Annotated in this window: 100 protein-coding genes and 4 pseudogenes (2 of these 104 only partly in view); 57 read left to right on the top strand and 47 right to left on the bottom strand. The window is 59.7% G+C overall.

Annotated features, from left to right (window positions below):
• Positions 1–431, bottom strand: the 5' portion of a protein-coding gene (gene gltA, locus ACF0H7_RS18855) for a citrate synthase (protein ID WP_397448410.1). Its footprint begins 859 nt before the window's first position; 431 of the gene's 1,290 nt are visible here — the first part of the coding sequence; the start codon lies at positions 429–431; its stop codon lies beyond the left edge, outside the window.
• 363 nt (positions 432–794) lie between these two features.
• Between gltA and sdhC the strand changes: the two genes are divergently transcribed.
• The 11 genes from sdhC (at position 795) to ACF0H7_RS18800 (ending at position 14,560) form a co-directional block, all read left to right on the top strand.
• Positions 795–1,169 carry a succinate dehydrogenase, cytochrome b556 subunit gene (gene sdhC / locus ACF0H7_RS18850; protein ID WP_397448409.1) on the top strand — a complete coding sequence of 125 codons (375 nt, stop codon included), beginning with the start codon at positions 795–797 and terminating at the stop codon, positions 1,167–1,169.
• Complete coding sequence (gene sdhD, locus ACF0H7_RS18845; protein WP_397448408.1) at positions 1,163–1,531, top strand: succinate dehydrogenase, hydrophobic membrane anchor protein; 369 nt, start codon at positions 1,163–1,165, stop codon at positions 1,529–1,531. Before sdhC ends, sdhD begins: the two co-directional genes overlap by 7 nt.
• A 3-nt stretch (positions 1,532–1,534) precedes the next feature.
• The gene (gene sdhA, locus ACF0H7_RS18840) at positions 1,535–3,307 is read left to right on the top strand and encodes a succinate dehydrogenase flavoprotein subunit (protein WP_397448407.1); all 1,773 of its coding nucleotides are present in this window, start codon (positions 1,535–1,537) and stop codon (positions 3,305–3,307) included.
• An 11-nt stretch (positions 3,308–3,318) separates the two neighbouring features.
• A complete protein-coding gene (locus tag ACF0H7_RS18835; protein WP_397448406.1) occupies positions 3,319–4,023 on the top strand; it encodes a succinate dehydrogenase iron-sulfur subunit in 705 nt (234 codons plus the stop codon).
• A 260-nt stretch (positions 4,024–4,283) separates the two neighbouring features.
• A complete protein-coding gene (locus tag ACF0H7_RS18830; RefSeq protein ID WP_397448405.1) occupies positions 4,284–7,115 on the top strand; it encodes a 2-oxoglutarate dehydrogenase E1 component in 2,832 nt (943 codons plus the stop codon).
• 42 nt (positions 7,116–7,157) lie between these two features.
• Positions 7,158–8,366 carry a 2-oxoglutarate dehydrogenase complex dihydrolipoyllysine-residue succinyltransferase gene (gene odhB, locus ACF0H7_RS18825; protein ID WP_397448404.1) on the top strand — a complete coding sequence of 403 codons (1,209 nt, stop codon included), beginning with the start codon at positions 7,158–7,160 and terminating at the stop codon, positions 8,364–8,366.
• A gap of 170 nt (positions 8,367–8,536) precedes the next feature.
• On the top strand, positions 8,537–9,973 hold the full coding sequence (gene lpdA / locus ACF0H7_RS18820; RefSeq protein WP_397448403.1) for a dihydrolipoyl dehydrogenase: 1,437 nt from the start codon (positions 8,537–8,539) through the stop codon (positions 9,971–9,973).
• A gap of 221 nt (positions 9,974–10,194) precedes the next feature.
• A complete protein-coding gene (gene sucC, locus ACF0H7_RS18815) occupies positions 10,195–11,361 on the top strand; it encodes an ADP-forming succinate--CoA ligase subunit beta (protein WP_397448402.1) in 1,167 nt (388 codons plus the stop codon).
• Positions 11,361–12,242, top strand: a complete 882-nt coding sequence (sucD, locus tag ACF0H7_RS18810) for a succinate--CoA ligase subunit alpha (RefSeq protein ID WP_397448401.1) — start codon at positions 11,361–11,363, stop codon at positions 12,240–12,242. Before sucC ends, sucD begins: the two co-directional genes overlap by 1 nt.
• A gap of 458 nt (positions 12,243–12,700) precedes the next feature.
• Positions 12,701–14,014, top strand: a complete 1,314-nt coding sequence (gene brnQ / locus ACF0H7_RS18805) for a branched-chain amino acid transport system II carrier protein (protein WP_397448400.1) — start codon at positions 12,701–12,703, stop codon at positions 14,012–14,014.
• Between the two features lie 150 nt (positions 14,015–14,164).
• Positions 14,165–14,560 carry an MAPEG family protein gene (locus ACF0H7_RS18800; RefSeq protein WP_397448399.1) on the top strand — a complete coding sequence of 132 codons (396 nt, stop codon included), beginning with the start codon at positions 14,165–14,167 and terminating at the stop codon, positions 14,558–14,560.
• 91 nt (positions 14,561–14,651) lie between these two features.
• On the opposite strand, the gene ACF0H7_RS18795 is transcribed toward ACF0H7_RS18800, so the two are convergent.
• A complete protein-coding gene (locus ACF0H7_RS18795) occupies positions 14,652–14,909 on the bottom strand; it encodes a hypothetical protein (protein WP_397448398.1) in 258 nt (85 codons plus the stop codon).
• Positions 14,910–15,067: 158 nt separating this feature from the next.
• Here ACF0H7_RS18795 and ACF0H7_RS18790 point away from each other — a divergent pair, with 158 nt between their 5' ends.
• From ACF0H7_RS18790 to ACF0H7_RS18775, 4 genes are all read left to right on the top strand, one after another.
• Positions 15,068–15,544: a PaaI family thioesterase gene (locus ACF0H7_RS18790; RefSeq protein ID WP_397448397.1), complete on the top strand. Its 477-nt coding sequence runs from the start codon at positions 15,068–15,070 to the stop codon at positions 15,542–15,544.
• Complete coding sequence (locus tag ACF0H7_RS18785; protein WP_397448396.1) at positions 15,541–15,984, top strand: PaaI family thioesterase; 444 nt, start codon at positions 15,541–15,543, stop codon at positions 15,982–15,984. Before ACF0H7_RS18790 ends, ACF0H7_RS18785 begins: the two co-directional genes overlap by 4 nt.
• Before the next feature lie 103 nt (positions 15,985–16,087).
• Positions 16,088–17,992, top strand: coding sequence for a molecular chaperone HtpG (htpG, locus tag ACF0H7_RS18780; protein ID WP_397448395.1), 1,905 nt, complete (start codon positions 16,088–16,090; stop codon positions 17,990–17,992).
• 74 nt (positions 17,993–18,066) lie between these two features.
• Positions 18,067–18,795, top strand: coding sequence for a dienelactone hydrolase family protein (locus tag ACF0H7_RS18775; protein WP_397448394.1), 729 nt, complete (start codon positions 18,067–18,069; stop codon positions 18,793–18,795).
• Positions 18,796–18,884: 89 nt separating this feature from the next.
• On the opposite strand, the gene ACF0H7_RS18770 is transcribed toward ACF0H7_RS18775, so the two are convergent.
• The 5 genes from ACF0H7_RS18770 to ACF0H7_RS18750 form a co-directional block, all read right to left on the bottom strand.
• On the bottom strand, positions 18,885–19,739 hold the full coding sequence (locus ACF0H7_RS18770) for a pirin family protein (RefSeq protein ID WP_397448393.1): 855 nt from the start codon (positions 19,737–19,739) through the stop codon (positions 18,885–18,887).
• A gap of 63 nt (positions 19,740–19,802) precedes the next feature.
• Entirely contained in the window at positions 19,803–20,222 is a 420-nt protein-coding gene (locus ACF0H7_RS18765; protein ID WP_397448392.1) for an OsmC family protein, read from the bottom strand.
• A 103-nt stretch (positions 20,223–20,325) separates the two neighbouring features.
• Positions 20,326–21,546, bottom strand: a complete 1,221-nt coding sequence (gene fabB / locus ACF0H7_RS18760) for a beta-ketoacyl-ACP synthase I (protein ID WP_397448391.1) — start codon at positions 21,544–21,546, stop codon at positions 20,326–20,328.
• 10 nt (positions 21,547–21,556) lie between these two features.
• A complete protein-coding gene (gene fabA / locus ACF0H7_RS18755; RefSeq protein ID WP_397448390.1) occupies positions 21,557–22,072 on the bottom strand; it encodes a 3-hydroxyacyl-[acyl-carrier-protein] dehydratase FabA in 516 nt (171 codons plus the stop codon).
• A gap of 217 nt (positions 22,073–22,289) precedes the next feature.
• Entirely contained in the window at positions 22,290–24,221 is a 1,932-nt protein-coding gene (locus tag ACF0H7_RS18750; protein WP_397453945.1) for a response regulator, read from the bottom strand.
• Between the two features lie 289 nt (positions 24,222–24,510).
• On the opposite strand from ACF0H7_RS18750, the gene ACF0H7_RS18745 reads away from it, so the two are divergent.
• From ACF0H7_RS18745 to ACF0H7_RS18705, 9 genes are all read left to right on the top strand, one after another.
• Positions 24,511–25,533 carry an NAD(P)H-dependent glycerol-3-phosphate dehydrogenase gene (locus tag ACF0H7_RS18745; RefSeq protein ID WP_397448389.1) on the top strand — a complete coding sequence of 341 codons (1,023 nt, stop codon included), beginning with the start codon at positions 24,511–24,513 and terminating at the stop codon, positions 25,531–25,533.
• A gap of 40 nt (positions 25,534–25,573) precedes the next feature.
• A complete protein-coding gene (locus ACF0H7_RS18740) occupies positions 25,574–25,918 on the top strand; it encodes a DUF4389 domain-containing protein (RefSeq protein WP_397448388.1) in 345 nt (114 codons plus the stop codon).
• On the top strand, positions 25,915–26,370 hold the full coding sequence (gene sixA, locus ACF0H7_RS18735) for a phosphohistidine phosphatase SixA (RefSeq protein ID WP_397448387.1): 456 nt from the start codon (positions 25,915–25,917) through the stop codon (positions 26,368–26,370). The genes ACF0H7_RS18740 and sixA overlap by 4 nt, the downstream gene beginning before the upstream one ends.
• Positions 26,371–26,597: 227 nt before the next feature.
• A complete protein-coding gene (locus ACF0H7_RS18730) occupies positions 26,598–28,265 on the top strand; it encodes an AMP-binding protein (RefSeq protein WP_397448386.1) in 1,668 nt (555 codons plus the stop codon).
• Positions 28,266–28,292: 27 nt separating this feature from the next.
• Positions 28,293–28,736 carry a hotdog fold thioesterase gene (locus ACF0H7_RS18725; protein WP_397448385.1) on the top strand — a complete coding sequence of 148 codons (444 nt, stop codon included), beginning with the start codon at positions 28,293–28,295 and terminating at the stop codon, positions 28,734–28,736.
• A gap of 139 nt (positions 28,737–28,875) precedes the next feature.
• Positions 28,876–29,643, top strand: coding sequence for an SDR family NAD(P)-dependent oxidoreductase (locus tag ACF0H7_RS18720; protein WP_397453944.1), 768 nt, complete (start codon positions 28,876–28,878; stop codon positions 29,641–29,643).
• A gap of 14 nt (positions 29,644–29,657) precedes the next feature.
• Positions 29,658–30,848: an acetyl-CoA C-acyltransferase gene (locus ACF0H7_RS18715; RefSeq protein ID WP_397448384.1), complete on the top strand. Its 1,191-nt coding sequence runs from the start codon at positions 29,658–29,660 to the stop codon at positions 30,846–30,848.
• 33 nt (positions 30,849–30,881) lie between these two features.
• On the top strand, positions 30,882–32,009 hold the full coding sequence (locus ACF0H7_RS18710) for an acyl-CoA dehydrogenase (RefSeq protein WP_397448383.1): 1,128 nt from the start codon (positions 30,882–30,884) through the stop codon (positions 32,007–32,009).
• Between the two features lie 92 nt (positions 32,010–32,101).
• Positions 32,102–32,875 carry an enoyl-CoA hydratase gene (locus ACF0H7_RS18705; RefSeq protein WP_397448382.1) on the top strand — a complete coding sequence of 258 codons (774 nt, stop codon included), beginning with the start codon at positions 32,102–32,104 and terminating at the stop codon, positions 32,873–32,875.
• Here the strand turns inward: ACF0H7_RS18705 and ACF0H7_RS18700 are convergent.
• On the bottom strand, positions 32,862–34,553 hold the full coding sequence (locus ACF0H7_RS18700; protein WP_397448381.1) for a type VI secretion system Vgr family protein: 1,692 nt from the start codon (positions 34,551–34,553) through the stop codon (positions 32,862–32,864). The two genes, ACF0H7_RS18705 and ACF0H7_RS18700, sit on opposite strands and share 14 nt — an antisense overlap.
• A gap of 298 nt (positions 34,554–34,851) precedes the next feature.
• On the opposite strand from ACF0H7_RS18700, the gene ACF0H7_RS18695 reads away from it, so the two are divergent.
• Positions 34,852–35,556 (top strand): YebC/PmpR family DNA-binding transcriptional regulator, encoded by a 705-nt coding sequence (locus ACF0H7_RS18695; protein WP_397448380.1) that lies wholly within the window; start codon positions 34,852–34,854, stop codon positions 35,554–35,556.
• A 28-nt stretch (positions 35,557–35,584) separates the two neighbouring features.
• On the opposite strand, the gene ACF0H7_RS18690 is transcribed toward ACF0H7_RS18695, so the two are convergent.
• Positions 35,585–36,892, bottom strand: a complete 1,308-nt coding sequence (locus tag ACF0H7_RS18690; RefSeq protein WP_397448379.1) for a leucine-rich repeat-containing protein kinase family protein — start codon at positions 36,890–36,892, stop codon at positions 35,585–35,587.
• A gap of 2 nt (positions 36,893–36,894) precedes the next feature.
• Positions 36,895–37,449, bottom strand: coding sequence for a TetR/AcrR family transcriptional regulator (locus ACF0H7_RS18685; protein ID WP_397448378.1), 555 nt, complete (start codon positions 37,447–37,449; stop codon positions 36,895–36,897).
• A gap of 105 nt (positions 37,450–37,554) precedes the next feature.
• On the opposite strand from ACF0H7_RS18685, the gene ACF0H7_RS18680 reads away from it, so the two are divergent.
• Positions 37,555–38,772, top strand: a complete 1,218-nt coding sequence (locus ACF0H7_RS18680) for an MFS transporter (protein ID WP_397448377.1) — start codon at positions 37,555–37,557, stop codon at positions 38,770–38,772.
• A 104-nt stretch (positions 38,773–38,876) separates the two neighbouring features.
• Entirely contained in the window at positions 38,877–40,769 is a 1,893-nt protein-coding gene (locus ACF0H7_RS18675) for a propionyl-CoA synthetase (protein WP_397448376.1), read from the top strand.
• A 91-nt stretch (positions 40,770–40,860) separates the two neighbouring features.
• Here the strand turns inward: ACF0H7_RS18675 and ACF0H7_RS18670 are convergent, their stop codons facing one another.
• Positions 40,861–41,619 carry an anti-sigma factor family protein gene (locus ACF0H7_RS18670; protein ID WP_397448375.1) on the bottom strand — a complete coding sequence of 253 codons (759 nt, stop codon included), beginning with the start codon at positions 41,617–41,619 and terminating at the stop codon, positions 40,861–40,863.
• Positions 41,616–42,131, bottom strand: coding sequence for an RNA polymerase sigma factor (locus ACF0H7_RS18665; protein WP_397448374.1), 516 nt, complete (start codon positions 42,129–42,131; stop codon positions 41,616–41,618). Before ACF0H7_RS18665 ends, ACF0H7_RS18670 begins: the two co-directional genes overlap by 4 nt.
• 179 nt (positions 42,132–42,310) lie before the next feature.
• On the opposite strand from ACF0H7_RS18665, the gene ACF0H7_RS18660 reads away from it, so the two are divergent.
• Together ACF0H7_RS18660 and ACF0H7_RS18655 are read left to right on the top strand one after the other, a co-directional pair.
• Positions 42,311–43,402 (top strand): catalase family peroxidase, encoded by a 1,092-nt coding sequence (locus tag ACF0H7_RS18660; protein ID WP_397448373.1) that lies wholly within the window; start codon positions 42,311–42,313, stop codon positions 43,400–43,402.
• Positions 43,399–43,938 (top strand): cytochrome b, encoded by a 540-nt coding sequence (locus ACF0H7_RS18655; RefSeq protein WP_397448372.1) that lies wholly within the window; start codon positions 43,399–43,401, stop codon positions 43,936–43,938. The genes ACF0H7_RS18660 and ACF0H7_RS18655 overlap by 4 nt, the downstream gene beginning before the upstream one ends.
• A gap of 115 nt (positions 43,939–44,053) precedes the next feature.
• Here the strand turns inward: ACF0H7_RS18655 and ACF0H7_RS18650 are convergent, their stop codons facing one another.
• The 5 genes from ACF0H7_RS18650 to ACF0H7_RS18630 form a co-directional block, all read right to left on the bottom strand.
• Positions 44,054–45,199 (bottom strand): M14-type cytosolic carboxypeptidase, encoded by a 1,146-nt coding sequence (locus tag ACF0H7_RS18650; protein ID WP_397448371.1) that lies wholly within the window; start codon positions 45,197–45,199, stop codon positions 44,054–44,056.
• A gap of 350 nt (positions 45,200–45,549) precedes the next feature.
• Positions 45,550–47,508 (bottom strand): acetyl/propionyl/methylcrotonyl-CoA carboxylase subunit alpha, encoded by a 1,959-nt coding sequence (locus ACF0H7_RS18645; RefSeq protein WP_397448370.1) that lies wholly within the window; start codon positions 47,506–47,508, stop codon positions 45,550–45,552.
• The gene (locus tag ACF0H7_RS18640; protein ID WP_397448369.1) at positions 47,505–48,326 is read right to left on the bottom strand and encodes a gamma-carboxygeranoyl-CoA hydratase; all 822 of its coding nucleotides are present in this window, start codon (positions 48,324–48,326) and stop codon (positions 47,505–47,507) included. The genes ACF0H7_RS18645 and ACF0H7_RS18640 overlap by 4 nt, the downstream gene beginning before the upstream one ends.
• Positions 48,327–48,350: 24 nt before the next feature.
• On the bottom strand, positions 48,351–49,958 hold the full coding sequence (locus ACF0H7_RS18635; RefSeq protein ID WP_397448368.1) for a carboxyl transferase domain-containing protein: 1,608 nt from the start codon (positions 49,956–49,958) through the stop codon (positions 48,351–48,353).
• Positions 49,959–49,984: 26 nt separating this feature from the next.
• Positions 49,985–51,148: an isovaleryl-CoA dehydrogenase gene (locus ACF0H7_RS18630; protein WP_397448367.1), complete on the bottom strand. Its 1,164-nt coding sequence runs from the start codon at positions 51,146–51,148 to the stop codon at positions 49,985–49,987.
• A 218-nt stretch (positions 51,149–51,366) separates the two neighbouring features.
• Here ACF0H7_RS18630 and ACF0H7_RS18625 point away from each other — a divergent pair, with 218 nt between their 5' ends.
• Entirely contained in the window at positions 51,367–53,547 is a 2,181-nt protein-coding gene (locus ACF0H7_RS18625) for an ornithine decarboxylase (protein WP_397448366.1), read from the top strand.
• A gap of 132 nt (positions 53,548–53,679) precedes the next feature.
• On the opposite strand, the gene ACF0H7_RS18620 is transcribed toward ACF0H7_RS18625, so the two are convergent.
• A complete protein-coding gene (locus ACF0H7_RS18620) occupies positions 53,680–54,576 on the bottom strand; it encodes an HD-GYP domain-containing protein (RefSeq protein WP_397448365.1) in 897 nt (298 codons plus the stop codon).
• Positions 54,577–54,777: 201 nt separating this feature from the next.
• Between ACF0H7_RS18620 and ACF0H7_RS18615 the strand changes: the two are divergent.
• From ACF0H7_RS18615 to ACF0H7_RS18600, 4 genes and pseudogenes are all read left to right on the top strand, one after another.
• Positions 54,778–55,905, top strand: a pseudogene (locus ACF0H7_RS18615) (methyl-accepting chemotaxis protein); the annotation flags it as partial.
• Positions 55,879–56,760, top strand: coding sequence for a methyl-accepting chemotaxis protein (locus ACF0H7_RS18610; protein WP_397453943.1), 882 nt, complete (start codon positions 55,879–55,881; stop codon positions 56,758–56,760). The pseudogene ACF0H7_RS18615 and the gene ACF0H7_RS18610, both read left to right, overlap by 27 nt.
• Positions 56,761–56,860: 100 nt before the next feature.
• On the top strand, positions 56,861–57,496 hold the full coding sequence (locus ACF0H7_RS18605; RefSeq protein WP_397448364.1) for a class I SAM-dependent methyltransferase: 636 nt from the start codon (positions 56,861–56,863) through the stop codon (positions 57,494–57,496).
• Between the two features lie 49 nt (positions 57,497–57,545).
• Complete coding sequence (locus ACF0H7_RS18600; RefSeq protein WP_397448363.1) at positions 57,546–57,971, top strand: 3-isopropylmalate dehydratase; 426 nt, start codon at positions 57,546–57,548, stop codon at positions 57,969–57,971.
• A gap of 130 nt (positions 57,972–58,101) precedes the next feature.
• Here ACF0H7_RS18600 and ACF0H7_RS18595 read toward each other — a convergent pair whose 3' ends face one another.
• From ACF0H7_RS18595 to ACF0H7_RS18580, 4 genes and pseudogenes are all read right to left on the bottom strand, one after another.
• The gene (locus ACF0H7_RS18595; RefSeq protein ID WP_397448362.1) at positions 58,102–58,764 is read right to left on the bottom strand and encodes a carbonic anhydrase; all 663 of its coding nucleotides are present in this window, start codon (positions 58,762–58,764) and stop codon (positions 58,102–58,104) included.
• Between the two features lie 178 nt (positions 58,765–58,942).
• A complete protein-coding gene (locus ACF0H7_RS18590) occupies positions 58,943–59,392 on the bottom strand; it encodes a GNAT family N-acetyltransferase (RefSeq protein WP_397448361.1) in 450 nt (149 codons plus the stop codon).
• Positions 59,389–60,283: pseudogene (locus ACF0H7_RS18585) on the bottom strand (aspartyl/asparaginyl beta-hydroxylase domain-containing protein). The gene ACF0H7_RS18590 and the pseudogene ACF0H7_RS18585 overlap by 4 nt, the downstream one beginning before the upstream one ends.
• Positions 60,284–60,590: 307 nt before the next feature.
• A pseudogene (locus tag ACF0H7_RS18580) lies at positions 60,591–60,851 on the bottom strand (LysR family transcriptional regulator); the annotation flags it as partial.
• 149 nt (positions 60,852–61,000) lie between these two features.
• Between ACF0H7_RS18580 and ACF0H7_RS18575 the strand changes: the two are divergent.
• Together ACF0H7_RS18575 and ACF0H7_RS18570 are read left to right on the top strand one after the other, a co-directional pair.
• Positions 61,001–61,924 (top strand): LysR family transcriptional regulator, encoded by a 924-nt coding sequence (locus ACF0H7_RS18575; protein ID WP_397448360.1) that lies wholly within the window; start codon positions 61,001–61,003, stop codon positions 61,922–61,924.
• A gap of 197 nt (positions 61,925–62,121) precedes the next feature.
• Positions 62,122–62,250: a hypothetical protein gene (locus tag ACF0H7_RS18570; RefSeq protein WP_397448359.1), complete on the top strand. Its 129-nt coding sequence runs from the start codon at positions 62,122–62,124 to the stop codon at positions 62,248–62,250.
• A gap of 62 nt (positions 62,251–62,312) precedes the next feature.
• Here ACF0H7_RS18570 and ACF0H7_RS18565 read toward each other — a convergent pair whose 3' ends face one another.
• The 4 genes from ACF0H7_RS18565 to ACF0H7_RS18550 form a co-directional block, all read right to left on the bottom strand.
• Positions 62,313–62,513 carry a hypothetical protein gene (locus ACF0H7_RS18565; RefSeq protein WP_397448358.1) on the bottom strand — a complete coding sequence of 67 codons (201 nt, stop codon included), beginning with the start codon at positions 62,511–62,513 and terminating at the stop codon, positions 62,313–62,315.
• A gap of 161 nt (positions 62,514–62,674) precedes the next feature.
• Complete coding sequence (locus tag ACF0H7_RS18560) at positions 62,675–63,811, bottom strand: FAD-dependent oxidoreductase (protein ID WP_397448357.1); 1,137 nt, start codon at positions 63,809–63,811, stop codon at positions 62,675–62,677.
• Positions 63,812–63,860: 49 nt separating this feature from the next.
• Positions 63,861–64,319 (bottom strand): metallophosphoesterase family protein, encoded by a 459-nt coding sequence (locus ACF0H7_RS18555; protein WP_397448356.1) that lies wholly within the window; start codon positions 64,317–64,319, stop codon positions 63,861–63,863.
• 98 nt (positions 64,320–64,417) lie between these two features.
• Positions 64,418–65,296: a DMT family transporter gene (locus ACF0H7_RS18550; protein WP_397448355.1), complete on the bottom strand. Its 879-nt coding sequence runs from the start codon at positions 65,294–65,296 to the stop codon at positions 64,418–64,420.
• A 102-nt stretch (positions 65,297–65,398) separates the two neighbouring features.
• On the opposite strand from ACF0H7_RS18550, the gene ACF0H7_RS18545 reads away from it, so the two are divergent.
• Complete coding sequence (locus ACF0H7_RS18545) at positions 65,399–65,995, top strand: TetR/AcrR family transcriptional regulator (RefSeq protein ID WP_397448354.1); 597 nt, start codon at positions 65,399–65,401, stop codon at positions 65,993–65,995.
• Positions 65,996–66,265: 270 nt separating this feature from the next.
• Here ACF0H7_RS18545 and ACF0H7_RS18540 read toward each other — a convergent pair whose 3' ends face one another.
• Entirely contained in the window at positions 66,266–67,162 is an 897-nt protein-coding gene (locus ACF0H7_RS18540; RefSeq protein WP_397448353.1) for a LysR family transcriptional regulator, read from the bottom strand.
• A gap of 161 nt (positions 67,163–67,323) precedes the next feature.
• Between ACF0H7_RS18540 and ACF0H7_RS18535 the strand changes: the two genes are divergently transcribed.
• On the top strand, positions 67,324–67,752 hold the full coding sequence (locus tag ACF0H7_RS18535) for a cupin domain-containing protein (protein WP_397448352.1): 429 nt from the start codon (positions 67,324–67,326) through the stop codon (positions 67,750–67,752).
• Positions 67,753–67,758: 6 nt separating this feature from the next.
• Positions 67,759–67,956 (top strand): annotated as a pseudogene (locus tag ACF0H7_RS18530) (carboxymuconolactone decarboxylase family protein); the annotation flags it as partial.
• A gap of 229 nt (positions 67,957–68,185) precedes the next feature.
• On the opposite strand, the gene ACF0H7_RS18525 reads toward ACF0H7_RS18530, so the two are convergent.
• From ACF0H7_RS18525 to ACF0H7_RS18515, 3 genes are all read right to left on the bottom strand, one after another.
• Positions 68,186–68,602 (bottom strand): glycine zipper domain-containing protein, encoded by a 417-nt coding sequence (locus ACF0H7_RS18525; protein WP_397448351.1) that lies wholly within the window; start codon positions 68,600–68,602, stop codon positions 68,186–68,188.
• Between the two features lie 198 nt (positions 68,603–68,800).
• Positions 68,801–70,195, bottom strand: coding sequence for a YfcC family protein (locus ACF0H7_RS18520; RefSeq protein WP_397448350.1), 1,395 nt, complete (start codon positions 70,193–70,195; stop codon positions 68,801–68,803).
• A 35-nt stretch (positions 70,196–70,230) separates the two neighbouring features.
• A complete protein-coding gene (locus tag ACF0H7_RS18515) occupies positions 70,231–71,355 on the bottom strand; it encodes a M20 family metallopeptidase (RefSeq protein WP_397448349.1) in 1,125 nt (374 codons plus the stop codon).
• A 124-nt stretch (positions 71,356–71,479) separates the two neighbouring features.
• Here ACF0H7_RS18515 and ACF0H7_RS18510 point away from each other — a divergent pair, with 124 nt between their 5' ends.
• Positions 71,480–72,379 (top strand): LysR family transcriptional regulator, encoded by a 900-nt coding sequence (locus ACF0H7_RS18510; RefSeq protein ID WP_397453941.1) that lies wholly within the window; start codon positions 71,480–71,482, stop codon positions 72,377–72,379.
• A gap of 73 nt (positions 72,380–72,452) precedes the next feature.
• Complete coding sequence (locus ACF0H7_RS18505; RefSeq protein WP_397448348.1) at positions 72,453–72,785, top strand: hypothetical protein; 333 nt, start codon at positions 72,453–72,455, stop codon at positions 72,783–72,785.
• A gap of 79 nt (positions 72,786–72,864) precedes the next feature.
• Here the strand turns inward: ACF0H7_RS18505 and ACF0H7_RS18500 are convergent, their stop codons facing one another.
• Entirely contained in the window at positions 72,865–73,470 is a 606-nt protein-coding gene (locus ACF0H7_RS18500; protein WP_397448347.1) for a TetR/AcrR family transcriptional regulator, read from the bottom strand.
• 130 nt (positions 73,471–73,600) lie between these two features.
• Between ACF0H7_RS18500 and ACF0H7_RS18495 the strand changes: the two genes are divergently transcribed.
• The 3 genes from ACF0H7_RS18495 (at position 73,601) to ACF0H7_RS18485 (ending at position 76,301) form a co-directional block, all read left to right on the top strand.
• The gene (locus ACF0H7_RS18495) at positions 73,601–74,524 is read left to right on the top strand and encodes an NAD-dependent epimerase/dehydratase family protein (protein ID WP_397448346.1); all 924 of its coding nucleotides are present in this window, start codon (positions 73,601–73,603) and stop codon (positions 74,522–74,524) included.
• 2 nt (positions 74,525–74,526) lie between these two features.
• On the top strand, positions 74,527–74,889 hold the full coding sequence (locus tag ACF0H7_RS18490; RefSeq protein WP_397448345.1) for a DoxX family protein: 363 nt from the start codon (positions 74,527–74,529) through the stop codon (positions 74,887–74,889).
• Between the two features lie 353 nt (positions 74,890–75,242).
• Positions 75,243–76,301 carry a 3-keto-5-aminohexanoate cleavage protein gene (locus ACF0H7_RS18485; protein ID WP_397448344.1) on the top strand — a complete coding sequence of 353 codons (1,059 nt, stop codon included), beginning with the start codon at positions 75,243–75,245 and terminating at the stop codon, positions 76,299–76,301.
• A gap of 266 nt (positions 76,302–76,567) precedes the next feature.
• Here the strand turns inward: ACF0H7_RS18485 and ACF0H7_RS18480 are convergent, their stop codons facing one another.
• The 10 genes from ACF0H7_RS18480 to ACF0H7_RS18435 all read right to left on the bottom strand — a co-directional run bounded on the left by ACF0H7_RS18480 (position 76,568) and on the right by ACF0H7_RS18435 (position 88,977).
• Complete coding sequence (locus tag ACF0H7_RS18480) at positions 76,568–77,974, bottom strand: lipid II flippase MurJ (protein ID WP_397448343.1); 1,407 nt, start codon at positions 77,972–77,974, stop codon at positions 76,568–76,570.
• Entirely contained in the window at positions 77,974–78,798 is an 825-nt protein-coding gene (locus ACF0H7_RS18475) for an acyltransferase (protein ID WP_397448342.1), read from the bottom strand. Before ACF0H7_RS18475 ends, ACF0H7_RS18480 begins: the two co-directional genes overlap by 1 nt.
• Positions 78,795–80,192: an O-antigen ligase family protein gene (locus ACF0H7_RS18470; protein WP_397448341.1), complete on the bottom strand. Its 1,398-nt coding sequence runs from the start codon at positions 80,190–80,192 to the stop codon at positions 78,795–78,797. Before ACF0H7_RS18470 ends, ACF0H7_RS18475 begins: the two co-directional genes overlap by 4 nt.
• Positions 80,192–81,295, bottom strand: coding sequence for a glycosyltransferase family 4 protein (locus ACF0H7_RS18465; RefSeq protein ID WP_397448340.1), 1,104 nt, complete (start codon positions 81,293–81,295; stop codon positions 80,192–80,194). The genes ACF0H7_RS18470 and ACF0H7_RS18465 overlap by 1 nt, the downstream gene beginning before the upstream one ends.
• A 25-nt stretch (positions 81,296–81,320) precedes the next feature.
• On the bottom strand, positions 81,321–82,673 hold the full coding sequence (locus ACF0H7_RS18460; protein ID WP_397448339.1) for a beta-xylosidase: 1,353 nt from the start codon (positions 82,671–82,673) through the stop codon (positions 81,321–81,323).
• Positions 82,670–83,851 carry a glycosyltransferase gene (locus ACF0H7_RS18455; protein ID WP_397448338.1) on the bottom strand — a complete coding sequence of 394 codons (1,182 nt, stop codon included), beginning with the start codon at positions 83,849–83,851 and terminating at the stop codon, positions 82,670–82,672. The genes ACF0H7_RS18460 and ACF0H7_RS18455 overlap by 4 nt, the downstream gene beginning before the upstream one ends.
• Positions 83,851–85,842 carry an exopolysaccharide transport family protein gene (locus tag ACF0H7_RS18450; RefSeq protein WP_397448337.1) on the bottom strand — a complete coding sequence of 664 codons (1,992 nt, stop codon included), beginning with the start codon at positions 85,840–85,842 and terminating at the stop codon, positions 83,851–83,853. The genes ACF0H7_RS18455 and ACF0H7_RS18450 overlap by 1 nt, the downstream gene beginning before the upstream one ends.
• 14 nt (positions 85,843–85,856) lie before the next feature.
• Positions 85,857–86,621 carry a polysaccharide biosynthesis/export family protein gene (locus ACF0H7_RS18445; RefSeq protein ID WP_397448336.1) on the bottom strand — a complete coding sequence of 255 codons (765 nt, stop codon included), beginning with the start codon at positions 86,619–86,621 and terminating at the stop codon, positions 85,857–85,859.
• Positions 86,622–87,246: 625 nt separating this feature from the next.
• Positions 87,247–88,074, bottom strand: coding sequence for a formate dehydrogenase accessory sulfurtransferase FdhD (gene fdhD, locus ACF0H7_RS18440; RefSeq protein ID WP_397448335.1), 828 nt, complete (start codon positions 88,072–88,074; stop codon positions 87,247–87,249).
• 18 nt (positions 88,075–88,092) lie between these two features.
• Positions 88,093–88,977, bottom strand: coding sequence for a LysR family transcriptional regulator (locus tag ACF0H7_RS18435; RefSeq protein ID WP_397448334.1), 885 nt, complete (start codon positions 88,975–88,977; stop codon positions 88,093–88,095).
• Between the two features lie 343 nt (positions 88,978–89,320).
• Here ACF0H7_RS18435 and moaB point away from each other — a divergent pair, with 343 nt between their 5' ends.
• From moaB to ACF0H7_RS18410, 5 genes are all read left to right on the top strand, one after another.
• A complete protein-coding gene (gene moaB / locus ACF0H7_RS18430) occupies positions 89,321–89,860 on the top strand; it encodes a molybdenum cofactor biosynthesis protein B (RefSeq protein ID WP_397448333.1) in 540 nt (179 codons plus the stop codon).
• Positions 89,861–90,317: 457 nt separating this feature from the next.
• The gene (locus tag ACF0H7_RS18425; RefSeq protein WP_397448332.1) at positions 90,318–92,642 is read left to right on the top strand and encodes an FdhF/YdeP family oxidoreductase; all 2,325 of its coding nucleotides are present in this window, start codon (positions 90,318–90,320) and stop codon (positions 92,640–92,642) included.
• A gap of 123 nt (positions 92,643–92,765) precedes the next feature.
• Positions 92,766–94,196, top strand: a complete 1,431-nt coding sequence (locus ACF0H7_RS18420) for a cytochrome ubiquinol oxidase subunit I (protein WP_397448331.1) — start codon at positions 92,766–92,768, stop codon at positions 94,194–94,196.
• 3 nt (positions 94,197–94,199) lie between these two features.
• Complete coding sequence (cydB, locus tag ACF0H7_RS18415) at positions 94,200–95,216, top strand: cytochrome d ubiquinol oxidase subunit II (RefSeq protein WP_397448330.1); 1,017 nt, start codon at positions 94,200–94,202, stop codon at positions 95,214–95,216.
• Positions 95,203–95,343 (top strand): DUF2474 domain-containing protein, encoded by a 141-nt coding sequence (locus ACF0H7_RS18410; RefSeq protein ID WP_397448329.1) that lies wholly within the window; start codon positions 95,203–95,205, stop codon positions 95,341–95,343. The genes cydB and ACF0H7_RS18410 overlap by 14 nt, the downstream gene beginning before the upstream one ends.
• Positions 95,344–95,938: 595 nt before the next feature.
• On the opposite strand, the gene ACF0H7_RS18405 is transcribed toward ACF0H7_RS18410, so the two are convergent.
• From ACF0H7_RS18405 to ACF0H7_RS18395, 3 genes are all read right to left on the bottom strand, one after another.
• Complete coding sequence (locus ACF0H7_RS18405; RefSeq protein WP_397448328.1) at positions 95,939–96,838, bottom strand: hydroxymethylglutaryl-CoA lyase; 900 nt, start codon at positions 96,836–96,838, stop codon at positions 95,939–95,941.
• Positions 96,839–96,864: 26 nt separating this feature from the next.
• Positions 96,865–97,266, bottom strand: a complete 402-nt coding sequence (locus ACF0H7_RS18400) for a MerR family DNA-binding transcriptional regulator (protein WP_397448327.1) — start codon at positions 97,264–97,266, stop codon at positions 96,865–96,867.
• Positions 97,267–97,472: 206 nt separating this feature from the next.
• Positions 97,473–98,420, bottom strand: coding sequence for a LysR family transcriptional regulator (locus ACF0H7_RS18395; RefSeq protein ID WP_397448326.1), 948 nt, complete (start codon positions 98,418–98,420; stop codon positions 97,473–97,475).
• Between the two features lie 160 nt (positions 98,421–98,580).
• Here ACF0H7_RS18395 and ACF0H7_RS18390 point away from each other — a divergent pair, with 160 nt between their 5' ends.
• Positions 98,581–99,813, top strand: coding sequence for an acyl-CoA dehydrogenase (locus tag ACF0H7_RS18390; protein WP_397448325.1), 1,233 nt, complete (start codon positions 98,581–98,583; stop codon positions 99,811–99,813).
• Positions 99,814–99,963: 150 nt separating this feature from the next.
• On the opposite strand, the gene ACF0H7_RS18385 is transcribed toward ACF0H7_RS18390, so the two are convergent.
• Positions 99,964–101,301, bottom strand: a complete 1,338-nt coding sequence (locus tag ACF0H7_RS18385) for a substrate-binding domain-containing protein (protein WP_397448324.1) — start codon at positions 101,299–101,301, stop codon at positions 99,964–99,966.
• Between the two features lie 175 nt (positions 101,302–101,476).
• On the bottom strand, positions 101,477–102,289 hold the full coding sequence (xthA, locus tag ACF0H7_RS18380) for an exodeoxyribonuclease III (RefSeq protein WP_397448323.1): 813 nt from the start codon (positions 102,287–102,289) through the stop codon (positions 101,477–101,479).
• A 200-nt stretch (positions 102,290–102,489) separates the two neighbouring features.
• Between xthA and ACF0H7_RS18375 the strand changes: the two genes are divergently transcribed.
• From ACF0H7_RS18375 to ACF0H7_RS18365, 3 genes are all read left to right on the top strand, one after another.
• Positions 102,490–103,140 carry a GNAT family N-acetyltransferase gene (locus ACF0H7_RS18375; RefSeq protein WP_397448322.1) on the top strand — a complete coding sequence of 217 codons (651 nt, stop codon included), beginning with the start codon at positions 102,490–102,492 and terminating at the stop codon, positions 103,138–103,140.
• Between the two features lie 67 nt (positions 103,141–103,207).
• A complete protein-coding gene (locus tag ACF0H7_RS18370; protein WP_397448321.1) occupies positions 103,208–104,953 on the top strand; it encodes an autotransporter assembly complex family protein in 1,746 nt (581 codons plus the stop codon).
• Positions 104,950–108,648, top strand: a complete 3,699-nt coding sequence (locus tag ACF0H7_RS18365) for a translocation/assembly module TamB domain-containing protein (protein WP_397448320.1) — start codon at positions 104,950–104,952, stop codon at positions 108,646–108,648. Before ACF0H7_RS18370 ends, ACF0H7_RS18365 begins: the two co-directional genes overlap by 4 nt.
• Before the next feature lie 186 nt (positions 108,649–108,834).
• Here ACF0H7_RS18365 and ACF0H7_RS18360 read toward each other — a convergent pair whose 3' ends face one another.
• The gene (locus ACF0H7_RS18360) at positions 108,835–109,836 is read right to left on the bottom strand and encodes an aldo/keto reductase (protein WP_397448319.1); all 1,002 of its coding nucleotides are present in this window, start codon (positions 109,834–109,836) and stop codon (positions 108,835–108,837) included.
• A 133-nt stretch (positions 109,837–109,969) separates the two neighbouring features.
• On the opposite strand from ACF0H7_RS18360, the gene ACF0H7_RS18355 reads away from it, so the two are divergent.
• The 4 genes from ACF0H7_RS18355 to ACF0H7_RS18340 form a co-directional block, all read left to right on the top strand.
• Positions 109,970–110,893, top strand: a complete 924-nt coding sequence (locus ACF0H7_RS18355) for a LysR family transcriptional regulator (protein ID WP_397448318.1) — start codon at positions 109,970–109,972, stop codon at positions 110,891–110,893.
• A gap of 64 nt (positions 110,894–110,957) precedes the next feature.
• Entirely contained in the window at positions 110,958–111,458 is a 501-nt protein-coding gene (gene tpx, locus ACF0H7_RS18350; RefSeq protein ID WP_397448317.1) for a thiol peroxidase, read from the top strand.
• 161 nt (positions 111,459–111,619) lie between these two features.
• Positions 111,620–112,963, top strand: a complete 1,344-nt coding sequence (locus tag ACF0H7_RS18345) for an MdtA/MuxA family multidrug efflux RND transporter periplasmic adaptor subunit (RefSeq protein ID WP_397448316.1) — start codon at positions 111,620–111,622, stop codon at positions 112,961–112,963.
• Positions 112,960–115,343, top strand: the 5' portion of a protein-coding gene (locus ACF0H7_RS18340) for an MdtB/MuxB family multidrug efflux RND transporter permease subunit (RefSeq protein WP_397448315.1). Its footprint extends 721 nt past the window's final position; only the first 2,384 of its 3,105 coding nucleotides appear in the window; its start codon is at positions 112,960–112,962; its stop codon lies off the right edge, out of view. Before ACF0H7_RS18345 ends, ACF0H7_RS18340 begins: the two co-directional genes overlap by 4 nt.

The following is a 115,343-nucleotide window of genomic DNA, read 5'->3' as shown; positions in this document are numbered from 1 at the left end:
GCCGACAGGGCGCCAACCACGCCGCACATGACGGCCATCGGGTGAGCGTCGCGACGGAAGCCGTTGAAGAAGGTCTTCAACTGCTCGTGAACCATGGTGTGATTTTTCACGATGGCCACGAATTGCGCCTTTTGCTCGATGGTCGGCAGTTCGCCGTTGAGCAGCAGGTAGCAGGTTTCCAGGTAGTCCGATTGCTCGGCCAGTTGTTCGATCGGGTAGCCGCGGTGCAGCAGGATCCCGTTATCACCGTCGATGTAGGTGATCTTCGACTCGCAAGAGGCGGTCGACATGAAACCAGGGTCAAATGTGAAGCGGCCGGTGGCGGTGAGACCGCGGACGTCGATTACATCGGGACCAACGGTGCCGGTCAGAATGGGCAGCTCGACGGGGGCTGCGCCCTCGATGATCAACTGCGCTTTTTTGTCAGCCATGTGGCCTCCTATTTATGCTTCAAATCATCAGACAGACCCCCCACGCAGGGCCCGCACCACTATAGTGAGATATATTCTAAAGTCAATTTGCGTAAAGTCATGTGACAGAAGGCTTTTGGCGAAGGTTTTCATAGAATATCTCTGCCGTTTACGCCTTTTATTTCATAGACGCAATTGCCTATTAGGGTGAGGTCTGTGCGTTGTCATTAGTGACCTAACTGTCTATACTCTGCGTCCGACCGCCGGGGGCTTTTGGCCTTGTTTTCATGGGGTCGTCACTCCCTGGGTGGTGGGTACCTGACCAGTGCACTTCCCAACAACTTTGCCCTGATTGTTAGGGGCTCTTCAGTGTGAAAAAAAGCCGTGAATAGCCAACGACCTGTAAACCTCGACCTAAGGACCATCAAACTCCCAGTCACTGCTTACACGTCCATTCTTCACCGTGCCTCCGGAATCATTCTCTTTGTCGGCATTGCCATCATGCTTTACGCATTGGGCAAATCGCTGGGCTCCGAGGAAGGTTTCGGCGAAGTGAAGGCGTGTATGACCAGTGCACTAGCCAAGCTAGTGATCTGGGGCCTCCTGTCCGCCTTGCTGTATCACTTGGTGGCCGGTGTGCGCCACTTGATCATGGACATGGGCATCGGCGAGTCGCTTGAAGGCGGCAAACTGGGCTCGAAAATCGTCATCGCCGTTTCTGTGGTGTTGATCGTTCTGGCAGGAGTATGGATATGGTAACCAACGTCACTAACCTCTCGCGTTCGGGTCTCTATGACTGGATGGCGCAACGCGTATCTGCGGTCGTGCTCGCGGCTTATTTCATATTCCTGATCGGATACCTCCTTGTGAACCCGGGCATGGGTTATGCCCAATGGCACCAGCTGTTCACAAATAACGGGATGCGCATCTTCACGCTGCTGGCCCTCGTCGCACTGAGCGCTCACGCCTGGGTCGGCATGTGGACCATCGCGACTGACTACCTGACGACAATGGCGTTGGGCAAGTCCGCGACAGCAATTCGCTTCCTTTTCCAGGCTGTATGCGGCATCGCCATGTTCGCTTACTTCGTCTGGGGTGTGCAGATTCTTTGGGGTATCTGATTCATGGCTAACATTAATACGCTTTCTTTCGACGCCATCATCATTGGTGGCGGCGGTGCCGGCATGCGCGCGGCATTGCAGCTGGCACAAGGTGGTCACAAGACCGCTGTAGTCACCAAGGTTTTCCCGACGCGTTCCCACACCGTTTCGGCCCAGGGTGGTATCACCTGCGCGATCGCTTCTGCGGATCCGAACGATGACTGGCGCTGGCACATGTACGATACCGTCAAGGGTTCCGACTACATCGGTGACCAGGACGCTATCGAATACATGTGTTCCGTAGGCCCGGAAGCGGTGTTCGAACTCGAGCACATGGGTCTGCCGTTCTCCCGTACCGAACAGGGTCGTATTTATCAGCGTCCATTCGGCGGTCAGTCGAAAGACTTCGGTAAAGGCGGCCAGGCTGCCCGTACCTGCGCTGCTGCCGACCGTACCGGTCACGCACTGCTGCACACCCTTTATCAGGCCAACCTGAAAGCCGGTACCGTATTCCTCAACGAATACTACGGTGTGGACCTGGTGAAGAACCAGGATGGCGCCTTTGTCGGCATCATCGCTATCTGCATCGAAACCGGTGAAACCTCGTACATCCGCGCTAACGCGACTGTACTGGCAACCGGCGGTGCTGGCCGTATCTACTCGTCTACCACCAACGCCCTGATCAACACCGGTGACGGTATCGGCATGGCGCTGCGTGCCGGCGTGCCGGTCCAGGACATCGAGATGTGGCAGTTCCACCCGACCGGTATCGCCGGCGCAGGTGTACTGGTGACTGAAGGCTGCCGTGGTGAAGGCGGTTACCTGATCAACAAGCACGGCGAGCGTTTCATGGAGCGTTATGCTCCGAACGCCAAAGACCTGGCTGGCCGTGACGTGGTAGCACGTTCCATGGTTAAAGAGATCATCGCCGGTAACGGCTGTGGTCCAGATGGCGATCACGTAATGCTGAAGCTCGATCACCTGGGCGAAGAAGTGCTGCACAGCCGTCTGCCAGGGATCATGGAACTGTCCAAGACCTTCGCACACGTTGACCCTGCAGTCGCTCCGATCCCGGTTGTTCCGACTTGCCACTATATGATGGGCGGCGTTGCCACCAACATTCATGGCCAGGCGATCACCCAGGACGCCAACGGCGTTGACCAGATCATTCCAGGTCTGTTCGCGGTAGGCGAAGTGGCGTGCGTATCGGTTCACGGTGCCAACCGTCTGGGCGGCAACTCGTTGCTCGACCTGGTGGTGTTCGGTCGTGCGGCCGGTATCCACCTGGAGCAAAGCCTGCGTGAAGGCGTTGACTACCGTCGCGCTACCGAATCCGACGTCGATTTCGCCCTTGAGCGTGTGGCTGGCCTCAACGCCCGCACCACCGGTGAAGATGTCGCTTCGCTGCGTAAAGAACTGCAAAGCTGCATGCAGAACTACTTCGGTGTATTCCGTACTGGCGAATACATGCAGAAGGGTATTGTTCAGCTGGCCGGTCTGCGTGACCGCATCGCCAACGTCAAAATCAACGATAAGAGCCAGGCGTTCAACACCGCTCGTATCGAAGCGCTGGAATTGCAAAACCTGCTGGAAGTTGCCGAAGCAACGGCAATCGCCGCAGAACATCGTACAGAGTCCCGCGGCGCTCACGCCCGTGAAGACTTTGAAGATCGCGACGACGTGAACTGGTTGTGCCACACCCTGTACTTCCCGGGTGACAAACGCGTGACCAAGCGTGCCGTGAACTTCTCGCCGAAAACTGTCCCGACTTTTGAGCCTAAGATCCGGACTTATTAAGGGTGACCGATATGTTGCAAGTCAGTGTTTATCGCTACAACCCTGATCAGGACGCCGCGCCGTTCATGCAGGAATTCCAGGTCAATACCGACGGTAAAGACCTGATGGTGCTGGATGTGCTGGCCCTGATCAAAGAGCAGGACGAAGGTTTCTCCTATCGTCGCTCGTGCCGTGAAGGCGTTTGCGGTTCAGATGGCATGAACATCAACGGTAAAAACGGCCTGGCGTGCATCACGCCGCTGTCGGCGGTGGTCAAGAAAAACAAGCTGGTGGTTCGCCCACTGCCTGGTTTGCCGGTTATCCGTGACCTGGTCGTCGATATGGGCATCTTCTATAAGCAGTACGAGAAGGTGAAGCCGTACCTGATGAACGACACCCCGGCGCCTGCGATCGAGCGTCTGCAGTCGCCTGAAGAACGTGAAAAGCTGGACGGTCTGTACGAGTGCATCCTGTGCGCTTGCTGCTCGACTTCCTGCCCGTCGTTCTGGTGGAACCCTGACAAGTTCCTGGGCCCGGCTGCACTGCTGCAAGCCTATCGTTTCCTGGCTGACAGCCGTGACAACCACACTCAGCAACGCCTGGCTTCGCTGGATGACCCGTTCAGCGTATTCCGCTGCCGCGGGATCATGAATTGCGTGAGCGTATGTCCGAAGGGCCTCAACCCTACCAAGGCTATCGGTCACGTTCGCAACATGCTGCTGCAAAGCGGTGTTTGATTTGTAACGCTGTACCGTTATTGCTTTACCTGTAGTAGCTGCGGCGCAGGCTTCAACCGGCGCCGTAGTTTTAACCTGAGCAGTAGCTCACGAAGCTGCGGCTCTTATTTTGAAGAAATGAGACCAGCAGGGGCATCCGGGCTGGTACCCGGACTATCAGCGTTGATCGTGGTGGCTTGACTTAGTCGCTGTACATGGACTTTTTCAGGCGTGCCGTAGTGTCTTCGCCGGTGGTGTCCCCTTACCGAGGGTGACCAAGCATGCAAGAAAGCGTGATGCAGCGCATGTGGAACAGTGCCCACCTTTCCGGTGGTAACGCTGCCTATGTGGAAGAGCTCTACGAGCTTTACCTGCACGACCCTAACGCTGTGCCAGAAGAGTGGCGCACCTACTTTCAGAAGTTGCCCGCTGACGGCAGCTCTGCCACCGATGTTTCGCACTCGACAATCCGCGATCATTTCGTCTTGCTGGCTAAAAACCAGCGCCGCGCACAACCGGTTTCTGCCGGCAGCGTGAGCAGCGAGCACGAGAAGAAGCAGGTTGAAGTACTGCGGATGATCCAGGCCTACCGTATGCGCGGCCATCAGGCAGCCCAGCTCGATCCGCTGGGACTGTGGCAGCGATCTTCGCCAGCCGACCTGTCGATCAATCATTACGGTCTGACCAACGCTGATCTTGATACAACGTTCCGCGCCGGTGACTTATACATCGGCAAAGAAGAAGCGAGCCTACGCGAAATCGTCGAAGCGTTGCAGCAGACATATTGCCGCACCATCGGCGCCGAGTTCACTCACATCGTGGACTCCGAGCAGCGTAACTGGTTCATGCAGCGCCTCGAAAGCGTGCGTGGGCGTCCGGCGTTCTCCGCTGACATCCAGAGCCACCTGCTCGAGCGTGTGACCGCGGGCGAAGGCCTGGAAAAGTACCTGGGCACCAAATACCCGGGCACCAAGCGTTTCGGTCTGGAAGGCGGCGAAAGCCTGATTCCGATGCTGGACGAACTGATCCAGCGCTCCGGCTCCTACGGCACCAAAGAAGTCGTGATCGGCATGGCCCACCGTGGCCGTCTGAACGTCCTGATCAACACCTTCGGTAAAAGCCCGCGCGACTTGTTCGACGAGTTCGAAGGCAAGAAGAAGGTCGAACTGGGTTCCGGCGACGTCAAATATCACCAGGGCTTCTCGTCCAACGTAATGACCTCTGGCGGTGAAGTTCACTTGGCCATGGCTTTCAACCCGTCCCACCTGGAGATCGTTGGTCCGGTAGTGGAAGGGTCGGTGCGTGCGCGTCAGGATCGTCGTAACGATCCGACCGGTGAGAAGGTTCTGCCGATTTCCATCCACGGTGACGCTGCAATCGCAGGTCAGGGCGTGGTCATGGAAACCTTCCAGATGTCGCAGACTCGCGGCTTCAAGACGGGCGGCACGGTCCACATCGTCATCAACAACCAGGTTGGTTTCACCATCAGCAACGCGGCAGACGCGCGCTCCACCGAGTACGCGACCGACGTGGCCAAGATGATTCAGGCGCCGATTCTCCATGTGAATGGTGATGACCCTGAAGCCGTGGTGTTCGTGACTCAGCTGGCAATCGATTACCGCATGCAGTTCAAGCGTGACGTGGTCATCGACATGTTCTGCTACCGTCGTCGCGGTCACAACGAAGCGGACGAACCAAGCGGCACCCAGCCGTTGATGTACCAGCAGATCGCCAAGCAGCGCACCACGCGTGAACTGTACGCTGATAGCCTGATCAAGGCCGGCGTGCTTGATGATGCCAGCGTTCAGGCAAAAATCGATGACTATCGCGATGCGCTGGACAACGGTCTGCACGTGGTAAAAAGCCTGGTCAAAGAGCCGAACAAAGAGTTGTTCGTCGACTGGCGTCCGTACCTGGGCCACGCCTGGACTGCGCGTCACGACACAAGTTTCGACCTGAAGACCCTGCAGGAACTGTCGTCCAAACTGATGGAGCTGCCAGAAGGCTTCGTGGTTCAGCGTCAGGTGCAGAAGATCTACGAAGACCGTCAGAAAATGCAAGTCGGCGGCCTGCCGATCAACTGGGGTTACGCCGAAACCATGGCGTACGCGACCCTGGCGTTCGAAGGTCACCCGATCCGCATGACCGGTCAGGACATTGGTCGTGGCACGTTCTCACACCGTCACGCGGTGCTGCACAACCAGAAAGACGCCACTAGCTACATTCCGCTGCAGAATCTGTACAAAGGTCAGCCGCGTTTTGACCTGTACGACTCGTTCCTGTCGGAAGAAGCGGTACTGGCGTTCGAATACGGTTACTCGACCACCGAGCCTAACGCTCTGGTTCTCTGGGAAGCTCAGTTCGGCGACTTCGCCAACGGTGCCCAGGTGGTTATCGACCAGTTCATCACCAGTGGCGAGCACAAGTGGGGCCGTCTGTGCGGTCTGACCATGTTGCTGCCACACGGTTATGAAGGTCAGGGTCCGGAGCACTCGTCTGCACGTCTTGAGCGTTACCTGCAACTGTGCGCCGAGCACAATATTCAGGTGTGCTTGCCGACTACGCCGGCTCAGATCTACCACCTGCTGCGTCGTCAGGTCATCCGTCCGCTGCGCAAGCCGCTGATCGTGTTGACTCCGAAGTCGCTGCTGCGTCACAAGCTGGCGGTTTCAACGCTGGAAGATTTGGCTGACGGTTCGTTCCAGACCGCTATCCCGGAAATCGACGCACTGGATCCGTCCAAGGTCGAGCGCCTGGTGCTGTGCAGCGGCAAGGTCTACTACGACCTGCTGGAAAAACGTCGTGCCGAAGGTCGTGAAGACATCGCCATCGTGCGTATCGAGCAACTGTATCCGTTCCCGGAAGACGACCTGGTCGAAATCCTGGCGCCGTACACGAACCTCAAGCACGCCGTCTGGTGTCAGGAAGAGCCAATGAACCAGGGCGCCTGGTACTGCAGCCAGCATCACATGCGTCGCATCATCGCCGGCCACAACAAGGCATTGGTCCTTGAATACGCTGGTCGTGACGCATCCGCAGCCCCGGCTTGCGGATACGCTTCGATGCACGCTGAGCAGCAGGAAAAACTGCTGCAAGATGCCTTTACTGTTTAACGCCTTCGCGCATCAGAATCCGAATTTAAGGAACCATAGATAATGGCTATCGAAATCAAGGCCCCAACTTTTCCGGAATCGGTTGCCGACGGCACCGTTGCCACCTGGCACAAAAAGCCGGGCGAAGCTGTCAAGCGTGACGACCTGATCGTCGACATCGAAACCGACAAGGTTGTACTTGAAGTTCTGGCTACTGCTGATGGCGTGCTGGGCGCTATCGTCAAGAACGAAGGCGACACCGTTCTGTCCGACGAACTGCTGGGCACCATCGAAGAAGGTGGCGCTGCTGCCGCTGCTCCGGCCGCTGCTGCTTCGGCGCCTGCCGCTGCCGCCGCGCCGGTTGCTGCTGACGAAGACGCCATCGCTGCTCCGGCCGCTCGCAAGCTGGCTGAAGAAAACGGCATCAACCTGGCCAACGTGAAAGGCACCGGCAAAGACGGTCGCATCACCAAGGAAGACCTGGTTGCAGCCATCGAAGCGAAGAAATCCGCTCCTGTCGCTGCGCCTAAGGCTGCTGCCGCTGCTGCTCCGGTAGTCGCTGCTGGCGACCGCGTTGAAAAACGCGTTCCGATGACCCGTGTACGTGCCACCGTGGCCAAGCGCCTGGTTGAAGCTCAGTCGAACATGGCGATGCTGACCACGTTCAACGAAGTCGACATGACCGAAGTCATGGCCCTGCGTTCGAAGTACAAGGACCTGTTCGAGAAGTCGCACAACGGCGTACGCCTGGGCTTCATGTCGTTCTTCGTGAAAGCAGCTACCGAAGCGCTGAAACGCTTCCCGGCTGTCAACGCGTCGATCGATGGTGCTGACATCGTTTACCACGGCTATGCCGACGTCGGTGTTGCTGTTTCCAGCGACCGTGGTCTGGTTGTGCCGGTTCTGCGTAACGCGGAATTGATGAGCCTGGCTGAAATCGAAGGCGGTATTGCTGCCTACGGCAAGAAAGCCCGTGACGGCAAACTGTCCATCGACGAAATGACCGGTGGCACGTTCACCATCACCAACGGTGGTACATTCGGTTCGATGATGTCGACCCCGATCGTCAACCCGCCACAAGCGGCGATCCTGGGCATGCACAACATCCTTCAGCGCCCGATGGCTATCAACGGTCAGGTTGTCATTCGTCCGATGATGTACCTGGCGCTGTCCTACGATCACCGTTTGATCGACGGTAAAGAAGCAGTGACCTTCCTGGTGACCATCAAGAACCTGCTGGAAGACCCGGCTCGTCTGTTGCTGGATATCTAATAAGCAGCGGCAAGCATCAAGCGTCAAGCTGCGAGTTAAAGCAGCTTGGCGCTCCGCTTGCGGCGTGTTCATGGCATCAATGAATCAGTTGCGAGCCATATCTGCCAGTCAACGCAGATCAGCTTGCGGCTTATAGCTTGAAGCTTGCAGCTAAAGAGGAACTCTTTTCTATGTCCCAAAAATTCGACGTGGTAGTGATTGGCGCGGGCCCTGGCGGTTACGTAGCTGCGATCAAGGCTGCACAACTGGGTCTTACGACTGCTTGCATCGAGAAGTACCAGGACAAGGAGGGCAAACTGGCCCTCGGCGGTACTTGCCTGAACGTAGGCTGCATTCCATCCAAGGCGCTGCTGGACAGCTCCTGGAAGTTCCATGAAGCCCAGGACGGCTTCAAGATCCATGGTATCAACCACGCTGGCGTGACCATGGACGTGCCTGCGATGGTCGCGCGCAAGTCGACCATCGTTAAAGGCCTGACTGGCGGTGTTGCCAGCCTGTTCAAAGCCAACGGCGTTACGTCTATTGAAGGCCACGGCAAGCTGCTGGCCGGCAAGAAAGTCGAAGTGACCAAGCCTGATGGTTCGAAAGAAATCATCGAAGCCGAGCACGTGATCCTGGCACCAGGCTCGCGTCCGATCGACATTCCACCGGCTCCGGTTGATCAGAACGTGATCGTCGATTCGACGGGCGCTCTGGAATTCCAATCCGTACCAAAACGTCTGGGCGTGATCGGCGCTGGCGTGATTGGTCTGGAACTGGGTTCTGTCTGGTCGCGTCTGGGTGCTCAAGTGACCGTTCTGGAAGCGCTCGACACCTTCCTGATGGCTGCTGACGCCGCTGTTTCCAAAGAAGCACTGAAAACCCTGACCAAGCAAGGTCTGGACATCAAGCTGGGCGCTCGCGTAACCGGTTCCAAAGTCAACGGCGAAGAAGTGGTCGTGACTTACACCGACGCCAACGGCGAACAGACCATTACTTTCGACAAGCTGATCGTAGCCGTTGGTCGCCGTCCCGTGACCACCGACCTGCTGGCTGCCGATTGCGGCGTGGTCCTCGACGAGCGCGGTTTCGTGCACGTTGACGATCATTGCGCCACCGCCGTACCGGGCGTTTACGCCATCGGTGACGTGGTTCGCGGCATGATGCTGGCGCACAAGGCGTCGGAAGAGGGCATCATGGTTGTCGAACGCATCAAGGGTCACAAGACTCAGATGAATTACGATCTGGTCCCATCGGTTATTTACACTCACCCGGAAATCGCGTGGGTCGGTAAAACCGAGCAAACCTTGAAGGCTGAAGGCGTTGAGGTTAATGTCGGCACCTTCCCGTTCGCCGCTTCTGGCCGTGCCATGGCAGCGAACGACACCGGCGGTTTCGTCAAGGTCATCGCAGATGCCAAGACCGACCGCGTTCTGGGTGTGCACGTGATTGGTCCGGGCGCTGCCGAGCTGGTACAGCAAGGCGCGATCGGTATGGAATTCGGCACCAGCGCTGAAGATATCGGGATGATGGTTTTCTCTCACCCGACGCTGTCCGAAGCCCTGCACGAAGCAGCTCTGGCAGTGAATGGCCATGCCATCCACATCCAGAACAAGAAAAAACGCTGAGACAACAAGAAACCACGGTAGGCAAACCGTCGTGAGCCTTGCCTGCAAGGCTCACCGCGGAATGTAATCCGGACTCGCCCTTGCGGGCGCCTTGAGGAACGTACAGAGCCTTGGTGTTCGGCACGTTCCTGAGGTCACCCGAAAGTAGCAGTCACAGGTGGTGCGGCACCCCCCCAGGTGCAGCACCGAATGCGCAGTACCTAACGAAGACGGTAATAAGCATGAATCTTCACGAGTATCAGGGTAAGCAGCTGTTCGCTGAATACGGCCTGCCAGTATCCAAAGGCTACGCAGTAGACACCCCGGAAGCTGCAGCAGAAGCTTGCGAAAAAATTGGCGGCACCGAGTGGGTCGTCAAAGCCCAGGTTCACGCTGGTGGTCGCGGTAAAGCGGGCGGCGTCAAGCTGGTTCGCAGCAAAGAAGACGCCGCTGCGTTCGCTCAACAGTGGTTGGGCAAGCGTCTGGTCACTTACCAGACTGATGCCAATGGTCAGCCAGTTACCAAGATTCTGGTTGAATCGTGCACTGACATCGCTAAAGAGCTGTATCTCGGCGCTGTAGTAGATCGTGCGAGCCGTCGTATCGTGTTCATGGCTTCCACCGAAGGTGGCGTGGACATCGAGAAAATCGCTCACGACACTCCTGAGAAGATTCTCAAAGCCACTATCGATCCACTGGTTGGCGCTCAGCCATTCCAGGGTCGTGACCTGGCATTCCAACTGGGTCTGGAAGGCAAGCAAGTTACTCAGTTTGCCAAGATCTTCGTTGGCCTGGCTAACCTGTTCAAGGACCACGACCTGGCCCTGCTGGAAGTCAACCCGCTGGTGATCAAGGCTGACGGCGATCTGCATTGCCTCGATGCCAAGATCAACATCGACGCCAACGCCATGTACCGTCAGCCTAAGCTGAAGACTTTCCACGATCCGTCGCAAGACGATCCGCGCGAAGCGCACGCTGCCAAGTTCGAACTGAACTACGTGGCGCTGGAAGGCAACATCGGTTGCATGGTCAACGGTGCTGGCCTGGCCATGGGTACCATGGACATCGTCAACCTGCATGGCGGCAAGCCAGCCAACTTCCTCGACGTGGGCGGCGGTGCTACCAAAGAACGCGTTACCGAAGCATTCAAAATCATCCTGTCCGACACTAACGTCGCTGCAGTATTGGTTAACATCTTCGGCGGCATCGTTCGTTGCGACATGATTGCCGAAGGCATCATCGGCGCAGTGAAAGAAGTTGGCGTGAAGATCCCGGTTGTTGTTCGCCTTGAAGGCAACAACGCTGAGCTGGGCGCTAAAGTACTGGCAGAAAGCGGTTTGAACATCATCGCTGCTACCAGCCTGACCGACGCTGCTCAACAAGTCGTTAAAGCTGCGGAGGGCAAATAATGAGCGTCCTGATCAATAAAGACACCAAAGTTATCTGCCAGGGCTTCACCGGCTCCCAGGGTACTTTCCACTCCGAACAAGCCATTGCCTACGGCACCAAAATGGTTGGCGGCGTGACCCCAGGCAAAGGCGGCACTGTCCACCTGGGCCTGCCAGTGTTCAACACTGTTCGCGAAGCAGTAGAAACCACTGGCGCTACCGCCAGCGTGATCTACGTTCCTGCTCCGTTCTGCAAGGACTCCATCCTTGAAGCAGCGTTCAGCGGTATCAAACTGATCGTCTGCATCACCGAAGGTATTCCTACCCTCGACATGCTGGATGCCAAGGTCAAGTGCGACGAGCTGGGTGTAATCCTGATCGGCCCTAACTGCCCAGGCGTTATCACCCCAGGCGAGTCGAAGATCGGCATCATGCCTGGTCACATTCACTTGCCAGGTAAAGTCGGTATCGTGTCGCGTTCCGGCACCCTGACTTACGAAGCTGTGAAGCAGACCACTGACGCTGGTTTCGGCCAGTCGACTTGCGTCGGCATCGGCGGTGACCCGATCCCAGGTTCGAGCTTCATCGACATCCTGAAATTGTTCCAGGAAGACCCGAAGACTGAAGCGATCGTGATGATCGGTGAAATCGGCGGTTCGGCTGAAGAAGAAGCGGCTGCCTACATCAAGGCACACGTGACCAAGCCGGTTGTTTCCTACATCGCTGGTGTGACTGCCCCTGCTGGCAAGCGCATGGGCCATGCTGGCGCAATCATCTCTGGCGGCAAAGGCACTGCAGACGAGAAATTCGCTGCGCTGCAAGACGCAGGCGTTAAAACCGTGCGTTCGCTGGCAGACATCGGCAAGGCTTTGGCTGAGCTGACCGGTTGGGCTGTTAAGTAAGCTTCTGCTTAACTGACATCGCGATCTGCAAAGGCCACCTTCGGGTGGCCTTTGTGCTTTCTGGGGCTTGTGTTTTCTGATGTTTGAGCGCGGCGATCCGACAAGCCTGCCTCACACAGTGCATCTGCGGCACGTACAAATCTCCTACAGGAGATGTTTTTCGACCATGTCCCGGTAGGCTAAACGCAAGTCCCCTGCAGTCACCGGATAGACCTTTTCCGGCCAGCTAACCTCCATCGTGTCCTGATTGCGACACCCTCTGTCGCTCATGAGACGCTATCGCCCTATAACAGTGCGGAGCCACCCGAAAATTCGTTAGGATGCTCGCCATTTTGTGCCCATGACTCCCACAAGGAGCCATCGTGCACTGCGGGCCGGTCTTACAAGGAGCGGCAGCATTTCCCCAATTCCACGGGAGATCCTCTCCAATTCCGCTTTAGCAGTGTGGTAATTCCGTAATGAAAGTGTTGAAAGGCCAGGACATTCTGGCACTGGGTTTCATGACATTCGCCCTGTTCGTCGGGGCCGGCAACATCATCTTCCCGCCTATCGTCGGCCTGCAAGCCGGCCCCCACGTCTGGATGGCAGCCCTCGGCTTCCTGGTGACCGCCGTCGGCCTGCCAGTGGTCACGGTCATCGCCCTGGCCAAGGTCGGTGGCGCGATGGACGCCCTGAGCAGCCCCATCGGCAAGGTAGCAGGTGGCATCCTCGCGGCGGTCTGCTACCTCGCGGTCGGGCCGCTGTTTGCGACGCCACGCACCGCCACAGTGTCCTTCGAAGTGGGTTTGGCGCCATTGACCGGCGATGGGCCTTTGGCGTTGTTCCTCTACAGCCTGGTGTACTTTCTGGTGGTGTTCTGGGTATCGCTGTACCCCGGTCGCCTGCTCGACACCGTCGGCCGTTTCCTTGCGCCGTTGAAGATTATTGCCCTCGCGGTATTGGGCATCGCTGCGTTCACCTTGCCAGCCGGGGACATCGGCGTGGCCGAGCCGGCTTACGTCGCCGCGCCTTTCTCCCAAGGGTTCATCAATGGCTACTTGACCATGGATACCCTGGGCGCGCTGGTGTTCGGCATTGTCATCGTCAACGCCATTCGTTCACGCGGTGTCCAGTCGCCACAGCTGATCACCCGCTACGCGATCATCGCGGGGCTGATTGCCGGCCTCGGTCTGGCGCTGGTTTACATCAGCCTGTTCCGCCTCGGCGCCGGAAGCCATGCGGTGGCAGCGGGAGCGACTAACGGGGCGATGGTGCTGCACGCTTACGTTCAGCACACCTTCGGTTCGCTGGGCAGCGGCTTCCTGGCAGTGCTGATCTCGTTGGCCTGTCTGGTAACGGCGGTGGGCCTGACCTGCGCCTGTGCCGAGTATTTCAGTCGCGTCGTGCCGCTGTCGTACAAAACCCTGGTGATTCTGCTGGCGGCGTTTTCGCTGCTGGTGTCGAACCTGGGGCTGACCAAGCTGATTCAGTTCTCGATCCCGGTGCTGACCGCCATTTACCCGCCGTGCATCGCTCTGGTGGCCCTGAGCTTCTGCAAGGACTTCTGGCATTCGCAAGGGCGCATCGTGGCGCCGGTGATGCTGGTGTCGCTGCTGTTCGGCATGGTCGACGCCTTGAAGGGCGCAGGTTTCGCCGAATGGTTGCCCGCACAGCTATCGCACCTGCCGTTGAGCGATCAAGGTCTCGCCTGGCTGGTGCCGTCGCTGATGACCCTGGTGGCAGCGGTGGTCTTCGACCGCTTGTTGGGCAAGCGCAGCGAAGCGCTGGCCTGATTCATTACGCTTGGGCAATACACAAAAACCCTGCCTTTCACGAGGCGGGGTTTTTATCGCCTGCGTTATTTCATTTCATCATCCGGCGGGTAATGATCTATACCCAATCAAGGTACCCAGCAGGGTGTCGATCAAGGAAAAAGGCGCTTTATGAGTATTCCCTTCTGGTGTTTGTTTATCAGCGCGGTATTGATTTATGTTGCCCGCGTTCCGGTGGGCAAGGCGATGAAAGAGCAGGGCGGTTACAACAACCATTTGCCCCGCGCGCAACAAGCGCAGTTGACCGGGTATGGCGCTCGCGCGATAGCGGCGCATCAGAACAGTTTCGAGGCTTTTGTATTGTTTGCGGCAGGGGTATTTGTTGCGCACACCACTCAGACCCAAGGCTTTTTGATTGATGGTATTGCGATTCTGTTTGTGATAGCGCGGTTGATCTATCTCGCCGCTTACTTGGGCGATGTTCCGCAGGTGCGCAGCCTGGCCTGGTTTGTCGGCTTGGTCTGTTCATTGGTGCTGATGCTCAGCCCATTATTGCGCGGGATTTAACGAGGGGGCTGGAACAGGCGAAGTCGCATAAGTTCCTGCAACTAATAAAGCCCGCACGGTGGCGGGCTTTATCTGTGGAAAGCGCGGAGGCTTACTTGGTGGTCGTAGGCGCCGGCGCCTGCGAGTTTTCTTCTTTGGCGCGCTGTTGAGCGGCTTCCGCGTTTTTCTGGGCGGCTTCCTGACTCTCTTTGGCGGCGTCGTTGACTTTATCCTGGGCTTTGCTCATGGAGTCCTGGGAAGCCTGAGCGGCTTTGTCCGCTTGTTTCTGGGTATTCTCGCTGGACTTGTCGCAGGCAGCCAGACCCAGAGTGGCAGAGAGCATCAAGGCAAAAGCTAAAGATTTACGCATGGGTGTTTCTCCTAATTAAAACTATCTACTGGCCTTTCGAGCGTCGCCGGACAAATTAAGTTCAACCTTTCTCGCAGATAGTTAAAGGTTGCTGTTTCAGTGGCTTTACGCCGGGGTTATGCTGGCGGCCATCAAGAATAAGAACAGGGCGATGGGCCATGAGCGATAACTCCATCTTGCAGCGCGCAGAGCGCTTTATTTCGGCGATCAAACACTGTCAGGTGTTGGGGATGCGCATACATCATGCCGACGCTAAAGGTATGACGCTGGTCTTGCCTTATAGCGAACAGATCGTTGGCAATCCTGAAACCGGGGTCATTCATGGTGGTGCATTGACGTCGCTGATGGACAGTACCTGCGGGATTTCCACCCTTTGTGTATTGCCAGAGTTCGAAGTGTGCCCGACCCTCGACCTGCGCATTGATTACATGCGCCCGGCCACGCCGTTCAGGGAAGTCTATGGTTTCGCCGAGTGCTATCGAGTGACCCCCGACATCATTTTCACCCGCGGCTACGCCTACCAGGATGACCCGCAGCAACCCATTGCCCATGTGGTGGGCACCTTCATGCGCCTGGGCAAAGGCATCAAAGGCAGCCAGGGTTTCGCCGGCTCGATCAAAGGCGCTTCGGCATGAGCCTTGATTTCAAGGCGCAGGTGCGCCAGGCCCGGCAGCAAGGCGACTACCAGGCACTGTTCGAACTGATTCCCTATGCCCGGCTGATCGGCATCCAATGCACCCTGACTGACGGTGAGTGGTTGTTCTGTCTGCCCGCCAACCCGGATAACATCGGCAATCCGCTGTTGCCGGCGCTGCACGGCGGGGTGATCGCCGGCTTCATGGAGCTGGCGGCAGCCATGCACCTGTTGATTGCCACTGATTCGGGGACGGTGCCGAAGATCATCGATTTCTCTCTGGATTACCTGCGTGCCGGTCTGTTTCGTGACACCTATGCCCAGTGTCAGGTCTGGCGTCAGGGCCGACGGGTGGCGAATGTCGCGGTGACGGCCTGGCAGAGCAGCCCCGACGAGCCGATTGCCACGGCGCGGGCGCATTTCAAAATCGAAGAATCGTAGATCGCCTTTCTCAAGCCCTTGAAATCCCTGACCCAGCCCCCATTTTGATGACAACCCGCCGCTAAGCATGCGGCTTGTACCATCTGATTGGAGTTTGATGACAATGAGTGTGGAAACTCAAAAGGAAACCCTGGGCTTCCAGACCGAGGTGAAGCAACTGCTGCACCTCATGATCCATTCGCTGTATTCCAACAAGGAAATCTTCCTTCGCGAATTGATCTCTAACGCCTCTGACGCCGTTGATAAACTGCGCTTCGAAGCCTTGTCCAAGCCGGAGCTGCTGGAAGGCGGCGCCGAGTTGAAAATCCGTGTGAGCTTCGACAAGGACGCGAAAACCGTCACCCTCGAAGACAACGGCATCGGCATGAGCCGTGAAGACGCCATCACCCACTTGGGCACCATCGCCAAGTCGGGCACTGCGGACTTCATGAAGCACCTGTCCGGCGATCAGAAAAAAGATTCGCACCTCATCGGTCAATTCGGTGTGGGCTTCTACTCGGCGTTCATCGTCGCCGACAAAGTCGACGTGTTCAGCCGTCGCGCTGGCGTGGCAGTGGGCGAGGGCGTGCACTGGTCTTCCAAAGGCGAAGGCGACTTTGAAATCGCCACCGTCGAAAAAGCCGATCGCGGCACTCGCATCGTGCTGCACCTGAAAGCCGATGAAAGCGAATTTGCCGACGGCTACCGTCTGCGCAATATCGTCAAGAAGTACTCTGACCACATCGCTTTGCCGATCGAGCTGCCGAAAGAACAGGCCGCTGCCGAAGGTGAAGCCGCGCCTGAGCTGGAATGGGAAACCGTCAACCGCGCCAGCGCGCTGTGGACCCGTCCTCGCACCGAGGTGAAGGACGAGGAATACCAGGAGTTCTACAAGCACATCGCCCACGACTTCGAGAACCCGCTGAGCTGGAGCCATAACAAGGTCGAAGGCAAGCTGGAATACAACTCGCTGTTGTATGTGCCGGCCCGTGCGCCGTTCGACCTGTACCAGCGCGAAGCGCCACGCGGCCTGAAGCTGTACGTGCAGCGTGTGTTCGTCATGGACCAGGCCGAGTCGTTCCTGCCGCTGTACCTGCGTTTCATCAAGGGCGTGGTCGATTCCAACGACCTGTCGCTGAACGTTTCCCGTGAAATCCTGCAGAAAGACCCGATCATCGATTCGATGAAATCGGCGCTGACCAAGCGCGTGCTGGACATGCTGGAAAAACTGGCGAAGAACGAGCCTGAGCAATACAAGGGCTTCTGGAAAAACTTCGGTCAGGTCATGAAAGAAGGCCCGGCAGAAGATTTCGCCAACAAGGAAAAAATCGCTGGCCTGCTGCGTTTCGCATCGACCCACGAAGACGGCGGCGAACAGGTTGTAGCCCTGAGCGAGTACCTGGCTCGTGCCAAGGAAGGTCAGGACAAGATCTACTACCTGACTGGCGAAACTTACGCTCAAGTGAAAAACAGCCCGCACCTGGAAGTCTTCCGCAAGAAAGGCATCGAAGTGCTGCTGCTGACCGATCGTATCGACGAGTGGCTGATGAGCTACCTCAGCGATTTCGAAGGCAAGGGTTTTGTCGATGTGGCCCGTGGTGACCTGGATCTGGGCAAACTTGATTCCGAAGAGGACAAGAAGGCTCAGGAAGAAGTCGCCAAGGACAAAGAAGGTCTGATCGAGCGCCTGAAAGTGGCACTGGGCGAAGCCGTCAGCGAAGTGCGGGTTTCCCACCGTCTGACTGATTCCCCAGCGATTCTGGCCATCGGCGAGCAAGACCTCGGTCTGCAAATGCGCCAGATCCTCGAGGCCAGCGGTCAGAAGGTTCCGGACTCCAAGCCGATCTTTGAATTCAACCCGGCCCACCCGCTGATCGCCAAGCTGGATGCCGAGCAGAGCGAAGAGCGCTTCGGCGACCTGTCGCACATCCTGTTCGACCAGGCGGCACTGGCAGCGGGCGACAGCCTCAAAGATCCGGCGGCGTATGTTCGCCGTCTGAACAAGCTATTGGTAGAGTTGTCGGTTTAATGCTTGGGTAACACCAAAACCCGCTTCGGCGGGTTTTGTTATTTCTGTGACATTTCTTTGATCAGGAGTCAGCAATGAGCAACGTTACTGTGCGTTCTGTGGTGTATCAGATTGACGGCCAGCCGTATGAAAGCCGCCTGGTATTTGATTCCAGCGACACCTCGTCGCGTCCAGGGCTGCTGATGGCACCGAACTGGATGGGCATCAGCGCTGGCGCGGAAAAAATCGCCCAAGCCGTGGCGGAGCAGGGCTACGTGGTGTTGGTGGCCGACCTCTATGGTCAGAACACGCGCCCGTCGAATAACGACGAAGCGGGCGCGGCGATGACACCGTTGAAAAATGATCGCGTGTTGTTGACCAAGCGCATGCAGAGTGCACTGGACCAACTATTGGCACAGAAAGATGCGCCAGTGGCGGCCGATAAAGTGGCAACCTTTGGCTTCTGCTTCGGTGGTTGCTGCTCGCTGGAACTGGCCCGTACCGGCGCCAACCTGAAGGCCGCCGTGTCCTTCCACGGCACGCTGGACACCGCCAACCCGGCGGGCGCGAAGAACATCAAAGGCAAGGTTCTGGTGCTGCACGGCGCTTCCGACCCACTGGTGCCAAAAGAGTCATTGCCAGCGTTCGAAGACGAAATGAATGCAGCCGGCGTGGACTGGCAGTTGCTGAGCTACGGCGGGGCATTCCACTCGTTCACCGACCCGCACGCCAATGTTCCGGGCATGATGATGTACAACGCCAAAGTCGCCAAACGCGCGTTCACGTCGATGCATAATCTGCTGGATGAAGTGTTCAAAGGCTAATGGCCTCATCGCGGGCTAGTCCGCTCCTACAGTGCGCGTCGACGTAGGAGCGGGCTTGCCCGCGATGGCAATATCTCAGACACCACCCATCACCTCGGTAACTCAATCCTCTCGACTTCCCCCGGCACCGTTGGCCAATCCCCGGCCGCCCAGCGTGCGCGGGCCTGATCGATCAGCGCCGGATCACTGGCAACGAAGTTCCAGTTCATCCGCCGTGGCCCATCCAGCGCCGCGCCGCCGAATATCACCGCATGACATTCGCTTTCCGCACTTAGCGTCACCTCGACTCCGGGTTCCAGCACCATCAGGCTGCGTGGCTCCACCGGCTCGTCATCCAGCAGCGCCTCACCCGACAGTACATACAGCGCCCGTTCCTGGTATTCGGTGGGAATCAACAGCGTGGTCGCCGTCTGCAGGTTCACTTCGGCATACAGCGTCGGCGACAGCACCGGCACCGGCGAGGTCAGGCAAAAGCCACTGCCGGCGATCATGCGAATGCGGATGCCGAGGTTGTCGCTGACCGGCAGCGTCTCGGCCGGGTGATGGCTGTAATGCCCCGGGCCTTGTTCGTGTTCCTTGGGTGAGGCGAGCCAGACTTGCAAGCCATGCATGCGCGAGCCGCTGGCCCGCAGATCCTCAGGCGTGCGCTCGATGTGCGCCACGGCGCTGCCGGCGGTCATCCAGCTGACTTCACCGGGGCGCACGCGCTGATCGCTGCCCAGGCTGTCCTTGTGGATCAGTTGTCCTTCGAACAGGTAAGTGAGGGTCGACAGACCGATATGCGGATGCTGGCGTATGTTCATGCCGTTGCCCGCCGCGTAGTCGGTTTCCAGCATATGGTCGAAAAACACGAAAGGACCAACGCTGCGGCATTTGGCCGAAGGCAGCGGACGCAGAATCGGTTGTCCTTCGACATCTTCGGCGCGGGGCTTGATGATGATCATGAGCGGTCTCGTGCAAGGCTGGACGGGTCGATGCACAGCATAACCCGGCACTATGGGGGACGGTTACTGGCTGGCTTCAGCGTCGGCGAGGTGCGTGGCGATGGTCACTTCGGTACTGGTCATCAGCTTGTGCACCGGGCAGCGATCGGCGATGCGGTGCAGCAGGGTGCGTTGTTCGTCGCTCAACGGGCCTTTGAGGGTAAGGGTTACGTTCAGGCCGTATTTGCCGGCGCGCTCCTGGCTGCCGTCGCGCTCGATGGCGACCGTGATGCCGGTCAGCGGGATCTCATGTTGGCGAGCGTAGAGGGTAACGGTCAGTGCCTTGCAGGCGCCCAGCGCACTGTCGAAATAATCGTGTGGGTCAGGCGCGGACCCTTCGCCGCCAAGTTTTACCGGCAGGTCCGTGAACAGCGAATGCTTGCCGTCGATTTCTATCGTGTGGCGAAAAGGGCTGTTGGGCAAAGTGTTGACGGTTACGCTCATGGAAAACCTCGTGGGTTATTGAGAGAGGGGCTTGGGTCCTTCATTTGAAAAGTGCCAGGCAAAAAAAACGGCACCCGAAGGTGCCGTTCTGGTGCAGGGCGTATTACTTGCCCTGCCAGCGTTTCAGGACCAGGGTGGCGTTAGTGCCACCGAAGCCGAAGCTGTTGCTCATCACGGTGTTGATAGTGGCGTTTTCGCGAGTCTTGGTCAGGATTGGCAGATCGGCCACTTCCGGGTCCAGCTCGTCGATGTTGGCCGAACCGGCCATGAAATTGCCTTCCATCATCAGCATGCAGTAGATCGCTTCGTGAACGCCGGCGGCGCCCAGGGAGTGACCCGACAGGCTCTTGGTGGAGCTGATGGCCGGAGCCTTGTCGCCGAACACGGCGCGCACACCCTTCATTTCCGCGACGTCGCCGACCGGGGTCGAGGTGCCGTGGGTGTTCAGGTAGTCGATCGGTGCGTCGACGGTGGCCATGGCCATTTCCATGCAGCGGATAGCGCCTTCGCCGCTTGGAGCGACCATGTCGTAGCCGTCGGAAGTGGCGCCGTAGCCCACCAGTTCTGCGTAGATCTTGGCGCCGCGAGCCAGCGCGTGCTCCAGCTCTTCAACCACCACCATGCCGCCACCGCCGGCGATGACGAAACCGTCACGCTTGGCATCGTAGGCACGGGAGGCCTTTTCAGGGGTTTCGTTGTACTGGGTAGACAATGCACCCATGGCGTCGAACAGGAACGACTGGCTCCAATGTTCTTCTTCACCGCCGCCAGCGAACACGATGTCCTGCTTGCCCATCTGGATCTGTTCCATGGCGGTACCGATGCAGTGAGCACTGGTGGCGCAGGCAGACGCGATGGAGTAGTTCAGGCCTTTGATCTTGAACGGCGTGGCCAGGCAGGCGGAAACGGTGCTGCTCATGGTCCGCGTGACGCGGTATGGGCCGACGCGCTTGACGCCTTTTTCGCGCAGGATGTCCAGCGCTTCCATCTGGTTCAGGGTCGACGCGCCGCCGCTGCCAGCCACCAGGCCAGTGCGCGGGTTGGACACTTGTTCTTCGGTCAGGCCGGAGTCAGTGATGGCGTCCTTCATGGCCAGGTAGGCGTAAGCCGCTGCGTGGCCGACGAAGCGATAGATCTTGCGATCGATCAGTTCTTCGAGATTGAGGTCGATAGAGCCGGAAACCTGGCTGCGCAGACCCATTTCGGCATATTCCGGATTGAAACGGATGCCAGGGCGGCTTGCACGCAAGTTGGCGGAAACGGTGTCTTTGTCATTGCCCAAGCAGGAAACAATGCCCAGACCAGTGATAACGACGCGGCGCATGCGAATACCCTTAGAAATTTTCAGTGGAAGTGAACAGGCCGACCCGAAGGCCTTCGGCGCTGTAGATTTCGCGGCCATCAACGCTCACGGTGCCGTCGGCGATTGCCAGGACCAGTTTGCCTTTCATGGTGCGTTTGATATGGATGTTGTAGGTGATCTTCTTGGCGGTCGGCAGCACCTGACCGTAGAACTTCACCTCGCCCGAACCCAGGGCGCGGCCACGGCCAGGGTTACCCTGCCAGCCGAGGTAGAAGCCCACCAGTTGCCACATGGCGTCGAGGCCCAGGCAGCCTGGCATCACCGGGTCACCTTCGAAGTGACAGGCGAAAAACCACAGGTCGGGATTGATATCCAGCTCGGCGACCAATTCACCTTTGCCGTACTTGCCGCCTTCGGCGCTGATCAGGGTGATGCGATCCACCATCAGCATGTTCGGGGCGGGCAGTTGTGCGTTACCTGGGCCGAACAGCTCGCCACGACTGCAGCGCAGCAGGTCTTCCCGGGTATAGGCGTTTTGTTGGGTCATGCGAGCTCCTCAATAATCTTGTGCGGCAGGTGGGGCGTCACGTGCCCCATAACCAGTCCTGGCCGACTGACGTGCCAGGTGAATGCTGTCAGCCTACTCATAGACTATTGCGTTGTAGTGAAAGTCACAGCACAAGACAAATGAAAGCACACTTGTGCACTGAAATCATTATTCATCGACTTTGAATCGTCAATCGGGCACCCAAGACTGCCGCAATTTAGCATTTATCGCCAGTCACAGGTGCCTGAAAGGGCAGCCAGTGCTGAAGAACGCGCTGTAAATCGGCGTGTTTGAAAGGTTTCGCCAGATAATCGTTCATCCCGGCCTGAAGGCACGCTTCGCGGTCGCCCTGCAGCGCATTGGCGGTCAAGGCGATGATCGGTACCTCGGCGCGTCCCGGTAATTGCCGAATTTGCCGGGTGGCCTCGTAGCCATCGATCACTGGCAGGCGGCAGTCCATGAGAATCGCGGCGAACTCTTCGGCCTGGGTCGCGCTCACCGCCTGAGCGCCATCGCCGACCACATTGACCTGGAAACCGAGGCTGCGCAGCATGGCTTCGATCACTGTCTGGTTCACCGGGTTGTCTTCTACCAATAGCACCTGGCGATGCGTGCCGTCGTGGAGGCGGACCGGCGTCGCGGCTGTCTTTTCCGGGTGTTTTTGCCGACGCAGGTTGAGCGGAATCTCAAGGGTGAACACCGAACCGATGCCTTCGTGACTCCTGGCCCTCAAGGTACCGCCCATGCGTTCGGCCAGCGTCCGGGCAATGGGCAGCCCCAGGCCGGTGCCACCGTAGCGGCGGGAGATCGAGCTGTCGGCCTGCTGGAAGGCGTTGAACATCAGTTCCAGGCGCTCGGCGGAGATGCCGATGCCGCTGTCTCGCACCGCGCAGGTGAACCAGATCAGCTCATGCTCCATCGGTTGCCAGGACGATTCCACCTGCACGTTGCCCAGCTCGGTGAACTTCAAGGCATTGCCGATCAGGTTGACCAGAATCTGCCGAATCCGCGTCGGATCGCCTTCCACCTCCAGCAGATCGAGCCCCGGCGGCGCCTTGACTTCCAGGCTCAGGCCGCGTTGCCGGGCGCTGTGGTGGAAGGCCTGGGCCGAGGTTGCGATCAGATCGGCCAGATTGAACGGAATACGCTCCAGTTCGAGGGCATCGCGCTCGATGCGCGAGAAGTCGAGGATGTCGTTGATCACCCGCAGCAGGTGTTCGGTGGATTCGGTGGCCAGCGCCGAGTACTCAGCCTGCTCCTCGGTCATCCGCGTGGTTTCCATCAGTTGCAGCATCCCCAGCACGCCATTCATCGGGGTGCGCAGCTCGTGGCTCATCATGGCCAGGAAGTCCGACTTGGCGCTGTTGGCGCGTTCGGCCTCTTCGCGAGTCTGGATCAACTGATCGATGGTCTGCTGTTGCGCGCGGCTGGCCTGTTCGAGACCGAAAGCGAGGCTGTTGATGTGACGCGCCAGATCGCCCAGCTCACCCTCGTCGGCCACCGGCAGCGGTGTGCTGTAGTCACCTTGCTGGATGGCCTTGACCGCTTCCACCATGTCACTGATCGGCTGCGACAGGCTCAACGCCAGGCGTCGTGCCAGCAGGTAAGTGAACAGCAGCGCAAACAACGCCAGGATCGCTGCCTTGAGCAGGATTTCCTGCTGGCGCTCACTGAAGCCGTCGTTGGACATGCCGACGATCACGCGGCCCAGGTATTCAGGGTTTTGCGCAGTGGCCGCCAAGGTTGCATCCTGCAGGCGGTCGGGGTCGGATTTGAAGCGTTGCAGGCGAATCACCGCCTGATAGACCTCGACCTGTGTCGGCCGTGCCTCGCTGTCATGGGTTTGTTCAACGTGCACCAACACCTTGTTGGCGTTGTCCTGGACTTCGAGAAAGTGCACGTGGGGCGTGGCCAGCGTTGCCCGCATCAAACTTTCGAGCACTTCATGGTTGCCCACGATGACCCCGTATTCCGAGGCCGGGGCCAATTGGTTGGCAATCAGCTGGCCGGTATGGTTCATCTCCTGGCGCAAATCCTGAATGCGTACGAAGGTGAAGAAGCTGATCAGCAGCAACGTCAGCAACAAGGCCGGACCCAGGCTGATGATTTGTGTGCGGGTATTGATACCCCAGCAGCGCCGAGGCTTGATCAAGACCGCTTCTCCAGCGCGGGGAAGCCGGGCACGGTCTGGCACCGCAGGCAAAACCTGAGGCCTGGAGGGAAGACGAGGGTGGTGGGGACACAATGCACAGCGTGGCCTTGATCAAAAGTGTCAGCAACGCATGTTAGCCGACGCCGCTGTAATGTCCATGAGTCAAACAAGGAGTTAGCCAGCTTTAAGGATTGAGCGCAATTGCCCTGCGTCAAGACTGGTCGCGACAGCGCGGCTCCGTATAATGCCGCCATCGCCAGAGAGATGGCACTTGCATGGATTGGATATGACTCAACAGCGACCTATCGCGGTTCTTGGAGGCGGCAGCTTCGGTACTGCAGTGGCGAACCTGCTGGCAGAGAACGGTTACCCGGTCAGGCAATGGATGCGCGATCCGGCTCAGGCCGAGGCGATCCGGGTCAATCGGGAGAACCCGCGTTATCTCAAAGGCATCAAGGTTCACCCGACCGTGGAGCCCTTGACCGACCTGCTGATCACGCTGACCGACAGCGATTTGATCTTTGTGGCGCTACCGTCCAGTGCCTTGCGCGCGGTGCTCGCCGAGCATGCCGGGCGCTTGACTGGCAAGATGCTGGTGAGCCTGACCAAGGGCATCGAGGCCCACACCTTCAAATTGATGAGCGAAATCCTCGAAGATATTGCACCGGATGCGCGCATCGGTGTGTTGTCCGGCCCCAACCTGGCCCGTGAAATCGCCGAGCACGCGCTGACCGCGACGGTGGTGGCGAGTGAAGATGAAGAACTCTGTCAACGGGTGCAGGAAGTGCTGCATGGCCGCACCTTCCGCGTGTACGCCAGTGCCGACCGTTATGGCGTCGAGCTGGGCGGAGCCTTGAAAAATGTGTATGCGATTATTGCTGGCATGGCGGTGGCGATGGGCATGGGTGAAAACACCAAGAGCATGCTGATCACCCGGGCACTGGCGGAAATGACCCGCTTTGCCGTCAGCCAGGGCGCCAACCCGATGACCTTTCTTGGTTTGGCCGGGGTCGGCGACTTGATCGTGACTTGCTCCTCGCCGAAAAGCCGCAACTACCAGGTCGGTTTTGCCCTCGGTCAGGGCTTGAGCCTCGATGATGCCGTGACCCGCCTCGGTGAAGTCGCCGAAGGGGTGAACACTCTCAAGGTCCTGAAGGTCAAAGCCGATGAACTGCAGGTCTACATGCCACTGGTCGCAGGCTTGCATGCGATTCTTTTCGAAGGACGTACGCTCAATCAAGTGATCGAGCTGTTGATGCGTGCCGAGCCGAAAACCGACGTTGATTTCATTTCCACCAGCGGTTTCTGATTGCCCTATTTCTATTTAAAAAGCAGAGCAGGTGAACGCCTTGAACGAATCAAAACTCAAGCAGAATGAATCGATCCTGCTGCGCATTTTATGGATGTTTGTCTTCGTCGTGATCTGGCAACTGGCGGAAATGGTCCTCGGTTGCGTGGTGTTGGTGCAGGTGGTCTATCGGCTGTTTTACGGCGCGCCGAGTGGCAGCCTGATGAATTTTGGCGACAGCGTCAGCCAATACCTGGCGCAAATTGGTCGTTTCGGTACCTTCCACAGTGATCAGAAGCCCTGGCCATTCGCCGATTGGCCGACACCTCGTGCGCCTGAAGGTGAAGCGCCTCATAGCGTCGCGCCGGCGCCGCACCCGGTGCGCGACGAGGAGCCGAAGCTATGAAACTCTGGGTCTTGCGCCACGGCGAGGCGCAGCCTCAGTCGCGCAGCGACGCCGAGCGGGAACTGACGGCCCATGGCCGCGAGGAAGTGCTGAAGAGCGCTGCGCAGTTATTGGGCAAGCCGTTGAAGCGGATCATCGCCAGCCCTTATGTGCGAGCGCAACAGACTGCGGAACTGGTGCATCAGGTGCTGGGCTTCAGCGAACCGGTATTGACCGTGCCCTGGCTAACCCCCGACAACGACCCGCGCAAAGTGCTGAGCGAGTTGGATAGTTACTCCACTGACGATGTGTTGTTGGTCAGTCATCAACCGTTGGTGGGCAGTCTGGTCGGGGTGTTGGTGCATGGGCACTACCATTTGCCGCAGCCGATGAGCACGGCGAGTCTGGTTGAGCTGGAAGGGGATTTTCCGTTGGCGGGGTTGATGGAATTGCGTGGTGTTTGGCACGTTTAACTCTGAATCTGATCTCAGGCAGCACACCTAACCCTGTAGGAGCTGCCACAGGCTGTGCGATAAGGCCGGTACGGCCTTCGCGGCGTAGATTGATCGTAGCCTGCGGCAGCGCCTACAGAGGATGTGTGCCTGGCACGGATCTTCTGACATCCACTGAATAAATTTTCGCCCCAAGCAAGTGCTCGGTCGACTACGCTTGCCCCACATAAAATCAAGGAGCGAGTTGCATGTCAGGCGCCATTCGTTTGCCCCTCCAGGTCTTCTATGAACGAGAAGCCCGCCACCCCGACAAGCGCTACATGGTCCAGCCTCTGACCGGCGGGCAGGTTCAGGAACTGAGCTGGGCCGACGTCGGCGAGCAGGCGAGGCGTGCCGCGCATTGGTTGCGTCAGCAGGAATTGCCTCAGGGCAGCCCCATCGCGATCATCTCGAAAAACTGCGCGCACTGGATCATTGCCGACCTGGCAATCTGGATGGCCGGGCATGTCTCGGTGCCGCTTTACCCCAACCTGACCGCCGAATCCGTCGCTCAGGTGCTGGAGCATTCCGAATCGGTGCTGGCCTTTATCGGCAAGCTCGACGACTGGCCCTCCATGGCCCAGGGCGTCAAACCCGATTTGCCCACCATCGCCTTGCCTATCTGCCCGACGGCTGAATTCGATTTCCAGTGGTCCGACCTGCAAGCCTGCTCGCCGATCCAGGACAGCCCGAGCCCGGCGCCGGAACGACTGGCGACGATCATCTACACCTCCGGAACCACCGGCATGCCCAAAGGCGTGATGCACAGCTTCGCCGGCCTGGCGTTCGCCGCGACCCATGGCACCCGCCTGTTTGGTCTTGGCGAGCAGGACCGCCTGCTGTCGTACCTGCCGCTGTGTCACGTGGCCGAGCGCATGTTTGTCGAGATGAACTCGCTGTATACCGGGCAAACCATATTCTTCGCCGAAAGCCTGGACACCTTCCTCCACGACCTCAAGCGTGCCCGGCCGACCGCGCTGTTTGGCGTGCCACGGATCTGGACCAAGTTCCAAATGGGCGTCTACAGCCAGATGTCGGCCTCACGCCTGGACTTTCTGCTGGGCCTGCCGATCATCGGTAAGCTCGTCGGGCGCAAGGTGCGTGCCGGGCTGGGCCTGGATGCAGTGCGTGTGGCGTTGTCCGGCGCGGCGCCAGTGCCTGAAACGCTGCTCAATTGGTATCGTCGCCTGGGGCTCGATGTGCTGGAGGTCTACGGCATGACCGAAAGCTGCGGCTACTCGCACATCAGTCTGCCGGGTAAGCAGAAGCTTGGCTGGATCGGCCAACCCTGCCCTGAGGTCGAAGTGCGGATCGACGTTAGCGGCGAGGTCCAGGTGCGCAGTGGCGCAACCATGCTCGGTTATTTCAAGGAACCGGGAAAAACCGCTGAAACCATTACCGAAGACGGTTTTTTACGCACCGGCGACAAAGGCGAGCAGGACGCCGAGGGCTACCTGCGCCTGACCGGTCGCCTGAAAGAAATCTTCAAGACCAGCAAAGGCAAATACGTCGCCCCAGCGCCCATCGAAAACCGCCTGGCGGTACACTCGCAGATCGAGCAAGTCTGCGTGGTGGGCGATGGCCTGAATGCGCCGCTGGGCTTGTGTGTGTTGTCGGCCAGCGGCCTGCACGATGCGTCAGGCACGGCGCGCCCGAGCCTGCACAAAAGCCTGGAAGCGCTGTTGGAGGAGGTCAACGCCGCCCTCGACAAACATGAGCGCTTGCGTCGACTGATCGTGGTGAAAGATAGTTGGGCGGTTGAAAATGGTTTTCTGACACCGACCCTGAAGATCAAGCGGGCGGTGATCGAGACCACCTACGGCGCGCGTTTCGAGCACTGGAGCAACCAGCCGGACGCCGTGCTCTGGCAGGAATAACTATTCATTTTTTTGCAAGGACTTCACATGAGTGTGTGGCTGAGAATCCCTGACATCGAACACCTGAACGCGGCACAGAAAAACACCATCGGCGAACTACTCGACATCCGCTTCGAAGCCATCGATGACGATTCGCTGACCGCCAGCATGGTGGTTGATGCGCGCACCCACCAGCCCTACGGCCTGCTGCATGGCGGGGCGTCGGTGGTGCTGGCGGAAACCGTGGGTTCGACCGCCAGCTACCTGTGCATCGACGCCAGCAAATTTTACTGCGTCGGCCTGGAAGTCAACGCCAACCACCTGCGCGGTTTGCGCAGCGGCCGCGTGACAGCGGTGGCGCGGCCAGTGCACCTCGGGCGTACCACCCACGTCTGGGACATCCGCCTGAGTGGCGAGGACGGCAAGCCGAGCTGTATTTCTCGCCTGACCATGGCCATTGTGCCGTTGGGTGAGAACCCACCTTCGCCTTAATCCTGCTGAACATGGGGCGTGCCTGACGCGTCCCATTGGCCAAACCAGTCATCCAGATTGATAGCTTTGACCATTGCCCGCATCGGCCTGCAGGACGACTATTTCCGTTATTCGAAAAACAATAGCGGAAGGCATGGTTATGCAGATCGAAGGCAAGGTTTTTCTGGTCAGCGGCGGGGCGTCGGGCCTCGGTGCGGCCACCGCGCAGATGCTGGTGGCCGCGGGCGCCAAGGTGATGCTGGTCGACATCAATGCCGAAGCGCTGGCGGCTCAGGTCGAACGGCTGGGCAGCCAGGCCCGCAGCGCGGTGGCCGATGTAACTCAAGAAGCCGCAGCGCAAGCGGCAGTCAATGCGGCGGTCGACACCTTTGGCGGCTTGCACGGGCTGGTCAACTGCGCCGGCGTGGTTGGCGCGGAAAAAATTCTCGGCAAGAACGGCCCGCACCTGCTGGACAGCTTCAGCCGGGTGATCAATATCAACCTGATCGGCAGTTTCAACCTGCTGCGTCTGGCGGCTGCGGCCATCGCCGAAGGCGAAGCGGGCGAGGGCGGCGAACGCGGGGTGATCATCAACACCGCTTCGGCGGCAGCCTATGACGGCCAGATCGGCCAGGCCGCATACGCCGCGTCCAAGGGCGCGATTGTCAGCCTGACCCTGCCGGCCGCCCGTGAACTGGCGCGCTTTGGCATCCGCGTGATGACCATCGCCCCCGGCATTTTCGAAACCCCGATGATGGCCGGCATGACCGAACAAGTACGCGAGTCGCTGGCCGCTGGCGTACCGTTCCCGCCACGCTTGGGCAAGCCGGAGGAATACGCCGCGCTGGTCAAACACATCATTGAAAACAGCATGCTTAACGGCGAGGTGATCCGTCTCGACGGCGCCTTGCGTATGGCCGCGAAATAAGAGGGAGTCTCGCCATGTCCAATCAAGATCCGATTGTTATCGTCAGTGCCGTGCGTACGCCGATGGGCGGTTTTCAGGGCGATCTGAAAAGCCTGACCGCGCCACAGCTGGGTTCGGCGGCGATTCGCGCCGCCGTGGAACGCGCCGGGTTGGCGCCAGAGGATATTGAGGACGTGCTGTTCGGTTGCGTGCTCTCCGCCGGTCAAGGTCAGGCGCCGGCCCGGCAGGCAGCGCTGGGTGCCGGTTTAAGCAAGTCCACCACCTGCACCACCCTCAACAAGATGTGTGGTTCGGGCATTCAGGCGGCGATTCTGGCCCACGATCAACTGCTGGCGGGCAGTGCCAAGGTGATGATTGCCGGCGGCATGGAAAGCATGTCCAACGCCCCGTATCTGCTGGATCGGGCGCGCAGCGGTTACCGCATGGGTCACGGTCGGGTGCTGGATCACATGTTCCTCGACGGCCTCGAAGACGCCTATGACAAGGGCCGCCTGATGGGCACCTATGCCGAAGACTGTGCCGAGGCCCATGGCTTCACCCGCGAAGCCCAGGATGCGTTTGCCGTCGACTCGCTGACCCGTGCGCAACAAGCCATCGCCAATGGCAGTTTCAAGGATGAAATCGTGCCGGTGCAGGTGATGGTCGGCAAGGAACAACGCTTGATCAGCGACGACGAGCAGCCGCCGAAAGCGCGTCTGGACAAGATCCCGACCCTGAAACCGGCGTTCCGCGAAGGCGGCACGGTGACGGCGGCCAACTCCAGTTCGATCTCCGACGGCGCGGCGGCGCTGGTGCTGATGCGTCGCAGCGAAGCGGAAAAACGCGGCCTGAAACCGTTGGCGGTGATCCATGGTCACGCGGCCTTTGCCGACGAGCCAGGGCTGTTCCCGACTGCGCCGATCGGGGCGATCAATAAGCTGATGAGCAAGACCGGCTGGTCGTTGGCTGAGGTCGATCTGGTGGAGATCAACGAAGCCTTTGCCGTGGTCGCGCTGGCGGCCATGCGCGCGTTGGGGCTGCCTCACAGCAAACTCAACGTCCACGGCGGCGCCTGTGCGCTGGGGCACCCGATTGGCGCCTCGGGGGCGCGGATTCTGGTGACCTTGCTTTCGGCTCTGCGCCAAAAAGGCCTGCGTCGCGGTGTGGCGGCGGTGTGCATCGGTGGTGGTGAAGCCACGGCCGTGGCGGTCGAATGCCTGTATTGAAACGCTGAGCCACTGAATCAGGAATGAACGACCATGCTACCCACAGAAGAACAACAACAGATCAGTGAAGCCGCTCGCCAGTTCGCCCAGGAGCGGCTCAGGCCGTTCGCTGCGCAATGGGATCGGGACCACGCGTTTCCGCGCCAGGCCATCGGCGAAATGGCCGAGCTGGGCTTTTTCGGCATGCTGGTGCCCGAGCAATGGGGCGGCTGCGACACCGGTTACCTGGCGTACGCCATGGCCCTGGAGGAAGTCGCCGCTGGCGATGGTGCCTGCTCGACCATCATGAGCGTGCACAACTCGGTGGGTTGCGTGCCGATTCTCAACTTCGGCAACGAGCAACAGAAAGCCCAATTCCTTCAACCGCTGGCCAGTGGCGCGATGATCGGCGCCTTTGCTCTGACCGAAGCCCAGGCCGGCTCCGATGCCAGCAACCTGCGCACCCGCGCGCGGTTGGAAGGCGATCATTACCTGCTCAACGGCAGCAAGCAGTTCATCACTTCCGGGCAAAACGCCGGGGTGGTGATTGTGTTTACGGTCACTGACCCGAGCGCCGGCAAGCGCGGCATCAGCGCTTTTATCGTGCCCACGGACTCGCCCGGTTACAGCGTCGCCCGGGTCGAGGACAAGCTCGGTCAGCATGCGTCCGACACCTGTCATATCGTCTTTGAAAACGTCAAAGTGCCGGTGGAAAACCGCCTCGGCGCCGAGGGCGAGGGCTATAAAATTGCCTTGGCCAACCTCGAAGGCGGACGGGTCGGGATTGCCGCGCAGGCGGTGGGCATGGCGCGTGCTGCGTTTGAAGTGGCGCGTGATTACGCCAAGGAACGCGAGAGCTTCGGCAAGCGCTTGATGGAGCATCAGGCAGTAGCCTTTCGCCTGGCAGACATGGCAACCTCCATCGCCGTCGCCCGGCAGATGGTGCATTACGCGGCGGCGCTGCGCGACAGCGGCAAGCCGGCGCTGGTGGAGGCGTCGATGGCCAAGCTGTTCGCCTCGGAGATGGCGGAGAAGGTCTGTTCCAGTGCTCTGCAAACGCTGGGCGGTTATGGTTACCTGAATGATTTCCCGTTGGAGCGTATCTACCGCGACGTACGCGTCTGCCAGATTTACGAAGGCACCAGCGATATCCAGAAAATGGTCATAGCCAGAAGTTTTTAGTGTTATTTATCAGCGGCTTAAGGTTTATTGTTCATGTGATGTATATCTTAATCTACGTTAAGTCTTAAAAATAATTAAATGGATAAAATACAATGAGTTACGAAAATATATTGATGGAAATTCGAGGTAAGGTCGGTTTGATCACCTTGAACCGTCCGCAGGCGTTGAACGCGCTTAACGCGCATTTGATTCGCGAATTGAATCAGGCGTTGGACGTGCTGGAAGCCAATCGCGACATCGGCTGCATCGTCCTCACCGGATCGAAAAAAGCCTTCGCCGCCGGCGCCGACATCAAGGAAATGTCCGAACTGAGCTACCCGCAAATCTATCTCGATGACCTGTTCTCCGACAGCGACCGAGTGGCCAATCGACGTAAGCCGATGATTGCCGCGGTGTCCGGGTTTGCCTTGGGTGGCGGCTGCGAACTGGCGCTGATGTGCGACTTTATCCTGGCCGGCGACAACGCCAAATTCGGTCAGCCGGAAATCAAGCTGGGCGTGCTGCCGGGCATGGGCGGCACCCAGCGTCTGACCCTCGCGGTGGGCAAGGCCAAGGCCATGGAAATGTGCCTCACCGGGCGCCTGATCGATGCCGTCGAAGCCGAACGCGCCGGTCTGGTGGCACGGGTGGTGCCGGCCGATGAACTGCTCGACGAAGCGCTCAAGGTCGCCGCCGACATCGCCGCCAAGTCGCTGCCGGTGGCGATGATGGTCAAGGAAAGCGTCAACCGCGCCTTCGAAGTCAGCTTGTCCGAGGGCGTGCGTTTCGAGCGCCGGGTGTTCCACTCGTTGTTCGCGACCCATGACCAGAAAGAAGGCATGACAGCGTTTATTGAAAAACGCGAGGCGGATTTCAAGGGTTACTAAAAGGCCGCTCCAGCCACTGAAACAGCGCGCTTAAATCCGCTGCAGCTGGCCGGGGTTTATCACACGGCGGATTCAGCGCGCTGGCCAGACTTTGCGGGCCGCTGATGCGAACGCCATCGGCATGCAGTTCGATAGCCGTGTGCGGGCCCTCAAGCCTCAGCCGTTCGGCGGCGCGGACATGCAGCGTCTGCCCCTTGCTTAAATGAATATGCTCGGCCACCGGCTCAAGCAGCAGCCCGTCAATACGCACCTGCGGCCGTGGCGTCTGCGCCTCGCTCGACTCGATCACCTCGCAGATCACCGGGCGGTCCGGGTCGTTATCAAAGAAATTCACCAACACCTGAGTCCCGGCGATCAAGGCCTTGGCCCCCGGCGTGCGCGGAATCGCCAGTGGCAGCCAGTGAGTGCTACCGTTCTCGGTGGCGTGGGGTGGCCAATGAAACCTGGCCTGCACTCGACCTTGCGCATCGCGCTTCACCGCGTGTTGCCGGGGGCCAAGCAGGGTGGCGGTCTGATAACCGTGTACCTGTGGCTTGCGCTGGGTCAGCGACGGGCGATAGGGCATGGACCACGGGATGGCGCGGAACTGATTGCGGTATCCACGGGTAAGCGCAGGCCACTCGGGTGACGCTGGATCGTGGTCGAAAATCGTCGCAAGGTCGACGGCATCAAAGGCTTCCAGGACGTCTGGCTGTTTGCCGGCGTGACGGATATCGACCATCAGCCACTGATCGTTGAACACCGATTCCGGATGACCGAACACCCGCAGAATCTGCCCGCTGACCAGCGTCGCTAGATGACTGCGTCCCAGCACGTGACGACGCTCGCAGCGCAAGCGCTCCAGGCGACGTTCGCTGACTTGTTGGCGGTGCGTATCCTCGGGGCGTCGGTGTGGCAGGCTCAGGTTGCCGACAGGGGCTTGGTTGGCGGCGGCACCGGGGACGGGCGTACGGTTGTAATTGTTCAGCGCCTGCTGGCGAATACGCTCCAGCGCAACCCCATCATGACTGCTGTAGCTGGTGCCGGGGGTGAAGCGCTCGGCCAGGTGGCTGATGGTCGGCGTCAGGCTGGCGCGGCCGTCGTCCATGTAAAACCGCGCAGGCAAGGGCTGTTCGGGGAAACAGCCCGGATCATCGGCGAAAATCAGCCAATGCTGGCTGCGACTGTGCTCAAAGCGGTAGGTAATGCCTTCTTCCTCGCACAGGCGCTGCAACAGTTGCAGGTCGCTTTCGTCGTATTGGGTGCAACTGGCGCGAGGCGGGTAGACCCCCACCGCCTGTTCGAACAGGTAATGACCGTGGTCGATACCGTGTTCTTCCAGCAACTGGACAATGATCTGCGGCGCGCTCAGTGCCTGAAAGATCCTGCGCTGGCGACGGTTCTGCAAGGCGCTGAGGCGGGGCACCAGACTGATCCGGAAATAACCGAGGTCGGTACCCGCGTAAAGCCGTTGCGGGTGACTGATCAGCCCGTGGATGCCCGACGCCTGCTCACCGAACGAGAGAAACGCGCTTTGCAAGGCCAGCGCCTCAATGTCCAGGTACGGGTCCAGGCCGATCAAGTCGACATCGAAACGATAGGGTTGATTCAGGGCTTCATGGCCGCTGAACCTGACCACATGCAGTTGCAGCCGACTGTCAGCGATGGTCAGGCTGATCAGGGTTTCCGTGTGGCCCATCGGTCCATCCTCTGTCCGGGAAAATCCTAGGGGGCAGAGGGTACGGAATGCCGACGAGGAAAGTGATGGTTAGGGTTTTTTTCGGAAAAGGACTACAACTCAAGTCCTGTTTTTCCCGCGCGATGCCGCCTTTGCGTGCACAGATCGGCCTCGTTCGATCAATGGCTTCAAAGCGGGGGTTTCATCTGGCGCCAGCGCGTATAAAATGTCTGCCATTTTCAGCGTTTGCCTAGGTGCTTTGCAGCTATCCGGCTGCATGGCTCGGGGCAGTCACCCGTCACGGATCAAGAGAACACGCATGGGCGCACAGTGGAAGGTCAAACACAAAGAAGCAGCATCCAACGCCAAAGGGCGGATTTTTGGCAAGCTGTCCAAAGAAATCATGATCGCTGCTCGCGCCGGTGCCGACCCGGATATGAACCCGCGTCTGCGTCTGGTGGTTGAACAGGCGAAAAAGGCCTCGATGCCGCGCGAAACCCTCGAGCGTGCGATCAAGAAGGGCGCTGGCCTGTTGGGCGAAAACGTACATTTCGAGCGCCTGACCTACGAAGGCTTTGCCCCGCACAAGGTGCCGGTGATCGTCGAATGCCTGACCGATAACATCAACCGCACCGTCTCGGAAATCCGCGTGTTGTTCCGCAAGGGCCAATTGGGCGCCAGCGGTTCTGTGTCCTGGGATTTCTACCATCAGGGCATGATCGAAGCCGCCCCGAGCAGCCCGGACGCCGACGCCGAATTGGCGGCCATCGAAGCCGGCGCCCAGGATTTCGAAGCCGGTGAAGACGGCGCCTCCTTGTTCTTTACTGAACTGACCGACATGGATGCCGTGTGCAAGGCCTTGCCGGAGTTCGGTTTCACCGTGTTGTCGGCGCAGTTGGGCTACCGCCCGAAGAGCACCGTGGACGGTCTGAGCGATGAGCAAATGGCTGAAGTCGAAGCGTTTCTCGAAGCCATCGACGGCAACGATGACGTGCAGAATGTCTATGTAGGGCTGGCCGGCTAACAGCCAACCCCCGACGGGATGCGGTTTTTTAGTGGGACCGCATCGCGCTCAACTGCTGGCTGACCTGGGTAAACGACGGTCGTGCCATGACCTCGGCCTGGGTGCAATGCCCTTGCAGTGCGGTTAATTCTGCCGGTACCGTCGCCTCGCAACGCGCCAGCAACTCCCCCAGCAGAATCCCGAACGCCCTGACTTCAATGCGCTCCAGCGCTGGCGCTTGATCGGTATGGAACGACGCCGCGCCGAAATCGCCGAGCAGGCATGTGCCTTGTGCATCCCACAGAATATTGTGGCCGTACAGGTCGCCATGGCTGATGCCACAGGCGTGCAGGTGCTCGGCAACCGAGGCAATGCCTTGCGCCACGCGCAGTGCCACGTCCAGCGAAAATCGGGCCGTGGCGGAGTAGATATCGCGGGTACAGGAATCGAGGCTCGGCGGCCCGGCAAGGTTGACGAAACGCGGAGCGATCAGTTGCATCACCAATCCGCTCGATGACAGCGGATGCTCAATGATCTGCCCCTGAACCTCAATCAACTGCGGATGCACCCCAGCGGCGATGCAGGCGGCCATTTCGTTCAGCGGCGAGCCGTCGCTGGTGATGCTGCCCTTGTACAGTTTGACCGCCACGGGCATCGGCGGCTGCTCAGGCGCCTGCCACAGGGCCTGCTGGATCACCCCCGAGGCACCTTCACCGAGTTGCTGCTGAAGCTGTAACTGGGCCCAGGGAATTTCACGTATCGCAACCCCAACGTGGTGGGTCGCCAGCGGGTTACCCGCATAAGCCAGCCAGGCCAGGGCCGGCAGGTGCAGCAACCAGTCGGGCAGTTCCTGCAACTGATTGGCGGCAATGCGGATCAGTTCCAGTTGGTGGCAACGGGCCAGGGAAGCCGGCAACTGGCGCAAGCGATTGCCGGCCAGCATCAGCTTCTGCAACGCCGGGCAATCGCCGAGGGCGTCGGGCAGGACGTCGATGCAGTTGTCGGTGAGAATCAACCAGCGCAGCCGTGGCGGCAAAGCGGCGGCCGGAACCTGTTGAATCTGGTTGGCCTTGAAGCCGACGATCTGCAACTGACTGCACTGGCCGAGGCACGCTGGTAGCTCGGTAAAGCGGTTTTCCGAACAGAACAGCACGCGTAAATGCGTCAGCCGATGCAGGTCATCCGGCAGGTGACTCAAGGCGTTGCCGGTCAGGTTAAGCACTTCCAACGAGTCGGCGAGGTCGAAAATCTCTGTGGGAAATTCGCTCAGCCCGCAAGACAGGTCGAGGCGTTGGATGCCTTTCAGTTCGCCGGCCCGCAGGCGAGCGAGGGTATGTGGACGGTTGTCGGCCGCCATGCTCAGCGATGCCGGGCCAGGCAGATGTCGATCAACTCGTACATTCGCTCTAGGGTCGGCGGCGTTTCAGAGTAGAAAATCCGATAAATCATCGGCCCGACGACTGCATCCAACAGTTCCTCGGCCGGCGGTGCGGTTTCGCCGCGAGCCAGGGCGCGATCGACTATGGTTTGCAGTTGATCGCGGACGATGGTGAAGCATTTGCTGCCACAACCGACCGCGCTGGCGATCACGTCACGCATCATTTCCCGCCCGGCCACGGAACTCATTTCGTCCAGGTATTGCTCGGTCCAGCTTTGCAGGTCGCCGCGCAGACTGCCGCAGTCGGCGGGGGTGTCCGGGCGCAGGCGTTCGACCGCCGCATCGGCCAGCAGACTGGTCAAGTCGCCCCAGCGGCGGTAGATGGTGGAGGGTGTGACGCCGGCGCGGGTGGCGATCATCGGCACGCTGAGCGCCGCGCGATCTACCTCCAGCAGCAGATTGGCAATCGCCGCGTGAATCGACTGTTGAATACGGGCGCTACGGCCACCCGTACGAATTCCTTCTTTAATAGCCATGCGGCAGACCCTAACACAAAATATTTGCTTTAAGCGAAATCGCGTTGCACACTCGCAAAAGCTAAATATTTGCTTTTGCTGTTTGCTTTATTGGAGAGTGTACGCATGTCCCAACCATTGCAGAACCCATCCCCGACAGGTCGTCGTCGCGGTAGTCTGGGGTTTTTGGCCATCACCATGCTGTGTTTCTTCGCGGCATCGAGCGCGCCGACGCCGTTGTATCACTTGTATCAACAGCGCTGGGGCTTTTCGTCGACAATGTTGACGCTGATTTTCGCCGTGTATGCCCTGAGTCTGTTGCTGTCCTTGCTGGTGGTGGGACGTTTGTCTGACTATCTGGGGCGACGGCCGGTCATTTTTGCCGCGCTGCTATTGGAAGTGTTGTCGATGGTGTTGTTCATCGGTGCCGCCGATGCCAACTGGTTGATCTTCGCGCGGGTGCTGCAGGGGTTCGCCACCGGCATGGCCACCAGTGCACTGGGTGCGGCATTGCTGGATTGCGATCAAGTCAAAGGGCCGTTGGTCAATAGCGTGGCACCGATGGTCGGCATGGCGCTGGGTGCGTTGGGCACCAGTGTGTTGGTGGAGTTCGCGCCGTTGCCGTTGCTGCTGGCCTACATCGTGATGTTCGTCGCCTTCGTCTTGCAGGCGGTGTATGTGTGGCGCCTGCCGGAATCCGTCAGCCCGCAAGCCGGGGCCTGGGCGTCATTGAAGCCCTCAATCAGCGTGCCGCCACAGGCACGTCGCACACTGTTGCTGATCTTGCCGGTGGACGTTGCCGCTTGGGCGCTGGGCGGGTTTTACCTGTCGCTGACCCCGTCATTGCTGGCGGCGGCAACCGGTTCGACCTCGGTGCTCAATGGCGGGCTGGCCGTGGCGGCCCTGACCCTCAGCGGGGTCGCTGCGATTTTGTACGTGCGCACACGGGCGGCCAGCGTGGCGTTGTTGGTCGGGGCGAGCTTTCTGTCGGTCGGCGTTGCGGTGATGCTGGCCGGGATCAACGCCGGCTGGCTATGGTTGTTCTTCGTCGGCACCGTGATTGCCGGCTGCGGCTTTGGCTCATCGTTTACCGGCTCATTGCGTTTGCTGCTGCCGCTGGCCCACGCCCATGAGCGCGCCGGGCTGATGGCGTCGTTCCTGGTCTTGAGCTACCTGGCGTTTTGCGTTCCCGCGCTGGTGGCCGGGGCCGCGGTGCACAGCAGCGGCTTGATCGCCACCACCAATGTCTACGGCGGGGTGGTGATTGTCCTCGCGTTGCTGGCGTTGCTGGGGCTGTTGATCCAGCGCGCCGGCGCCGCCCGTCGCGCCCTGCAGCAGGGCTGAAATGGACGACCAAAGTTGTAGCTGAATTTCCCTGTGTATCTGCTAGGTTCATCTGTGTAAGGCCTTTTTCGCACGCCCCAACAAGAACAATCACAGGGATACCGATGAGCCAGCACTCCAAGCATTATGCGCAGAACCATGCGCACTCGATCGCCGATCCCGAGGCTTATTGGGCCGAACAGGCGCGTCAGGTGGCCTGGTACCAAGCGCCGCAACAGATACTCGACACCCGCGCGGACGGCACCCATGGCTGGTTTGCCGACGGGCAGTTGAACAGCAGCTACCTGGCCCTCGACTATCAAATCGAACAGGGACGCGGCGAACAGACGGCACTGATCTACGACTCACCGGTCGGCCACAGCAAACTGCGTTACAGCTATCGCGAATTGCGCGATGAAGTGGCGCACCTCGCCGGCTTGCTGCGCGAACTGGGCGTGGGCAAGGGCGACGGGGTGATCATCTACATGCCGATGGTGCCACAGGCCGCCATGGCCATGCTGGCGTGCGCGCGATTGGGCGCCATTCACTCGGTGGTGTTCGGTGGCTTTGCCCCCCATGAGTTGGCAGTACGCATCGACGATGCCAAGCCCAAACTGCTGCTGACCGCCTCCTGCGGCCTGGAGTTCGACCGGGTCATTGAGTACAAGCCACTGGTGGATAAGGCGCTGGAATTGGCGGTCCATCAGCCGAGTCATGTGCTGGTGCTGCAACGCCCGCAAGTCCAGGCGAGCCTGCGGGCCGGGCGTGATCTGGACTGGTTCGACGCGGTGAACAGCGCGCCTGTGGCCGACCCGGTCGCGGTGGCCGGCAGCGATCCGCTGTACATCATGTACACCTCCGGCACCACCGGCCGACCCAAAGGCATCGTGCGGGAAAACGGCGGGCATGCCGTAGCGATGATCTACACCCTGCGTCAGATCTATGGCATGCAACCGGGCGACGTCTGGTGGGGTATTTCCGACGTGGGTTGGGTGGTCGGCCACACCTTGATTGTCTACGGGCCGTTGATGGCCGGTTGCACTACGGTGCTATACGAGGGCAAGCCGGTACGCACCCCGGACGCCGGCACCTACTGGCGGATGATCGAGGAGTACCGGATCAATGCCTTGTTCTGCGCACCCACTGCGATACGTGCCATCCGTAAAGAAGACCCTGACGGCACGTTGATCAAAAACCGTGACCTGAGTTCGATTCGGCAGTTCTTCCTCGCTGGCGAAAAGCTCGATTCCAGCACCCATCAGTGGCTGGAGCAATTGACCGGCAAGCCAGTGCTGGACCACTGGTGGCAGACCGAAACCGGCTGGCCCGTGACCGCGCCGTGCCTGGGCCTTGAAGGCCATCTGCCTGGTCCCGGTTCTAGCAACCGTCCGGTCCCGGGTTACGACGTGCGGGTCATGGACGAAGAAGGGCAGTTGCTGGAACCGGGGCAGCAGGGCGCGATCGTGATCGCCTTGCCATTGCCGCCCGGTTGCAGCCAGACCTTGTGGAACGATCATTCGCGCTACCTGGAAGCCTATTTGCATACGTTTCCCGGCTATTACCTCACGGGGGATGGTGGCTATATCGACGAGCAGGGTTTCGTTTACATCATGGGCCGTATCGATGATGTGATTAACGTTTCGGGGCATCGGCTGTCCACCGGGGAGATGGAAGACCTGGTCGGCCAGCACCCAGCGGTGGCCGAATGTGCGGTGGTCGGCGTGCATGACGACATCAAGGGTCAGGTGCCGTTGGGCATGGTCGTACTCAAAGACGGAGTGACTGAAACGGCCGAGGCCTTGCGCGGTGAACTGGTGGCGCTGGTGCGTGAGCGGATTGGTGCGCTGGCGTGCTTGCAACGGGTAGTGGTGGTCAAGCGACTGCCCAAGACGCGCTCGGGCAAGATCCTGCGTGGGGTATTGCGCAAGATCGCCGATGGCGAGCAGTTCCCGCCACCAGCGACCATCGATGACCCAGCGATATTGGCGGAGATTGCACAGGCGTTGGTCAAGTCCTGATGCACATGCTTTAAACATGTCACCGATCAACAGGTTCTGGGTATGGCACCGATCTCATTCCAGGCACAGAACCACTGTGGCAGGCTTGAACTCAGATCGGCTGCCGAATCGCCTGCCGCGCCAGTTGCGCCGCTGGATCGTCGGCCTTGCTGACCACCGCGTAGTTATAACCGGCCCCCGACCAATAATCCGCCTGCAACTCACCATCGCGGCGACTGCCGGCTGGCAGCAGGTGGTTTTGCGGTCCTGGTGGACGGATGTAGAAGGTCAGCTTGCGCCCGGTGCCGTCTTCGTACACCACCATCGCGGCGGCGCCTTGTTCGGTGCTGGTCAAACGTCCGCTGACCGGCTTGAAGCCCGCAGATCCCAGGTCGGGCAGGCGGTTGGCCTGGGCGAAATTCTGGTCCAGCCAGCCTTGCACGTTGCTGGTTTTCTCCGCCGTCCAGTCCGACGCCAGGCCGTCTTTGGTGGCGAACATCCGGTAGGCCTGCACCGCGTCGGCCATCGGCAGGACGTTGTTGGTGAAGGTCATTTGCCTGGCCTGCCAGCCACTCAAACCCCCGACGCTGACCGCCACCAACAGCACCGCGGCGGTGGCGTATTGCCGATAGGAAGAGCGGCGCATGCGCTGGCGAATAAAGGCCGGATCAAGGGCGGCATTGGTCGGCATGTGCAGGCCGCCACTGATCGCCGCGCGCAGGTGTTGCGCATCCAGTTGCCAGGCGGCGACCTGCTCGGCTTGTTCCGGGTGCGCTGCCAGCCAGGTTTCCAGGGTCAGGCGGTCCTCGTCACTGAGCTTATGATCGACGTAGGCGTGCAAATCTCGTTCGCTGGGGGGCAGGGTGATCATTTCATTATCCTCAGTGAAGGTAAGGTGATTTCGCCATCGCTCATCTGGCGCAAGGCCTGACGCGCACGGGACAGACGGGACATGACGGTGCCCACCGGAACATCGAGAATCTCGGCCACTTCTTTATAACTCAGGCCTTCCACGGACACCCACAGCAGCAACGCGCGCTGTTCGGTGTTCAACTGACCGAAGGCTTCGAGGGTCGATTGCGCCACCACCGTGCGCTCTACCGACGGCTCGTATTCGTCGTCGCCACGCCCGCCGGTAAACAGCTCCAGCATGCGGCTGTACCGTCGCGAGCGGCGGTGTGCATCGACAAACTGGCGATACAGGATAGAGAACAGCCAGGCCCGCAGGTCACCTTCCGGGCGTTTGTCGGCCCAGCGCGAGAGGGCTTTCTCCAGGCTGTTTTGCACTAGGTCATCCGCTGTGCTCGGATCACGGGTCAGCCATATCGCGAAGCGACGCATTCGCGGCAATAACTCCCGTAGTTGATCGTCAATATCGTTCATGGGGCCGTGGTTTCCAGGTCAGCAACTATGATCTATGCAGATCGTGTGACTAGAGAGACGTCTGTCCCCGAAGGTTATTCCATGCACCGAAAAATAAAACGTATTTGATGGAATAAACCCTCGTGGGGTGCGTCCCACCCGGTACTACACCCTTGAGGCCAGTTGCCCCGGAGTTTTTTATGGTTGACCGTTCACCGCCGCCATCTCGGCAAAAACCACCCCTGAGCGCCGCGAGCATCGTTTTGCGTCTGGCCGGGATTGGTGCCGTGGTGGTTGCCGCCACCGGTATTTTTGCCTACGTCGGTGGTTATCTCGATCCACAGCGCCTCACGCCGCAGACCTTCGTCAACACCTTGGAACATAACAACGGCGAGCATCCGGGCTACCGGCGCAACCATCCGAAGGGTGTCTGTGTTGCAGGCTACTTCGAGAGCAACGGGGCGGCCGCGCAGTATTCCAGCGCCCCGTTGTTCGATGCGGTGCGCACGCCGGTGGTCGGACGTTTCGCTTTGCCCACCGGCAATCCGTATTCGCCTGACAGCGGTGCGCCGCTGCGCAGCATGGCGTTGCGATTCACCCAGGGCAACGGTCAGCAATGGCGCACCGGGATGAACAGCATGCCGGTGTTCCCGGTGGGCACGCCGGAAGCGTTTTACGGCCTGATGCAAGCCACCGCGCCCGATCCGGCCACTGGCAAACCCGACCCGAGCAAACCGCCGGCGTTCTTCGCTGCGCACCCTGAGGCAGGGCCGTTCCTGGCGTGGGCCAAGAGCCACAAACCGTCGGCCAGCTACACCACGGAAAACTACAACAGCGTCAATGCGTTCTATCTGGTGAGCGCCGATGGCAAGCGTCAGGCCGTACGCTGGAACATGGTGCCCGTGGCGCAGGACGCCCCCGGTGACCAAGCGCCCGAGGCCAAGGACTATCTGGAACAGGACCTGACTCAACATCTGGCCAAAGGCCCGTTGCGCTGGAACCTGGTGTTTACCCTGGCCAACGCCGGTGATCCGACCAACGACGCGAGCAAGGCCTGGAGTGGCGATCACAAGACCGTCAATGCCGGCACCCTGGTGCTGGAGAGCACCACGCCGCAACTCAGCGGTGACTGCCGCGACGTCAACTACGACCCGTTGGTGCTGCCGAGCGGTATCGAAGGTTCCGACGACCCACTGTTGGCGGCCCGTTCAGCGGTTTACGCCGTTTCCTACCACCGCCGGACCCGTGAAGTGGACCAGTTGCCGAAGACCGCTCAGGAGTCCAAACAATGAACGCCCAACCGACCCATTTCGCGCCCTTGGCGCGGCTACTGCACTGGCTGATGGCGTTGATGATCCTGGCGATGTTGTTTATCGGCGTGGGCATGGTGGCATCGGTGTCCGAGCGGCATGAATGGCTGATCCATTTGCACAAGCCGCTGGGCATCGCGATTCTGCTGTTGGTGATCGTGCGTCTGGTGGTGCGTTTCTCAACGCAACAACCACCGATGCCGGCCGACATGCCGGCGTTGCAAGTGCTGGTGGCCAAACTGTCGCACTGGCTGTTGTACGCGCTGATGCTGCTGATGCCGTTGATCGGCTGGGCAATGATCTCGGCGTCAGGTGAGCCGGTAATGCTCAGCAGTGGCCTGCGCCTGCCGTCGATAATCGCAGCCAACGCCCACAGCTTCGCCTTCCTGCGTTCGGCCCACACCTACCTGGCGTATCTGTTGTTCGTGACGGTGCTGCTGCACCTGGCGGCGGCGCTGTTCCATGGCTTCATCCGTCGTGATGAAGTGCTGGACAGCATGTTGCGGGGCAAGGATTGAGAACGGTGTAACGCCTCCCTGTAGGAGCTGCCGAAGGCTGCGATAAGGTCTGAAAGACCTTCAGCAATCTTACGATTGATCGCAGCCTGAGGCAGCTCCTACAGAGGAGGTGTGATCAGCGCAGTACTGAAACCATTTCCGACAGGGTGGTCAGCACGTCTTTCGCCAGTTGCTTCGAGCGCTGGCCCGACCAACCGGTCAGCTCGTTCGGCGCATCGTCGTTGTCCTTGAACGGCATTTCCAGGGTCAGTGACAGGCACTTGTAACGTTCACCGACGCTGTTGCACGCCAGGTTCATGTTGGCCTGGCCAGGCTGGGCGCGCATGTAGCCGTACTTGCTCTGGAAGTCACGGGTGATGCTGCTCAGGTGGCTGCGGAAGTGCGCTTCCAGCTCCTGCTGCTTCGGCGTGTAACCCGGATTGCCTTCACAGGCGGCGGTGAACACGTAAGGAATTTCTTCGTCGCCGTGTACGTCGAGGAACATGTCGACGCCGTACTTTTCCATCTGCTGCTGGACGAAGAACACTTCCGGGCTCAATTCCTCGGTGGAATCCTGCCATGCGCGGTTCAGGTCTTTGCCTTTGGCGTTGGTGCGCAGGTGACCGTGGAACGAGCCGTCCGGGTTCATGTGCGGCACCAGGTACAGGTCGGCAGCGGCCAGCAATGAGTCCATCACTGGATCGTTTTTCTCTTGCAGGCGCTCGATCAGGCCCTCCATGAACCATTCGGCCATGTGCTCGCCGGGGTGCTGTTGGGCGATGATCCAGATCTTGCGTTTGCCTTCGGCGCCGTCGCCTTTACGCAACAGTTGAATTTCACGGCCTTCGACGCTTTCGCCCGTGGCGATCAGATCGATGTCAGCCTGATTGATGGCCTGCTCGATCAGCCAGTCGTGGCGAGCGCGGCTGTAGGGTTCGAAGTAGGCAAAGTACACCTGCGACTCGGTGGGCGTCAGGCTGAAATTCAGCGCGGTGCCGTCGAACGAGGAGGGCACGCGGAACCAGTTCTGATGGTCGTACGAGGCCACGGCGTTGTAGCCGGTCCAGGCGCGGTTGTAGCTGGACTGGCCAGCGTTGTTCAGGCTGAAGGCATGGTTCTGGCCCACTTGCAGGTTCTCGACCTTGAAGTGAAACCACTGGAAATGCGGGCTTTGCGTGTCGGGGCGGATGGCCAGGGTGGTCAGCGATGGATTGCTGGCGTCGATTACGACGATGTTGCCGCTGTCGAAATCGGCGCTGATTTTGAGAGGGGTCTGAGTCACGTTTACTTCCTGAGTACGGTAGTGCCAATTAAGGGCGCTACTGTACACCCATCAGAAAGAAAGCAAAAAAAAGACCCGGCAAATTGCCGGGTCAAAACCGTGATTAGCCTGATGAGGAGATAATCCGAGAGACGACCTAAGACTCTTGGGTTATCAGGCTGGCCTTGCGGCCAGTGGTTGTAATAATAATCGTTATCATTTACATGTCAAACTCTTTCGCATCAATCCCTGAATTTATTTTGGTCGTTTCGCCCTGTAGGAGGGGGCTTGCCCGCGATGGCGGCGTACCTGACACACCGCGTTAACCGGATCGCGGGCAAGCCCGCTCCTACAGAGGGTGTTTCAGCCGGTTAAACCTCTTCCAACTCCACCAACACAGCCCCTTCACCGACCATCTCGCCTTCAACGCAATACAACGCCTTGACCACCCCGGCATGGGGCGCGCGGATGCTGTGCTCCATCTTCATCGCTTCCAGCACCACCAACTGCGTGCCGGCCTCCACCGATTGCCCGGCCTCCACCAGCACGCGCACGATGCTGCCGTTCATCGGCGCAGTCAGGCCGCCTTGGTGGCTGTGACTGGCGTCGACCTCGGCAATCGGGTCGAGGCGCTTGATCGTCTGCAACTCGCCGTCCCATTTCAGGTACAACGCATCGCCGCGCCGAATGGCCAAGTGTTGACGGCGCACGCCATCCTGCTCGATCAGCAGTTGCTCACCCCGCAACGCTGACGATGTTTTGTTGCGCAATTGAATCACCCGTTTCTGCCCATTGCAGCTCAGGTGCAGGTCAGTTTCGGCAGGCAATCCAACACGCAAGCCGTGGGTACCGGCCCATGGCGAATGCACATCATCCTGGCGAACATGCTCGGACTGGCTTTGGCTAAAGGCTGCGGCCGCCGCTTGCCAGAATTCGGCCGACAACTCGCCGACGGGCGGCAGCAGTTGCTCCTGATAACGCGGGATAAAACCGGTATCCAGTTCGGCGGCGGCAAACGCCGGATGGCCGATGATCCGGCGCAAAAACGCCAGGTTGGTTTTCAGCCCGCCGATGGCGAACTCGTCCAGCATCGCCAGCAAACGCAGGCGCGCCTGTTCGCGGTCTTCACCCCAGGCGATCAACTTGCCGAGCATCGGGTCGTAAAACGGCGACACGCTGTCACCTTCGGCCACGCCGCTGTCCACGCGACGGCCGGGGCCCGCAGCGGACTCCCGGTAAATCTCCAGAGTGCCAGTGGCCGGCAGGAAATCGTTGCTCGGGTCTTCGGCGTACAGCCGCACTTCAATCGCATGGCCGATCAACGGCACCTGCTCCTGGGTGATCGGCAGCGCCTCGCCTTGCGCCACACGAATCTGCCAGGCCACCAGATCAAGGCCGGTAATCGCTTCAGTCACCGGGTGCTCGACCTGCAGGCGGGTGTTCATCTCCATGAAGAAGAACTCGCCACGCGAATCGAGCAAAAACTCCACGGTGCCGGCGCCGACATAACCAATGGCCTGCGCGGCGCGAACGGCTGCTTCGCCCATCGCACGACGCAATTCCGGGCTGAGACCGGGGGCCGGGGCTTCTTCGACCACTTTCTGGTGTCGACGCTGAATCGAACAGTCGCGTTCGTTGAGGTACAAGCAGTGCCCGTGCTGATCGGCGAACACCTGGATTTCCACGTGACGCGGTTTGAGCAGGTACTTCTCCACCAGCATCCGCGAATCGCCGAACGACGACTGCGCCTCTCGCTGCGCCGAGGCCAGGGCTTCAGCCAGTTCGCCGACCTGTTCCACCACCTTCATGCCTTTGCCGCCACCGCCGGCCGTGGCCTTGAGCAATACCGGGTAACCGATGCGCTCAGCGGCGGTGCGGAAGGTTTCAACGTCCTGCGCTTCGCCGTGATAGCCCGGCACCAACGGCACGCCGGCGTCTTCCATCAAGGCTTTGGCCGCCGATTTGCTGCCCATGGCGTCGATGGCCGAGGCGGGCGGGCCGAGGAAAATCAGCCCGGCGGCGTCGATGGCGCGGGCAAAGCTGGCGTTCTCCGAGAGGAAGCCATAACCGGGGTGAATCGCCTGAGCACCGCTGGCCTTGGCCGCCGCGATCAGCTTATCGATCAACAGGTAACTGTCGGCTGCTTTGCTGCCACCCAGATCGACGCTGATATCCGCCTCGCGCACATGGCGGGCAGCGCGGTCGGTGGCGCTGTGCACGGCGACCGTACTCAGGCCCAGCGCCTTGGCGGTGCGCATCACCCGGCAGGCGATCTCGCCGCGGTTGGCCACCAGAATCCGGGTTAACAGTGGGGTAGCTGAGGCGCTCATGGGCGCGGCTCCTTGTCATTCTCGACCGTGGCCTGCCAGCCCGGTGCGCGTTTTTCCAGAAAGGCGCGCAAGCCTTCCTGACCTTCGGCGCTGACGCGGATGCGGGCGATGGCATTTTCGCAATACCGGCGCAGCGACGGGGTCAGCTCGCCATTGCCGACTTCACGCAGCAGGTCCTTGCTGGCGCGCATGGCTTGCGGGCTGTTGAGCAGCAGGTTGTTGACCCAGGCCTCGACCTGTTGTTCGAGTTCCTGCGGCGGATAGCATTCGGCAAGCAGGCCGATTTCCTGGGCACGACGGCCGCTGAAACGCTCGGCGGTCAGGGCGTAGCGGCGGGCTGCACGCTCGCCGATGGCCTGCACCACGAACGGACTGATCACCGCCGGCGCCAGACCAATGCGCACTTCGGACAAACAGAACTGCGCGTCTTCGCTGCCGATGGCCATGTCGCAACAACTGATCAGGCCCAGCGCGCCGCCGTAGGCCGCGCCTTGCACCACCGCCAGGCTCGGAATTTTCAGCTTGGCCAGGTTGTACATCAGCTCGGCCAATTCGCGTGCGTCGTCGAGGTTGGTGTTGTAGTCCAGATTGGCCGATTGCTGCATCCAGGCCAGATCGGCTCCGGCGCTGAAGTGTTTGCCACGGCCACGGATCAGCAGGAAACGCAGGCTGGCATTGGCTTGCACGGTATCGAGGGCGATGATCAGTTCGCGGATCATCTGCGCGTTAAAGGCGTTGTTCTTCTCGGCACGGTTCAGCCATAGGGTGACAAAACCCCGTGGGTCAGTGTGCAGTTCGAGGGTATGGAAATCGCTCATGTTCACTCCGTGGGCGCGGCCCGGTTACATGCGGAACACACCAAATGTGCTGGGCTCGATGGGGGCGTTCAGCGACGCAGACAGGGCCAGGGCGAGGATCTCGCGGGTTTGCGCGGGATCGATCACGCCGTCGTCCCACAAGCGGGCGCTGGAGTAATAAGGGTGACCTTGATGTTCGTACTGATCGAGAATCGGCTGCTTGATCTCGGCTTCCTGCTCGGCGCTGAACGCCTGACAACTGCGTTCGGCCTGCTCGCGCTTGACCTGCACCAACACGCCCGCCGCCTGTTCGCCACCCATCACCGCGATCCGCGCGTTGGGCCACATCCACAGGAAACGCGGGTCGTAGGCGCGCCCGCACATGCCGTAGTTACCGGCACCGAAGCTGCCACCGATGATCACCGTGAACTTCGGCACCTTGGCGCAGGCCACCGCCGTGACCAGCTTGGCGCCGTGTTTGGCGATGCCACCGGCTTCGTATTTCTGGCCGACCATGAAGCCGGTGATGTTTTGCAGAAACAGCAGCGGAATACCACGTTGACAGGCCAGTTCGATAAAGTGCGCGCCTTTCTGCGCCGATTCGGCGAACAAAATCCCGTTATTGGCGAGGATCGCGATCGGGTAGCCGTGCAGGCGGGCAAAACCGCAGACCAGCGTGCTGCCGAACAGTGCCTTGAACTCATCGAACACCGAGCCGTCCACCAGCCGCGCAATCACTTCGCGCACGTCGAACGGCTGCTTGGCGTCCGCGGGAATCACCCCGTACAGCTCGTCGGCGCCGTACAGCGGGGCAATCGGCGTCTGCACGTTGAGTTGGCCTTGTTTGCGCCAGTTGAGGTTGGCGATGCTGCGCCGCGCCAGGGCCAGCGCGTGCTCATCGCTGTCGGCGTAATGGTCGGCGACCCCGGAAATCTTGCAGTGCACATCGGCACCGCCCAGCTCTTCGGCGCTGACCACTTCGCCGGTCGCGGCCTTCACCAGCGGCGGGCCGGCGAGGAAAATCGTCGCCTGCTGGCGGACCATGATCGCCTCGTCGGCCATCGCCGGCACGTAGGCGCCGCCTGCAGTGCAAGAGCCCATCACCACCGCGATTTGCGGGATGCCCACGGCGCTCATGTTGGCCTGATTGAAGAAGATCCGGCCGAAGTGCTCGCGGTCAGGGAACACTTCGTCCTGACGCGGCAGGTTGGCGCCGCCGGAGTCCACCAGGTAAATGCACGGCAGGCGGTTCTGTTGGGCGATGGTTTGCGCGCGAAGGTGTTTCTTCACGGTCAGCGGGTAGTACGAGCCACCTTTAACCGTGGCGTCGTTGGCGACGATCATGCATTCGACGCCTTCGACCCGGCCGATGCCGACGATCAGGCCAGCTGCCGGCACGTCTTCGCCGTACACCTCATAGGCCGTCAGTTGGCCGATTTCGAGAAACGGCGAGCCAATGTCCAGCAGGCGATTGATCCGTTCACGGGGCAGCAATTTGCCCCGCGACGTGTGGCGTTCCTGGGCTTTTGCGCCGCCACCTTGCTGCACTTGCGCCAGCAGTTGGCGCAGGCCATTAACGTGTTCAAGCATTGCCGCGCTGTTGATCGTGAATTCCGGCGAGCGGGTATTGAGTAGGGTGTGCAGGATAGCCATGGGGCACTCCAGAAGATCGAAGAAGTTCAGCGGGTTTCGTTGAACAGTTCGCGACCGATCAGCATGCGGCGAATCTCACTGGTGCCTGCACCGATTTCGTACAGCTTGGCGTCGCGCAGCAGGCGACCGGCGGGGAATTCATTGATGTAGCCGTTGCCGCCGAGAATCTGGATCGTGTCCAGGGCCATTTGTGTGGCGCGTTCGGCGCTGTAGAGGATCACCCCGGCGGCGTCCTTGCGCGTGGTTTCCCCGCGTTCGCAAGCCTGGGCCACCGCATACAGGTAGGCGCGGCTGGCGTTGAGTTGGGTGTACATGTCGGCGACTTTGCCCTGGATCAACTGAAACTCGCCGATGCTTTGGCCAAACTGTTTGCGGTCGTGGATGTAGGGCACCACCACGTCCATGCAGGCTTGCATGATCCCGGTCGGGCCGCCGGAGAGCACCACGCGCTCGTAGTCGAGGCCGCTCATCAACACGCGCACGCCGCCATTCAATACGCCGAGGATGTTTTCTTCCGGCACTTCCACGTCATCGAAAAACAGTTCACAGGTGTTGGAGCCGCGCATGCCGAGCTTGTCGAATTTGTTGCTGCGGGAGAAACCTTTCGAATCGCGTTCGACGATGAACGCGGTGATGCCATGCGCGCCTTTCTCCAGATCGGTCTTGGCATAGATCACGTAGGTGTTGGCGTCCGGGCCGTTGGTGATCCAGGTTTTGCTGCCGTTGAGCACGTAGTGATCACCGCGCTTGTCGGCGCGCAGTTTCATCGACACCACGTCGGAGCCGGCATTCGGCTCGCTCATCGCCAGCGCGCCGACATGCTCGCCGCTGACCAGCTTCGGCAGGTACTTGGCTTTCTGCGCCGCGTTGCCGTTGCGATGAATCTGGTTGACGCAGAGGTTGGAGTGGGCGCCGTAGGACAGCGCAACCGAGGCCGAACCGCGACTGATTTCTTCCATGATCACCACATGCGCCAGGTAGCCCAGGCCAGCACCCCCGTATGCCTCGTCCACCGTCACCCCGAGCAAACCCATGTCACCGAACTTGCGCCACAGGTCAGCGGGGAACAGGTTGTCTTTGTCGATCTGCGCGGCACGCGGGGCGATTTCAGCGGCGACGAAGGCTTGCACCTGGTCGCGCAGCATGTCGATGGTTTCGCCGTGGGCGAAGTTCAGGCTCGGGTAGCGCATGGGTTTACCTTTCTTATAAGTGTGTAGGTAGACGTTATTGACCTTTACGTTAACGTAAACGTGTAGGGCTTTTCCTGTCAACCATTGCCGGTCGGGATAGTAGGACTGTTCTGACGATTTATTTCGGCTAAGGTCTTAACCAGTCGTGTGACGCCCACAGTGGACGGTGGGTGAGGCGTTGATTTGCGTCAGAACGATCATCCAATGGAGGTTTTATCGTGAGCCCTATGAAAATAGCCGCTGGCCTGGCGGCTCGCAGCAGTTTCCAGACATCGCGTTCCGTAGTGGACTTTTCCCAAACCGACCTGACTGATATCGCCGCTGCGGTGATTACCGCAGACGATGTCCGTGATGGGCGTCTGGATCAACTCAGTGATTCCGGGTTCGATATCCCGGTGTTCCTCGCGATCCTGCAACAAGACCCCCTGTCCCGCGAAGCGCTGCAGGGCATCAACAAGGTACTGTTGCAGATCAGCGGGGTGTTCGATCTGGGGCTGGATAACGCCGAGTTCTACGGCAACAAACTGGAAACGGCGGCGAGCCAGTATGAGGACGGCCTGCTGCCGCCGTTCTTTGGCGCGCTGAAGCGTTATGTGGAGCGCGGCAACTCGACCTTTGCCTGCCCGGGCCATCAAGGCGGGCGGTTTTTCCGCAAGCATCCGGCCGGTCGGCAGTTTTTCGAGTTCTTTGGCGAGACGCTGTTTCGCGCCGACCGCTGCAATGCCGACGTGGAAATGGGCGATCTGCTGATTCATGAAGGCCCGCCGTTGGTGGCGCAAAAGCGTGCGGCCAAGGTCTACAACGCCGACAAAACCTATTTTGTGCTCAATGGCACTTCGACCTCGAACAAAGTGGTGATCAGCGCGCTGCTGACCCCCGGCGACGTGGTGCTGTTTGACCGCAACAACCATAAATCGGTGCACCACGCCGCCTTGTTCCAGGCCGGGGCGACGCCGGTCTATCTGGAAACCGCGCGCAACCCCTACGGCTTGATCGGCGGGATTGACGCCCACTGTTTTGAAGAACCTTACCTGCGCGAGCAATTGCGCGCTGTGGCACCGAAAAAAGCCGAGGCTGCGCGTCCATTCCGCCTGGCGGTGATTCAGTTGGGCACCTACGACGGCACCGTGTACAACGCGCGGCAGGTGGTGGATCGCATCGGTCACCTGTGTGACTACATCCTGTTCGACTCAGCGTGGGTAGGCTATGAGCAGTTCATACCAATGATGAAAGACTGCTCGCCGATGCTGCTGGAACTGGGGCCGGAGGATCCGGGGATTTTCGTCACCCAGTCGATTCACAAACAACAGGCGGGGTTCTCCCAGGCCTCGCAGATTCACAAGAAAGACCGCCATATCAAGGGCCAGGCGCGTTATTGCGATCACCTGCGGCTGAACAATGCGTTTATGGCCCAGGCCTCGACCAGTCCGTTCTACCCGTTATTCGCCTCGCTGGATGTCAACGCGCGCATGCACAGCGGGCGCAGCGGCCATCGCCTGTGGGCTGAATGTGTCGAGGCCGGGATCGAGGCACGCAAGCTGGTGCTGGACCATTGCACGCTGATCAAGCCCTTCGTGCCGCCGACCATCGACGGCCGTTATTGGCAGGACTATCCGACCGCCGAGATCGCTAACGACCTGCGATTTTTCCGCTTTCATCCCAATGAACGCTGGCATGCCTTCGAGGGGTACGCCGACAACCAGTACTTCATCGACCCGTGCAAACTGCTGTTCACCACGCCCGGTATCGACGCCGCGACCGGCCAGTACATGGACTTCGGGATTCCTGCGGGGATCCTGGCGACGTTCTTGCGTCAGTACGGGATCGTGCCGGAGAAGAGCGACCTGAACACCATTCTGTTCCTGCTCACGCCTGCTGAAGGCCGTGCGAAGATGGATTTTCTGGTGGCGCAGATTGGCCGCTTCGAACGTTTCATCAAGGACGACGCCGCGCTGTCCGAGGTGCTGCCGAGCGTGTATGGCGCCCACGAGGCGCGTTATCGCGACTACAGCCTGCGTCAGCTGTGCCTGGAGATGCACCAGCTTTACGCCCGGCATGACGTCAAGCAATTGCAGAAAGACATGTTCCGCAAAGCCGGGATGCCGACGATTGCCCTGGACCCTCGCGAGGCCAACCTCGAGTTTGTGCGCGGCAAGGTCGAGCTGGTGGCACTGGAAGAGGCGCGCGGGCGCATCGCCGCCGAAGGTGCGCTGCCGTACCCGCCGGGAGTGTTGTGCGTGGTGCCGGGAGAAGTCTGGGACGGCGCGGCGCTGGATTACTTCCTCGCGCTGCAAGAGGCGATCAATCGCTTCCCGGGGTTCAATCCCGAGCTGCAAGGGGTCTACCTGCGGACCGAGCCGGATGGGCGGATTCGCGCGTATGGGCATGTGATCAAGTAGGGGCCCAGAGTGCCTGAGCCAGACACACATCTCTTGTAGGAACTGCCGCAGGCTGCGATAAGGCCGGAACGGCCTTCGCGGTTAAAATTGATCGCAGCCTTCGGCAGCTCCTACAGGAAAAGGTCGTGTCTGTTACACATGCAGCACAGTGCGCTGCACCAGTGCGTCGATCAGTTCCACATCAGCTTTGGGGCTGAGGTCGTTGGCGCTGCCATTACCGCCAGTAGCCTGCAGTTCCAGGGTGTTGGTCGGACCTTGGTGCAGCAAATAATCGGCTCCGCAATTCCCGCAAAACACATGATCGCCCGCGCGATGGGCGCGGCGCAGGACCACCGTCGGCCCGCACATGCCGCAATGGCGCAGCGGGATGCCGTGGTCGGTGTGGCCGATGATCGGGGTCAAGACCCCGGCGTCGCCCAACTGGATAAACAACTCGCCCAGCACCGCGTCGAATTGCGTCCCCAGGTTTTCGCGGATGATCCCCAGTGCCTTTTCCTGCGGCATGCCGGCGCGATAGGGGCGGGTGCTGGTCATGGCGTCGAAGGCATCGCAAATGCCGACGATACTGGCCAGGCGCGGAATCTCGCCGTGCTTGAGCCCCAGCGGATAACCACGGCCATCGGGCGTCTCATGGTGCAAGCGCACCGCGTCCGCCACCAGCGACGCCAGCGGGTGGGCATGCAGCATCCGATAGCCGATCTCGGGATGGGTCTTGATCACCGCGTATTCGTCATCGCTGAGCGGCCCGGCCTTGCGCAACACCGCATCGGGAATCCCGACCTTGCCCAGGTCGTGGACAAAGCCTCCCAGAGTAATCCGCGCCACCTCGGCGTCATCCAGACCGGCCTTCTGCGCCAGCAACTGGCAAAACTGCGCGACGCGCCACAGATGGCCACCGGTGTACGGGTCGCGCGCTTCAACCACCCAGGCCATCACCAACAGGCTCGACAACATCGCTTCGCCTTGACGCGACGGGGTCGGCTCGACACGGGTGGGCAACAGATTACGAATGATCTGAGTCAGGTTCATGGGACGTTATTCTCGGCGCACTACGCGACTGGAAAATTAAAGGTCAGTGACTCGCTGGAGCGGCCACCTGTTATTCGTGACGCGTAATTCGTTAGAAACCTGATCGCGGTTACACCCTGTTGAAAAAATATAGTTTTCAAGTTTTCGCCAATCGGCAAGACAACCCGGAGAGCCCTTGTGTTTTAGATCGGTCGATTTAGAATGCGCGAAAATCATAAACCAGGCCCTGCACGCCTGACAGGAGAAACCGCTATGTACGCCCTCGCTGATTGGCTGATAGGCGCTTCGGTAAGACGCAAGCTGACGCTGGGTTTCGGCATCGTCCTGCTGCTCACCGGCTTGGTGACTGTCATCGCGCTGCATAGCCTAGGACAACTGACCGACCGCAGTGAATCGCTGGTGGACAGTGTCTCGCTGGACTCGCAGATCGCCGCTGTACGCCTTCAGGAAAACGAATACGACCGCGCCGGCAAGACCTCGGCGGTGGAGGCCTATGCCAAGGAAATGAGCGCGCTGTCGGCCCGCGTCGACAAGTTGCAGATGAGCCTGGATGGCGATGCCCAAGGCACACTGGCGCGCATCCGTGAAGTGGCTCAGGGCTACCAGCAAACCTTCGCCGGCTTCGTCACCGCGCGCAACCAGGCTCGGGCAGCGCAAGACGCCATGTCGCCGGTGATCGAAGAAATTGCCGGCAAACTCACCCAACTTCGCAAAACGTTGTTCGAGCAACTGCGCAACGACCCGAGCGTCAAGGTCGACCAGGCGCAGGCGGCGGTCGAGCTGCAAATGCTGATGGCGCAATTGCGCGAGCAGGTGCATGTGTACATCGCCGACCCGCAGTCGGCGGCCGAACTGCAGGTGTCGCAGACCGCTGACAAGATCCGCGTATTGGGCAACGATCTGTACGAGCAACTGCCCAACGACAGCTTGCAGTCCTCGTTGCTGGAAGCCTTGCAAGCGGTGGTGACCTATCAGGACCGGGTGGCGGACTTCCGCACCAGCGAAAGCAAAAGCCAGCAAGCCAAGCAGGCCATGCTCACCCAGGCGACTGAATTGCAGCGGCTGAGCGCGGCGGTGTACCAGCAACAACTGGAAGGCCGTGGCAGCGATGTGCGGTTGGCGCGCAGTGAACTCTGGGGCGCCGAGTTGCTTGCCTTGGTCCTGGGGCTGGTGGCGGCCTGGGCCATGACCCGGCAAATCGTGCCGCCGCTCAAGCGCACCCTGGCGTTGGCGCGGCAGATTGCGTCCGGAGACCTCACCGGTAACCTCGACAGCCGCTTGCGTGACGAACTGGGGCAGATGATGGGCGCCATGCGGGAAATGTCCGGGCACCTGCGGCAGTTGATCAGCCGTATCGGTGACGGTACGCGGCAACTGACGTCGGCCGCCGAGGGCTTGTCCACGGTCACCGCCGCCAGCAGCGCCGGTGTTGCACAACAGCGCGAACAGACCGAAGAAGTCGCCACCGCGATGAATCAAATGGTCGCCAGCGCACAGCATGTGGCGCATAACGCGCGGCAGGCTTCGCAAGCAGCGATTGCCGCCGAGCAGCGCACGGTGGAGGGCAATCGCGTGGTCACCCTGGCGGTCGAGCATTTCGAGGCGCTGGTGGTCAACGTCGAGCGCTCGGGTCAGGCCATGGCCCGCCTGCGGGAAGACGGCGAGCGCATCGGCGGGGTCTTGAGCGTGATTCGTGCAGTGGCCGACCAGACCAATCTGTTGGCGCTCAACGCGGCCATCGAAGCGGCCCGCGCGGGCGAGGCAGGGCGCGGTTTTGCGGTGGTCGCCGACGAAGTGCGCGGCCTGGCACAACGCACCCAACGCTCCACCGAAGAGATCGAAGGGCTGATCGCCGCCCTGCACAGCGGCACCCAGCACGCCACGCAGTTGATGCAGGACAGCGAGACCATGAGCCTCTCCAGCGTGACCCTGGCCCGTGAAGCGGGTGACGTGCTCGGCGAGATTCGTCAGTCGGTGTCGCTGATCCAATCGATGAACTCACAAATCGCCACAGCGGCCGATCAACAGACTCAGGTCTCGGAGCACATCAGCCGCAGCTTGACGCGGGTGCGCGGCATTGCCGACGAATCCGCCGAATCCAGCGCGCGTACGGCGGCGGCCAGCCTCGAGTTGTCGCGCCTCGGGGGCGATCTGAACCTGTTGGTGCAGCGCTTCCGGGTGTAGCCGCGGGCGAAATAAAAACACCTGGGCGCGGTGGAAACAGGCGACCTGTCATCCTCCGTGTGAGAACCTTTGCGCACCCCACAGACAGGAATCCTCCGCGATGCAGGAATACTACGCAGCCCGAGCCTCCGAATACGATCGCATCTACGCCAAGCCCGAGCGCCAGAGCGATCTGCGCATGATCGAGCAGTGGTTGCCAGGGGTGTATCAAGGGGCCAACGTCCTCGAAATCGCGTGCGGAACCGGTTATTGGACGCAGTTCTTCGCGCCGTTGGCCAAGCGGGTCATGGCCATCGACAGCTCGCCGGAAACCATGGAAATCGCTGCCTCGCGGGTACCGCAAGACAAGGTCGAATTCGTTGTCGGTGATGCCTACGCGTTGCCACAGGTCGAGCCGAAATTCGACGCGGCGTTCGCCGGCTTCTGGTTTTCCCATGTGCCGAAAAGTCGCGTGCCCGAATTTCTCGGCGGGCTCAACGCGCGCCTGAAACCGGGTGCCCGTGTGGTGTTGCTGGACAACCGTTATGTCGAAGGCAGCAGCACCCGGGTGTCGGCCGCAGATGCCAATGGCGACACCTGGCAGAGCCGTCCGCTGGACGATGGCAGCAGCCATCAGGTGCTGAAAAACTTCCCCACCGAGCGCGAACTGCACGACGCTGTTGAGGGCCTGGCAAGCCATGTGACCTATCACCAGTGGCAGTATTTCTGGGGCCTTGAGTATGTGGTAGCAGGTTGAGCTACAGTGGCTGAAGCATCTTTGCTGACAGCCCCTTAAGGACGACTCAATGCGCTTGATCTGTTTGGCAATTCCGTTGTTGGCGCTGGCTGGCTGCTCGTCGATTCAGGCAGACTCGGAGAACGTCAAACCGGTCCCGGCGGACCGGCTGCTGGCGTTTCAGGAACCGCTGCAGGGCGGTGGTGAGATTGTGGTCAACCGCGACATCGGCATGTTGGGTGGCGGGTGCTACCTGGCGTTCTCCATCGATCGCCAGGTAGCGGCGCGGATCGGTATCGGTGAAGAGGCGCATTTCAAGGTGCCGGCGGGCGCCCGGATCGTCGGCATCGGCATCGACACCAAGGATGACACGCTGTGCGGCAAAGGCCGTCTGCACCGTGAGTTGGCGGTGCAACTGGACAGCGGCGCGAGCCAGCACTTCCGGATTGTCAGCGAGGCGAAAACCGGTTTCGGGATCGTCGCCGAAACCCACTAGCGCTGATTGACCGCCTGGCTCAGGGCAACCTGCCAGGCCGTACTTCAGCGTCGCGATTCACGCTGGAACGACAACATTCGGCCAAACAGGGCGGGCCGCAGGCCAGGGTGCCTGCGACCCGCCTGAGCGATCAGGCGACTGCGTTGATGGGCGTGGAGCAGTGGGCGCAGGTTTCAGGGTGCTCGGCCAGCGACACGAACTGGTTGGTGGCGCCGTTCAGTGCTTCGACCGAACCGGTTTCGATGTCGTAGACCCAGCCGTGCAGGTTCAGTTGGCCTTGTTGCTGGGCCAAGCGCACGCTGGGGTGGGTTTGCAGGTTCGACAACTGGGCGATGACGTTTTCCCGCACCATCGAGCTCAGGCGGTCGGCATCCGAGGCGTGTTTGCGGCTCTGGTTGATGACCTTGGCCGACTCGGCATGTTGCAACCAGCCAGCGACGGCGGGTAGGTGGTCCATGCATTTGCAGCTGGAAATGGCCGTCATCGCGCCGCAATCGGAGTGGCCGCAGATCACGATATCGGTGACGCCCAGCACGGCGACTGCGTACTCGACAGTGGCGGACACACCACCCGGCGCCGGGCCGTAGGAAGGCACGATGTTGCCGGCGTTACGGATCACGAACAGTTCACCGGGTTCTTGCTGGGTCAACAGCTCGGGTATCACTCGGCTGTCAGAACAGGTGATGAACAGCGTGCCTGGGTGTTGGGTGGTCGACAGGTGCTTGAACAGGTCGGTGCGTTGTGGAAATGCTTCTTTCTGGAACTTGAGGATGCCTTCGATCAGCGCTTTCATGATGAGTACCTGGTGGTTGTTGTCGGGTTAGTTGCTGTGGGACCTATAGTGATCGGGCACAGGTATAACGTCCAAGACTCATAAACAATGCTGACTATAAGGGTGGCCTATAGTTGTTGGGCTGGGGTGAAGGTCCTTCGGACCTTATCGGCCGGCCTTCAAAATTCGAAGAAACCGCCTACGCGTTCTCGTCGCCCACTTGCGTAAACGAGTAGCGATCGATGTCTGTACGCAAGGTCCAGCCCTGGCGTTGCCAGTAACGGGCACCCAGCGCATTGGTTTTCAGTACATCCACATGGGATTTGCGGATGCCCAGACCTTCAAGCCCCGCGAGACAATGCTCGACCAGGCTGCTGGCGACGCCCAGGCGGCGGGATTCGGGGAGCACCACCAAGTGTTGCAGATAGCCGCGCCGGCCATCGTGACCGGACATGATGCAGCCGCAGAGCGTGTCGCCGACCCGCGCGATAAAACTCAGGTCGGGGTTGCGCAGCAGGTAGCGCAAGGTCGACTCCCGTGAGTCGGCATCCCGAAACGAGACGCCCGGCGTCTGCTTCATCAGTTCGATCACCGCCTCGTAATCGTCGATGGTCATGACCCGCACGTTAAAGGTGGATGGCGAGCTCATAGAAGGATAAACACCACTAGCAGGCTGGCGGCGTCCGCCCATTTTTCCAGGTAATAGCGCGTGCGATTGCGCTTCTTCAGCGCCTTGCCGCGTACCCGGATCTTGTGCAGTTTGATGAACGCCGCATTGATTCCGCCGGTCTTGTCCTGCGAGTCGTTGGGTGAGCTGGCCGCCGCCATGACGTGCTTGCCGAACCAACGGTTGAACGCACTGACCCAGCCATATTTCAGCGGACGCTCGATGTCGCAAAACCAAATGATCCGCTTCTGATCGGTCTTGTTTTCGGCATAGTGAATAAAGGTCTCATCGAAAATCACCGACTCACCGTCCTTCCAATGGTAGTTTTGCCCGTCGACCGAGATATAGCAGGCCGGGTCATTCGGCCAGGCCGAGGTGATAACAGTAGGAGCCGGCGTAAGGGTCGCGGTGACGAACCAGGCGCGCCCCCGGCGGCAGCTCGGCGAACATCGCCGCCCTGACCGTGCCGATGCTTTCCAGCAGCTCAGTGCTGCGCGGGCACAACAGGGTCGCCGACGGGTGATTCTCGCCATACCACTTCAAGTAAAAACGCTTCCAGCCGGTCTTGAAGAACGAATTGAACCCAACGTCATCGGCTTTTTCCGAGCGCTTGATTTTGCCCTCGTTGAGCAAATTGACCGCTTCTTCGCGGATCACCTGCCAGTTGTCTTGCAGCACGGCCAATTCCGGGAACTCCGTGGGTTGCAGATAGGGCGTGCCCGGCTTTTTTGAGAACAGTTAGAGAAGGACGTTGATCGGCGCGAGGAAAAAAGAGTGGTCACTCAGTTTCCGCCCCAGTGTGTGACGTACTTTGCCGCGATAATGAACGTAGGCGATGGAAATTACAAAAATCGCAACAATGATGAATTTCATAGCGGCTCGGGTCTGGTTAATTGAATGACAGTCGCTGCCTGTCGAACACGAGTAAGGCCGAGGTGTGTAGCGTGGTTTGCCAGAGATTTGGAGCGCAATATATCAAAATGATAGCTATTCATCATGTTGCGATGAAATGTTTTGTATCAATTTTATGAGTGTCATCCGCCGGAAAATTCTGGGGCCATAAAAAATGGCCCGTTGATTGTTCAACGGGCCATCTGTGCAAGCAGAGGTGCTTCGGTGCTCAGAATGGCCGGCTGGGGCTGTGCACCTTGAGCGCACTAGCGTGATTGATGCTGTCGCCAAGCACTTGCGACATCGAGTCCAGCACCGGCGCCAGGCGTTGGTAGACCTCGCGGGCAATCGCGGTCGGGCGCATCAAGCGGCCGGCGCGGATAAACAGCGGATCATTAAAGAAGGCGCGCAGGCGCACCAGGGCGGCGCTGATGGCGGGCTGGCCGAGGTAGAGCTTTGCAGCCGCGCGCGACAAATTGCCTTCGATCATCACCGTTTCGAAGATAATCAAGAGACCGAGATCAACTCTTCTCAAATCGTTTCTGTTCATCAATCGTTACCTCCGAATGCGTCTGCCACGACCTGAGCCGTTCTGTCCAGACCGCGAATGAGCGAATGCTAGCCCCTTGGTTTTGCGGCGATAATGGCTGTAATGGTTAATGGCTCATTAACCACAGCTTCATAATCCGAGAGGCGTGTATGCAGGCACCGCTGAATAACCGAATCCAGCCGATCATCGACTTGCCCGGCCTGGTGGCGTTTGAATCCGTAGCCCGACACCTGAACTTCTCCCGCGCCGCATCGGAATTCAGCGTCTCGCCGACCGCGATTTCGAAAACCATCAAACAGCTGGAACAGCAGATGGGCGTGCGCTTGTTCAACCGCACCACCCGTAGCGTGCGGCTCACTGAAGCCGGCCTGCAACTGATGGAAACCCTGGCCCCGGCGCTGGAAACCATTCGCAACTCCGTGCTGCACATCGCCGAAACCTCCAGCCAGCCCGCAGGATTGCTGCGCATCAACAGCCTGCACGTTGCCTACGCCATGCTCATCGAACCGCACCTGCAAGGCTTTCTAGAGCAATACCCGAAAATCGTGGTCGAGATATCGGTCGACAACGCCATCAGCGACATCGTCGAGTCCGGATTCGACGCCGGCATCCGCCTCGGGCGCCTATTGCAAAATGACATGGTCGCCGTGCCACTGGGCAGCCCACAGCAATTCGTCGTCGTCGGCGCCCCCGACTACTTCAGCCGCCACGGCATGCCACACACCCCGCAAGACCTGCTGCAACTCAACTGCATCCGCCACCGGCTGTTCAACCGCTCGAGCTTCCTCGACTGGCGATTCGACATCGACGGCCAGGAAACCCGAATCGAAGTCAAAGGCAACCTGATCGTCGACGAAATGCGCTCAACCGTGGCAGCGGCACGCAATGGCAGTGGTTTGGCGTATGCGTTCAAGCAGTATGCGCAAGAGTCATTGGCCAATGGCTCGTTGGCGCTGGCGCTGGCGGGGTATTCGCCGGTGAGTGAGGCGTTTTATATTTACTACCCGAGCCGGACGCAGTTGCCTGGGAAGTTGAGGGCGTTTATTGATTATTTTCAGGGGGGGAATAGGTAGGGGCGATTTAACCTTGGGGGTGACCCCTGTTGCCGCTGGCTGCGAGCAATCGCCATCGCGAAGGTCGTTCCGACCTTATCGCAGCCTGCGGCAGCTCCTACAAAATGGGGTCAACCGTAGATTTTTGTCCAACCACAAATCAATGTGGGAGCCCCGCAATTTGCTTCTGCCAGGGATGATGCCTTCGCAGGATCCGGGTGAATACCTTGAGCTCAGGCCCCACCGAGACCGCCATGTTCGATAGCGATAACGATGAGATCCGTGAAACGTTGACCCGCCGAATACCCCTCCAGCGTTTGGGGCAACCCGACGACATAAAGGGCTAAGACTCGAAAGGGGTTGGGGTTGGTAAAAATCCGAGTGGGCTTACATCAGCCGAAGTTCCCGTTCATGCCAAACGCAGGCCGGTGGCTATCTGAAACAGCATGACGGCCACCAACAACGGCTCGATCGCCGCCGCTCGATAGACCTTGCGACCGATGTCCATGACAGCGCCGTGAGCTTCGGGGCTGATGAGACCGAACAGGTGGTTGAAGATATGAAACAACACATAAACCGCTACGACTGAACCACTGATGCCATGTGCCACACGCAGGTGTGCAGATGGCGAAGATCGGTGCGTGGTGGTGGAGGCTGATTCCCGGGAAGCCAATGTGGCGAGTCAGGAGCAGGCAATGATATTTACCGAGCGTTTGGCCGAGGTGTTTCGCGTGGAGTGCTCAAAGGAACCCTGCTTTTCAGGGGGCACAGTCACTCGGCCGGCAAGTATTGACTGAACATATCAATCAGCCCCTGCGGTGCGTTGTCGTTGAAAAACAGCTTGAGGTTCTGATCTGTTTCCTCCGCGGTCTGTGCACTACGAGGGAAGAGTTCCCTTTCATAGGCGACCAGCGCGGCTTCTACGTTTCCGGGGTTGGAGGCGATCGCTTGCCCGAGTTCGGCACCGTCGTACAGGGCGAGGTTGGCGCCTTCGCCCGCGAATGGCGACATGAGGTGCGCGGCATCGCCGAGCAGTGTCACGCCGGGTACGCGATCCCAGCTGTGCCCGACCGGGAGTGCGTAGATGGGGCGAAGCATTGGCTCGGTTTCACAGTCGGTGATGAGCGCTGTCAGCGCCGGCGCCCAGCCATCGAATTCCTGAGCGAGACGGGCCAGGGCTGCCGCCGGGTCGGACAGGTCGATGCCGGTGATCCAGTCTTCGGGCTTGTTCAAGGCGACGTACGATTGCAGCGTTCCGTTCGCATGGCGGTGAGCAAAAATACCTTTGTTCGGCATTACGGCCATCAGGGTGCCGTTGCCCACCACTTCTGCGCTGGCGGGGTGGCGAGTGTCGGCGTCAAACAGGAAGGTCTCGATAAACGACAGGCCGACGTAGGCAGGCTTCACGTCGCATAGCAGTGGACGAACGCGTGACCACGCACCGTCGGCCCCCACCAACAGGTCGGTCGTCACCGTTGAGCCGTTGGCGAAGGCCAACTGGTGTCGCCCGCCGCCGAGCGGGGAAGCCGCTGTGAGCTTGTGCCCCCAGCGGATCGTGTCAACAGGCAGTGAGTCGAGCAAAATCCGGCGAAGTTCGCCGCGCTCTACCTCAGGTCGGCCGCCGTTGCCGGTGCTGGGCCAATCCAGCAGGACGTTGCCATCCTTGTCGCCAATGCGCTTTGCATCCGCGCCCGGCAGGATGATGTCGAGAAATTTGTCGAACAGGCCCGCCGCCTTGAGTGCGGGCTGCCCGTTGTATTCGTGAATATCGAGCAGGCCGCCTTGGGTGCGGGCGCTTGCCGACACTTCGGCCTCGTAGATCGTCGCCGCGATGCCGTGGACATGCAGCACTCGGGCAAGGGTCAATCCTCCGAGCCCGGCACCGATGATCGCGATGGGGGTATTCATCCAGCTTCCTTCGTGGCGGGTGTGGGTGATCAGTATTGGTAACCAGGCTTTACTGCAGCAACGAGACCAGGCGCGGCTCTATCGAAGCTGGCAACACCTCAAGCAGCGCCAGCGTCACCGGCAGTTTAAAGCGACGCGGACCGGCGCTGCCCGGATTCAGGTACAGCTGTTCGCCACGCCATTCGATGCGCGGTTTGTGCGAGTGCCCGGTCATCACTACTTGTATCGCGTCATCGAGTAAGGCCGGCACATCGGCAATATCATGGACCAGCAGGACAGTCCACCCGTTGAGGTCGAAACGTAGATGGTCAGCGATGTTTTCTGCCCAAGAGAGGTTCAGGTCGTTGTTGCCTCGCACCACGTGCAATGGGGCGATGGAGCTCAGTTGCTCGAGGATTTCGGGCTTGCCGATGTCGCCCGCATGAATGATCCGTTCGCAGCCCTTCAGGGCCGCAAGGGCTTCAGGGCGCAGAAGGCCGTGGGTATCGGAAATCACGCCAACTTTCATACAGGGCACCAGAGCAGGCTGGAGGAGGGGGCCAGTGTACCCGCAAGTCTATTGCAGTCTGAACCAGGACCATTCAGTACGATGCGCGCCCCTCGTATTCAAGCCGCACGCTCGCTTGCTTTGCCACGCGCGCTCATTGCCAGAACGATGCCGCTCGCGGAAACAAGCACCGCGCCGATGATGATGTGTGGGGTCGGGATGTCTGAAAAGATCAGGTATCCAAGAAGGCACGACCAGCCGACGCTGGTGTATTCCAGCGGCCCGACAAGCGACGCCGGGGCAAAGCGACAGGCTTCGAAGAAAAAGTACTGCGCCAAGTAAATCTGTAGGCCGAGGGCAACCATCAGACCCCACTGGAGCAGCGTCGAAGGCGTCTCCCACGTCATGAGTGCACCGCTGAGGACGATAAAGACCACACCTGTTACTAACAGCTGAACGGGGGTGCTGTCCGTTGCACTGTTCTTTCGGGTGAAGATGACTGCCAGTGCCCAAAAGAACGCCGAGCTGAGTGCAAGCAGCGCCGGGGCTGGATTGATTGCCCCGCCTGGGTTTGCCGCGATGACGCTACCCGAGACACCCACCATCACCGCGAGCCAGCGATAGCCATGGACTGACTCGCCCAATATGAAAATTGACAGGACAACAATGATCAGCGGGGCGGTGCAGTAAAGCGTCATCACCGCCGAAAGCGACATATCGCGGGCCGCCAGAAAAAAACACGCCATGGCGACGAATTGCAGAACACCTCTGAACAGCGTCGACAATCGGTAAGGACTGTTGATGGCTGCAGAGACTGTTCCTCGACCACTGACCGCCAGGGTGATGAGGCACATCACCACGCTGCGCATGAACACCAGCTGCCATAGCGAATGTTCTGCAGTCAGCCACTTCACGGTGGCGAAGTGAAGCGAGTAAATGCCATAGCTGGCGCAGGCAAAAAAAATTCCGAAGTACTTGCGATCTGCGAAATGGCTCATCTAAAGCCCTCATGTCGGGTAGTGCGACGCGGCAGCCCCAGCGACGTTGCCTTCCGCGTATGACGGGTCTAGGATTAACAGATAGTTAACTGGTCTACTACCATGAGCAAAGAAAATCACGGCACGCGCGCGAAGCTGGTCGCAGAAGGGCTGAAATCCATGCTCATCAATGGTTATGACGGGATAGGTCTGAACGCAATTCTTGAGGCGGCTGGCGTCCCCAAGGGATCGTTTTACTACTTCTTTAAAAGCAAAGAAGAGTTCGCGATAGCGGTGTTGGAGGCGTACGAGGATCACTACTGCGAAATGCGCAGCGCCCTGTTTAACAACTCGTTGGCGAGCCCATTGCAACGGCTGAAAAATTACTTTTATGAGGCCGAGCGAATCCACCTGGCAGAAGAACCGCTGGGCGGATGTTTGTATGGCGTGTTTGGGCAAACAGCACGAGCGCGCAGCCCCGAGTTCAGGCACAAGCTTTCCGCCGTGTTCATGCGCTGGGAAACACAGATTCAGGAGGTGCTGAAAGAGGCCCAACTTGTAGGAGAAGTTGATCCGAGCATCAATCCCGGGGATGCGGCAGCGTTCCTGATCGAGGCTTATGAAGGGGTGCTGATTCGCATGAAGGTTGATGGCGATAACAAAGCATTTGGCCGATTCATGAGCTTTGCTTTTGGGGCACTGTCGGTACGCTCAAAATAGATGAGCCGGAATGCGAAATCGACATTCAGACCCTCGTGCCAGATCGCAAGCAATCCTGCTCACACTGTGGGTTTGTAGCTGGAACACGGTCTATATTCACGCACAAATCACCGTAGGAGCTGCCGAAGGCTGCGATAAGGTCCGAAGGACCTTCAGCTGAGATTACGGCTGCAAACCGATCCCAGCCTTCGGCAGCACCTACAGGGCTATGTTTTTGCCCTTTTTAAGTCGGAAGGAAATCATCCTGCTTTCTGGGTATTCAAACTTGCGTCAGAGGTTGAACGTCTTCAGCGCTTGAACCACTAACGAGACCGCTTGGGATGCTTGCCGACGGCTCGGGTAAAAAAGATGGTAGCCCACGTAGGTCGGAAACCAGTCCTCAAGTACACAGGTCAGCCTGCCGGCGTCGAGATGTGGTTGTGCCAGGTCCAGGGGTATATAGGCGAGGCCAAAGCCCTCAAGTGCGGCATCAAGCATTTGATACGTGCTGTTGAACACGAGCTGCCCATCGACCCTGACGTGCAGCTCACGACCCCCTTTACTCAATTCCCACGGCATCAGCGAATCTCGCGTCGGCAAACGCAGGTTGATGCAGTTGTGATGGATCAGGTCTTGGGGTGTCTGACAGGGGCCGTTTTCGGCCAGGTAGCCTGGCGTGCAGACGATGGCCATGGTCAGGTCCGGGCTGATGCGCGCGGCAATCATGTCCTTCTCAACCTGATCGCCCAGACGAATGCCGATGTCGTATCTTTTCTCCACGATGTTTGAAAGACCGTAATCGTTGATCAATTCAACCCGGATATCCGGAAACGCTCGTAACAGTGGCTTGAGTCGGGGCCAGACATACACCTGGGTCGGGTAATCAGTCGTCGTAATACGCACGGTGCCCGTGGGTCGATCCCGCAGGTCGCTTAGCGCCTCCAACTCTGCGTCGATTTCCTCGAAACGAGGTGCGATGGCTGCCAGCACTCTGCGCCCGGCCTCGGTAGGTGAAACGCTACGCGTGGTGCGGGTCAGCAGCAGCAAGCCCATTCGCTTCTCCAGCGCACTGATGGTTCGGCTCAATGCTGACTGGGACACACCTAATTGCGCGGCTGCGCGAGTGAAGTTTCGCTCACGTGCCACCATCATGAACGCCAACAAATCGTTCAGGCTCTCTTTGATCATTGATGCTCCGCTGCATAAGTGCATGCCGATTTTGCCATCTAATCATAGGTGCGAGCACAGGATAAAGTAAGCGTATGGCGAAAGTATGCAGGCGTTGAACGGCCTGCCAATTGGCCATAGCGCACTGTTTTCTCAACTCAACTTCATTAAGGAATACGACCATGGAACTCAAGCGTGTCGGCTCGCAGCCGTCTGTCAAAGGCCCTGAAGCCTGTTTCACTGGGGCTGTTCGTATCGATCCCTTTAACGTTCCCCCTGAGCCCGCGCGCGCGTCGGTGGTCAGCGTCACCTTCGAACCGGGCGCACGCTCTGCTTGGCATACCCATCCACTGGGCCAGACTCTCATCGTTACCGCTGGCTGTGGCTGGACCCAATGCGAGGGCGAACCGATTGTTGAAATTCGCGCAGGCGACGTCATCTGGTGCCCACCCGGCCATAAGCATTGGCACGGTGCTTCGGCGACCACCTCGATGACGCATCTTGCGGTGCAGGAAGCCTTGGACGGGGTGAGCGTTGTGTGGATGGAAAAGGTGACCGACGAGGAATATTCGATAGGGCCGACCTCTGCAACTCATGCGCACAGGCACTGAGTGTTTAGCTTGGTGACGGTCAGTGCTTTGGTGGCCGCAGGGCAGGTGGCACAGGTGCTCTATCACCTCAACCGCGCAATGGACAATGGGCTGACTCAAGCACAAGCATCTGAAGTGCTGACGCAGTTGGCGTTCCACGCAGGCTGGCCAAATGTGTTTTCCGCAATGCCGGTGTTCAAGGATGTGTTTGCGAGCCGAACCTGATGCCAGAAAAATTGGCTCCCGCAGGGATTTGTGGCTGGATAAAAGCCTGAGGTTGACCTCAATCTGTAGGCGCTGCCGAAGGCTGCGATAAGGTCGGAACGACCTTCGCGATGGCAATTGATCGTCCGAGTGCGGCCCAAACCTTCGGCAGCTCCAACATATAACCTCCCACCAAAAAAAGGGTTGAAGGTTTCTACGAAAACAGGAGGCGACTCAACTCAGTAGCCCATTAATGTTTATTTTTGTGATGGTGGTTGTGATGTTTACCACTTGAGCCATGACTATGACCGTCGTCGGCCATATTGTTCCCGACGGCGCCACCCGCGGCACCGCCAAGACCGGCGCCAATGGTCGAACCTGTCTTGCCACCCAGTGAATTGCCGATTACCGAGCCACCTGCAGACCCGAGTCCGCCGCCAATCGCCGCTTCGTTTTTCTTGCCTTTGGGTGCCGCGACGGCGCCGCCTGCAGCGCCCCCGACACCCGCTCCAATCGCCGCGCCCGTGCTGCCGCCGACATGACCACCGACGACGTTACCCAACGCCCCGCCTATCCCGCCGCCAACCGCAGCGGAGCCATCTCCACCGGCCATTGCACCCTGTGAAATCAGAATTCCTAGAACCAGAGAGGGCAGTGATAAGCGCATAGGATTCAACCTCAGGAGAGACGTCATATCGTTCTGGGATCTATGAATATGGATAGTGTCAGCCGGGTAAAGTTCGATCCGTGCCCTTGAGCACGCAACCCACCTCATCCCGTTCCTTGGCACCTGTGGCGGCTTTCAGCACGCTTTGTTGGAGTACGCGCAGAACGTCCTGGGTTGGAAAGACGTCGCAGGACCCAATCAGAAAGGTCCCCATTTAATCTCCACTCCAATGACCAAGGTGATAATGCAGATTGCTGCCCAAACCGCAATCAACGGTGCAACGAACTTAAGCCAGCGACCAAATGGAATACCCCCCACCGCCAGTACACCCATCAGAATGCCCGAAGTCGGGTTAATGCAATTGACGATGCCCTCGCCCAGTAACACGGCCTGAACGGTCACCTGTCGGGTGAGGCCTACCATGTCACCGATGGGCACATAGATCGGGATCAGCAACGCGGACTCGCCGGAGCCCGACGAGATAGCAAAATGCATGAGTGCCGCACTGAGGTGCATGCCTATCGCGGCCATGGCCGGATGCAGCGGAGCGATAAGCTCTGATAGGTAACCCACAATCGGGTCGAGGATATTGCCGTGTTCCAACACAATGGAGATCGCCCTGGCCATGCCGACGATCAACGCGCCATGCAGGATGCCGGAACAACCACCGATGAAACTGTTGGCGATGGCTGATGCGCCAAGACGCCCGAGGAGGCCGCTGCCCACGGCCATGAACAGAAACATCGCGGTCATCTCGACTTCGCCCCATTGGGCGGTAATTGCGCCATAGATGAACGAGATCAAGGTTACGGAGGCAAAGCCCAGGATGATCCAGTGACGCGCAGTAGCTGGCGCGTCAGTGGCATGTTCCTCGGGGTTGACCGGCCGTTGCTCGCCATTTCGCCTGCACCGACGCGCGTACAGCGTCAGAAAGACAATACAGACCACGATGAACAGGGCTGACGTTATCGCCCTGAAACCAATCCCCGAGAACAACGGAAGCTGCGCCAAGCGCTGGGTCAAACCGGTGGTCGCAGGGTTGGTGATTGCCGTGTTGAACCCGGCGGCGCAGGTCAGGTAGACCAAGGAGACGCCAAACATCGGGTTCAGGCCAAGGGACCTAGCCACCAGCATGCCAATCGGAACGAAAGCAATCACCGCATTCACCACGACACCCGTGGTGCCGAGCACGCCAAACACCAACGCAAAAATCAGGATGATCGAAAAATCGTTGAGTCTTGAGCTGCGCGCGATGCCTTTAAGCACCTGGTGAATGGCGCCCGTACTTTCAAGAACCGCGAGGGCGCCACCGGTAAACAAGATAAGAAAGATAATGGGCGCCGACGTTTGCAGGCCTTTGGCAACCGCAATAAAGATATCCAGCGGACGAGCGCCACTTTGCTCGACAGCATGCAAACTGCCGGATACCGCAAAGGTAATCCCATCCCGCGTTTCCTTGTCGAAGACACCCGCAGGAATGACCCATGTGCCAATAGCTGCCACGATCAAAATGATAAACAGCAGCACGTAAGGGCTTTTGCTTTCTTGCCTGGGCTTCGCAGTGGGTGCTGCTTCCTGATGAACGTCAGTCATTTCAAGCCATCCTTATTGTTATCGTGGCCGATGCCTTAGAGTTTCTTGATCAGTTCAGCAAGCAACGCTGCACGAACGGGAAGATCGGCAATGATGATGTGCTCATGGATTGCGTGCGGGCCGACACCGGTTGCGCCCAGGCCATCCAGCGTCGGGATGCCGATGGCCGAGGTGAAATTGCCGTCGCTTCCGCCGCCCACAGAGGCCTGAAGCAGCTCAAATGACAACTCACTGGCCGCCTCTTTGGCGAGTGCAAACAGCCTGCGATTGCCTTGCGTGTTTTCCAGCGGAGGACGCACCAACCCACCCGTTACAGTAATTTCCGCCCCTTTCAAGCGTGGCTGAAGACCGTTGACGGCGGACTCGATACGCTGGGCTTCGGCGAGTGATGTCACGCGTAGATCAACGCTTAAACACGCACGCGCAGCAACGACGTTGGTACGATCACCACCCTGTGCAATCCCCACGTTGATCGTCGTCCCGCGCTCAGGTGCATTCAACGCGTGCAGGAACAGAATCTGCTCGGCCATTTCGTGCACGGCACTGATCCCATCCTCAGGGTTGTTGCCCGCATGGGCCGCACGGCCTTTGATGCTGATCTCAAATCGGCCTGTGCCTTTGCGCTCGGTTTTCAATGCATGGCTATGCGCCGTTGCGGGCTCTACCACCAGCACTTGCTGGCACAGGCGCGCCTCTTGTTCGATCCAGTCGCGGGATGTTGGACTGCCCAACTCCTCATCACTCGAACACAGGAACCTGATCTCGTGATCGCCCAGAAGATCCAGTTTCACCAACGCCCGTACCGCCCAGATCGCCTGAATAAGCCCGCCTTTCATGTCCAGAACCCCAGGGCCATAGAGCTTGCCGTCTTCCTCGCGCAAGGTCAGCTGGCCAACACCCCAGACCGTATCAAAATGCCCCAGTATCGCCGTCCGCCGGGAACCTTGACCGACGCTAAATGCAAGGTGGTCGCCATAGAGTTCGCGAGGTGTCACCTCGGCAGATGACCCCAGGCGCTCGCGGATGATGTCTTGCAAGACCCGGCCGCAGGCATCCACGGCCTGTTTGTCGGTGGAGGGCGATTCGGCGCTGACCAGTCGTTTCACATCATTCAGAATCTGTGGGGCATGGAGATGAAGGTACTGTTGCACGCTGCTCATGGAAGGATCGCTCAAGGCTGGGTATAGGCTGAAGTATGCCCAGACCCCGAGCATTGAAGAATGCGAGGACTGCTCTTATATTGTTGCTCTGTGGTCAACAGTTTAGTGAATCAAGGCAGTGGCGATGGACGACGATTTTCAAGAAAAAAGACTGAGCTATCTCCATGAAGTGGGGGTGCAGGGGGGGATTCGCAAAGCGGCCGATGCCCTGAGCGTCAACCCATCGGTCATCAGCCGGCAGGTCGCATTGCTGGAGCGCAGCCTGCACCTGGCGCTTTTGGAGCGCAACGGCAGAAACGTCATCCTGACCCAGGCAGGAAAACTGCTCGCCGAGCACTTCGCCGAGACACGATCACGACGAGAAGTCCTCACCAAACACCTCACTGACCTGCGCTACATGCGCGGCGGCACAGTCAGCTTGCGTATCGGCCAAGGCATGATTGACAGCTTTGTGAACGGTGTTCTACGGGAGTTTTCCAACGACTACCCTGATGTTTTCGTCGATATCAGCACCGGAGACCTAGGCACCACGTTGATGATGCTGGTTCGTGGCGAGCTGGACATGGCCTTCTCCTTTGGTGCAGTCGGCAACATGTCCCTGCACCGCCGTAGTTTTTATCGGGGCCCGGTGTGTGCCATCGTGCCGCAAGCGCATCCCCTGGCCAAACAGACAGACGTCACGCTGAGCGAACTGGTTGAGTACAGGCTGATTGCTCTGACTGACGCTTTCGGCATACAGCGTTACGTCAATAAAATGTTCGAATCCGAAGGACTGATATTCAGCCCGGCGTACCGATGCAACCTGCTTTCCTCGGCCCAGTCGCTCTGTCAGGCAGGCTTGGGGATTGCCTTCATGACCGCTCAATCTCTGGATCAAAGCGTCGTTGCAAATCCCCTCATCGCGATCCCGATCAACCATCCCATCGCGCGAACCTCTGAGTGTCATGTACTGCGCAGCTCCGACCGACGACTCTCGCCGGCTGCCGATCACCTGTGGCGGTTGTTGATCAACAGTCTGACCTAGAGATTCGTCACTAGAGATCAGCCGTGCTGATAGAATCGGACTGGTTATACATACCCCCTCTCTGAGAAATGGCATGAACGCAGAATTGACGGAAGAAGAGATGCGCCGGGCGCTGTTTGGTGCTGCTGAGCCCCTTGAACAGGTTAGTGCCCCACCTGTGCAAGAACCCCCCCCGGATGTCGTGATCGTGCAGCCGGTAAAGGCTGCGGTGAAAAAGAAGGTCGCGAAAGCGTTCACGCCCAGGCTGAGAGTCACGCTGCGTGTGGGCAATGAATTTGAAGGTGAGACGCACGAGATCGTCCATGAGGCCGATACGCTGAGTACGCTCCTGGCAGAGCAAGAAGCGACTAAGGCAGCCAGGAAGAAATTCAGGTTTGTGGAAGTCGTTTCGGTCAAATCGATGTAAGCAGAGACTTCACCATGCTCGCGGGCCAAGCGCGTTGTTGCGCTCCGCATGCAGTGGCCGACATCCTATGCGGCGCTCCTTAGCGAAGTGCAGCCGCCACCGCCTCGTCAATCTGCAACGCAAAGCGCGCTTCAACATCGGGCACGCTGTAGCCAATGGTCAGTTCCAGATACGCGTCGCCTAGCACCAACTGAACGAAGGTCGCTGCCCGCATTGCGGCAGTCGATTCGTCAAAGCGCTTGCGCAGAATTTTTGCGGCAAAGGCACGCACGACCTTGGCACCGTTTTCGTAGAACACCTGACCGAGTTCCGGAAGACGCACGGCCTCTGCAACGATGGCCCGGTAAAGCATCAGGTTATCCGGCGCGATAAGGTTTTGTGCCAGCAACCAGCCCAACTCGCGCAATTCGACTTCGGGTGAGTCATCGGATTGCTCGCCCTGAGCGCTGGCAAGACCCAAGCCCACCTGAGCGCACATCGAGATCACCAGACCAACGAAGAGCGCCTCCTTCGACCCGAAGTGGCGGTAGACCGTCTGTTTCCCCACGCCGGCGGCCGAGGCGACATCGTCCATTGTTGCCAAACCGAAACCCAGGCTTAAAAAAACGGTTTTCGCGCCGTCCAGGATCGCAGACCGCTTGCGGCGTTGCAGCGGGCTAAGCAGTGGGGGAGAGGAAGCATTCATGCGAGATAAATAACAGATCGTCGAGCGGTTGACAAGACTGGCCGGTCTCGTTTACGTTTATCGCAACGAGACTGGCTAGTCTCGTTTATATGGCTATTTAACCTCGCAGGTAAACGTTGGGGAGAACGCTTTGAAACTGTTCATTACGGGTGGTACTGGCTACATCGGGCAAGCGGTCGCGCAAAAGGCAATCAGCCTCGGCCATCAGGTAACGGTGCTGGTGCGCCAGGACACGTCGGCGGCCGCCAGTGCGCTGGCACGTCTGGGTGTGAAACTGCATGTCGGCGACCTGCGTGAGCCACTGTCTTTCGCTGCGACTGCCGGTGCCGCTGATGGCGTGGTGCACACCGCGTCGACCAACGATGCTGGCGCCGCGGCTGCTGATGAGGCTGCGGTTGTAGCGATGCTTGCGCATTTGCGTCCGGGCGCAGCGTTTGTTTATACGTCGGGCACCTGGGTGTATGGCAATACGGACGGGGAACCCGCGACTGAAGCATCGGCGCTGAACCCGACAACACTCATCGCCTGGCGGCCCGCAGTAGAGCAGCATGTGCTCGCGTTAGCCGCCCGCCGTTCGATTGCCGCAGTGATTCTCAGGCCGGCGATGGTGCATGGCTACGGCGGCGGCGTCTTCGGCATGCTTGCCGGTATGGCCCTTCAGACCGGCAGCGTGAGGGTCGTCGGCGATGGTCACAATCACTGGCCTGCCGTTCACGTCGATGATCTCGCCACAGCGTACCTGAGCTCGGTAGAGCAGGCGGCAAGCGGGGACGGTCGAGTCGCGGGACAGATCTTCAATGTGGTCGCGGAACACGCCGTTGCCGTTGCCGAAATGGGCGAAGCGATTAGGGCGGCGCTCGGCGTTGACCGTGTCGAACCGTGGCCGCTCGACGATGCCCGCAAATCGCTTGGACCGTTCGCCGACGCACTGGCGCTCGACCAAACAGTAAGCGGCCAACACGCCCGGCACGTCCTTGCCTGGCGACCCCATGGCCCCGGCCTGATTGCGGACCTCTCGGTACAAAAGCGCTTTCAGCCAATCAACGGAGCATGACGATGGCGTGGACCAGTGCATCTTTGGAGTCGATTCTCGCGACGATCCTGGCGGTTCTGTTCGCGATTGCTGGGGTGGTCAATCTCGCAGGACGCGGCGCGGTGAAGAGCGACTTCGCACGCTGGGGTTACCCGGCATGGTTTCGTTTGCTCTGTGGCGCTCTTGAGCTGGTCAGTGCGGCACTTCTTCTTGGACAACAAACCAGAGTCTTAGGCCTGACGCTGACCGCTGGCGATCATGATCGCAGTGCTCTTCACGCTGCTACGAAACCGGGAGCCATTCCGGCATCTCGCCCCGGCGCTGGTCTTTTCGGCTCTGATTGTGGTCACTTTGGCTGCCCACGGTTGAAGGTTCCTCGCCCCTAGCCGGGGCAGCCGGGACGCTAACAGGCCGCGCGGGCAATCCGTGCGGCAGTTACTTGAAAGACGCACACGGATACCCAAACCGCTTCAGGACCGATGAGTCACCCCAACGGTCAGTCGTGACAGGCCGCAATCGCCTACAGGCGCCCATCGCTAGAAATTTTTCTCTTCGCAACCTTTGTCATGAAATGAAAGGTCTTTGTCGTTTAATGAAAAGCGACTCATCAGGCCCTCGTCATAAAGTCCATTCAGCAAAAATTTTTACGCTGCCATCGCAAGATGGAACGCGCCTCCATCATTGGCAGCAAGTATTTCTGACGTTCCGCTCATCAATAATAATTACTGTAGAGATCCCTATGAACTTCCTTGACGGTCACCTCTTTACCGAAAACCAGCAGCCCCTGATCATCACGGCAGCGCCCTATGCACCGTCGTGGCAGCCTTCCGACTTTCCCGAGGACATCCCGGTGACCATGGAAGAGCAGGTACAGAAGGCGGTGGATTGTTACAACGCCGGGGCTACCGTGTTGCACTTGCACGTGCGTGAACTGGACGGCAAGGGCTCCAAGCGCCTGTCCAAGTTCAACGAGCTGATCGCCGGCGTGCGCAAGGCCGTGCCAGAGATGATCATTCAAGTGGGCGGCTCGATCAGCTTCGCACCGGAATCGGAAGGCGCCGCTGCCAAGTGGCTGAGCGACGATACGCGCCACATGCTGGCCGAACTCGATCCCAAGCCTGACCAAGTCACGGTAACGGTGAACACCTCACAGATGAACGTCGTCGAGCACTGGGATGACAACGACATCAAGGGCACTTCGATGGAAGACCCTGCCGTTTACAATGCCTACAAGGAAATGACGGTGCCGGCGCAGCCGGGCTGGGTGGAAGAGCACGTGCGGCGCCTGTCGGCCGCGGGCATCCAGAGCGCCTTCCAGTGCTACAACATCAACAGCTTCGATTCGGTCGAGCGGCTGATGCGCCGCGGCATCTACAAGGGCCCGCTGGTCATGAACTGGGTGGCGATCGGCGGCGGCATGGATGTGCCTAACATCTACAGCCTGGCCAACATCGTGCGTGCCGTGCCGGACGGCGCAGTGCTCACGGTGGAAAGTTCGACGCGCAACGTGCTACCAGTCAACATGATGGGCATTGCGATGGGCCTGCACGTGCGTTGCGGCATCGAGGACAATCTCTGGAACCAGGCGCAAACGGGAAAAATGTCCACCGTTGAACAGATCGAGCAACTGGTGCGCATCTCGCTCGAATTCGGTCGCCCGATCGCCACCGCCCAGCAGGCGCGTGAGATCAGCAAGATCGGTGTGTTTTACGAGACAGTGGAAGAAAGCTTGCAGGCCAACGGCTTCGCGCCGAACCGCAACGGTGCCCAGCAGGGCTTCTTGCGCCGGATGGCCTGAAGCCGTGTAGCACTACACGAGTTCAACTATTCTGCCTGATTTCGCTTCAGGCGGTCACTCGCCCGCTCCATCAACGACCGGTCGCGCCAGGCGACCCGGTCTTCCCAATTGTCTAGCGGCACCAAGACCCGACGTTGCCCCTCGACCAGCGACACCAGATCAGCGGTCCACGGATCATGCTGTCCCCGTTCTGCGCCCATGCGAGCGTAGGCCGGGCCCATTTTAAGTGCGTGCGAGCCAATGCCACCGCGGGTGTTTGCAACGCCTCAACGCTTCCACGGCTTGAACCAAACCCCCAATCCCAGCAACGCCAACACGCCAGCCGCACAACTCAAACCCAATTGCAGCCAGAGGTCTTGCAGAGGATGAAGCAGGGCTGCCGCCAGGCCCAACAGCACCACAATGGCCAGCCACTGCACGGGCCACGCCAGCCTGGGCAGCAGTTGCTGGCGTTGCATCAACAGCAGGTTGGTGAGGATCACGCCGCCCAGCGAGGCCAGCGGTATACCGGGTAGGCCGAGGGTGAAGGGCAACACGGCGAGTAAAACAGCGTTGAGCAGGCTGCCGAGCAGTTCGCAGTGCAGCGGCATTCGGGTGTCGCCTGCCGCATAGGCATAGCGCGCCAACATGGCATTCCAGGCGCCGAACACCAGCGGCGTGGCAAACCAGCCGAGCAACGTCGGCAGCGGGCTGTTGGCGCTTTGTGCAGGCAAGAGTAAATAGATCAGCGCCGGGCTGGCACCGACCAGACCCACCGCCGCCGGCAGGCTCAGCAAGGTCGAGGCGTCGAGGCCTCGGCGTAACAGGACCAGGCGTTGTTCGCCTTTTTCCCCGCTCATCAATCCCAGCAGCACCTGGTTCAAGCTCATTAATGCGATCAGCGGCAAGTTGATCAGCTTGCGCGCCAGGTTGACCCAGGTCACCGCACCGTCGCCCAGGTAGCTGGCGATCAGTCGCTCGACCAACGCCAGGCCCTGACTGGCGACGTTGCTGGCCAGCAGCGGACCGATGCGCCCCAGCAGTTCGCGCCCGGCCTGCGGATCACCGCGCACGCCCCATGGACGCCAACCGGATTGCCAGATCGGTGGCAGCAATGGCAAACACATCAACAGACTGCCAGCAAAGAACGCCATCGACAGTTCGCTGCTGACGCTGGCGTGCCCTCGGGTGAACAGATAGAGCACTGGCGGCAGGTTGAACAGCAACGAACCCAGTCCCGGCAGCACGAATCGCTGGCGGGCCTGCAAGGGAATACTGAACAGCGCGTGGATGAGAAACCCAGGGGCGCAGGCCGCCAGCCAGTGCAGGTTGGCCTGCGCCTGCGCCTGCGACTCGGCATCCAGCCCAGGGCCGATCAAGCGCACCCACAGCGGCGCGCCGATGGCCAGCAGCGCATACAGCACCAGGCCGCAACCCAGCAGCCGCGGGGTTAAGCCCGACAACCAGGTGCGGCGCTGAGCTTCGTCGCGTTGTTGATACAGCGGCAGTGCGGCGGCCGCCAGCAGACCGGCAGCCAGCGTCATGCGCAGCGCTTCCGGCAGGAATACCGCGACCAGAAACGCGTCGCTGCGACTGCCCGCGCCCCACGCCGCAACCAGCAGCCACTCGCGGGCAAAGCCGGCCACCAGCCCCGCGAGTGTGGCGAGGGTCAGCCACAGCGTGCTGCCAAACATCAGTGCAGCAGGGTGAACAGGCCTTTGCCACCCACCTTGTAATTCAATTCGTGGGGGCGCTCGCCCATGGGCTTGGCGCCGCTGCCGCCAACGATTTTATAAGGCGCGACGCTTTTGGCGACGAGGGTGTTGGCCGTTACCACCGCGCCACGGCCGATATGTGAGCCGTGGCCGATCAGCGCTCGGCTGGCGATCCAGGCGTAATCGTCGATGTAGATCGGTCCGGACACCGACCAGAACTCCGGGGCGGTCAGGTCATGGGTGCCGGCAATGATCAGCACATGGGAAGCGATCGCCACATGGTCGCCAATCACCAGACCGGCCCGCGCATCGACCTGGCAGTGCCAGGCGATCACGCTGTCTTCGCCCATCACCAGGTTCTCGACGCCGAGGATTTCGGTGGTGCGCCAGATGCTCGATCCCTTGCCGATCTTCGCGCCACCCAGGCGCAGCCACGCCAGACGAACATGGTGGCTGGGGATTTTGTTGATCAAGATGTTGTAAACCTGCTCCCAGGCCCGCAGCCAGCGGTCTTTGAGGGTGATCCAGTTTTTACCGTACAGCGGCACCAGCTTTGATGGAATGTCTTGCTTCAAGCGGTGATAGAGGCGCCTGGCGAGCGGGTGCTCAATGCGCACTTCAATATCCACCGACGAAATGCTGTAGCGCTTTTGCTCGCCGCCGTCGCTTTCCTCGAACAGCACCTCGTTGGCGATGGCCCAATCGTAGGCTGCTTGTAGGTCTTGCAGACTGACGCCCAGTTCCGCGGCGAGCGCAGGCAGGCGTTGTTGCAGGTCGGTGGAGTGAAGAATGCGATGCCTCATGGCTGGAGCTCCTTGCGCACTGACACGGGACCAAGAATAACCGGGTGTAGCCGGACCTGTTGCAGACTCAATCCCATCAGCAACCAGAACAGCCCGATGAGCACGAACGTGAAGCTGAAATAGTGGTCGAACAAACCCGTCAGCAACGCGGCCAAAACGCCCGCGATGCAGCCGAGCCACAGCGAGTTTTGCTGAGTGATTTGCGGGATCGCCCCCACGGGCCGAACTTCGCGCCACCACAAAACAGTGACGCTGATGAACAGCAGCAGGCCGGGGATGCCGATCTTGTAGATGTAGTTCAGCCACAGGTTGGAGATACCTACCAGGCCACTGTCGGGAACCGGTGGATCGACCTTGAAACCAATCCCCAACGGATAGCGCGCCATCGCTTCGGGGAATTTCGAGTACTCGCTGAAGCGCACTTCGGTACTGGCGTTGCTGGCGGAGAAAATTGTCAGCAAGCGCTCTTGCAGCGGCGGATAGAACATCACCAGCGCCACCGCGAAGATCACCCCCAGGCCGAGAATCCGGCCGGTGTAGGGCACGCGCTTGTAGGTCAACCAGAGCAGCACCAGCACCAGCGAGACAATCGCCCCGCGGGAAATACTCAACAGCAAACCGGCGCAACCGAGTATCGCCACCGCCAGCCCCAGCGCGCGCCGCACACCGGCTTGGGTCCAGCCGTACAACAGCGCCATCGGAATGAACAACACCAGCACACCACCGGTGAGGTTAGGGTGCACCCACGGCGAGGCCATGCGCTGATAGTTGGCAGAGAAGATGTCTTGAACGGCTTCCGGGTGGGCGTACTTGAGGGCGGTGAGGATCGGAATCATCGACATCGCGTTGCGCGACTTGAGGAACATGAACACCGACAGCAACAGCATCGCCAGATTGCCCAGCAACAAGGCGACGACCAATTGGTCGCGGTCGCGGTCGCTACGCAGCAGCAGCGGCACCAGGAACAGCAGCGATAGGTTCATCAGCCAGCGCACCCAGTTCACCGGGCCGTTGCCCTCGGCGTGGATGGTGATCATGCCCACCACGAACGGTACCGCGCTGAACAGCATCAGCCACACCAGCGCCCGCTCGGTCGGTCGCCACTGCAAAAAGCCACGGGTATTGCCGATGAACGATTGCCAGATCACGCCAGCCCAGGTCACGCCGAGTACCGCTTCACTGACGGTGGTGCGAATCCCGAGTTCCAGGGTGGTGTAGGGAATGCTGGTGGCCAGAAAAGCAAACACCAGCAAGCCCCACAGCGGTCTGCGTATCAACGTCAGCGCAGCCGCCAAGCCCACCACCAGCAAGATGAATTGCAGCGGCGTGAGTACCCACAGCAGTGCGCCGAACATCAGGCCCAGGATCAGTGGCAGAGATTTGCCGGCCAGCATCAGTGGCCCAACTCTTTAAGCAACGTATCCAGTCGCTGCCGATACGCGGGTTCGGTGAACTGCTGGGCCCACTCGATCAGCGATTGCGAATCGGCGGAGGGCGGCGTTTGCGCCACATCGACGATGGCCGCGCGGATCTGTACGCCGTCGCGGGGGTTGAAGCGTCTGGCGGACGGCGGGGCGACTTCATCCAGTGCTGAACCCTGAGCGACCACCACGTGGGTGCCAACGCGCAGCGCCTCCACCACCGGCAGGCCAAAGCCTTCGGCAATCGACGGTTGCCAGAGGTAATCAGCGTTTACATACAGGGCGTGCAGTTGAGCTTCACTCAAACCGCTCAGCCAATGCAGGCCGGGCAGGGTGGCCAGTTCGGGGGCAATGTCGGAGGGGTGACCGAGTAACACCAGGTCGGGAACCTGATGATTCTCTAGTCGTGACAGCTGCCAGTTCTTGATGAAGAAGGCGATGTTCTTGCGCGGTTCGCGGGTGCCGACCAGCAGCCAATAACGGTCTGGCAGGCCCGCCGGCAGTTCGCCCGGTGGGTCGGTGAACGCCGGTACCAGGTTGTGCAATACGCGCAGTTTTGACTTGGCCCACGGAAAAATCCGCGCCGCTTCGTTGCAGGAAAATTGTGACGGGCACCAGATCTGATCGGCGATCCACACCGACCAGGCAATCGACAAGGTGTTGATGAAACGGTAAGCCACGGCGGTCAATATCGACCGATGGAAGTTGCGGTGGGTCAACTGAAACAGGTCATGCAGCACCAGCACATAGCGGGTGCCCGACGGTTTTCTGCCAATGGGCAAACCCATGTTGGCAGTGGCGATGAACAGGTCGATATGCTCCTGACGCAGGGTGGCGGGCAGGAATCGACGTTCGAAACGAAAGCGCACCTGCGGCCGTTGCAGGTGTTCCAGCGAGCTGGGCCACGCCGGGCAAAGCGCCGTCTCGCGCTGTGGATGGCCCAGTGGCGCTTCGCTCATCAGCACCAGCTCGGTGTCGTCCCGTTGCACCAGCGCGTTTTCCAGCGCCAGCACCTGACGCCCGATGCCGGACATCGGAGCGATCGTTGCGGGGCGATAATCCAGGCCTACGCGCATGGGTGATTCTCCTCGTCTTTGCTCACTACCACACCACTATCTGCAACGTCGGTTTGACGCTGGGTTGAATACCGTTGTCGCTCTGCAGACTGAGCTGCGTGCCAGTGAGCGGGTCAAACAGGGTGGCCTGTTTGATGTCCGGCAAGGTCAACGAGGTGCCTTCGGCGCTCCAGTACAGCCACAGGTGTTTGCCGTCTTCTCGGGTCCAGGCCACGCTGTAAAGCGAGTCAGGGGCGTTGACGATGGTGGGCAGCGTGCCCGGCTTCAAGGTCGAACCTGTGATTTTCAAGAAGCGCGCCAGTGCGTTGTAGACCGGCTTCGGCTGGCCATTCAGGTCGAGCAGGCCGTAGCCGCGATCACGCGCGGAGGCCCGGTTGTCGAGGTCGGAGAGCGCAAACAGAAAGGTGCGCTGGTAGTCGAGGGTGCTCATCAACGCCAGGCGCCGCAGGGTGTAATCGGCCTGACCATCGAGGCCGATGATGGCCTGCATTTCCTTGGGGCCGGCATAGCTCGACCAGCCCCACTCGGTGGCCCAGATGTTGGTGATCCCGGCGCCGTGGAGCATATCGTTGAGTTGATGACCGCGCAGCAGCACTTCGTTTTTCCCTGGGGTGTCGGTTTCCGGCGTCGCCGAGTACGGGTGATAGGCCGCGACTGCGCCGAGTTTTTGCACACCATATTGACCGAGTGCCTGAAGCATCAGGCCGCCGCCCTGGTCGGGCATCTGGCTGTAATAGGCCATGCCGCCGATCACCAGGGTCTTGCCTGGTGCCGCAGCGGTTAAGGCTTGAGTGGTCGCCAGCAATAGCCGCGCATACCCGGCCGGGTCGACCTTGGGGCGCCAGTTGTTCGGCAGGTTTTGCTCATTCCACACTTGCCACGCATCGACGTCGGGGTAGCGCTTGGCGAGCAGTGCCATGCGCTGCGCATACACCTGCGGGTCACGGGGTGGGTACTGATCCTGGTAGGGCGCGCCCACCGGCGCGGTGGTGGCAAACGGTGCCGAGCCCACCATGTAGAACAGCGATTTGAGGTGGCTGCTGATCAGGGTCTGATTCAGTTGATCGAGGCTGTCGAGGGTGTAGTGGCCTTCGCTGGGCTCCAGCCGATCCCAATGCAGGTCGACCCGCACCCACTCCAGCCCGAGCTTTTGGTACTGGGCGATTTGTTGCTGATATTGCTGCGGCGTGAACCACAGGAAATGGGCGTTGACCCCCAGAAAGTCTTTCCAGACCAGGGTGCGATCGGGGGCGAGATTGATTGGCGTCGCCTTGACGGGCTGGCTCAACAGCAGAGCACCGCCGAACCCTATCGCCGCGATCACGGGAAGGTAGCGCAGTACCGCTGATCGACGGCCGCGCAATGGATGGCTGTTCATTGTGGTCGTGCTCTATGGGCGGCATCAAACAGCTCGGAGAAACGTTTGGCGGTTTCCGACCATTGTCGTTGCCGACCGATTTCGCTGGCCTTGTCGGCCCACTGACGAGCCCGTTGGGGGTCGAGAAACAGCTGGCTCAAACAGTCGCTCAACGCGTCGACGTTGCCCTGCGTATAGGTGATGCCGTTGCCGGCGGACACCTCTTCAGCGAACGCCCGGGCATTAGAGGTGATCACCCCGCGACCACAGGCATTGGCCCACGACAGCGCGCCGCTGGTGCCACGCATTGCGCCCAGCCAGCTGAGTTTTTTCGATTCGCGATAGGGCAACACCATCAAATGGTGGGCTTGAATGGTGCTGGCGATGTCGCTGGATGGCAGGTCCAGTTTCCAATCCACCGAGCCCTCCAGGTTCAGTTCGCGGATACGCTGGCGCAGTCCGTCCAGGTAATTGCCGGCCGGGTCAAAGGTCATCTCTGGCGCGGTGCCGCCCGCCAGCGTCAGGCGCACCCGATCGCGATGCTCAGGGTGGGCGGCGAGGGTGCGGGACAGCGCTTCAAGCAAATCCTCAATGCCTTTGCCGCGATAGATAAACCCGAAATACAGCAGGCGCAACGGCTCCAGCGGCGGCAACGGCACGGCCGGGATCGGCAGGTTGCCGTGGGCGATGACCGCGACCTGCTCGCTGCGCAGGCCCATGCGCACGCGCAGGCAGTCGCCGCCCAGCTGGGTGAGGGTGATCAGTCGGCTCATGCGTCGGGCCAGTTGCCGTTCTTCGCGCAAGGTCAGGGGATCGGCCAGCAACGCAGCGGCTTGCGGCATCGGATGCGGCAGCCGCTCCAGCCAGGTCAATGGCCAGAACATTTTCGCCCGGCGCCAGATCAGGCGTTCCGGATCGTGCACGGTGGCGGTCAGTGGCATCTGTGGCTGCACCTGACTGAGGTAAGTCAGTGCCTGGAATTCGCCGAAGCGACCGCCGCCCAGTTCCGCGTGCACAACGTCGACACTGGACCAGTCGAAGGCGTGCAGGCGCGCTTGCTGTTCGCTGGGGTCGTGGCAGCCGGCCAGGGGCGTCAGCACTTCAATGCCCAGCGCGCGCAGGGCTCGGCTGAAGTGTGCCGCGTAATCGGCGATGCCGGTCTGGTCCGGCGGCAGCGGCGCCAGCAAGGCAATGCGCATCAGGCCGCGCCTCGCCAGCGGTTCATCCGCGCCAATACCGACGCCGGCACTTCGAAGTGCCGACGATTGATGATCATGCCATCGACCTTGCCAAACGCGGTGCTGAGGATCGACAGCGCGTGCTGGACCACCGGCACGGTGCTGGTCTGCGCTTCCACCACCAGCGCGATCAGGTCCGCGTGGCGCAGGCTGACAAAGGCTGCGCGGCTGTCCAGCAGCGCCGAGGCATCGAGCAACACCACTTGGCCTGGCTGGTTGGGCTCGGTGCCGCCGATGCGCACTTTGAACAGGTGTTCCTCAAGCAGCCGGCGCAGCTGTTCGATGATAAAACTCACCCCTTCACCGTGGCGCGACGAGGTCAGGCCCAGGGTCAGGCCCTGTTGCTCGATACGATCAAGGGGCAGCAGGCCGTACAGCCGATAAATACTGGCGGTGAACGCGTTGCTGCCGTCCACCGTGCTGGTGCTGAGCTCCGGCAGGGTGGTCCACAGCGGCACGCCGAATTTGCTCTCCGCCAGTCCACCGTCGTGAATCCGCTGATCCAGCAGGTAGCACAGGTACACGACCAACAGGCCAACCACCACACTCAAGGGCAACGCCAGCAGCAACATCATCAAGGTTTTCGGGAAGATCCGCCCCGGGTTGAGGGTCGCTTCCTCGATCACCGCGATGTTGCTGATCTGGCTCTTGTCCAGTTCGCGGTCGATCCGCGATTTTTCCAGACTGCTCACATACAGCGCGTAATTAGCCTCGGCGACGCTCAGTTCACGGGCCAGACGGGTCAGCTCCGGTTCGGCTTCCAGCGCTTTACGACGCTGGTCTTCCAGGTCAGCCAGCTGTTTGTCTTGCTCTTGCAACTGGGTTTGCAGGGAGGCGTTGTTGCTGTCCTCGTCGAACAACACGCCTTGCAGGTGCACGGACAAACCGTTGGGTGCGCGGTCTTCGGAGCTCTGCACGGTCGCACCTTCGTCCTTCACCGCTTTTTCCAGGTTGCGGATAGAGTCCGACAAGGCTTTGACCGGCGGCGCATCGTCCTTGTAGGTGCGCAACATGTCCGCGCGCTCCAGGCGCTTCTGGTTGAGCAGGCGACGCAGGTCCTGTTGCGCAGGGTTAAGCGCAATCTGGCGGACGGTGACGATTTCCGCCGGCGTCTCCTGCAGTTGTTTGCGGGTGACATCCAGCGAGCTGTTCGACGATGCGATGCGGCGGATCGAGGCCAGACGATCGCCCCGCAATACGTTGATGCGCTTGGACAGGTCTTGCAATTGCTCCTCGATGCTGGCCGCGCCGAGGTCATTCAGCTGTTTGAGAATCTGCGCCTTGTAGCTCTTGATCTGCGCTGCGCTGGTGGTGGTTTGTTCCTGGTAGAAGGCATACAGGCTCTTGCGGCCCAGCGCCCGGGTACGTTCCTCCATGTACGTCTCGACCCACAGCTTGACCACCGCCTGTGCCACCTCCGGATCGGACCAGGTGAAACTGATGTCCATCACCGATGAACCGGTCGCATGCGTGACGTCGAACTTGGCTTCCAGGTCCTTGGCCAGACGCTCGATGGCGGTGGTCTTCTCGACGATACCGGCCGTTTCAAGCAGTAACCGCAGTCCGTCGAATACCGAACTGATGCCTTTCTTCAGGTAAAACTTCACTTGCTTGAGCAGGCCTTCCGGTGCGGGTTTGTTGGCCGAAAGGGTCAGGTATTTCTCGGCGACCTGACGCACGATCGGGCGCCCGGTGAGCAGCCGTTCCTCATCGACGATCGGGTCGCGCTGGGTGCTGGGCATGACCAGCGCCTGACGGTCGGCGATTTCGATCGGCAGGGTCGAGTCCCGGCCCGGTTTGACCAGCAGGCGTGCACTGGATTCGTACTTGGCCGGCAACAAAAACGCACCGAGCACAATCACCGTGGAGGCTGCCAGCGCGGCGAGTTTGAACTCGTGCTTGAAGATGAAAAACAGGCGCAACACATCACGGAAGGAACGTATCTCGATCATGGGATAATGGCTCCTTAGTGGTTGCTGGTGAAGGAGTAACCGACACCGATCGACTTGGTGAACGGTATGAGTTGGTTCATGTACACATCGACGCCCTGGATGCGGTCGCCCACTGTGGACCGCGGCACGAAGATGATGTCGCCACGCTGCATGGCCACCGGCATGCGCCCCTCACTGCCGGTTTGCATCAGTTGGGTGAAGTCGAGGAAGTAGGCGTGGTAGCGGCCTTTTTCATCCTCGCGCAGCAACGCGACCTTGCTCGCGTCGCCCACTTGCAGGATGCCGCCCGCGCCAAGAATCGCCTGATCCATGTTGTTCGCTGCGGCAATCGGCACAGCGGACGGGTTGCCTACGGCACCGCCGACAAACACGCTATTACCCGGCGCCTGATTGATGTTGACCGTCACCCGCGGTTCTTTGTAGATCGGCGTCAGGCGTTTGGTCAGCTCTTCGGCAATGTCCGACGGCGAGCGGTGTGCGACGATGATCCGGCCGATGAAGGGGTAAAAAATCGCCCCGTCGTTTTGCACGGTGTACAGGGTCAGTTCGTAAATTGTGCTGACGTTGAACGCGGACAGGGTCGGCATTTCACCCGCATCGCGGACGATGCGCAGGGTGTCCCCGACGCGGACCCGTTCCATCGCGGGTGGCAGCTGTGCCAACTGATCCAGCGCCTGCTTGCCGGACTCGACGGTCTTGTCGTCCGGCGCCGGAATTCTCGCCGGTGTGTTACACGCAGCCAGCGCAAGCATGGCCAATACGAGGAGGGTGCGTTTCATGGATAGACACTTCCTGTTGGTCATAATGCTCAATGCCAGTCACCGTAAACCAGGCTGGCAGGCCGCTTGGTGGCAAGGCACCGCTGACATTCCGGGGGGCTGGACGAGAAATCGGGCAATTTCAAAGCGCCGCGCAGCAGCACTGCGGATGCGTGATAGGTGCGGGGGATGATCGGAGCGGCCGCCATCAACGAGCGTTCTCGCGCCGGTGTGGCGGTTCGACAATGAGCAGGGTCGCTGCATTGCGATGGAATGCTATCCAAACGGGCACGGATAAACCGCAATGTGCGAGCTTTACGCAGACCATAAAAAACTCCTGGGCGCCGGTTCTTGTCGTGAACGGGCTGTCTTCCGCTAAGCACACGCACAATCCAAGCGAAGCCAGGTTATTCCCGGTAATTCGCCGATCCTTAAAACAGCATAGGCCGGTTTTTACATTTCATTGCGAAGCTAATTATTTTTATCAGGAGGGCGCCCACCACCTTTTTTCTGGTGGTTTCGGTGATTTATGGACGCATGTTGATTCCAAACCGAGATAGTCGTCAAGTGTTTGACTGTATCGACTTGGTTTTCGCGATAGAGGGTGTCTTGCGACGGTTTATTGACTGTTGATTACAAAGGATTTTTAGACTGGGCTGTAAATCCGTGGGGCATTGCGGTGAGGAACGTGGATCAGGTTCAAGCGGTGTTTGCGTGCCCACTGCACGGTCAGCGCAGTCGGTGCCGAGAGACTGACCAGCGTGCCGAACCCGGCGCGCACGGCCTTGTGAATCAACTCCAGGCTGCAACGGCTGGTGACTACGGTGAAGCCCTGGCGAGCATCGATGCCAGTGGATTTCATCGCACCGATCAGCTTGTCCAGGGCGTTGTGCCGGCCAATGTCTTCGCGGCACAGGCGCACGACGCCGTCCGCATCGACATACAGCGCGGCGTGCAATGCGCCACTCTGCCGGGCCAATTGCTGTGCGTCTTCGATTTTGCCGCGCAGGCCCTCCAGATGTTCGGCGGGGGGCAGCGGGGCAGGTTCGAGGATCTGCAGTTGCGGCAACGCCTGCTCCAGCGCCTCGACGCCACACAGGCCGCAGCCACTGGTCCCGGCCATTTGCCGACGATGATCCTTGAGTTCCCAGAACGCGCGGCTGCTGATCTGCACATCGGCTTGGCAGGCCTGGTCGAAGTGGGTCAGGCGCACGTCGTAGATCTCGTCGAGGTCGTTGACGATGGCGTTGCTCAGGCTGAAACCGCGCACGAAGTCTTCGATGTTGCCCGGTGAAACCATCATTACCGCCTGGCTCAGGCCGTTGAAACTGATCGCCAACGCGGTTTCGGCGGCCAGCGCCGCTTCGGTGGGCACGCTGTCGGCCGAGTATTCGCGGTAGGTGAATGACGACGGTTGCGCCGCCGGTGCATTGGCGTCGCCGTGTTCAGCCGGTTGTTCAATCGGGCACTGCATGACTCAATCCTCTTCGCTTCACACGCCAAACAGGCGCTTGGCTTCTTCAAAACATTTCTCGGCAATCGCCGACCGCGGTTCGGTCTTGCGCATCACCAACCCCAGCGGGGCCAGCACACTGGCGTCTGGCAAGTTGATGAAGGCCAGGTTTTCAATCGGTGCTTCCAGACCACTGTCCAGCGGCATTATGGCGCAGCAAAAGCCAGCGTGAATCGCTTGCAGCAACTGATAGGTGGAGTCGCTTTCCAGGATCGGCTGCGGGCTTAGCCCCCGGCTGCGAAAGCTCAAATCCACCGATTTGCGGTAGTGCATGCCGTTGGTGATCATCCCCAGCGGCAGTTCAGCGGCGTCTTCCCAACTCATTTCCGTGCCATCGAAGTGGTAGTGACGCTTGTCATACAGCAGGCCGACCCGAGTCGCGCCAATCTCGAAAAAATCGAAGTAGTTCTGGTTGACATGATCGAGGTAGCACACGCCCAGGTCCAGTTGGTTATTGCTCAGGTTTTCGATGATCTGGTCGGAACTCAGGGAACTGAGGTTGAACGTCAGTTCGGGGAAGCTTTTCGCCAGGCCCTGGATGTAGTTGACCGGGTTGAAACTGCTGAGCGGCACCAGGCCCATGCGCAACTGGCCGACCAATTGCCCGCGACAGGCGGCGGCTTCGGCGAACAAGCCGTCGTGGGCGGCCAGCAGGGTCTTGGCCCAGGCCAGCACCCGTTCGCCGGCCTGGGTGAAACCTTCGAAGCGCTGACCGCGTTTGACCAACACCAGGTCCAGTTCGTCCTCCAGGTTGCGCAGGCGCATCGACAGGGTCGGTTGGGTGATGTAGCACAGCGCTGCGGCTTGGCCGAAATGGCGGGTCTGCTCCAGGGCGATGAGAAATTTAAGCTGTTTGATATCCACGAGGGTTCCTGCGGGTCGGGTAGGGGCGTTGGCCGGGACGGACATGAAAAACACACGCTCCGTTTGCGGGGCACCAGCCGCGGGTAGGACTCCATGCTGAGGATAAGGCTAGTCCTGAAAGAACCATCCCACACTGGGTGGTGCAGGTCCAATTGATAGGAGTTAACAGCCGATCAATCGGCTCAATGAGCGGGGTTTCACCCGCGTGAACTTAATGATATTGCACCGCGTTAGTGCATGATAGAAAGCCTCGATAGGCCGGTCAGTACAAGTGATTAGACGGCGCCATGCTGGCCACTTTACCCTGTGTAATTGTTTGAATAACTGCCCATTGGAGGAAGTCGTGAGCGTAAAATCGGATGCGTTATTTGTGCCGTTAAATATTGCCGTATTGACCGTCAGTGATACCCGTGAATATGCAAATGATACGTCAGGTCAATTATTGGTCAGCCGGCTATTGGAAACCGGTCATCAATTGGCAGAACGTAATTTGCTAAAAGATGATTTATATAAAATTCGTGCCCAGGTCGCGACCTGGATTGCCGACGACTCGGTGCAAGTGGTGTTAATTACTGGCGGCACCGGGTTTACCGGTCGCGACAGCACGCCTGAGGCCGTGAGCTGTTTGCTGGACAAACAGATTGATGGTTTCGGCGAATTGTTTCGGGCGATCTCGATTCTTGATATCGGCACCTCGACGGTGCAATCGCGAGCGCTGGCCGGGTTGGCCAACGGTACGCTGGTGGTGTGCTTGCCAGGCTCCACCGGTGCCTGCCGCACGGCCTGGGAAGGCATTCTGGTCGAACAGCTGGACGCCCGTCACCGTCCCTGCAATTTTGTCCCGCACCTCAAAGCTGCGCCGGCCTGCGGTCCTCGCGGATGAACCCGCCAGCGCTGATGCCGACGTGATTCGCGAACGGGAAGTGCTGCCGTGACGTTAATTCCTTTCTGAGTTGATGTAGCCAGACGCTCCAAACAGCAACTGTAGGAGTTGCCAAAGGCTGCGATCCGGTGGCCGGAAGGCCGTTCCGGCCTTATCGCAGCCTGCGCCAGCGCCTACAATGTTTTGGGCCATCCATCGATATATAAACCCCTTCTTGATAATCATAAACAATGGAGCGATTGATTCGCTCGATCACTCATTATTCAGTTGTTTCCCCCGTGATAGAAAAGCTCGATGACCCAGTCATAAATAGCGATTGGACGGGCCCCTTACAGACTTATAAGCTGGCTCCATAAACCAGAAATGACGTGATTGAAATAACTTAAGTCCGCCAATAACGCCTATTTAATGACGTGCAATAAGACCTAAGTCTGGCACTTCGCCGTGGAGTTTTATCATGATTAAAGTTGACCGTTATAAGCCTTATAAAGGTGCCGCCGCCGGTTGGGGTGCGTTGATTGCCGTGACCAAAAACTGGCTCGGCAGCGAAAACGCGTTGAAGAACATCCGCACCATGCTCAAGACCAATCAGAACGGCGGTTTCGACTGCCCTGGCTGTGCCTGGGGCGAATCGCCGGAAAACGGCATGGTCAAGTTCTGCGAAAACGGCGCCAAGGCGGTCAACTGGGAAGCCACCGGGCGCTTGGTCAACCCGGCGTTCTTCAACAAGTACACAGTGTCGTCCCTCACCGCGCAGAGCGATTATTGGCTGGAGTATCAAGGCCGCTTGACCCACCCAATGCGCTACGACGCCGTCACCGATCGCTACCAGGAAATCAGTTGGGACGACGCGTTCGCCCTGATCGCCAAACACCTCAATGGCCTGGACTCGCCTGATCAGGCCGAGTTCTACACCTCGGGTCGCGCCAGCAACGAAGCGGCCTATTTGTACCAGCTGTTCGTTCGGGCGTTCGGTACCAACAATTTTCCAGACTGTTCGAACATGTGCCACGAGGCCAGCGCGGTGGCCATGGTAGAAAGCGTCGGGGTCGGTAAAGGCACGGTGGTGTTTCATGATCTGGAACTGGCCGACGCCATTTTCGTCATCGGGCAAAACCCTGGCACCAACCACCCACGGATGCTGGAACCCTTGCGTGAAGCGGTACAACGCGGCGCTCAGGTGATTTGTTTCAATCCGCTGAAAGAGCGCGGTCTGGAACGTTTCCAGCACCCACAACACCCGCTGGAAATGCTCACCAACGGCTCGGAACCGACCACCTCGGCCTACTTCCGTCCGGCACTGGGTGGCGACATGGCAGCCATGCGCGGCGTGGCCAAGTTCTTGTTGCAGTGGGAGCGCGAAGCCTTGGCGACGGGCGCCGAAGAGGTGTTCGACCGGGCGTTCATCGCCGAACACACGTCGGGTCTGGACAGCTATCTGCAGCAGGTCGATGCCACTTCCTGGGAGCACATCGTCGAACAGTCGGGCCTGAGTCTGGTGGACATCGAACTGGCGGCGCGGATGTACGCCAAAGCCAAGCGCGTGATCATGTGCTGGGCAATGGGCTTGACCCAACACACGCATTCGGTGGCGATCATTCAGGAAGTGATCAACGTGCAACTGTTGCGCGGCAACATCGGCCGTCCGGGCGCCGGGCTGTCGCCAGTGCGCGGCCACAGTAACGTGCAGGGCGACCGCACCATGGGCATCAACGAGCTGGCGCCCACCGACTTCATGGATGCGCTGGAAAAGCGTTTCTCGTTCAAGGTCCCGCGCAAGCATGGCCACAACACGGTCATGGCGATTGGCGCGATGGAGCAAGGGCGGGCCAAGGTGTTCATCGGTCTGGGCGGCAACTTCGCCCAGGCCACGCCCGACACCCCGCGCACCCATGCCGCGTTGCGCAACTGCGACCTCACCGTGCACATCGCCACCAAGCTCAATCGCAGCCATCTGGTCATGGGTCGCGACGCCTTGATTCTGCCGTGCCTGGGCCGTACCGATATCGACATGCAGGCTGAGGGGCCGCAAGGCATCACCGTGGAAGACACCTTCAGCATGGTGCACATTTCCCACGGCCAGTTGAAACCCAAGTCGCCGTTGCTGCGTTCGGAACCGGCGATCATTGCCGGCATCGCCAACGCCACCCTCGGCAAATTCCCCATCGACTGGAACTGGGTGGTAGAGGACTACAGCCGGATTCGTGACCTGATCGCCGACACCATTCCCGGCTTCAAAGATTTCAACCAGAAGCTGCAGCATCCCGGCGGTTTTCACTTGAGCAACGACGCCACCAAGCGCATCTGGAACACCGGGACCGGCAAGGCGCGCTTCGTTTCCAATACCTTGCCTGAAGACCTGGTCAGCAAATGCGTGCGCGCCACCGGAGAAAAACCCGACCTGATCTTGCAAACCATGCGCTCCCATGATCAGTACAACACCACGTTGTATGGCCTGGACGACCGTTATCGCGGGGTCTACGGCATGCGTGAAGTGCTGTTTGCCAACGAACAGGACATTCGCAAGCTGGGCTTCGAGCCGGGAGAAAAGGTCGACCTGGTGTCGCTATGGGATGACGGTCGCGAGCGTCGGGTGAGCGGTTTTACCCTGATCGCCTACGACGTTCCTGCGGGACAGGCGGCGGCCTACTACCCAGAGACCAACCCGTTGGTGCCGCTGGAAAGCTACGGCGATCGCACCTTCACCCCGACTTCGAAGTTCATCGCCATCCGCCTTGAAAAGGCCAAGGTCAGCAATCTGATTCAGTCGTCGGCTGCCTGATTTCAACCGGGGCGGCCAGCGCGCCGCCTCACCTGTTCCGCCTATTTATTCGCTGCGAGTCACAAGGCTCGACACGGCCGGGTTTCGTTTGCCCACCGCTGGAGTCGCCATGGGGGTTTCATCATGTTCAATCTGCAGGCGCTGGACCTGGCGCGTATTCAATTTGCGTTCACGGTCTCGTTTCACATCCTGTTCCCGGCCATCACCATCGGGCTCGCCAGCTTCCTGGCCGTGCTCGAAGGCCTGTATTTGAAAACCGACAATACGGTCTACAAAGACCTGTATCACTTCTGGTCGAAAATCTTCGCCGTCAACTTCGGCATGGGCGTGGTCTCGGGGCTGGTCATGGCCTATGAGTTCGGTACCAACTGGAGCCGCTTTTCAGCGTTCGCCGGCAGCATCACCGGGCCGTTGCTGACTTATGAAGTGCTCACCGCCTTCTTCCTCGAAGCCGGTTTCCTCGGGGTCATGTTGTTTGGCTGGAACCGGGTAGGACGTGGGCTGCATTACTTCTCCACAGTGATGGTGGCCATCGGCACGCTGATCTCGACCTTCTGGATCCTCGCCTCCAACAGCTGGATGCAGACCCCGCAGGGCTTCTCCATCGTCAACGGTAAAGTGATTCCACTGGACTGGTTGGCGATCGTCTTCAACCCGTCATTCCCGTTCCGTCTGGCGCACATGGCGATTGCCGCGTTCGTCGCCACGGCGTTCTTTGTCGGCTCCTCGGCGGCCTGGCATTTACTGCGCGGCAACGATACGCCGCAGGTGCGCAAGATGCTGTCCATGGCGTTGTGGATGGCGCTGATCGTCGCGCCGATTCAAGCGGTGGTCGGCGACGCCCACGGCTTGAACACCCTGGAACATCAACCGGCGAAAATCGCCGCCATCGAGGGCCACTGGGAAAACGTCGGAAACGGGCCGACGCCACTGGTGCTGTTCGGCATCCCGGACATGCAGGCGGAAAAGACCAAATACGCGATTGAAGTGCCGTACCTGGGCAGCCTGATCCTGACCCACAGCCTCGACAAACAGATCCCCGCGCTGAAGAGCTTCCCCAAAGAAGACCGGCCCAACGCGACCATCATCTTCTTCAGCTTCCGGATCATGGCCGGCCTGGGAATGTTGATGATTCTCACTGGTGTGTTGGGCGCCTTCCTGCGGCGTAACCAGGCGTTGTACCGCAACCGGCTGTTCCTGCGCCTGGTGCTGGTGATGGGGCCTTCCGGCCTGATCGCGATGCTCGCCGGCTGGATCACCACTGAAGTCGGGCGTCAGCCATGGGTGGTCTACGGACTGCTGCGGACCTCCGATGCCGCCTCGCCGCATAGCGTGGTGCAGATGAGTATCTCGCTGGCGTTGTTCGTCGCTATCTACTTCTCGGTGTTCGGGGTTGGCATCGGCTACATGATGAAACTGGTGCGCAAAGGTCCGCAGCCGCATCACGAACATCCGGTGCAGGGTGGTCCAGGTCAAGACCGCACGCCACGTCGGCCACTGTCGGCAGTCGCCGAGCCGCTGACGTCTGAGCCACATTTGAATGAGGAGGTTTGAGTCATGGGCATTCAAGGCATAGATCTGTCGTTGATCTGGGGCGTGATCATCGCCTTCGGGGTGATGATGTACGTGATCATGGACGGTTTTGATCTGGGGTTGGGGATACTGTTTCCGCTGATCCCGGACGCGCAGGAGCGCGATGTGATGATGAACACCGTGGCACCGGTGTGGGATGGCAACGAAACCTGGCTGGTCCTCGGCGGCGCGGCATTGTACGGCGCCTTTCCGCTGGCGTATTCGGTGATCCTCGAGGCGCTGTACCTGCCACTGATTTTTATGCTGTGCGGGTTGATTTTCCGCGGCGTGGCCTTCGAGTTCCGCTTCAAGGCCAGTCCGGAAAAGCGTCATATCTGGGACATGGCCTTTATCGGCGGCTCGTTCCTGGCAACCTTCAGCCAGGGCATCGTGATCGGCACCTACGTGGCCGGCATTCCGGTGGTCAACCAGCAATTTGCCGGTGGCGATTGGGACTGGCTGGCACCGTTCCCGCTGTTCTGCGGCCTGGGCCTGATCGTTGCCTACGCACTGCTGGGCAGCACCTGGTTACTGGTCAAGACCGAAGGCATGCTCGAGTCCTCCATGCGCTTGTTCACCCGGCCGCTGGCCTGGCTACTGATGGCAATGATCGGGGTGATCTGCGTCTGGACGCCAATGCTCCACCCGGAAATCGCCACTCGCTGGTTCTCCCATGCGCACATCGTGGTGTTCGGTGTGTTGGCGGCTCTGGCGTTGCTCGCACTGACCGGACTGCTGAGCACCTTGCGTCGGCGGCACACGCACTGGCCGTTCATCTTCACCCTGATCCTGGTATTCCTTGGCTACATCGGCCTGGCGTTCAGCGTCTGGCCCAACATCATCCCGCCTTCGGTCAGCATCTGGGACGCTGCGTCACCGCCGTCGAGCCAACTGTTCATCCTGATCGGTGCCTTGTTCATCCTGCCGATCATCCTGATGTACACCTGCTGGAGCTACTACGTGTTTCGCGGCAAAGTGAGGATTGGCGATGGCTACCATTAAACGAGCGGGCCGCTGGTACACACAACTGATGTGGCTGGTGGCGATCTGGGTTGGCAGCGTGGTTGCACTGGGTGTGGTAGCGGGGGCGTTCAGGTTATTGATGCATTGGGCGGGGATGCGGGGGTAGGGTTCAGACAGTGCATACATCACCTGTAGGAAATCAGTTTTGACTCTGATTTTAGTGACACCTAAAGCCCAGACAGCACGAAGGGGAGCCTGGGCTCCCCTTCAAAGTTTTCTGTATGCTCTTTTTATTTTTCTAGGGTGGCCTATTGTTGTTTTTGGCGACCGTTCCCTTGTACCGCTTCTTAAGCGACCCCCATCCGGGGTCAAGAGCAAACGTATTTTTTTGAGCGCTGATGCAGCCTTTATCATCACTGATCCAACCCGACCTGACGCTACCTTGAGGTAGTTTTATTGTTCTTTGTCCGGTTGCGAGACCGAAGTCCCTGAAAAGCCATCCACTCCAAAAAAATCTGTTAGCTGCGTCTCTGTTCGTGTTGTTCTTGTTAGGTCAGAGCCGATACGTATTGTTTTTATTGGGTACTGCGTTGTTTTTTTATTTTTGTTGTACAGGAGTAATAGCAGAACCCGTGCCAACTTTTGTAAACCCTTTGAAAACGGGGCTTTCAGGAAACTGACCTGGGTGCCGTCAGAAAAAATAACCAAAAATTGTTTCCGTGTTACCCGTTTCCGTCGACCGTTCATCGAGACGGTAACACTCAGCCCGCCAATCTGGCCTTCGCCACCCGCGATCCGGTGGGGCGCCCAAGGACGTCGCAGATTCGTCGCCCGGCAGCAATCAGCAGATCCATGTCGATCCCGGTCTCGATCCCCAACCCATTGAGCATATACAGCACGTCCTCGGTGGCGACATTACCGCTGGCACCTTTGGCGTAGGGACAGCCGCCGAGGCCGGCGATGGAGCTGTCGAACACATGGATGCCTTCGAGCAGGCTGGCGTAGATATTGGCCAGCGCCTGACCATAGGTGTCATGAAAGTGCCCGGCCAATTTGCCGTGCGGGATTTTGCCGGCCACGGTGTCGAACAGCACGCCAGTCGCCCCCGGTGTGCCCGTGCCAATGGTGTCGCCCAGGGAAATCTCATAACAGCCCATGGCGTACAACTCGTTGGCCACCGAGGCCACCTGTTGCGGAGCAACCTCGCCCTCGTAGGGGCAGCCCAGCACGCAGGACACGTAACCGCGAACCTTGATCCCGTACAGGCGCGCCGCTTCCATGATCGGCTCGAATCGCTCCAGGCTTTCACTGATCGAACAGTTGATATTGCGCTGAGAGAAGGTTTCCGACGCGGCGGCAAACACAGCCACTTCGGTCACCCCCGAGGCGAGGGCGTCTTCAAAGCCTCTCAGGTTTGGCGCGAGGGCGGCGTAGGTCACTGCCTCTTTACGCTGAATCTGCGCGAAGACCGCAGCCGAGCCGGCCATCTGCGGCACCCATTTGGGCGAGACAAAACTGCCGACCTCTATATAGCTCAACCCGGCGGCGCTCAGGTCATCGACCAATTGCACTTTGGCCGCGACGCTGACCGGTTGGGCTTCGTTCTGCAGGCCGTCACGCGGGCCGACTTCTACCAGACGTACAGAGAGGGGCAGGGCCACGGCATCACCTTCTAATTATTTTAGGTTTATTCGTTAATCGTTTGATTTTCGACTGTTTTTTCCAGCGCAAGCAGGCAACGCTCTTCGGCGGTGTCGAGTTCCAATTGCATTTGCTGGATGTCGAGAAGCTGTTGCTCAAGCTGCAGACGGCGTTCGCCGATCTTGCCGAGCATGGTGTTCAGCTGCTTTTGATTGTCGCCGCGCGGGTCGTACAGCTCGATCAGGTCACGGCATTCAGCCAGGGAAAAACCAATGCGCTTGCCACGCAGGATCAGCTTCAGGGTGACCTTGTCCCGTGCCGAATAGACGCGCTCAAGGCCACGCCGTTCGGGGGCGAGCATGCCTTGTTCTTCGTAGAAGCGAATGGCGCGGGTGGTGATGTCGAGCTCTCGGGCGAGGTCGGAAATGCTGTAGGTCTGGCTGCTCATGAAAGCGCTCAAGGTTAGGCGTCTGGCTAACCTACGGCGTAGTTGACGTATACGTCAAGCAGTCTGGCTTGACGTAATGCCTGTGGATTGGGACGCGGTCCCTGTAGGCGCTGCCGAAGGTTGCGATGAAGCCAGCAAACTCAGTGGGTCTGAAGGCCAATCGCAGCCTTCGGCAACTCCTACGGAAGGTGCTAATCCCGAAAAGATTACTTAGCCGCCAGTTCCATTGCTTTATCGAGTTTCTTTTCCTGCGCCGTCACCAACTGGCACAGCTCGATCATCTGCTCGCGCATCCAGCGATTGGCCGGGTCCTGGTCGGTACTTTCATGCCAATACAGGTGGGTTTCCACCGATGGCACATCGTTCACCGGCAGCGCCACATAGTGCAGTTCGTTACGCCGGGCGAAGCGTTCCGGCACGGTCATGACCATGTCGGTCTGCTGCAACACCTGGGACGCCATCAGGTAATGCTGGGAGCGCAGGGCGATTTTGCGTTGGATGCCCATTTTGCCCAGTGCCAGGTCGACATGGCCCAGACCACTGCGACGGCTGGAGATATGGATGTGGGTTTGCGACAGGTAGTCGTCCAGGCTGTACTTTTCCTTGGTCGCCAGCGGATGGCCCTTGCGCATGGCGCAGACGTATTTGTCTTCCATCAGCTTGACGTGGCGCACCTGAGGGTCGGTGTTCAGCGGCGCATCCACTGCAAAGTCGAGGCGACCGGCCGCCAGTTCCTTGGTGGTTTCGCGACGTTTGGAGAGGAAGCTTTCAATGATCACGGTCGGCGCCAGACGCCGCAAACGCTGGAACAGCGGCGGCAGGATCACCGCCTCGGTGAGGTCGGTCATGCTGATGCGGTAGGTCTTGCTCGCTTGTTGCGGGTTGAAGATCCGGCTTTCTTGCACCGAGACCCGCAGCAATGACAGCGCGTTGCGCACCGGGCCGATGATGTTCTGCGCCATCGGGGTGGGCACCATGCCTTGCGCGGTACGCACGAACAGCGGGTCGTTGAAGGTCTCGCGCAAGCGGGCCAGAGCGTTGGAAACCGCCGGCTGGGTGATCCCGACGATTTGTCCGGCGCGGGTCAGGTTGGCTTCGGTGTAGATGGCATCGAAGACAATAAAGAGGTTGAGGTCGACCTTGCTCAGATTCATTCCGTTGCGCTCTCTAGCTGTTTTTGTTGTGTGTTGCATAGGCCGATCATATATCGGTTATGAATGTTTATACACGCCGAGAATAGGTTAGGTAAATTTTCGTCGCTGATCTAGCATCCAATTCATGACCTCACCCCCTCATTCCAGAAGGTAGCTGCTCATGGATTTCGCTTATTCGCCAAAGGTTCAGGAACTGCGTGAGCGCGTTACCGCGTTCATGGACACCTATGTCTACCCGGCTGAAGCCGTATTCGAACGCCAGGTCGCCGAGGGTGATCGCTGGCAGCCCACCGCCATCATGGAAGAGCTGAAAGCCAAGGCCAAAGCCGAAGGCTTGTGGAACCTGTTCTTGCCTGAGTCGGAACTGGGTGCCGGCCTGACCAACCTTGAGTACGCGCCATTGGCGGAAATCATGGGCCGTTCGCTGCTGGGGCCGGAGCCGTTCAACTGCTCGGCACCGGACACCGGCAACATGGAAGTGTTGGTGCGTTACGCCAATGACGAGCAGAAAGAGCGCTGGCTGCAGCCGCTGTTGCGCGGTGAGATTCGTTCCGCATTCGCCATGACCGAGCCCGACGTTGCTTCGTCCGACGCCACCAACATGGCCGCCCGCGCTGAACGTCAGGGCGACGAGTGGGTGATCAACGGCCGCAAATGGTGGACCTCGGGTGCGTGCGACCCGCGCTGCAAGATTCTGATCTTCATGGGCCTGAGCAACCCGGACGGTCCGCGTCACCAGCAGCACTCGATGATTCTGGTGCCGGTGGATGCCCCCGGCGTGAAAATCGTGCGCCCGCTGCCGGTGTTCGGTTATGACGATGCGCCACATGGCCACGCCGAAGTGCTGTTCGAAAACGTGCGTGTGCCGTATGAAAACGTACTGCTGGGCGAGGGCCGTGGTTTCGAAATCGCTCAAGGTCGCCTTGGCCCAGGCCGGATTCACCACTGCATGCGTTCTATCGGCATGGCCGAGCGCGCGCTGGAATTGATGTGCAAGCGTGCGATCAGCCGCACCGCATTTGGTAAGCCATTGGCCCGTCTGGGTGGCAACATCGACATCATCGCTGACTCGCGGATGGAGATCGACATGGCCCGCCTGTTGACCCTGAAAGCGGCGTACATGATGGACACCGCAGGCAACAAAGTGGCGAAAAGCGAAATCGCCCAGATCAAAGTGGTGGCACCGAACGTGGCGCTGCGCGTTATCGATCGGGCGATCCAGATGCACGGCGGTGCCGGCGTTTCCAACGACTTCCCGTTGGCTTACATGTACGCCATGCAACGCACCCTGCGCCTGGCCGACGGCCCGGACGAAGTACACCGCGCGGCGATTGGCAAGTTTGAGCTGGGCAAGTATGTGCCAAAGGACATGCTGCGTAGCGAGCGTCACTGATAACGCCAATGACCCCTGTAGGAGCTGCCGAAGGCTGCGATAAGGACAGAATGGCCTTCGCCATTTAAATCCTTTCGCAGCCTTCGGCAGCTTCTACAGAAATCGTGCTTCATCCAGAACGCTTAAGACGGGTGTTGTCTGACACACCACTCAATAAACCCACACCTCAACCCGACGATTCTTGATCCTGCCTTCATCGACGTTATTTGCCGCTACCGGCATTTCGTCACCAAATCCGCGAATATCGCGAAAGCTCACCCCGTTTTTCACCAGTTCCCGTCGCACGGCCATGGCCCGCAGCTTGGACAATAGCGTCGCGCGCGCCGGGTCGCTCTTCGAATCGCCGAAGCCCACCAGGGTGACTTCACGGTTCAACTTGTCATGGTTTTTCAAGTAGGCCAATACCCGTTTCAGATCGCGCTGGGCCTTGTTGTCGAGGGTGGCGCTACCCTGGGCAAAACGAAAGTTTACCGACAGACGCTGGGCCTGTTTGACGATGGCCTGGTAATCCGCCGGCATTTCGGGCGAGGTGGAGACTTTGACCGCCTGCACGGTCTGGGCAATGAAGCCGTTGTTGGCGACGATGGCCTGGCCCTTGGTGCTTTGCGCAAATTGCACCAGCGCCTCGGCCCAAGGTTGATGGGCTTGTGGTGGCAGGTAGAAATACAGGCGCCGCGACAGCGGGTAGTCTTCGGTGGCAATCAGGCCGACGCTGGGCAGCATGGCTTTCGAGTCGCCGTCGACAATCGCCACCGCTTGCGCGTGGCGGACGGAGGGCAGGCCGATGAAGCCGATGCCGCCACGGTCCTGGCTGACTTTGTCCGACAGCTGTTCACTGGACTCGAAGCGCCGGGCGTCAGCGGTCAGGGTCTTGCCGCGCTTGCTCAGCACCAATTCCTTGAAGGTGTCGTAGGTGCCGGACTGATCATCGCGGGCGTAGACATGAATAGCGCCGCCGGTGCCGCCGAGTTCTTCCCAGGTCCGCACTTCGCCGGAAAATATCTGCGCCAGTTGTTCGGTGTTCAACTGATGCAGCGGGTTGTCCGGATGCAGGATCACCGCCACGCCGTCAATGGCGATGACTTGTTCGGCTTTGGCGCTTCTGAAGTCACCCAGGCTAAGCAGGTTGCTCTGTTCGCTGTCTTTGATTGGGCGTGACGAGGCAGCCAGTTCCGCTTTGCCAGCTTTCAAGGCCGTGAAGCCGGTGCTGGAACCATGGGCGGCAACTTCGATCACTACGCTGCGGCCGTCGAGGCTCTGGCCGACGATGCGTTGTTCGTTGTCGCTGGCACCGGGTTCGACGTGCACATTTTGCAGGCCTTGTACCTGCATCAGGCCTTCCACCAGCGCCGGGCCGAGGCTGGCGCCAATGGTATTCGAGCCCTGAATGCGCAGCGCGGGAACGCCGTCGGCGGGCAGTGGCAAGGTCGCGAAAGCAACAGCGGGCAGGGCGCTACAGATCAGCCCCAGCAAAACAGCGCGCAGCATGTGCGGCACCTTAATAAAGACAAGAAAGTGCCGGGAGAATAAGTCAGGTTGATTGCTGAAATATGACAGCGATGTTTTGGTCTTCGTTGTAGGCACGGGCTTGCCCGCGATCTGCTTGATGCGGTGTGCCAGATAAACCGCTATCGAGGGCAAGCCCGCTCCTACAAAGGAGGGGTTAGTTCAACTCAAGCCAGATCGGCGCATGGTCCGATGGTTTTTCCATGGCGCGCAGGTCGTAATCCACACCCGCTGCCTTGATTCGCGGCTGTAAGCCGTGGGAAGCCATGATCAGGTCGATGCGCAGACCCCGTTTTGGCTCGTCTTCAAAACCCCGGCTGCGGTAGTCGAACCAGCTGAAACGATCGACCACTTCCGGGTACAGGTGTCGGAAGCTGTCCACCAGCCCCCAGTTTTTCAGGCGCGCCAACCATTCGCGTTCTTCCGGGAGGAAGCTGCATTTGCCGGTTTTCAGCCAGCGCTTGGCGTTGTCCGGGCCGATGCCGATGTCGCAGTCTTCAGGGGAAATATTGATGTCGCCCATTACCACCAGCGGCTGGTCATTCTTGAACTGGGTTTCCAGCAGGGCCTGCAGGTCGCTGTAGAAGCGCTCTTTGGCCGGGAACTTGGTCGGGTGGTCGCGGCTTTCACCCTGGGGGAAGTAACCGTTCATGATGGTGATCGGCTGGCCGTTGGCGTCGGCGAATGTGCCCCAGATAAAACGCTTCTGCGCCTCTTCGTCATCGGTGTGAAAGCCTTTGTGCAAGGTTAGCGGTGCCTGGCGCGAGAGCAGGGCGACACCGTAGTGGCCTTTCTGCCCGTGGAAGTGCACGTGATAACCCAACGCTTCAATTTCAGCGTGGGGGAATTGATCGTCGGAAACCTTGGTTTCCTGCAAACCGATGACATCCGGCTGATGTTTTTCAATCAGTGCCGCCAACTGATGAGGTCTGGCGCGCAGGCCGTTGATGTTGAACGAAACGATTTTCATGGACGGCATCCTGGCGAAAGCAAAAAAACGATGCTAGCTGACCTGTCGGCTCTCGGCCAGCGTGGCGGACTCGACGTTCGACTGCTAGGGTCGGTAACAGGAGTGCAAGGTTGTAGGAACCGTGGCATCTGGCGGTCAGTCAAACCTGCATACGATCAACGCGACCGTTCGAGTCGCGGCGCAGCGGTGAGGTCCAGCCCATGCTTGATATGTCCACAGCGGTCGCCGAGGTTCGTTTGCTTGACGGCGGTTATTCCCGTGAAGCCCGTTCGCTGCTTTACCACGCCTACCGTCATGAGCCGAGTTTCGCCTACCTGTTCGAATCGGAACGCGCCGGCTACGAACAGCGCGTGCGGGCCACGGTGCGCGAGTTGGTCAAGCAGCATTTTTTCCAGGAGCTACCGGCGTTGGGGCTGTTCGTCGATGACCGGCTGGTAGGGATTGCCCTGATCACGCCGCCCCAACGGCGTTTGGGCATCACTGAAAGCTGGGCCTGGCGGCTGCGCATGGTGCTCAGCACCGGTCTGCGCTGCACCCAGCGTTATTTGGAGTACTACCAGGCGGTGCTGGCGTGTCTGCCGTCTGATTCGGTGCATGTCCTGCCACTGTTGGGCATACACCCGCAATTCCAGGGCAGGCACTTTGGCGAGCAGCTGCTGGAAGCGTTGCATCAATGGTGCGCAGTGGACGAAAACTCAAAAGGCGTGGTGCTGGATACCGGAAATCCCCGCTATTTGGCCTTCTATAAACGACAGGGATATGAGGAAATCGGAGAAGTTGCTGTAGGACCAATCCGTGAGCATGTGTTCTTTCACCCGAATCCCCAGGTTTTACTGGGGGCTCACGCGTAAAGGCACGAAACTTCTGGGTAAAGGCACGTTTTAGTGCCATCCGCAGCTCGTGATAGCATCCGCGCCTATGAAGTTTTCCGGTCGACTCACTCGCGGTTTTTTCCTGTTCGTTTCGGTTCAGATGGTCAGTTCTGCGCTGCTGGCACAGACCCAGCTGGACGTCAGAATCAAACCCGCCAATGCAGAACTCAAAGCCAACGTCGAAGGGTATGTGGGCAATCTCGGCGAGCGCGATCTCGAGGCGCTGCGCCGCTTTAGCGTGGGCGTTGAAGAACAGGCGAGGAAAGCCGCTCAGGCGCTGGGCTATTACCAGGCGCAGATTGGCAGCGAAGTCATCCCCGGGAAGGACAAGGACCTGACGCTGGTGGTGAATATCGTGCCGGGCGAACCAGTGCATTTGCGCAACGTCACGGTGCGGGTCAACGGCCCGGCGGCTTCGATGAAGCGCTTCAAGGTTCCCGTCAGCGACGCGCTGAAACCCGGCGCGGTGCTCAATCACGGTCACTATGAAGACGCCAAGCACCTGATCGAAAATCAGGCGTCGCGCTTCGGCTTTTTCAGCGGGCATTTCACCCGTCAGCGCTTGAGCATCGATCCAAAGGCCGGCGTGGCGGACATCGAACTGATCTACGACAGCGGTCCGCGCTATAGCCTGGGCAAAGTCAGTTTCAGCGGCGACACGCCCTTTGATGACGATCTGTTGCAGCGCATGGTGCCCTTCAAGGGCAATACCCCATACGATTCGGCGTTGATTGCCGATCTAAATCAAGCCCTGCAATCCAGCGGTTATTTCGAAGGCGTGCGGGTTGATGCGGCGCCGACCTCGGCGGTCGATCAGGTGATTCCGGTGGCGGTGCAGTTGCAAACCCGCAAGCCACGCACGGTAGGCCTGGGCATTGGTTTTTCCACCGACGTCGGCGTTCGCGGCAAGGCCAATTGGGAGCGGCATTGGGTCAACTCCCATGGCGACAGCTACGGGGCTGAAATGGAACTGTCACAGCCCAAGCAGAACATCGGTTTGTGGTATGACGTACCGCTGGACCCGCCGCTGACCGACAAATTTCGCTTTGCCGGCGGTTATCAATATGAAGAGATTGCTGACAGCGACAGCTTGAGCAAACTGCTGACGGTGGGCCCTGAATGGCACAGCAAACTGCCGAGCGGCTGGGAGCGGGTGATTTCCTTGAAATTCCAGCGTGAGGAATACCGGCTGGGTGATGACTCCGGGTTGAGCACGTTGCTGATGCCCGGGATCAGCTACTCCTACTTGCGCAGCGATAACAAGATCGACCCGCGCAATGGCTATCGTTTGCAGTTCGACACCGAAGTCGCCAAGGAAGGGCTGGTGTCCGACAGCAACCTGATCCACGCCAATGTGTTGCTCAAAGGTCTGACCACCGTCTGGGATAATCATCGTCTGCTCGGGCGGGTTCAATTCGGCGGCAGCGCCACCAACGGATTCAGCTCGATACCGCCATCGCTGCGTTACTTCGCCGGTGGCGACCAAAGCGTGCGGGGTTATGACTATCAAACCCTGTCGCCGAAGAACTCCGAGGGTGACCGGATCGGTGGCCGCTACATGGCCACCGGCAGTCTCGAATATCAGTACTCGATTGCCGAAAAATGGCGTATCGCGACCTTCATCGATCAGGGCAATTCGTTTAACACGCTGCAACTGCCAAGTTTGAAAACCGGGGTTGGTTTCGGTGTGCGCTGGGTGTCGCCGGTGGGGCCGATCCGCCTTGACCTGGCCCATGCGCTGGATGATCCAGGAGGCATTCGTTTGCACTTTTCAATGGGGCCAGAGCTGTGAAGCGGGCGGCGAAAATCACCAGCCTGAGCCTGGTGGCGCTACTGGTGCTGTTGCTGCTGGTGCCAATCGTCGGTTCGAGCCTGGTACTCGGCACTCAGGCAGGCAGCCGTTGGGTGTTGAGTCTGGTACCGGGCTTGCAGGTACAGAATTTCGAAGGGCGTCTGGGCGGTGAATGGCGCGCCGATCACCTGCTCTGGCAACAAGGCGACGACCGCGTCGAAGTGGACGCCCCGCTGTGGGGTTGGTCACCGTCGTGCCTGATGCAAATGACCCTGTGCATCGATCAACTGCACGCTGAGCGGGTCAGCCTGCAGTTCCCGCCGGATAACGAGCAGAGCAGCGGGCCAGTGAAGCTACCGGAGCTCAAACTGCCACTGGGGATTCACTTGGGCGACGTGAATGTCGGCAGTGTCGTATTCAACGGCAGCGAGGTGGCGCGGGATGCGCAACTGGAGGCCAAATGGACGGTGCGCGGCATGCAGATCAGCGCACTGCATGTGCAAAGTGGCGATCTGGTGGTGGACCTTTCGGGGCTGTTGCAACCCACGGGCGACTGGCCGCTGAGCGCACAAGGCCAACTCAAATTGCCCGCACCGGGCAATGCACCGTGGAGCCTGGCGCTGGATATTCAGGGTGATCTGCTCAAGACCCTGCGGCTAAAGGCCGACAGCAGTGGTTACCTGCAAGGCCAGTTGCTCGGGCAACTGCAACCGTTGGCGGAGAACTTGCCAGCGCAGGTGAACATCACCACGGACAGCTTCAAGGCCAGCGCCGATCTGCCGGACACTCTGCAACTCAATCAAGTGCAACTGAGCGCTCAAGGCGACTTGAAGGCGGGTTATCAGATCGTGGGTAACGCCACGCTGCCCGCGGAAAAGGGGCCGATCGCCTTGGCATTGCAAGGTCGGGTCGACGCCGGCGGCGCCGACATCGCGGCCCTTGACCTGACGGCCAGCGCAGAGCAAACGCTGAAGCTCAGCGGCAAACTGGATTGGCAAAAAGGCTTTAGCGCCGACGCGAAAATCAACTGGCTGAATTTCCCCTGGCACCGACTGTATCCGGCGATCGAAGAGCCGCAAGTCACTGCGCGCACCTTTCAGGGCGAGGTTTCTTACAGCGACGGCAAGTACCTGGGTAATTTCAGCGCAGACCTCGACGGTCCTGCTGGCGCCTTCAGCCTGAGCAGCCCGTTCAGCGGCGACCTCAAGCAGGTGTTTCTGCCGCAGCTGGAGGTGGCAGCCGGGCAGGGCAAGGCCAGCGGTCATCTGAACCTGCAATTCGCCGACGGGATCGGCTGGGACACCGCGCTGGAACTGAGTGCGATCAACCCGGCGTATTGGCTGGCGGAGCTGCCGGGCAATCTCGGTGGCACGCTGCGCAGCAAGGGCGCGTTCAAAAACGAGCGCTTGAGTCTGAATGCCGACCTCGATCTCAAAGGACGCTTGCGTGGGCAGCCGGCAGTACTGCAAACCAAAGCCGACGGGGCTGGCGATAAATGGACCGTCAGCGCGCTGGACATTCACCTCGGTGACAACCGGATTCAAGGCAGCGGCAGCCTGCAACAACGCCTGCTGGGGCAACTCGATATCAACTTGCCGCGTCTCGCTCAGTTGTGGCCAACCCTGCAAGGCCAACTCAAGGGGCGCGTGGACCTGGCAGGCACCCTGCAAGCACCACAAGGCCAACTGGCGTTGCAGGGCGGGCAGTTGTCGATGGCCGACAATCGCCTGCAAAGCCTGACGGTGGCGGCGAAGCTGGACAGCAGCCAACGCGCGGTAGTCGATGTTAAAAGCAACGGTATTCAGGTTGGCACCACAGCATTGGGCACGCTGAATCTCAACGGCCAGGGCGATATCAAACGCCAGGCGTTGACCCTCGACCTGCAAGGTCCGTTGTTGAAGCTGGCGCTGGGCGTCGATGGCAATCTCGACAAAGGCAACTGGCGCGGCCGGCTGGCCAGCGGCGATATCCAGACCGGCGGCCAGGACTGGCGCTTGCAACAGCCAGCGAAGCTGGAGCGGCTGGCGGATGGCAAAATCAACTTCGGCGCCCATTGCTGGCTGTCCGGTCAGGCCAGTTTGTGTGGCGAGGATCAACGGCTGATGCCGGATCCACGCTTGCGTTATCACCTCAAACAATTTCCGCTCGAAAGTCTGGCCCAGTGGTTCCCCGGCGACTTCGGCTGGAAGGGCTCGCTCAACGCCGACGTGCAGCTTGACCTACCAGCGTCCGGTCCAACCGGGCAGGTCACGGTGGATGCCAGCGGCGGTACGCTGCGGATTCTTGAAAAAAACCAGTGGCTGGATTTCCCTTATGAAGGCCTCAAACTCACCAGCAACTTGAGCCCGAAGCGCATTGATTCACGTCTGGACTTTCAGGGCGGAAAACTCGGCACCTTGACGGTGACGGCGCAAATCAATCCCGTGGCAAAAAACAAGCCGCTGAGCGGGGCGTTCAACCTCAGCGGGGTGGATATTTCCATCGCCCGGCCCTTCATTCCCTTGGTGGAAAAACTCAATGGGCGTTTGAATGGCAGCGGGCAATTGTCCGGTGGTTTACTGGCACCGCAGGTTACCGGCAGCGTGGTGCTCAGTGATGGCGAAGCGTCGGGGCCGGAAATGCCGATCAGCCTGCGTGATCTGAAAGTCCAGGCGCTGATCGCCGGTGACAGCGTCCGTCTGGACGGTAGTTGGCGCAGCGGTACAGCCGGGCAGGGGACCTTGAACGGGCAGATCGCCTGGGCCCAGGCGCTGGCGGTCGATCTCAACCTCAACGGCTCGCAACTGCCGGTGACGGTTGCACCGTACGCTGTGCTGGACGTGGCGCCAGACCTGAAGATCGCCATGAAGGGCGACAAGCTGGCGATTTCCGGGAAGGTGTTGATTCCCAAGGGAGCGATCACCATTCGCGAACTGCCGCCGTCGACGGTCAAGCTGTCAAACGATGCGGTAATCGTCGGCGCTCAGGCGCAAGACACTCCGCCGCCGCTGGTAATGGCCATGGACATTGACGTGGTGGTCGGTCCGGAAGCGTCCAGCAACGATAAACTCAGCTTTGCCGGCTTTGGCCTGACAGCGAACCTGGCCGGGCACGTTCACATCGGCGACAACCTGGATACCCGTGGTGAGCTTAACCTCAACGACGGGCGTTACCAGGCTTACGGACAACGCCTGACCATCCGCAAGGCACGGCTGTTGTTTGCCGGGCCGATCGCTCAGCCTTACCTCGATATCGAAGCGATTCGTCAGGTGGACGACGTGGTTGCCGGGATTCGCCTGACCGGTAACGCCGAACAACCGACCACGGTGGTGTTTTCCGAACCGGCGATGAGTCAGGAACAGGCGCTGTCCTACCTGGTGCTGGGGCGTGCGCCGACGACCACCGGCGAAGACAGCAATGTCATGGCGCAGGCGGCATTGGCCTTGGGGCTGGCGGGGAGTTCGTCGGTCACCGGGACGCTGGCCAAAGACCTTGGGATAGAGGATTTCCAGTTGGATACCGCCGGCAGCGGCGCGACCACCAGTGTGGTCGCCAGCGGCAAAATTACCGATAAATTGAGCCTGCGTTACGGGGTCGGGGTGTTCGACCCAGCCAACACCATTGCCTTGCGCTACAAGTTGAGCCAGAAAGTGTACCTGGAAGTGGCCAGCGGCATCGCCAGCTCGCTGGATATCTTCTATAAGCGCGATTTCTGACCGGTTTTAAACGTACCTGATGTACCGCATCAAGCCATTCGCCAACAAGCTGGCTCCCACATAATCGGGCCAAACTCAGTTACTGAGTCAGGCACAAACCCTAATGTGGGACCCAACTTGGCGAAAGCGGCCAGACAGGCGCTAGAGAGTTCTTAAGCTCAAGAGAGTCTCACAACCGCGCAAGGTTTACTGATTCACCAACTTCAACGACGCCTCACCATAACGCTGCCCGGCAATCGCTTCGACCGGAAACAAATCCTTCAGCGCCTGCAGTTCACCTGTGCTCAATTTGATCTCCAGCGCCGCGACATTTTCTTCCAGGTATTTGCGTTGCTTGGTCCCTGGAATCGGCACGATGTCGTTGCCTTGCGCCAACACCCAGGCCAACGCCAGCTGCCCGGCACTGACGCCTTTTTCCGCAGCCATTCGCTGCACTTTCTCGACCAACAACAGATTCTTGGCAAAGTTTTCGCCCTGGAAACGCGGACTGATGCGGCGGTAGTCGTCGGCGGCGAAGTCGTCCGGGCTTTTGAGGGTGCCAGTGAGGAATCCGCGACCCAGCGGGCTGTAAGGCACGAAGGCGATGCCCAGACGACGGCAGGCCTCTAGGGTGCCGTTTTCTTCCGGGTCGCGGCTCCACAGGGAGTATTCGGTTTGTAGCGCGCTGATCGGATGCACTTTGTGCGCCCGCTCCAGGGTGCTGGCCGAAGCTTCGCTCAAGCCGAGGTAACGCACCTTGCCGGCCTTGACCAATTCGGCCATGGCACCTACGGATTCCTCAACCTGAATCTGCGGGTCGATGCGGTGTTGGTAATACAAGTCCAGGGTCTCGACGCCCAGCCGTTTCAGCGTGCCATCGATGGCGCTGCGAATGTATTCAGGGCTGCCGTTGATGCCACGGGCAGTGGGGTCGTTCGGGTCGCGGACGAAGCCGAATTTACTGGCGAGAAACACCTGATCGCGTTTGCCACGCAGCGCTTTGCCAATCAGTTCTTCATTGGTGAACGGGCCGTACATGTCAGCGGTGTCCAACAGGTTGATCCCCAGTTCCAGCGCACGGTGCAAGGTGGCGATGGCTTCTTGGGTGTCGGTGCCGTTGGGCGAGGGGTAGAAATCGGTCATGCCCATGCAGCCAAGACCAATGGCGGACACCAGTGGGCCGTTTGTTCCGAGTTGACGAGTGTGCATTGCCCAGCTCCTGCTGTTTGAAAGAGGGACCCATTGTTGCGCTCGACAGTCGCGGGATAAACCGGCTAAAAGTGCTTTCACTGTTTAGAAATTCTAAATAGTCATCGTTCAATCCTTTGTCAGGTCAGCACCAATGGACCGATTCAACGCCATGCGCGTGTTCACCCGTATCGTCGAACTGGGCGGCTTCGCCAAAGCCGCCGACAGCCTGCATTTACCGAGGGCATCGGCGACGATTCTGATCAAGCAACTGGAAGCCCACCTGGGTGTGCAGTTGCTGCAACGCACCACCCGCCAAGTCACGCCAACCCCCGACGGTCAGGCCTATTACCAGCGCTGCGTCAGTCTGCTGGCGGATCTGGACGATACCGAAGCGGTGTTTTCCTCGGCGCGGGTCGAGCCGCGAGGTGTGTTGCGGATTGATATTCCGGTGGGTTTCGGCCGGGTGATCGTGATCCCGGCCTTGCCCGAGTTCAGCGCGCGTTACCCGCACATCGAGTTGGAAATCGGCATGAGTGACCGCTCGGTGCAGTTGATTCGCGAGGGCGTCGATTGCGTGGTGCGACTGTGGCCGTCACTGGATGAATCACTGGTTGCCCGGCCATTGTTAAAGATGCCGCAATTAACGTGCGCCAGCCGTGAGTACTTGCAGCGCTACGGTACGCCGAACACCCTGGAGGAACTGGAGGCGCATCGGGTCATCGAATACGTGTCCGCCAGCTCAGGCAAGCGTTACGGCCTGGAATTTCAGCGCGGCGATGAGGTCATAGAAATGGAGTTGCCCAGATCACTGTCCATCAACAGTGCCGACGGTTACCTCGCCGCCTGTGAAGCCGGGTATGGTCTGGTGCAGACCCCGTATTACCACGTCGTCGAACAACTGCGCAGTGGCAAACTGGTGGAAGTGCTGAGCGAATTTCGCCCGCCGCCCATGGCCCTGATGGCACTGTACCCGCCGCACCGGCAGATGTCGCGGCGCGTCAGGGTGTTTGTCGACTGGTTGGTGGAATTGTGTAACCGGAATATTCTGTTAGACAAAATAAGGCCCAGCCCATAGGTCCCTACGGACTTTCATGGTTAACTCTGCCTCTTCCAAAAACACATCAAAAAGGACTCAGCTCATGGCTACAGTGACTCGCAGAGGCGAACCCGTGCAAATCAACGGTGAACTGCCGAAAGTCGGCAGCGCTGCACCGGCTTTCAAACTGGTCGGTGGTGACCTGTCCGACGTGACCCTGGCGACCTTCGCCGGCAAACGCAAAGTGCTGAACATTTTCCCTAGCGTCGACACACCGACCTGCGCCACCTCCGTGCGCAAGTTCAACGCGCAGGCCGACAAGCTGAACAACGCCGTCGTGCTGTGCATTTCCGCTGACCTGCCGTTCGCCCAGGCCCGCTTCTGTGGCGCCGAAGGTCTGGAAAACGTGAAAAACCTGTCCACCATGCGTGGCAGCGAGTTCATGGAAAACTACGGCGTGGCCATTGCAGCCGGTCCTATGGTTGGCCTGACCACCCGTGCCGTCGTGGTACTGGACGAAAACGACAAAGTCTTGCACAGCGAACTGGTTGCCGAGATCGGTCAAGAACCGAACTACGAGGCGGCTTTGGCTGTTCTAAAGTAATACTTTGTAAAAGAATAACGGCCTGGCCTTGTCCGGGCCGTTTTCATTTGTGCTTCAGGAATTTATCGAAAGTAAGCGCTCAGTAAATTGCCGGTAAAGGCCCTTTGCTTCTCATCTAACAGTGCTTATTGTTCAGCCTTCCGAAGAAGCCCACGCGCACAATGGTTGATTTATTCATGCAATCGTCTGGTCCCCGTAGTTCCCGTCGCTGGCTGATTAGCCTGTTAGTCCTGTTGGTCATCATTGGCCTGTGCTGGAAGTTCTGGCCGTCTACCGGTTTCCACCGCGGCGCGGGTGAAAAGGGTGTGGCCGAAGCCGGTAAGCACCGGGGTGGCGGCAGCGGTGGCTTGGCCCGTGGCGGAGCGCCAAGACCGGGCTTCGGCGGCGCGGCCGGGCCGGTTCCGGTGCGTGTGGCACCAGCGACCGTGGGCGACTTCCCGATTATTTATAAAGCGCTGGGCACCGTGACGGCGCTCAATACGATCAACGTGCGCAGCCGTGTGGCCGGTGAGTTGGTCAAGGTCAACTTCCAGGAAGGGCAATTGGTCAAGGCCGGTGATTTGCTGGCTGAAATCGATCCGCGCAGTTATCAAGTGGCGCTGGACCAGGCCGAAGGTACGTTGCTCACCAATCAGGCGTTGCTGAAGAACGCGCAACTCGATCTTGAGCGTTATCGCAGCCTGTACGCCGAAGACAGTATCGCCAAGCAAACTCTGGATACCGCCGCTTCGCTGGTCAATCAATACATCGGCACGGTCAAGACCAACATGGGCGCTGTCGGCGACGCCAAACTCAATCTGGAATTCACCAAAATCCGCGCGCCGATTGCCGGGCGGGTCGGCTTGCGCCAGCTCGACGTTGGCAACCTGGTGGCGGCGAACGACACCACGGCGTTGGTGATCATCACCCAGACCAAACCGATCAATGTGGTGTTCACCCTGCCGGAAAAAGACCTGTCGGCGGTCATCACACGTTTCCACAGTGGCGACAAGCTGCCCGTGGAAGCCTGGGACCGTGGCGATGTGAAGCTGCAAACCAACGGCGTGTTGGCCAGTCTGGATAACCAGATCGACGTCACCACCGGCACCTTGAAGTTCAAGGCGCGCTTCGAGAATCAGGACGAAGTGCTGTTCCCCAACCAGTTCGTCAACGTGCACCTGCGTGCCGACATGTTGAAAAGTGCGGTGCTGGTGCCGTCGGCAGCGGTGCAGTTCGGGACCAATGGCACGTTTGCCTACGTGATGGATGGCGACGATAAGGTCAAGGTTCGTCAATTGCAGACCGGGCCCAGCGACGAAACCTCCACGGTCATCACCAGCGGCATGGCCCAGGGTGAGCGTGTGGTGCTTGAAGGCACCGACCGTCTGCGCGAGGGCAGTGAGGTCGAGGTGGTCAACGACGACAAGAACGCGCCGGCCACGGCAGACAAAGACGTGCACGACAAACATACGAAGAAAGCCGACGGTTCGGGCACGACCGACAAGGCGGATAAAGGTCGCGTATGAACATCTCTCGGCTGTTCATCCTGCGTCCGGTCGCCACCACGCTGAGCATGTTGGCCATCGTCCTGTCCGGTCTGATTGCCTACACCCTGTTGCCGGTTTCCGCCTTGCCTCAGGTGGATTACCCGACCATCCGCGTGTTGACGCTGTACCCAGGTGCCAGTCCGGAAGTCATGACCAGTGCGGTGACCGCGCCGCTTGAGCGGCAGTTCGGGCAGATGCCGGGCTTGACGCAAATGGCTTCCACCAGTTCCGGTGGCGCGTCAGTGATCACCCTGCGCTTCGGCCTCGACCTGAACATGGACGTCGCCGAACAGGAAGTGCAGGCCGCGATCAATGGCGCGACCAACCTGCTGCCCACCGATTTGCCTGCGCCGCCGGTGTACAACAAGGTCAACCCGGCGGATACCCCGGTGCTGACCCTGGCCATCACCTCGAAAACCATGCTGCTGCCGAAACTCAATGATCTGGTCGATACGCGCATGGCGCAGAAGATCTCGCAGATCAGCGGCGTCGGGCTGGTGAGTATTGCCGGTGGCCAGCGTCAGGCGGTGCGGATCAAGGTCCACCCCGAAGCACTGGCCGCCAACGGCCTGAACCTGGCGGACGTGCGCACGCTGATTGGCGCGTCCAACGTCAACCAGCCCAAAGGCAACTTCGACGGTCCGACGCGGGTGTCGATGCTGGATGCCAACGACCAGTTGAAGTCACCGCAGGAATACGCCGACCTGATTCTGGCGTACAAAAACGGTGCACCGCTGCGCCTGAAAGACGTGGCCGAGATCGTCGACGGCGCCGAGAATGAGCGTCTGGCAGCCTGGGCCAATCAAAATCAGGCGGTGTTGCTGAACATCCAGCGTCAGCCCGGCGCCAACGTGATTGAGGTGGTCGACCGGATCAAGGCCCTGTTGCCGAGCATTACCGATAACCTGCCGGCCGGGCTGGACGTCGCGGTACTGACTGACCGTACCCAGACCATTCGCGCCTCGGTCACCGATGTGCAGCACGAGCTGTTGATCGCCATCGTGCTGGTGGTGTTGGTGACGTTCCTGTTCCTGCGTCGCTTCAGCGCCACCATCATTCCCTCAGTGGCCGTGCCGTTGTCGCTGGTGGGCACTTTTGGCGTTATGTACCTCGCCGGCTTCTCGGTGAATAACCTGACCTTGATGGCCATGACCATCGCCACCGGCTTCGTGGTGGACGACGCTATCGTGATGCTGGAGAACATCTCCCGCCATTTGGAGGAGGGTGACACGCCATTGCAGGCCGCGCTCAAGGGCGCTCGGCAGATTGGCTTCACCCTGGTGTCGCTGACCGTTTCGTTGATCGCGGTGCTGATTCCGCTGTTGTTCATGGCCGACGTCGTCGGTCGGTTGTTCCGCGAGTTCGCCATCACCCTGGCGGTGGCAATCCTGATTTCTCTGGTGGTTTCGCTGACCCTGACGCCGATGATGTGCGCGCGGCTGCTCAAGCGTGAACCCAAGGCGGAAGAGCAAGGCCGTTTCTACCGCGCCAGTGGCGCCTGGATCGACTGGTTGATCGTCGGATACGGACGTCGGTTGCGCTGGGTACTCAAGCATCAGCCGCTGACGCTGATGGTGGCCATCGCCACGCTGGGCCTGACCGTATTCCTGTACATGATCGTGCCCAAGGGCTTTTTCCCCGTGCAGGACACCGGGGTGATTCAGGGTATTTCCGAAGCGCCGCAGTCGGTGTCCTTCGCCGCCATGAGCACGCGCCAGCAGGCATTGGCCAAAATCGTGCTGCAGGATCCGGCGGTAGAAAGCCTGTCGTCCTACATCGGTGTCGATGGCGATAATGCCACGCTCAACAGCGGGCGCATGCTGATCAACCTCAAGCCGCACAACCAGCGCGACCTGACTGCCACGCAAATCATTCAACGGCTGCAACCGCAGCTGGATCAACTGTCGGACATCCGCCTGTTCCTGCAGCCGGTGCAGGACCTCACCGTTGAGGACCGTGTCAGCCGCACCCAGTACCAATTCAGCATGTCCTCGCCGGACGCCGCGCTGTTGGCGCTGTGGAGCGGCAAGCTGGTCGACGCGCTGAAGCAGCGTGCAGAATTGACCGACGTCGCCAGCGATCTGCAAGACAAGGGATTGCAAGTCTATCTGGACATCGACCGTGATGCGGCGAGCCGCCTGGGCGTGAGCATGTCCAACGTCACAGACGCCTTGTATGACGCGTTCGGCCAGCGGCAGATTTCCACCATCTACACCCAGGCCAGCCAATACCGCGTGGTGTTGCAAGCGGTGGCAAATAGCGAGCTCGGGCCCAAGGCGCTGGAGCAGATCCACGTCAAGACCACCGCCGGAACCCAAGTCAAGCTGTCGAGTCTGGCGCGGGTCGAGCAGCGGGATGC

Source organism: Pseudomonas sp. NA-150 (assembly GCF_044336365.1).
GTDB lineage: Bacteria > Pseudomonadota > Gammaproteobacteria > Pseudomonadales > Pseudomonadaceae > Aquipseudomonas.
This window is presented reverse-complemented; position numbering and strand designations above follow the sequence as displayed.

Coding starts and splice junctions, on each gene's coding strand:
- sdhD (WP_397448408.1), top strand. CDS start 1,163: ATGGTAACCAACGTCACTAACCTCTCGCGTTCGGGTCTCTATGACTGG.
- sdhA (WP_397448407.1), top strand. CDS start 1,535: ATGGCTAACATTAATACGCTTTCTTTCGACGCCATCATCATTGGTGGC.
- ACF0H7_RS18835 (WP_397448406.1), top strand. CDS start 3,319: ATGTTGCAAGTCAGTGTTTATCGCTACAACCCTGATCAGGACGCCGCG.
- ACF0H7_RS18830 (WP_397448405.1), top strand. CDS start 4,284: ATGCAAGAAAGCGTGATGCAGCGCATGTGGAACAGTGCCCACCTTTCC.
- odhB (WP_397448404.1), top strand. CDS start 7,158: ATGGCTATCGAAATCAAGGCCCCAACTTTTCCGGAATCGGTTGCCGAC.
- lpdA (WP_397448403.1), top strand. CDS start 8,537: ATGTCCCAAAAATTCGACGTGGTAGTGATTGGCGCGGGCCCTGGCGGT.
- sucC (WP_397448402.1), top strand. CDS start 10,195: ATGAATCTTCACGAGTATCAGGGTAAGCAGCTGTTCGCTGAATACGGC.
- sucD (WP_397448401.1), top strand. CDS start 11,361: ATGAGCGTCCTGATCAATAAAGACACCAAAGTTATCTGCCAGGGCTTC.
- brnQ (WP_397448400.1), top strand. CDS start 12,701: ATGAAAGTGTTGAAAGGCCAGGACATTCTGGCACTGGGTTTCATGACA.
- ACF0H7_RS18800 (WP_397448399.1), top strand. CDS start 14,165: ATGAGTATTCCCTTCTGGTGTTTGTTTATCAGCGCGGTATTGATTTAT.
- ACF0H7_RS18795 (WP_397448398.1), bottom strand. CDS start 14,909: ATGCGTAAATCTTTAGCTTTTGCCTTGATGCTCTCTGCCACTCTGGGT.
- ACF0H7_RS18790 (WP_397448397.1), top strand. CDS start 15,068: ATGAGCGATAACTCCATCTTGCAGCGCGCAGAGCGCTTTATTTCGGCG.
- ACF0H7_RS18785 (WP_397448396.1), top strand. CDS start 15,541: ATGAGCCTTGATTTCAAGGCGCAGGTGCGCCAGGCCCGGCAGCAAGGC.
- htpG (WP_397448395.1), top strand. CDS start 16,088: ATGAGTGTGGAAACTCAAAAGGAAACCCTGGGCTTCCAGACCGAGGTG.
- ACF0H7_RS18775 (WP_397448394.1), top strand. CDS start 18,067: ATGAGCAACGTTACTGTGCGTTCTGTGGTGTATCAGATTGACGGCCAG.
- ACF0H7_RS18770 (WP_397448393.1), bottom strand. CDS start 19,739: ATGATCATCATCAAGCCCCGCGCCGAAGATGTCGAAGGACAACCGATT.
- ACF0H7_RS18765 (WP_397448392.1), bottom strand. CDS start 20,222: ATGAGCGTAACCGTCAACACTTTGCCCAACAGCCCTTTTCGCCACACG.
- fabB (WP_397448391.1), bottom strand. CDS start 21,546: ATGCGCCGCGTCGTTATCACTGGTCTGGGCATTGTTTCCTGCTTGGGC.
- fabA (WP_397448390.1), bottom strand. CDS start 22,072: ATGACCCAACAAAACGCCTATACCCGGGAAGACCTGCTGCGCTGCAGT.
- ACF0H7_RS18745 (WP_397448389.1), top strand. CDS start 24,511: ATGACTCAACAGCGACCTATCGCGGTTCTTGGAGGCGGCAGCTTCGGT.
- sixA (WP_397448387.1), top strand. CDS start 25,915: ATGAAACTCTGGGTCTTGCGCCACGGCGAGGCGCAGCCTCAGTCGCGC.
- ACF0H7_RS18730 (WP_397448386.1), top strand. CDS start 26,598: ATGTCAGGCGCCATTCGTTTGCCCCTCCAGGTCTTCTATGAACGAGAA.
- ACF0H7_RS18725 (WP_397448385.1), top strand. CDS start 28,293: ATGAGTGTGTGGCTGAGAATCCCTGACATCGAACACCTGAACGCGGCA.
- ACF0H7_RS18720 (WP_397453944.1), top strand. CDS start 28,876: ATGCAGATCGAAGGCAAGGTTTTTCTGGTCAGCGGCGGGGCGTCGGGC.
- ACF0H7_RS18715 (WP_397448384.1), top strand. CDS start 29,658: ATGTCCAATCAAGATCCGATTGTTATCGTCAGTGCCGTGCGTACGCCG.
- ACF0H7_RS18710 (WP_397448383.1), top strand. CDS start 30,882: ATGCTACCCACAGAAGAACAACAACAGATCAGTGAAGCCGCTCGCCAG.
- ACF0H7_RS18705 (WP_397448382.1), top strand. CDS start 32,102: ATGAGTTACGAAAATATATTGATGGAAATTCGAGGTAAGGTCGGTTTG.
- ACF0H7_RS18700 (WP_397448381.1), bottom strand. CDS start 34,553: ATGGGCCACACGGAAACCCTGATCAGCCTGACCATCGCTGACAGTCGG.
- ACF0H7_RS18695 (WP_397448380.1), top strand. CDS start 34,852: ATGGGCGCACAGTGGAAGGTCAAACACAAAGAAGCAGCATCCAACGCC.
- ACF0H7_RS18690 (WP_397448379.1), bottom strand. CDS start 36,892: ATGGCGGCCGACAACCGTCCACATACCCTCGCTCGCCTGCGGGCCGGC.
- ACF0H7_RS18685 (WP_397448378.1), bottom strand. CDS start 37,449: ATGGCTATTAAAGAAGGAATTCGTACGGGTGGCCGTAGCGCCCGTATT.
- ACF0H7_RS18680 (WP_397448377.1), top strand. CDS start 37,555: ATGTCCCAACCATTGCAGAACCCATCCCCGACAGGTCGTCGTCGCGGT.
- ACF0H7_RS18675 (WP_397448376.1), top strand. CDS start 38,877: ATGAGCCAGCACTCCAAGCATTATGCGCAGAACCATGCGCACTCGATC.
- ACF0H7_RS18670 (WP_397448375.1), bottom strand. CDS start 41,619: ATGATCACCCTGCCCCCCAGCGAACGAGATTTGCACGCCTACGTCGAT.
- ACF0H7_RS18665 (WP_397448374.1), bottom strand. CDS start 42,131: ATGAACGATATTGACGATCAACTACGGGAGTTATTGCCGCGAATGCGT.
- ACF0H7_RS18660 (WP_397448373.1), top strand. CDS start 42,311: ATGGTTGACCGTTCACCGCCGCCATCTCGGCAAAAACCACCCCTGAGC.
- ACF0H7_RS18655 (WP_397448372.1), top strand. CDS start 43,399: ATGAACGCCCAACCGACCCATTTCGCGCCCTTGGCGCGGCTACTGCAC.
- ACF0H7_RS18645 (WP_397448370.1), bottom strand. CDS start 47,508: ATGAGCGCCTCAGCTACCCCACTGTTAACCCGGATTCTGGTGGCCAAC.
- ACF0H7_RS18640 (WP_397448369.1), bottom strand. CDS start 48,326: ATGAGCGATTTCCATACCCTCGAACTGCACACTGACCCACGGGGTTTT.
- ACF0H7_RS18635 (WP_397448368.1), bottom strand. CDS start 49,958: ATGGCTATCCTGCACACCCTACTCAATACCCGCTCGCCGGAATTCACG.
- ACF0H7_RS18630 (WP_397448367.1), bottom strand. CDS start 51,148: ATGCGCTACCCGAGCCTGAACTTCGCCCACGGCGAAACCATCGACATG.
- ACF0H7_RS18620 (WP_397448365.1), bottom strand. CDS start 54,576: ATGAACCTGACTCAGATCATTCGTAATCTGTTGCCCACCCGTGTCGAG.
- ACF0H7_RS18610 (WP_397453943.1), top strand. CDS start 55,879: ATGGGCGCCATGCGGGAAATGTCCGGGCACCTGCGGCAGTTGATCAGC.
- ACF0H7_RS18605 (WP_397448364.1), top strand. CDS start 56,861: ATGCAGGAATACTACGCAGCCCGAGCCTCCGAATACGATCGCATCTAC.
- ACF0H7_RS18600 (WP_397448363.1), top strand. CDS start 57,546: ATGCGCTTGATCTGTTTGGCAATTCCGTTGTTGGCGCTGGCTGGCTGC.
- ACF0H7_RS18595 (WP_397448362.1), bottom strand. CDS start 58,764: ATGAAAGCGCTGATCGAAGGCATCCTCAAGTTCCAGAAAGAAGCATTT.
- ACF0H7_RS18590 (WP_397448361.1), bottom strand. CDS start 59,392: ATGAGCTCGCCATCCACCTTTAACGTGCGGGTCATGACCATCGACGAT.
- ACF0H7_RS18575 (WP_397448360.1), top strand. CDS start 61,001: ATGCAGGCACCGCTGAATAACCGAATCCAGCCGATCATCGACTTGCCC.
- ACF0H7_RS18560 (WP_397448357.1), bottom strand. CDS start 63,811: ATGAATACCCCCATCGCGATCATCGGTGCCGGGCTCGGAGGATTGACC.
- ACF0H7_RS18555 (WP_397448356.1), bottom strand. CDS start 64,319: ATGAAAGTTGGCGTGATTTCCGATACCCACGGCCTTCTGCGCCCTGAA.
- ACF0H7_RS18550 (WP_397448355.1), bottom strand. CDS start 65,296: ATGAGCCATTTCGCAGATCGCAAGTACTTCGGAATTTTTTTTGCCTGC.
- ACF0H7_RS18545 (WP_397448354.1), top strand. CDS start 65,399: ATGAGCAAAGAAAATCACGGCACGCGCGCGAAGCTGGTCGCAGAAGGG.
- ACF0H7_RS18540 (WP_397448353.1), bottom strand. CDS start 67,162: ATGATCAAAGAGAGCCTGAACGATTTGTTGGCGTTCATGATGGTGGCA.
- ACF0H7_RS18535 (WP_397448352.1), top strand. CDS start 67,324: ATGGAACTCAAGCGTGTCGGCTCGCAGCCGTCTGTCAAAGGCCCTGAA.
- ACF0H7_RS18525 (WP_397448351.1), bottom strand. CDS start 68,602: ATGCGCTTATCACTGCCCTCTCTGGTTCTAGGAATTCTGATTTCACAG.
- ACF0H7_RS18520 (WP_397448350.1), bottom strand. CDS start 70,195: ATGACTGACGTTCATCAGGAAGCAGCACCCACTGCGAAGCCCAGGCAA.
- ACF0H7_RS18515 (WP_397448349.1), bottom strand. CDS start 71,355: ATGAGCAGCGTGCAACAGTACCTTCATCTCCATGCCCCACAGATTCTG.
- ACF0H7_RS18510 (WP_397453941.1), top strand. CDS start 71,480: ATGGACGACGATTTTCAAGAAAAAAGACTGAGCTATCTCCATGAAGTG.
- ACF0H7_RS18505 (WP_397448348.1), top strand. CDS start 72,453: ATGAACGCAGAATTGACGGAAGAAGAGATGCGCCGGGCGCTGTTTGGT.
- ACF0H7_RS18500 (WP_397448347.1), bottom strand. CDS start 73,470: ATGAATGCTTCCTCTCCCCCACTGCTTAGCCCGCTGCAACGCCGCAAG.
- ACF0H7_RS18490 (WP_397448345.1), top strand. CDS start 74,527: ATGGCGTGGACCAGTGCATCTTTGGAGTCGATTCTCGCGACGATCCTG.
- ACF0H7_RS18485 (WP_397448344.1), top strand. CDS start 75,243: ATGAACTTCCTTGACGGTCACCTCTTTACCGAAAACCAGCAGCCCCTG.
- ACF0H7_RS18480 (WP_397448343.1), bottom strand. CDS start 77,974: ATGTTTGGCAGCACGCTGTGGCTGACCCTCGCCACACTCGCGGGGCTG.
- ACF0H7_RS18475 (WP_397448342.1), bottom strand. CDS start 78,798: ATGAGGCATCGCATTCTTCACTCCACCGACCTGCAACAACGCCTGCCT.
- ACF0H7_RS18470 (WP_397448341.1), bottom strand. CDS start 80,192: ATGCTGGCCGGCAAATCTCTGCCACTGATCCTGGGCCTGATGTTCGGC.
- ACF0H7_RS18465 (WP_397448340.1), bottom strand. CDS start 81,295: ATGCGCGTAGGCCTGGATTATCGCCCCGCAACGATCGCTCCGATGTCC.
- ACF0H7_RS18460 (WP_397448339.1), bottom strand. CDS start 82,673: ATGAACAGCCATCCATTGCGCGGCCGTCGATCAGCGGTACTGCGCTAC.
- ACF0H7_RS18455 (WP_397448338.1), bottom strand. CDS start 83,851: ATGCGCATTGCCTTGCTGGCGCCGCTGCCGCCGGACCAGACCGGCATC.
- ACF0H7_RS18450 (WP_397448337.1), bottom strand. CDS start 85,842: ATGATCGAGATACGTTCCTTCCGTGATGTGTTGCGCCTGTTTTTCATC.
- ACF0H7_RS18445 (WP_397448336.1), bottom strand. CDS start 86,621: ATGAAACGCACCCTCCTCGTATTGGCCATGCTTGCGCTGGCTGCGTGT.
- fdhD (WP_397448335.1), bottom strand. CDS start 88,074: ATGCAGTGCCCGATTGAACAACCGGCTGAACACGGCGACGCCAATGCA.
- ACF0H7_RS18425 (WP_397448332.1), top strand. CDS start 90,318: ATGATTAAAGTTGACCGTTATAAGCCTTATAAAGGTGCCGCCGCCGGT.
- ACF0H7_RS18420 (WP_397448331.1), top strand. CDS start 92,766: ATGTTCAATCTGCAGGCGCTGGACCTGGCGCGTATTCAATTTGCGTTC.
- cydB (WP_397448330.1), top strand. CDS start 94,200: ATGGGCATTCAAGGCATAGATCTGTCGTTGATCTGGGGCGTGATCATC.
- ACF0H7_RS18410 (WP_397448329.1), top strand. CDS start 95,203: ATGGCTACCATTAAACGAGCGGGCCGCTGGTACACACAACTGATGTGG.
- ACF0H7_RS18400 (WP_397448327.1), bottom strand. CDS start 97,266: ATGAGCAGCCAGACCTACAGCATTTCCGACCTCGCCCGAGAGCTCGAC.
- ACF0H7_RS18395 (WP_397448326.1), bottom strand. CDS start 98,420: ATGAATCTGAGCAAGGTCGACCTCAACCTCTTTATTGTCTTCGATGCC.
- ACF0H7_RS18390 (WP_397448325.1), top strand. CDS start 98,581: ATGGATTTCGCTTATTCGCCAAAGGTTCAGGAACTGCGTGAGCGCGTT.
- ACF0H7_RS18385 (WP_397448324.1), bottom strand. CDS start 101,301: ATGCTGCGCGCTGTTTTGCTGGGGCTGATCTGTAGCGCCCTGCCCGCT.
- xthA (WP_397448323.1), bottom strand. CDS start 102,289: ATGAAAATCGTTTCGTTCAACATCAACGGCCTGCGCGCCAGACCTCAT.
- ACF0H7_RS18375 (WP_397448322.1), top strand. CDS start 102,490: ATGCTTGATATGTCCACAGCGGTCGCCGAGGTTCGTTTGCTTGACGGC.
- ACF0H7_RS18370 (WP_397448321.1), top strand. CDS start 103,208: ATGAAGTTTTCCGGTCGACTCACTCGCGGTTTTTTCCTGTTCGTTTCG.
- ACF0H7_RS18360 (WP_397448319.1), bottom strand. CDS start 109,836: ATGCACACTCGTCAACTCGGAACAAACGGCCCACTGGTGTCCGCCATT.
- ACF0H7_RS18355 (WP_397448318.1), top strand. CDS start 109,970: ATGGACCGATTCAACGCCATGCGCGTGTTCACCCGTATCGTCGAACTG.
- tpx (WP_397448317.1), top strand. CDS start 110,958: ATGGCTACAGTGACTCGCAGAGGCGAACCCGTGCAAATCAACGGTGAA.
- ACF0H7_RS18345 (WP_397448316.1), top strand. CDS start 111,620: ATGGTTGATTTATTCATGCAATCGTCTGGTCCCCGTAGTTCCCGTCGC.